This is a genomic window from Marinobacter profundi, assembly GCF_002744715.1.
GTDB classification, from domain to species: domain Bacteria; phylum Pseudomonadota; class Gammaproteobacteria; order Pseudomonadales; family Oleiphilaceae; genus Marinobacter; species Marinobacter profundi.
Genome location: NZ_KZ319368.1, coordinates 55,850 through 171,192 on the forward strand (window position 1 = coordinate 55,850; position 115,343 = coordinate 171,192).

Consider the following 115,343-nt stretch of genomic DNA (forward strand, 5'->3'; position numbering starts at 1 on the left):
TAGCGAGGGAGCACGGGGTCAGCGTTCGCCAGGTGGCAGCATGGAATGGCATGGCACCGGGTGACCCGTTGATTCCGGGCAAGAAGCTGGTGATCTGGTCTAAAACCAACACTTCCGCGGCGGCATCCGGCGGTCGTGGTGACGCCATGGTCCGCCGGGTTGGCTACAAGGTCCGCAAGGGTGATTCACTGGCCCGCATTGCCAGCCGTTTCGCGGTAAATGTGCGGGATATCGCAAGCTGGAACGATCTGAATACCGCCCGTTATCTGCAGCCGGGACAAAGTCTGGTACTCTACGTAGACGTGCGTAACAGCCCCTGAACAGAATAATAATCCGACACCGGGAGAATCATGGTAACCATACGGACATCAACCACCAGAAAATCCTTGTTCGCATTCCTTACCCTGCTGACAGCGATGCTGTCAGCAATCTCCCACAGCCAGGCCGCAGAACCCCGACATGGCATAGCCATGCACGGCGAACCAGCCTACCCCCCCGGCTTCAGCCACTTCGACTACGTCAACCCGGAAGCGCCAAAAGGTGGAATGCTGCGCCTGGCGGTGGTCGCCAATGGCTATGACTCCTTCAATCCGTTTGTAATCCGCGGTGTCGCCGCCGCCGGCGTCAGCTCCTATCTGTACGACACCCTGACCGTGTCCTCCGACGATGAGCCATTTTCCGCCTACGGACTGATTGCCGAGTCCATCGAAACCCCGGAGGACCGCAGTTACGTCGTCTTCAACCTGCGCAAGGAAGCCCGCTTCCAGGATGGCGAACCGATCACCGCCGAGGATGTCCGCTTTTCCTTTGAGCTGCTGACCACCAAGGGTCACCCGTTCTACCGCAGCTACTACGCCGACGTCAGCAAGGTGACGGTAGAGAATCCCCAGCGGGTTCGCTTTGACTTTGGTGACACCAACAACCGGGAGCTGCCACTGATCCTCGGCCAACTGCCGATTCTGCCCGCCCATTACTGGGCCGAGCGGGACTTTGCCGAAAGTGGCCTCACCCCCCCCGTAGGGTCCGGTCCCTACCGGATTGGCAGCTTCGATGCGGGTCGCTCGGTCACCTTTCAGCGGGTCGAGGATTACTGGGCGCGGGACCTGCCGGTCCGCCAGGGCCGGTTCAACTTCGACCGGGTACGCTTTGACTATTATTCCGATGACACCGTTGCCCTTGAGGCCTTCAAGGCGGGCAACTATGACTTCCGGGTAGAATCCTCGGCCAAGAACTGGGCGACGGCCTATACCGGCGATCGCGTCGACAGCGGTGCCATTGTGAAGGAAGAAGTTGAGCACCATCGCCCCGCAGGCATGCAGGCGTTCGTCTTCAATACCCGCCGCGGCCAGTTCCAGGACCCCAGGGTGCGGCAGGCACTCGCCTATGCATTTGATTTCGAGTGGGCCAACCAGAACCTGTTTTACGGCCAATATTCCCGCACCGACAGCTATTTCGAGAACAGTGATCTGGCGGCCACCGGTCTGCCCGGCGAAGGCGAATTGGCCATCCTGGAACCGTTTCGGAACCAACTCCCGGAGGCTGTTTTCAGCGAGCCCTACACCCCCCCTTCCACCGCTACCGCCACAATGCGCGACAACCTGCGCACTGCCCTCACCCTGTTGCGCGATGCCGGCTACGAGATCCGCGACCGCAAGCTGGTGAACAAGGCAACCGGACAGCCGCTGACGTTCGAGGTCCTGCTCCACCAGAAGAATTTCGAGCGGATTGTACTGCCGCTGAAAAACAACCTCGCCAAGCTCGGTATCGAAGTCGGCGTCCGCCTGGTGGACACCAATCAGTACATCCAGCGGGTCAGGGATTTCGATTACGATGTCATCACCCAGGTGCTGCCCCAGTCGGACTCTCCCGGTAACGAGCAGCGGGATTACTGGCACTCCTCGAATGCCAGTATCACCGGCTCCCGTAACTACATGGGCGTCGATGATCCGGTGGTTGACCAACTGGTCGACCTGGTTATCCAGGCCCCCGATCGCGATGCCCTGGTGCAGCGGGTCCGCGCCCTCGACCGGGTACTGCTGCACGGCCACTATGTAATTCCCCAATGGCACCTCGGCCGTGACCGGATTGCCTACTGGAGTCACCTTGAACGGCCCGCGGTCACACCCAAGAACGGGGTTGATTACGACAACTGGTGGTTGCAGCCCTGACCCCATGAGCAACACCCAATCTCCGGCTGACACAGGACGACCCTGAATGGGCGGTTATATACTGCGCCGTGTAGCGCTCATCATTCCTACCCTGATCGGGATCATGCTGCTCAATTTTGTGATCGTGCAGGCCGCCCCTGGCGGCCCGGTTGAGCAACTCATTGCGGAGATGGAAGGCCACGGGGGCGGCGCCCTGGCACGGGCCGGCGGTGGTGGCGGTGCCGAGGTATCCACGTCGTCCGGTGACAGCCGGGGTTCCCGGGGCATTCCGGAAGAAATGCTCAGGGAGATCGAAATCCTCTACGGTTTCGACAAGCCTGCCCATGAGCGTTTTTTCAAGATGCTGGGTGACTACGCCACATTCAATTTCGGTGATTCGTTCTTCCGCGAGCAATCGGTAATCGAACTGATCATCGACAAGATGCCGGTGTCCATATCGCTGGGGCTGTGGTCCACGCTGATCATCTACCTGATCTCCATTCCGCTGGGCATTCGCAAGGCGGTCCATGACGGCTCCCGCTTCGATATCTGGAGCAGCTCGGTGATTGTCGTGGGCTATGCCATTCCCGGCTTCCTGTTCGCCATCCTGCTGATCGTGCTGTTTGCCGGCGGCAGCTACTTCGACTGGTTCCCGCTGCGGGGGCTGACCTCGCCGGACTTTGACCAGATGACCTGGTATCAGAAAATCGGTGATTACTTCTGGCACCTGGCCCTGCCCGTCACTGCCAACGTCATCGGCGGGTTCGCCACGCTGACCCTGCTGACCAAGAACTCTTTCCTCGACGAGATCGGCAAGCAGTACGTGGTTACCGCCCGTGCCAAGGGGCTGGAAGAGCGCCAGGTCCTGTACGGCCATGTCTTCCGCAACGCCATGTTGATTGTCATTGCCAGCCTGCCCGGTGTCCTGGTGGCACTGTTCTTTACGGGATCCCTGCTGGTCGAAGTCATCTTCTCGCTGGATGGCCTGGGACTGCTTGGTTTTGAAGCGGCACTGAACCGGGACTACCCGGTCATCTTCGGCACCCTGTACATCTTCACCTTAATGGGCCTGTTGCTGAAACTGGTCAGCGACATCACCTACGTACTGGTCGATCCGCGTATCGACTTTGCCAGCAGGGAGCACTGATTTGCGCGGCACCACCCTGACCCCCATCCAGCGCAGACGGCTGCGCAACTTCCGCCGCAATCGCCGCGGCTTCTGGTCGCTGTGGATCTTTCTTGCACTGTTTGGCCTGGCCCTGGTCGCGGAACTGATCGCCAATGACAAGCCGCTGATGCTGTCCTACAAGGGAGACCTGTACTTTCCGGTTGTGGAGTACATTGCGGAAGAGGAGTTCGGCGGTTTCATGCCCACGGAAGCCGACTACCGGGACCCCTTCATCCGCGACGAAATCGAAGCCAACGGCTGGATCCTGTGGCCGCCGATCCGCTTCAGCTATGACACCATCAACTACAACCTCGATGTCCCCTCGCCGGCGCCGCCTTCCGCAGTCAACTGGCTGGGCACCGATGACCAGGGCCGCGATGTGGCAGCACGGGTTATCTACGGGTTTCGGATTTCGGTTCTGTTTGGCCTGACGCTGACCATTCTGAGCTGCATCGTCGGCGTCATCGTGGGCGCCCTGCAGGGTTATTATGGCGGCAAGGTCGACCTGCTCGGGCAGCGCTTTATCGAAGTCTGGTCCGGCCTGCCGGTGCTTTACCTGCTGATCATCCTGTCGAGCATCGTCCAGCCCAATTTCTGGTGGCTGCTAGGCATCATGCTGCTGTTCAGCTGGATGGGGCTGGTGGATGTGGTTCGGGCGGAATTCCTGCGCGCCCGCAACTTCGAGTACGTCAAGGCAGCACGGGCTCTGGGACTGGACAACCGCAAGATCATGTTCCGACACATCCTGCCCAACGCGATGGTGGCCACCCTGACTTTTCTGCCTTTCATCCTTACCGGAGCCATTACTGGCCTGACGTCACTGGATTTCCTCGGCTTCGGGCTGCCTTCCGGCTCCCCGTCACTGGGCGAACTGATCGCCCAGGGCAAGGCAAACCTGCACGCCCCCTGGCTTGGCATCTCGGCCTTTGTGTCACTGTCCATCATGCTCACCCTGCTGGTCTTTGTCGGGGAAGCCGTGCGGGATGCCTTTGATCCGAGGAAGAACTGACATGGCAAACCTGCTTGAAATTTCCGGGCTGTCGGTCAGTTTTGATGGCGGCAGCCGGGTTGTCGACAACCTCTCCCTGACCATAAGGGAAGGCGAAACCCTGGCATTAGTGGGAGAAAGCGGCTCCGGGAAGTCGGTATCCGCGCTGTCCATCCTGCGCCTGCTGGACGAACGCCACGCCAGCTACCCCGGCGGCACCATCCTATTTCGTGGCGAAGATATGTTGCAGGTCGACGACAAGCGCCTGCGACAGATCCGTGGCCGCGAGATCGGCATGATCTTCCAGGAACCCATGACGTCGCTGAACCCGCTCCATACGGTAGAGCGTCAGATCAGCGAAACCCTGGCGCTGCACAAGGGTATGCGGGGCACCCAGGCTCGGGCGCGCTGCCTCGAACTGCTGGACCTGGTGGGAATCCACAATCCGGCAGGCAAGCTTGCCAGCTATCCCCACCAGCTGTCCGGCGGGCAGAAACAACGGGTCATGATCGCCATGGCACTGGCCAACGAGCCCGATCTGCTGATCGCCGACGAGCCCACCACAGCACTGGACGTCACCGTCCAGAAGCAGGTGCTGGAGCTGTTGAAAGATCTCCAGAAGAAGTTCGGCATGGCCATCCTGCTGATCACCCATGACCTCTCGATTGTCCGCCGTTATGCCGAGCGGGTCGCGGTCATGGAGCATGGCAAACTGGTTGAAAGCGGTGACACCGAACCCTTGTTTGCCGCTCCCCGGCATCCCTACACCCGCAAACTGCTGGAATCCTCGCCGCCCTCAGCCCCGCCGGAGATTGACGGCGGCGGGCAACCACTGCTGGACGTTCGCAACCTCAATGTCCGCTTCCTGACCCGCAAGCGGCTGTTCGGACGCAACAGCGAGTATTTCCAGGCGGTACGTGACGTGAGTTTCACCCTGGCCGCGGGCGAAACCCTCGGCATTGTAGGAGAAAGTGGCAGCGGCAAAACCACTATAGGCCACGCCCTGGTAAAACTCATTGCAAGCGAGGGGCAGATCGCCATCGCCGGCACCGAACTGTCCGGCCTGAACCAGCGGCAGTTCCGACCCTGGCGCAAACGCATCCAGGTGGTCTTCCAGGATCCCTTCGGCAGCCTCAGCCCCCGCATGTCCATTGGCGACATCGTCGGCGAAGGCCTCGAGATCCATGACCTGGCCAACCGGGAGCAACACGAAGCGAAAGTGATTCGGGCGCTGCAGGATGTGGGGCTGGACCCGGAGGCTGGCAATCGCTACCCCCACGAATTCTCAGGTGGCCAGCGCCAGCGTATCGCCATTGCCCGAGCCCTGGTGCTGCAACCCGACCTGATCATTCTTGATGAGCCGACATCCGCCCTCGACCGCACGGTCCAGAAACAGGTGATCGCCCTGCTGCGAGACCTGCAGCAGCGCTACCGGCTCAGCTATATCTTTATCAGTCATGACCTGGCCGTCGTCAGAGCGCTCAGCCACAAGATGCTGGTACTGCAGAATGGCAGCATTGTGGAATATGGCGATGCCGCCGAGGTTTTCCATCGGCCCCGCTCGGACTACACCCGGGAACTGCTCAGCGCCGCCTTCTTCTATAATGACGAACATCCGGCCCCGGTTGCCGGAATAACTACGACCAATTGAGCGTTACACGCTCAGACTCGGATCGGGGATAATGGCCCGAATCCGACCAAACAGGGAGATTACACATGGGAATTCTCAGCGGCAAAAAAGCCCTGATAGTAGGTGTTGCCAGCAAATTGTCCATTGCCTATGGCATCGCCGAAGCTTTTCATGAGCAGGGTGCCGAGCTGGCATTCACCTACCAGAATGAAAAACTGAAGTCCCGCGTGGAAGAGTTCGCCGCAGGCTGGGACAGCAAGCTTGTGCTGCCTTGCGACGTTGCCAGCGACGAAGAGATTGATGCGGTATTCGCAGAACTGGCCAAGCACTGGGACAAGGTTGATATCATTGTTCACGCCGTCGGTTTTGCCCCTGCTCACGAGCTGGATGGCAATTACGTGGACGTTACTACCCGTGATGGCTTCCGTATCGCCCACGACATCAGCTCCTACAGCTTCGTGGCGCTGGCCAAAGGCGCCCGGAACATGCTGCACGAAGGCAGCTCACTGCTGACCCTGAGCTACCTGGGTGCCGAGCGGGTACTGCAGAATTACAACGTGATGGGCCTCGCCAAGGCGTCGCTGGAAGCCAACGTACGCTACATGGCCGCCAGCCTGGGTCGTGACGGCATCCGCGTCAACGGTATTTCCGCAGGGCCGATCAAGACCCTCGCCGCCTCCGGCATCAAGCATTTCCGCCGTATGCTGGCCGAGAACGCCAAGCAGGCGCCGCTGCGTCGCAACGTAACCCAAAAGGAAGTCGGTAATGCGGCAGCCTTCCTGGGCTCTGACCTGTCCAGCGGGATTACCGGGGAAATCATGTACGTCGACGGTGGTTTCAACATCACCGGCATGAGCGAACTCGACGCCTGAACCTGCCGGGAAACCGAACGCCAGCCTGACCGGGCTGGCGTTTTTGTTTGGCCCGGCGGCGCTTGCCGTTGCATTGCAAAGGCCTGACAAATGGAGCAGTATTACCAACCGGCCCGGCGCGCAGCTTCGTCCGGCCGCTCATCTACACCGCTTTGAGACTGCTGCGGATTACCCGCCAATGTCTCGGGAAAGAACAGAATCGGGGATTACAAACGCATGTCCGGCACCAAGCTCGAAGACGTCAATGTGGCCAGTCAGGAAACATTGATCACACCTGAGGCCCTGAAGCGCGAACTGCCGCTTTCAGACCTCGCGGCAAAGACCGTTGCGGAAGGCCGTCAGGCCATCTATGACATCATGGACGGCAAGGATCACCGGCTGTTCCTGGTAGTAGGCCCCTGCTCCATCCACGACGTCAAGGCCGCCCACGAGTACGCTGAAAAGCTGAAGGCTCTCGCTGACGAAGTCAGCGACACCCTGCTCATCGTGATGAGGGTCTACTTCGAGAAGCCACGGACGACAGTTGGCTGGAAAGGTCTGATCAATGACCCGCACCTGGACGATACCTTTGATATCGAGAAAGGCCTGCACATTGGCCGCCGCCTGCTGCTGGACATTGCCGAGCTTGGCCTGCCCACCGCCACTGAGGCGCTGGACCCGATTTCTCCGCAATACCTGCAGGACTCCATTGCCTGGTCCGCCATCGGTGCCCGCACCACCGAATCCCAGACTCACCGGGAACTGGCCAGCGGCCTCTCGATGGCGATCGGGTTCAAAAACGGTACGGACGGCAGCCTCGATGTAGCCGTCAATGCCATGAAATCGGTGTCGAGCCCTCACAGCTTCCTTGGCCTCGACCAGCAGGGCCAGGTCGCGATTATCCGGACCCGCGGCAATGCCTACGGCCACGTGGTGCTGCGTGGTGGTGGCGGAAAACCGAATTACGACTCGGTCAGCGTTGCCCTGTGTGAGCAGGCGCTGGATAAGGCAGGCCTGCGCAAGTCCATCATGGTGGATTGCAGCCACGCCAACTCCAACAAGGATCCCGGGCTCCAGCCTCTGGTGATGCAGGATGTAACCCACCAGATCCTGGAAGGCAACCAGTCGATCCAGAGTCTGATGATTGAAAGTAACCTGAACTGGGGCAATCAGGGCATTCCGGAGAACCTGGCCGACCTGAAATACGGCGTCTCCATTACCGACGCCTGCATTGACTGGCCGACCACCGAAAAAGCCATTCGCGAGATGCGGGATAAACTGAAAGACGTACTGCCCAAGCGAATCGCCTGACGCTCAGGCAGCCTACCGGATCGGCGCGCCTATAACTGCGCGCCGATCCAGTCCAGCCGGTCCCTCAGACTGACTACTTCACCGATAATCACCAGCGTAGGTGCGGGCACCTCGCTTGCCGTCACCCTTTCCACAATGTTCGACAGGTCGCCGACCACCACCTGCTGCTGTGGCGTGGTTCCGCGGGACACCAGTGCCACCGGCATCGAGGCGCGCATACCATGCGCCATCAGCTCCCGGGTGATGATGGGCAAGCCCACCAGGCCCATATAGAACACCAGCGTCTGGTTGTTCTGGACGAAATCCGCCCAGGGCAACTCGCAGGTGTCGTTCTTCAGATGGCCGGTGACAAACCTTACTGACTGGGCGTAATCGCGGTGGGTCAACGGTATGCCGGCATAGGCCGCACATCCCGAGGCTGCGGTGATACCAGGAACTACCTGGAAACGGACTCCGGATGCCGCGAGGGTTTCGATCTCCTCCCCGCCCCGCCCGAAGATAAACGGATCACCCCCTTTCAGGCGAACCACCCGACGGCCCTCCAGGGCTAGGTCAACCAGACGCTGGTTGATCTGCTCCTGCGGTAAGGTATGGTTGGCCCGCTGCTTGCCGACATGGACCTTTTCCGCGTCTTCCGGGATCAGAGCGAGGATTTCGGGCGACACCAGGCGATCGTAAAGCACCACCTCGGCCGAGGTAATGATACGCCACGCCTTCAGGGTCAACAGCTCGGGATCGCCGGGGCCGGCGCCTACCAGGAAAACCTCCCCCCGTGAGCTGTTCTGGTTGGCCGTTATCGGGTTCACCCGATAACGGGTGGGCATCGAAATGGTGCGTGCGCCCTTCCCTGGGGCACTTTCCGTTGAATCTGTCATTGAATCCTGTCGAGACCTCCCATATACGGCTTCAGGACATCGGGAACACGAATACTGCCGTCCGCCTGCTGGTAGTTCTCCATGACCGCAATCAGTGCACGGCCTACAGCCAGGCCGGATCCGTTCAGGGTATGAACGGGTTCGGGCTTTCCGGTTTCCGGGTTACGCCAACGTGCATGCATACGCCGTGCCTGAAAATCCCGGGTGTTGGAACAGGACGAAATTTCCCGGTACTTCTGCTGGCCGGGCAGCCAGACCTCGAGGTCGTAGGTACGGGCGGCGGAAAAACCCATATCGCCGCCACACAGCGCCACTACCCGGTACGGCAACTCCAGTAACTGCAGCACCTTCTCGGCATGGCCGGTCAGGGCCTCGAGCGCTGCCTCGGAATCCTGCGGGCGAACAATCTGCACCAGCTCTACCTTGTCAAACTGGTGCTGACGGATCATACCGCGGGTATCGCGGCCGTAGGACCCGGCTTCACTGCGGAAACAGGGGGTATGACAGACCAGCTGCAGGGGCAGTTCGGCCGCCTCCAGGATGGTGTTGCTGACCAGGTTGGTGGCCGGCACTTCGGCCGTTGGAATCAGGTACAGCGGAGTCTCGCCACTGGTCTTGAACAGGTCTTCCTCGAACTTCGGAAGCTGGCCGGTGCCGTACAGGGTGTCCGCGTTGACCAGGTAGGGCACGTAGGCCTCGGTGTAACCGTGCTCGGAGGTATGCAGGTCCAGCATGAACTGGGCCAGCGCACGGTGCATGCGGGCAATACCACCACGCATCACGGCAAAGCGGGAATGGGCCAGCCGGCTCGCGGTCTCAAAATCCATTCCGCCGAGAGCCTCGCCGAGGGCAACGTGATCCTGAGGTTCAAAATCGAATTCCGCCGGCGTCCCCCAACGACGCACCTCAACGTTATCGTTCTCATCGGCGCCGGCCGGCACGGTTTCGTCCGGCAGGTTGGGAATACCTGCCAGGAAATTCCCGAGCTCTTCCTGCAGCTTGCGCAATTCGTCCTCGGCCTCGCTGCGGCGGGCTTTCAGGTTCTCGACTTCGTCGAGCAGCGGCTGGATATCTTCCCCGGCTGCCTTGGCCTTGCCGATGGATTTGGAACGCTTGTTCTGCTCGCTCTGCAGCGTCTCGGTGTGCACCTGCAGGGAACGCCGACGCTCTTCAAGCTGTTCGAAGGCGGCCATGTCGAAAGTGAAGTTCTTCACCGCCAGACGGCGGGCAATTTCTTCAGTCTGGGTGCGGACGCGTTTAGGGTCGAGCATGAGTATCCTGATTGTCTGTTTCAGATGGATTCTGGGCGGTGCCGTTTGCAATCTAAGAGAGGCATTATACCCGCGCAAGGGGGGATGACCACAGCCCTGGCAGGCTCAGTCAGAGGAAGGAGAGTCGCCGGGATAGCGCCGCCGCTCACTGGATGCATTGCGGGCATCGAGCCGTTCACGTTTCTCGGCCAGCTTGATTTCCAGGCCACGTGGCACCGGCCGGTAATAGCGGCGCTGGTGTATCGGTTCCGGAAGGTAGTTTTCGCCGGCGGCGAAGGCCTCCGGTTCGTCATGGGCGTAGCGGTATTCATCGCCGTGGCCAAGGCTTTTCAGCAGCTTGGTGGGGGCATTGCGCAGATGCACCGGAACCTCGTAGTCAGGATCCTGGCGAATATCTGCCATGCACTGGTTGAACGCCTGGTAGACTGCATTGCTCTTGGGGGCCATCGCCAGGTAGGTCACCGCCTGGGCCAGCGCCAGCTCGCCTTCCGGCGAACCCAGCCGTTCCTGGGCGTCCCAGGCGTCCAGTGATAACTGAAGCGCCCTTGGGTCTGCATTGCCGATGTCCTCGCTGGCGATACGAACCAGTCGACGAGCTACGTAGAGCGGGTCTGCTCCACCATCGAGCATCCGGCACAGCCAGTACAGCGAACCATCCGGATCCGACCCCCTGACCGACTTGTGCAACGCGGAGATCTGGTCATAAAACACCTCCCCGCCCTTATCGAACCGCCGCAGGCTGGCCTGTAAAACCTGCTCAAGATGCCGCTCGGTTACTCGCGGCTGACCGGTTTCGTCAGGTTCCGCCAGGTCAGCACCCACTTCCAGGATATTCAGGGCGCGGCGAGCATCGCCGCCGCTGGCGGCCGCCATAACGGCAAGCACCTCATCGGATACCGCAACCCGGCCGGCCAGCCCCTCGGGCGCGGTCAAAGCGCGGTGGAGCAGGCTGGAGACTTCCTCCTCGGTCAGATTCTTGAGGACGTATACCCGGGTGCGGGACAACAGCGCACTGTTGAGCTCGAAGGAGGGATTTTCGGTGGTGGCGCCAATAAAGATAAAGGTGCCGTCCTCGATATGAGGCAGAAAAGCATCTTGCTGGCTCTTGTTGAAGCGGTGGACCTCATCGACAAACAGCAGGGTATCGCGGCCCTCGGACTGCTTACGGTACTTCGCCCGCTCCACCACCGCACGGATGTCCTTGACGCCGCTCAGCACCGCAGAAACCGTCTCGAAGGTCAGCTCACTCAGGTTGGCCAGCAGGCGGGCAAAGGTGGTCTTGCCAACCCCAGGCGGCCCCCAGAGAATCATCGAATGCAGTTGTCCCTGCTCCACCGCGCGCCGCAGTGGCTTACCGTCACCCAGCAAGTGGGTCTGGCCAACATACTCGTCGAGGGATTTCGGCCGCATCCTTGCGGCCAGGGGTGCAAATCCCCGATCGTCACCGAACAGGGAGTCCTGCATCAGGCACCGTCCCGGATGACATCAACGCCCTCCGGATACTCCAGGGTGAAGGCGTTGTTGGCGACCGCCTGGTTCAGGCGAATGTTGTGGAAGCTCAGAATGCTTTGCTGCGCCAGCGAGTCCGCCATGCGCATTTCCTGGAGCTCACCCTTGAAAAAGGTCAGCCGCAGGGAAACAAAGAGCGAATCCGGGTTTCTGGGTTTCAGGGTGTACTCTTCCGAACTCTCGCCGAGCTTGCGGTAGCTGACCTCATAGGTGTCCGCCAGATTGTCCACCTCACCGCTAAGCAGCAGCGCCGGCGTTGACGATACCCGCTCGTCAAGATTGTGGATGGTTACCTGCTCCAGGTCCGGGTCGTAGACCGAGACTGTGTCGCCGTCACTAACGATGAACTGGTTGAGCGGTTCGCTGGCTTCCCAGTAAAACAGCCCGGGACGCTTTGCCTTGAGGGCACCACGGGTTTCCTGCACCTTGCTGCCATCTTCGTTAACCACAATCTGGATGAAGTCGGCCTGGTAGGTTTCGTAGCCCTTGAGGGTACGAGCCAGTTGAGCAGCGGCCTCCCCATTGGCCTGGGCGACGACGGTCAGGCTGTTGAGCATGGCCAGGCCAGCGATCAGGAAAACTGCAATTCGCTTGAATGACATAGGTTCGAAGCTCCTAGTCTCTCGGAGGTGGTGGTGCAAGCACTTCCCTTGCACCATTATGACCGGCCGGACTGACCACACCGGAGGCTTCCATCGCATCCACCAGGTTGGCCGCACGGTTATAACCGATCTTGAATTTTCGCTGCACGGAAGAAATGGACACCCGCCTCCCTTCGGTCACGAAGGCAACGGCTTCATCATACAAGGCGTCCCCTTCGCTGTCCCCGCCCCCTTCGGACAGAGTCGGCACCCCGGGAAGACTCTCCCCTTCGGCACCGTTAAGCACATCGTCCACGTATTCGGGCTCGCCACGTTCCCGCCAGGCACTGACCACCCGGTGAACTTCGTCATCATCGACAAAAGCACCATGGACCCGAACCGGCAAACCCGAACCCGGCGGCAGATAGAGCATATCGCCATGCCCCAGCAACTGCTCCGCGCCACCCTGATCCAGCACCGTCCGCGAATCAATCTTGGAGGACACCTGGAACGACATCCGGGTCGGTATATTGGCCTTGATCAGACCAGTGATCACATCCACCGATGGCCGCTGGGTTGCCAGAATCAGGTGAATACCGGCAGCCCGGGCCTTCTGGGCAATTCGCGCAATCAGTTCCTCGACCTTCTTGCCGACAATCATCATCATGTCGGCAAATTCGTCGATTACCACCACGATGAAGGGAAGTGTTCCCAGTTCCGGACGCTCCTGCTCGTCGTTGGCCAGGTATTCGTCCGGTTTCCACAACGGATCCAGCAATGGCTCCCCGGCCTCGAGCGCGTCCTTAACCTTCCGGTTATAACCAGCAATATTACGCACCCCGAGACTCGCCATCAGCCGGTAGCGGCGCTCCATCTCGGCAACGCACCAGCGCAAGGCATTGGCAGCCTCTTTCATGTCGGTAACTACTGGTGCCAGCAAATGGGGAATACCGTCGTAGATGCTCAGTTCAAGCATCTTGGGGTCAACCATGATGAAACGCACTTCCTCGGGCGTGGCCTTGAGCAACATGCTCAACAGCATGGCGTTGACGCCGACCGATTTACCGGATCCGGTGGTACCGGCAACCAGCAGGTGCGGCATCTTGGCGAGGTTAGCCACCATCGGATTGCCCCCGATGTCATTACCCAGGGCCAGGGTCAGCGGCGAACTGGACTCCTCGAACACCCGGGCGCCAAGCACTTCGCTGAGCCGTACAATCTCCCGCTCCTCGTTGGGGATCTCGATACCGACCACCGACTTGCCGGGGATCACCTCCACGACACGAACACTCAGCACCGCCAGGGAGCGGGCCAGATCCTTGGCAAGGTTGGATATCTTGCTGACCTTGACGCCGGCGGCAGGCTTGATTTCAAAGCGCGTGATCACCGGGCCGGGATTGACCTCCACCACTTCCACGGAGACGCCAAAGTCCGCGAGCTTTTCCTCAAGCAACCGCGACATGTGTTCCAGGGATTCTTCGGAGTAACCTTTTTCCTTATGCTCCTCCGGCGGATCCAGCAGGGAAATTGGCGGAATCGGGCTTTCCACATCTTCCAGCAGCGAGCCCTGGCCATTGCCCGCTTTCGCGGAGCGGGCATTTTCATCCCGCTTGAAGGGCGAGATCTTCACCGACTTGGGCGGCGGCGCCACCGGCTCGGGGGTGACCCGGGCACCATTCACCGGGCGCCCGGAAGGCGCTGCTTCGGCCACGTCCCGGGACGAGAAACTTTCCAGTCGGGCGGGCTCATCATCCCGCGTGGGTACCACGCCATCAAAACCGGGCTCAATCCGCTCACGGGTCCCGGCGGGTTGTTTCACAGCCTTGCCTGAAGGTACCTTTGCCACGCTCTGCGACTTACCCGCAAAGCCTGGAATACGTCGCCACCACGGGCTACGAGCCGGCGTTTCGGCAATCGCATCACGAACCACCGGCGGCTCAGGCCGCGACGGGCGGGCGGGCTTTTCAGCGCGAGACAGGGCCTCCGGGACTGACCCGGACGCAGGCTTTGGCTGGCGCTCAGGTTTCGGTTGCCATAACCGCCGGCAGGCCTGCCCTGCCCTCAGGGTCAGGCCGCCAACCTGATCCATGAGGCGGAACCAGGACAGCCCTACGGTCACCGTGAGAGCAAACAGGAAGATGGCCACCAGCAACAACGTGGTCGCCGGCAGGTTAAAGAAACGCACCATGGCCGAAGACACGGCGGCCCCCAGCACACCACCGGAAGACATCGACAGACCGAACAGGGAATACAGGGACAGCAGACTGGCCGCCGACAACAGAATCAGCAGGAAGCCACCGAAGCGGACCATGAACAGGGGCCAGTGCAGGTCGAGGGACTCGTTGCGGCGGCGGATCAGCATGATCGCGTAACCGGCCACCATGACCGGAAAAAGAAAGGCGACATGCCCAAAGAAGTCCATCATCAGGCTCGCCAGCCAGGCACCGCTGCGTCCGGCAGAGTTGGACACCCGGGTGTCATGGCCAATGCTGGCCCAGCCGGGATCTGAGGCGCTGAAAGTGACCAGCGCCATTGCCAGGTAGATGGCGAGTACAATCAGCGCGATAACAGCACCTTCCCTCGCGCCCTGGCTGACGAGGCGCCGGAAACGTTTCTGTTTCTCGGTCAGTTCCGTGGCATTTTTCGCTTTTTTGGACTCAGCCATGAATGATCAGACGTTTCCGTTAAGTGTGTTGCTCGTATCTCGCATTACTTCAGGGCTTCAATACCCCGAGCCAGATCTTTCTTCAGGTCATCCACCGCTTCAATGCCCACGGACACGCGGATCAGATTTTCGGTGATGCCTGCCTGCGCCTTGTCCTCCGGCGAGAGGCGGCCGTGGGTGGTCGTGGCCGGATGGGTGATGGTGGTTTTCACATCGCCCAGGTTGGCGGTAATCGAAATCATCCGGGTGGCATCGATAAAGGCCCAGGCCTGCTCCCGACCACCCTTGACGCAGAAGGACAACACGCCGCCGAAACCCTTTTGCTGGCTTTTTGCCAGTTCGTGATGAGGATGCTCCGATAAACCAGCGTAGTACACCTCTTCAATCTCCGGCTGTTGTTGCAGCCATGCCGCCAACTCTAACGCATTCTCACAGTGTGCGCGCATACGAATTGGTAAGGTTTCCAGCCCCTTAAGAAACACCCAGGCATTGAAGGGACTCATCGTGGGGCCGGCGGAGCGCAGGAACCCGTAGATTTCCTCCAGTAACTTCTCCGGGCCAACGACCACTCCACCAACGCACCGACCCTGGCCATCCAGGTACTTGGTGGCGGAATGGACCACGATGTCTGCCCCCAGTTCCAGCGGACGCTGCAGGACCGGGGTGCAGAAACAGTTATCCACCACAAACAGTGCGCCAGCGGCTTTTGCGAGAGCAGCCAGGGCCCGCACATCAGCAACTTCACCCAGCGGATTCGAGGGCGTCTCGATGAACAGCATCCGCGTTTCCGGGCGCACGGCAGCCTGCCACTCATCCATGCGGGTCAGGCTGACAAAGCTGGTAGTGACACCAAATTTCGCCATGTATTTCTGGAACAAGACGTTGGTGGTGCCGAACACGCCCCGGGAACAGACAACATGATCACCAGACTTCAGCAAGGCCATGCAGGTACTGAGAATAGCAGCCATTCCCGAGGCCGTGGCAACAGCCCGCTCGCCACCCTCCATCGCCGCGATCCGACCCTCGAATGCCTGCACGGTGGGATTGGTAAACCGGCTGTAGATGTTGCCCGGCTCATCCCCCCCGAACCGCGCCGCAGCCTGCGCCGCACTGCCGTAGACGAAACTCGAGGTGGGGAAGATCGGGTCACTGTGCTCCAGCTGACCGGTCCGGATCTGCCCTGCCCTCACCGCGAAGGTGTCAACTGACATACCTTCCAGGTCAGACTCGGGAATCATCAGATGTTCTTCGCGGCAATGTGTCATGTCAGATCCTTACCAGGCTGGCAAAAGCAGTTCAGTCTTCGTCATTATGCAGGTCAATGATGCCGTTATCGGCGTTATCACCGGCCTCAAAGCGGCTCTCATCCTTGCGCAGGTCTTCCAGTTTCCGCAGATAGGCTTCATCCACATCCCCGGTAATGTAACTACCGTCGAACACGGAGCACTCCCACCCGTCGATATCCGGATTCACGTCACTGACACAGGTCACCAGGTCTTCCAGATCCTGGTAAATCAGCCAGTCTGCGCCAATCTGGTCACGGACGTCCTCAATGCTACGATCATGGGCGATCAGTTCGCTCGCCGATGGCATGTCGATACCATACACATTGGGGAAGCGCACGGGGGGCGCTGCGGAGGCAAAATAGACGTTGCGGGCGCCGGCATCCCTGGCCATCTGGACTATTTCCTTACAGGTGGTGCCCCGCACAATGGAGTCATCCACCAGCATCACATTCTTGCCGCGGAACTCCAGATCGATGGGATTCAGCTTCTGGCGAACGGACTTCTTGCGCATCTTCTGGCCGGGCATGATGAACGTGCGACCGATGTAGCGGTTCTTGATAAAGCCTTCACGGAACTTGACGCCAAGGCGATGCGCCATCTGCAGGGCTGAGGTACGGCTGGTATCGGGGATCGGCATGACGACGTCGATATCGTGGTCCGGGCGTTCCTTCAGAATCTTGTCAGCCAGGGTCTCGCCCATGCGCAGACGGGCTTTGTAGACGGACACCTTGTCGATAATGGAGTCGGGGCGGGCGAAATAGACGTGCTCGAAGATACATGGCACCAGCTTCGGATTCTCGGCGCATTGCTGGGTGTACAGGGTGCCGTCGGTTTCAATGTAAACCGCTTCGCCTGGCGCGATGTCCCGCACCATTTTGAAGCCGGCCGCACTCAGTGCCACACTCTCGGAGGCAATCATGTACTCGGTGCCCTCCTCGGTTTCCCGCACGCCGTAGCACGCCGGACGGATGCCATTCGGGTCCCGGAAGCCGACAATGCCATAGCCGGTCACCATGGCGATAACGGCGTAAGCACCTCGGCAGCGTTGGTGAACCGCACTGACCGCGGCAAAAATCTCGTCCTTGGTGGGGTCCAGCTTGCCCAGCTTCTGCAGTTCGTGAGCGAAGACGTTCAGCAGCACTTCCGAGTCGGAGTTGGTATTGATATGGCGCAGGTCGGTGCGGAACAGGTCCCGGCTCAGGTCGTCCGCATTGGTCAGGTTGCCGTTGTGGGCCAGGGTAATGCCGTAAGGACTGTTGACATAGAACGGCTGTGCCTCGGCCGAGCTTGAGCTGCCAGCGGTCGGATAACGAACATGGCCGATACCTACGTTACCGACCAGACGGCGCATGTGACGGGTGCGGAAGACATCCCGGACCAGCCCGTTATCCTTGCGAAGGTAAAAACGGTCGTCCTGGAACGTGACGATACCCGCAGCATCCTGGCCACGGTGCTGCAGGACGGTCAAGGCGTCATAAAGCAGCTGGTTCACGTTAGATGTACTGACTATACCGACAATGCCACACATGGATACGGTGATCTCCGAAGTGTTAAAACTGAATGTTAGCGACTCGCTGGCGCGGACTCCACGCTGCTTTCCTGGGCTTCGGCCTGCTCCCTGACCTGTTGCGGGTCCCCGGCTCCCGGCGGCGAACCCAGAAAACGGGCAAATTCATCGCCGAAGGTCCTCCGGGACCAGTCCTCGACCACCGCCAGACGATCAATCATTACCGACGTTCGCCACCAGGTGTCGTCGGCCAGCGGGGTGTAACGGGTAAACGCGATCGCTACGATCACCACTACCACACCTCGCAGCAGGCCGAAAGCCATCCCGAGCACCCGATCGGTGGCGGTCAGCCCGGTTGCCCTGACCAGGTGACCAATCATGTTATTGATTATCGCACCAACAATGAGGGTCCCGAAAAAAAGAATCGCAAACGCGGCGATCAGCCGAACCAACGGCGTCTCCACGCTTTGCTCCAATAATGTCTGCATCTGGGGATGAAAAGTGCGCGCCAGGATGAAGGCCGCAACCCAGGTAACCAGTGACAGGGCTTCCTTGACGAACCCGCGCTTCAGGCTGATAAGAGTTGAAACGGCGATCAGGGTTATGATGACCCAGTCAATCCAGATCAGCGCATCCATGGGTGGCCCGGTGTTAAAAAAGGAAGCGCGAATTCTAGCAGGAATCCGCCTTACACCAAACCGCTAAACCGCCTGATATGTAAATTTGCGGAGCCCCGCAAATCACTTGTCACCGGAGGTGACCAGGCTGTTCAACCCGAAAGCCTTGTCGAGTACCTGCTTGGCTCGCTCGGCCTCTGCCTTCTCGGCAAAGGGGCCGCTGAACACCCGAACGAGGGTCTGTTCGCCACGCACCACCTCCTGAAGGTGGGAATTGTAGCCGCGCTCCCGAACGTCATCGCGCAGCCGACGGGCATTGTCAGCATTACCGAAGCTGCCCAACTGCACCACCCAGGCTCCCGCCAGGGACCGGGTGTATTCCGCCGAAGCGGTGCTCTCAGCAGGTGCGGGTGTGGAAGACGGAGGGGTACTCTCCTGTGTCCGGGGCTGCTCACGGGGCGCCGGTTCGGGCTTCGGGGCGGCAGGCTCTGCAGCGGCTGCCGGCTGCTCGATGGCGGGCGCGGCTTCACCCTGCATCGCAGGGGCCACCTCAGTTGCGGGATCGGGCTGTTCCAGTACCGGCGCTGAACCGCCGGCGGACTCCTCGATGTGGTAGGACGGTGCCTCAATACTCACCGGTTCCGGTGCTTCAACTTCCGGGAACGGCGGCTCCTCAGGCAGCTTGATAGTGGTGGAGGTCCGCTCGGAATGAGGTTCATCAAACAACATTGGAACAAAGATTACAGCCAGCGAAACCAGCACCAGCGCACCAATTACCCTTTGTTTGAGTCCATCCACGTTTACCCGCCCCCTGTTTCAAAAACCTGAATCGTCGCCCACTTAACACAGAGCCGATACTAACCGGCAACCTTCAAGAACTCAAAACCACCGACATCAGATGACGGATATTTAAGACGACTCGCCAAGCACTGACGCTCTCGCCTCGGCCACCGTGAAAAAGGACCCGAAAATCACGATAAGGTCATCAGCTTGCGCTTTTTCCCTGGCAGAAGACAGCGCCGCAGTCACCGTCGGCGCCTCGCGGACAACCAGTTCGGGGTGACTGACCGCCAGACGCGCCCGCAACTCTGCTGCAGAAAGCCCGCGATGGCAGTCCAGCCCGCCGATAAACCAGTCATCGACAACATCCGCCAGGGCATCAACCACGCCGGAGGAATCCTTGTCTGCCAGGCACGCGTAGACCGCGTAAACCTTATTACGGAGAGGCTTGCGAGCCCGGATCCTGTCAGCCAGCCAGCGGGCCGCATGGGGATTGTGCCCGACATCGACGAAAATCTCGGGTGACGACGCCAGACACTCGAAGCGGCCCGCCAGGCGAACCTCACCGAGCGCCTCGGTGATCGCCAGATTATCCAGCTCCGGCTGCAGCATCAGCGCCGCAACAACAGCCGCTGCCACGCTGTTGCGCGGCAGCGGTGTCGCTGGCAGCGTCAGGGTCCGGGAGGGCGACATCAAGGTCAGCTCCATGCCCTCTCCGGCATCCGTAATCCGGTAATCCACCCCCAGCCTCTTCAGCGGAATCCGCTGGGCAGCTACCTGCTGCAATACCGAACGGGGAGGATCAATATCCGCATAGATCGCCGGCCGCCCCTGGCGCAGGATACCGGCTTTTTCAAAACCAATGGTTTCCCGGTCTCCGCCCAGGAAATCCACATGGTCGATGTCCACCGAGGCAATGACGGCCAGGTCCGGATCCATGACATTGACAGCATCCAGCCGCCCGCCCAGACCAACCTCGAGAATCCAGTCCTCCACGCCGGCATCGGCAAACACCTGGAACGCGGCCAGGGTTCCAAACTCGAAATAGGTCAGCGTGACATTACCGCGCGCCGCCTCGACCCGTTCAAAGGCCGTTACCAGCTGGTCATCGGTTGCTTCGGTACCATTTATCCTCACCCGCTCGTTATAGCGATACAGATGAGGCGACGTGTAGGCACCGGTGGCGCGACCTGCCCGACGCAACAGACTTTCGAGACAGGCAACGGTGCTGCCCTTGCCGTTGGTGCCGGCTACGGTAATGACCCGAACCCGGGGGCGATTACGGAACAATCGGCGCAGAACCGTGAGCACCCGGTCAAGGCCGAGATCGATTTCTGCCGGATGGATGGATTCCAGATAAGACAGCCAGGTGGCCAGAGAGGCGTTCGCGCCCGGAGCAACCGGGCGCGAGGAGACAGGGTCAGTGCGTCGGGGCATCGGTTTGAGGTCTTTCGGTCACTTCAAACTCGATCGGCTCTTCTGTTCCCGGACGATCGAGACCGCCGAACTTCGCCAGTACGTGAGCGATGCGCTCACGCATCTGGTGGCGATGAAGAATCATATCGATGGCCCCGTGTTCCAGCAGAAACTCGCTGCGCTGGAAACCTTCCGGGAGTTTTTCACGCACCGTCTGCTCGATGACCCGCGGTCCGGCAAAACCGATCAGGGCATAGGGTTCAGCGATGTTGAGATCGCCCAGCATGGCCAGACTGGCTGACACACCACCGAACACCGGGTCCGTCAACACCGAAATGTAAGGGATGCCTTCCTGCTTCATGCGCTCAAGCACCGCCGCGGTTTTGGCCATTTGCATGAGCGACAGAATCGCCTCTTGCATCCGGGCGCCGCCACTGGCAGAAAAACACACCAGCGGAATACGCTCTTCCAGGCAGATATTGGCCGCCTGGACGAATTTCTCGCCCACAACCTGCCCCATCGAACCACCCAGGAAGTTGAATTCGAAGGAACACGCCACCAGGGGCACACCCATGGTTGTGCCGCGCATGGCAACCAGAGCATCTTTCTCACCCGTGGCCTTCTGGGCCTGGGACAGACGATCCTTGTAGCGCTTGCTGTCCTTGAACTTCAGCCGGTCGGTGGGCTCAAGCTCGGCACCGATCTCTTCACGACCGTCCTTGTCCAGAAAAATATCCAGACGGCGGCGGGCGGAAACACGCAGATGGTGATTACACTTCGGACAAACATCCAGGTTTTTGTCCAGCTCCGGCTTGTAGAGAAACGCACCGCATTTCGGGCACTTCTTCCAGAGGCCTTCCGGCACACCGGTCCGCTGTCTTGACTCCGAGCGGATCTTGCTCGGCATGATTTTATCCAGCCAGTTACTCATGATGTCATCCTGTCCTTCGATGCCCGCCCGTCAGGAGCCTCCCGTTCAGGAGGCAAGACTGTCCAGAGCTTCACGCATTGGGTGTAGCAGATCCGTCAGCGCGCGCTTCAGCTGCGCCGGATCCGTCTGATTTCTGGCTATTGTATCGACCAGGACACTCCCCACAATTACACCATCGGATACCCGACCGATGGCCGCAGCGGTTTGCGCATCCCGGATACCGAAGCCGACACCGACGGGAACTGCCGTCAGGGCGTGAATATGAGCGACCTTGGCAGCCACCTCGTCCACATTGATCTCGGCCGAACCGGTAACCCCTTTCACAGAAACATAGTACACATAGCCCGATGAGTGTTCCGCAATCGCGCGAATCCGGTCATCGGTTGTGGTGGGAGCAAGCAGAAATACCGGATCGAGATTGCGCGCCGCAAACAGTGGCGCAACATCGTCCGCCTCTTCGGGAGGCAGATCGACCGTCAGTATGCCATCCACACCGGCGTCCAAAGCGGCATCGGCGAACGCCTCGTAGCCCATGGCTTCCATGGGGTTGAGATAGCCCATCAGCACAATCGGGGTAGCCTGGTCGGTTTCACGAAAGGTCTTGACCATCCCCAGCACCTGACGCAGCGAGGTACCATGCTTGAGCGCACGCTCGCAGGCGAGCTGGATGACCGGGCCGTCTGCCATCGGATCGGAAAAGGGAACACCCAGTTCGATAATGTCTGCGCCAGCCTCAACCAGGGTGTGCATCAGGCCGACCGTCTGACCTGGCTCGGGATCACCCGCGGTAATATACGGAATCAGTGCCTTGCGACCCTGCCCTTTCAGAGTTTTCATAACCCCTTGAATTCGACTCATGCCTGCTCCTGTTAATCCTTGCCTGGCAGCGCCTTCGGGCGCTGCCATGATCGCTGTCGCGACTCAGAGTTCAATGCCATCCAGGGTTGCAATGGTGTGGATATCCTTGTCACCGCGCCCCGAGACATTGATGACCAGCATCTTGTCCTTGTCCATGGTTGCCGCCAGTTTCACGGCATAGGCAACGGCATGGGAAGACTCGAGCGCCGGCATGATACCCTCCACCCGGGTCAACTTGCGGAAGCCGTCCAGTGCTTCGTCATCGGTGACCGACACGTAGTGCGCCCGCCCGATATCTTTAAGCCAGCTGTGCTCCGGCCCTACGCCAGGATAGTCCAGACCCGCGCTCACCGAGTGAGTGCCGGCAATCTGGCCGTTCTCGTCTTCCATCAGATAGGTACGGTTACCGTGGAGCACCCCCGGCCGGCCGGCGCACAACGGTGCCGCATGCTGGCCTGTTGCGATGCCCAGACCACCAGCTTCCACACCGTACAATTCAACGGATTCGTCGGTCAGGAACGGGTAGAACATACCGATGGCATTGGAACCACCGCCAACACAAGCGACCAGGGCATCCGGCAAGCGCCCGGCCTGCTCCAGGGACTGGGCCCGGAGCTCGCGACCGATGACCGCCTGGAAATCACGAACCAGCAGCGGATACGGATGCGGGCCGGCGACCGTTCCAATGATGTAGAAGGTTTCGTCGACATGGGTTACCCAGTCGCGCATGGCGTCGTTCATCGCGTCCTTGAGGGTTCGGGTTCCGCTTTCGACGGCATGGACCTGGGCACCCAGCAATTTCATCCGGTAAACGTTGAGCGACTGCCGCTGAACATCCTCAGCGCCCATGAACACGTGACATTCAAGACCGAGACGGGCACATACCGTCGCCGTCGCCACCCCATGCTGACCGGCACCGGTTTCGGCAATGATTCGTTTCTTGCCGAGGAAACTCGCCAGCAAGGCCTGACCGATCGTGTTATTGATCTTGTGAGCCCCGGTGTGGTTGAGGTCTTCGCGCTTCAGCCAGATCTGGGCACCACCGGTTTCCCGGGTCAGCCGTTCGGCAAAATACAGCGGGCTCGGGCGACCGACGTAATGGGCCAGATCCTTGTCAAATGCAGCCTGGAACTCTGGATCCTGCTTCAGCCGCTGGTATTCGTCCTCAAGAGTCATGAGGGAGTCCATCAGGGTTTCGGACACAAACCGTCCGCCGTAGGCACCGAAATGGCCCCTTGCGTCAGGCAGGGTGCTCAGCATCTCTTCAGTCAGTTTGATCGACACGGTGAACCTCGTTCATAAAATCAGTGATTTTGGAGACGTCTTTGATGCCCTTGTGGCTCTCAACACCACCACTGACATCCACGGCCCAGGGCTTTACCTGCGCAATGGCGCGGGCTACGTTATCAGAAGTCAGGCCACCGGCCAATATCAGCGGCACCGGTCGCGCCGCCGGTAACAGCGCCCAGTTGAAGGACTGGCCGGTACCACCGTAAAGGGCCGGATCGTAGGCGTCAGCCAGCAAACCGCAGGCATTCCGGTAGCGGTCGAACGCCAGCTCGACATCCTGCTGTTCCCGGACCCGAATAGCCTTAATCCAACGTTTGCCAAACTGGCTACAGAACTCCGGCGACTCGTCGCCGTGAAATTGCAGCAGATCCAGCGGCACAGCTGTGAGCGTCTCGCGAACCTGGGCCTCGATCGGGTTCACGAACAATCCAACTACACCCACGAAGGCGGGTAACGCCCTGACGATCTCCGCCGCGGCGCTGTTGGTCACATACCGCGGACTGGATTCGTAGAATACCAGGCCGATGGTATCCACGCCGGCGCGGGCCGCTGCCAGACCGTCCGCAACACGGGTAATTCCGCATACCTTGACACGGGTTCTCATGACTCAGGCCTGTGTTTACGATGAATTTTACGCATGGGCCGCGGACGATTGTCCGCCTCGCTGAACCACGGACGCAAAAACCCCGGGCCACACAGGGCAGCCGGCACACCAAACTCCTCGGGATACCCGACATCGACCAGGTAAAGACCGAAAGGCGGCGCCGTTACCCCTGCAAGCTTGCGATTCCTCGCCTGCAGTATCTCACGAATCCAGCTCGTTGGCCGCTCACCACTACCTACCGCCATCAGGCCACCGGCAATGTTCCGCACCATATGGTGCAGGAACGCGTTGGCCTGAATATCAATTACGACGTAATCGCCCTTTCGGGTTACCTCAACAAACTCGACATAGCGCTGCGGCGTACGGGACTGGCATCCAGCCGCCCGAAAGGAGGTGAAATCATGCTCGCCAACCAACGCCTGCGCGGCTTCGTGCATTTTGTCCGCATCAAGGGGACGAAACGTCCAGCTGACCTGGCCACGCAGAATACCGGGGCGTACCGGGTTGTTGTATATCACGTAACGATATCGACGGTAGATCGCCGAAAAGCGCGCGTGAAAATCCCCCTGCCCCATACCAGCCCAATGCACCGCAATCGAGTAAGGCAAGGCCGTGTTGATTCCCATTACCCATGAACGCAGGTTTCGTACAGCAGGCGTATCAAAGTGGACAACCTGGAAGCTGGCGTGAACACCGGCATCGGTGCGCCCCGCACACACCAGGTCCACCGGGTGATCGGCCACTTTGCTGATTGCCTGCGTGAGCTCCCCCTCCACCGACCGGACGCCGGACTTCTGGATCTGCCAGCCGTGATAGCCATGCCCATCATATTCAAAAGCCAGGGCAACCCGGCCGGCGCCGATTTCGTTTTCGGTTGTTAGCGGAAGCGGATCAAGAAACAAGGGATCATCCGGAAGACAAACTGACTGAAAAGCAAAACGCCGGCTTGTGGTCCGGGCAGTTCCGGAAGCCGGCGTTTGCTCGCTGATGAGCGATTATAACGAATCAGGACATTTTTTTAAGAAGATCCTGAGCTTCCAGCTTCTGGCTGTCGCTACCCTCGAGGGCAACTTCTTCCAGAATATCCCGGGCACCGTCGTTGTCACCCATCTCGATGTAGGCTCTGGCCAGATCGAGCTTGGTGGCCGCCTCGTCGGTACCGGAAAGGAAGTCAAAGTCGTCATCCTCGCCGATATCTGCCTCGTCAAACTCGACAGACCCCGCCGAACGGGCGGTTTCCTCGGCCTGAACTCCGGCCTCCGGCGAAGTCAGGGGAATGTCGTCCTCCACATCTTCGGCTACCGGCACTTCATCGCTCAACAGCGAACCATCATCTGCGAGCGAGTTCTCCAGATCGAGATCGTCGTCCAGCGCCCCGAGATCAGAACCGCCCTCAGAAACCTCTTCCATCAGTGCAAGATCCTCGTCTGACACGTCGAGCTCAAGCTCTTCCAGACCACCATCGTCCAGGTCGTCTTCGAAGCCGTCTTCAGCGCCGACCTTGTCCAGCTCGGCGTCGAGCTCGTCCAGGAAGGACTCGTCCAGCATGCCGGTATCTTTGTCTGCGAGAGACTCGGCTGATTCGCTGTCGGTTGCCAGGCCACCCAGATCTGTCGCGGTGTCGGTATCAAGGTCATCCAGTTCCAGCGAACTGAAATCGTTGTCCAGGTCACTATCCGATTTCCCGGTGAGATCCGCCGAATCCCGATCAAGATCCAAACTGGAAGTTTCTTCACTACCAGCGCTCTCACCCAGATCAAAGTCCACGGTCAGATCATCCTGTTCCTCAACCGCTTCCGGAATTTCGAAGTCCAGAGAAAAGTCATCCTGCTCTGCTTTTTTCGCTTCGTTGTCCGGAATCACATCGGAACCGGCATCCACATCGAGATCAGACAGATCGAAATCGAAGGATTCAGCCTCTGTTCCTGTTTCGGCACCTGCAGCCTTGGCGAGTTCATCCTCGTCGAGATCAAATGCCTCGTTACCTGACTCGAAGTCAAAATCGGCGGCAAGTTCGTTATCTTCAGGGCGCGCTGCATACTCTTCCGCCACCGTTTCGTCGGTCGGATGCAGACTGCTCTCATCTGTCCCCGAATCATTGCCGAAGGAACCGGAGCGCAGCTGGGATTCCAGATCATCAATACTGGGAATATCCTCTGCTTCGTCCAGGCGGGATCTCAGAGCGACAGCCTCGGCCATCACCTGCTCATCCTCCATGGCTTCCAGTTCCCGGAACTGCTTGTCAAATGCACTTCGATCCTGGGTGTCGGCATAGACCGTCAACAATTTCAGGCGCAGATCGGACCGGCTAGGCTCGCGGGAGATGGCTGCCTCCAGGCTCTGCCCGGCCTGTTCGTAGCGACCCTGCCCGATCAGTGCATCCGCTTCGGCGAGAGCGTCGACTTCAGCCTCGACAGCGCCACCTTGCGCCCCTACCGGCAGATCGAAGGAATCTTTCTCATCACCGGCTTCCGCGTTCAGCTCGTCATAGAACGCCTTTTCGCGACTGGCATTGCGACGGGCCAACAGCAGCAGTATCAGCAGCAACAGAACCAGGCCGCCACCAAGGGCCACCTGATACAGGAAGTTGTTGGTGATGGCGTCAATAAAATTACCCGGAAACCCCTTGTCCGCCTTGGGCTGAGACGCCGCTACCGGAGCCGGCTCGGTGGGCGCAGGCTGTGCAGACTGCTGAAGCGGCTGTGGTTCCGGAGCCGCCTCACTGGCTGGTTCGGCAGTGCCACCAAACGCATCGTCAGCCACTCCGCCTGCGGCCTCATCGGAGGCCATCTCATCGGTGCCAGCGCCGGCGGCTGCATCGGTCGACAGTCCTTCCGCGGCATCCCGGGAATCTGTCGCATCCGCACCCTCTTCCGGAGCGCCGGCTTCCGCAGCACCAACTTCCGGATCGCCGGCGTCATCGCCAACGTCTGAGCCGTCAGCTCCAGCCACCGCAGCGTCAGCAGATTCGGCGGATTGCAGCTCAGCAGTGCCGGCCTCCGCACCGCTGTCGGCAGTCACTTCGCCAGTTCCGGTAACCGGTGCCTGCTGCAAGGCACCGTCAGCACCATCGGCGTTCAGGCTCTGGATCTCCGCCAACTGGCTGTTCTTGAGCTCCAGCAGACGCTGCAGGGTTTCCACCTGACTTTGCAGGTCCTCGACCCGGCCACTCAGATCTTCATTTTCACGACGAACCTTGTCCAGTTCCTCCATCGCCACGGCGCTGCCCGCATCGGCGGTACCACCGGTACGGCCATCGCCGGCAGCGGAACCGCCGTCTTCACTGGCACGACTGCCGGAATCTTCCGACACCAGCAGTTTCAGCTCATCAGGTGCGGGCGCCGTACCAGGCGCAGCTGCCGGAGCCTGAGGTTGGACGCCCTCGGCGGAAGCTGTCGCGTCAACCTCACGACGGGGAGCTGACAGGGCTTCGTTCTGGGCAACCACTTCCCTGACCGCCTGGGCCGGGGTGCGGGACCGAATCTGTTCGGCCGTGGGGATGCGCAGCACCTGGCCACGCTTGAGCTTGTTGATGTTGCCGTCGATGAAGGCATCCGGGTTCAGATCCTGGATAGCGAGCATTACCTGCTGTGGACTCAGGCTGCTGTCCGGACGTACTTTGATTGCTATGCCCCAAAGGGTATCTGACTGCCCCGTCGGACCAAACGTGGTCCTGCTGTACGCAGTATCACCCGCCGCTGAAGCGGGTGCGGAGGATCTTGTGGCGGCAGGGCGACTTGGGGAGGCGGTAGTCCGGGTCGCCGTTGAGGCCGCAGGCGCGACAACCTGGCGCTCGCCGGATTCTTCGGCGTACACAGGCGGATCGACCAGCAAGGAATATTCCCGCATCAGCCGGCCGCTGGGCCAGGTCACCTCAAGCAGGAAATTGAGATACGGCTCCCGCAAGGGCTCGCTGGAAGAGACGTTGACAACGAGGTTGCCATCCGGCGCGGTGGTTACATTGAATCTGAGCTTGGTAAGGAAGTAATTCCGGCTGATACCAACCCGGTTGTAATCCGCTTCCGAAGCAATGTTAACGAATACTTCGTCTGGGCTTACGCCAGTACTTTTACGCAGATCAATTTCTGCATCCAACGGCTCGTTGAGGAAAGACTGTAATTCAATTTCTCCCAGCCCCAAAGCGTGTGCAACGCTGGAACCCAGCCCTCCCGCCAGAGCCAGGGCAACCGCAAGCTTGCGTACCTTCATGCTTATTCCTTACCAGTCTCCGTTATTCGTTACTGCTGCAGTGCCAGCAGAATCGGACGAGGATGGATGACTTTTGTCTTACGTAAATTCGTCTGGATTATGTCGTTATTATGTCAATTCTTTAATTTCCGGCCAGCCAAGTATTGTTGATAAAGTGAGTTTTATCAATCAATCAGCTTCAATGCTTATACCATTTCTTTATCATTCTTCCGGAACGTGCTGTTCCTTCAACGCCACTCAAAACCACTCCCGGCCATCCCGCTTCGAAGCTGAGTCTAGCCCACGTTCGGCACAAGGGGAACCAATCATCTCTGAAAATAACAGGGGCGGAGACTGAAATCAGCCTCCGCCCCCAACCGGTTATCGGAAACCGGACACAGTTGGCATTAACCAGCCTGCATTGGACTTCCCTCAGCGTTCCTGAAGGATGCGCAGCATCCGCCGCAGCGGTTCCGCAGCACCCCACAGCAACTGGTCACCGACGGTAAACGCCGAGATATACTCCGGCCCCATGGCCAGCTTGCGAATCCGGCCGATCGGAATCCCCAGGGTTCCGGTCACCCGTGTCGGGGTCAGTTCCTGCATGGTGGCGTCCCGATCGTTCGGGATCACTTTCACCCAGTCGTTGCCCTTCGCCAGAATGCCTTCGATTTCCTCAACCGACAGGTCCTTTCGCAGCTTGATGGTCAGCGCCTGGCTATGGGAACGCATGGCGCCAATCCTGACACAGATTCCGTCAATGGGAATCGGATTGCCACTGCGACCGAGGATCTTGTTGGTCTCTACACCGGCCTTCCACTCTTCCTTGCTCATACCGTTATCGAGCTGCTTGTCGATGAACGGAATCAGGCTGCCCGCCAGCGGCACCCCGAAATGCTCGGTCGGGAAGTCCCCGGAACGCATGGTTTCAGTCACCTTGCGATCGATTTCCAGGATGGCCGAGGCCGGATCTTCCAGTTCTGCACGAACACTGTTATGCAATTCGCCCATCTGGCTCAGCAGCTCACGCATGTTCTGGGCACCGGAACCGGAAGCCGCCTGATAAGTCATCGGCGAAACCCACTCAATCAGATCCTGCTCCAGCAGTCCGCCGAGGGCCAGCATCATCAGGCTGACGGTGCAGTTACCACCGATGTAATCCTTGACGCCCTTTGCCAGCGCCGCATCGATAACGTTGCGGTTAACCGGATCCAGCACGATGACCGAGTGGTCGGCCATCCGCAGGGTGGAGGCTGCATCGATCCAGTAGCCTTGCCAGCCTGCATCGCGCAGCTTCTGATAAACCTCGGTGGTGTAGTCGCCACCCTGGCAGGTCACAATGACATCCAGGGTTTTCAGGATGTCGATATCAAACGCATTCTGCAGCGGCGGAATGCCTTCCTTGCCTACGTCCGGGGCCGGCTTCCCGGCCTGGGAAGTGGTAAAAAACACCGGATCGATATCGGCAAAATCGTTTTCTTCACGCATGCGCTGCATGAGGACCGAGCCCACCATGCCACGCCAACCTACAAGTCCAACTCGCTTCATGTGCGACCTTTGAACCTCGCTTTATGCCCGCCCGCAACCGTTATCGCTGGCAGGGACAGGATGGATGATCCCGCGGCAACCGCATCCTGTTGCCGTCGGGTCTCAAAACTACTGAACCGGTAAGGGCCTCAAAGCGCTGCGAGAACTGCCTCACCCATTTCAAGGGTAGACACTTTCCTCGCGCCCTCAGACATAATGTCTGCGGTGCGCAGCCCCTGATCCAGCACTGTGCTGACGGCTGCCTCGATAGCTTCGGCAGCTTTTTCCTCGCCCAGACTGTACCGCAACATCATGGCGGCACTGAGAATGGTGGCCAGCGGATTGGCAATACCCTGCCCGGCAATATCCGGCGCCGAACCGTGACAGGGCTCGTACATGCCCTGTTTTTCGGCGTTCAGCGACGCCGACGGCAGCATGCCGATAGAGCCGGTGAGCATAGCCGCTTCGTCCGAAAGGATATCACCAAACATGTTTCCGGTCACAATCACATCGAATTGCTTGGGTGCGCGCACCAGCTGCATGGCCGCGTTGTCGACGTACATATGGGACAGTTCGACATCCGGATACTCCTTCGCCAGCTCGGTCATTACTTCCCGCCACAGCACCGTCACTTCGAGCACGTTGGCCTTGTCTACCGAGCACAGCTTTTTGTTGCGCTGACGGGCCGCCTCGAAGGCCACCCGGCCGATGCGCCGGATCTCCGACTCGGAGTAAACGTAGGTGTTGTAGCCCTGTCGCTCGCCGCCCTCCAATTCCCGGACACCACGGGGCTGACCGAAGTAGATGCCGCCGGTCAGCTCACGGACAATCATGATATCCAGGCCGGACACCACTTCCGGCTTCAGCGAAGATGCCGACGCCAGTTGCGGGTACAGAATCGCCGGCCGCAGGTTGGCGAACAGCTGCAGATTTGAACGCAGGCCGAGCAAGCCTTTCTCCGGCCGCCGCGCCATTTCAAGCTGGTCCCATTTGGGGCCGCCCACCGCGCCAAGCAGGATGGCATCCGCCTGACGGGCTTTGTCGAGAGTCTCGTCAGGCAGCGGGATACCGGTTGCATCGATAGCAGCGCCACCCACCAGAGCCTGCTCGAACGTCAGTCCGAGGTTGAATTTTTCGTTGACCTTGTGCAGAACCTTTTCGGCCTCCGCAACAATTTCCGGGCCAATCCCGTCGCCCGGGAGCATCAATACCGTCTTGGACATGTCAGATTCCTGATTAACTTGATCTTACTGGTTTACTGAATTGAACAGCCAGGGCGCAGTCTTGCGCCGGGCGTCTTCGTAGGCCCGGATCTGCTCGGCATCCTCAAGGGTCACGCCGATATCGTCGAGACCGTTCAGCAGGCAATGGCGGCGAAAGTTGTCCACCTCAAAGCTGAAGGATTCGCCTGACGGCGTCGTTACGGTTTGCGCTTCCAGATCCACAGTCAGCTGATAACCTTCAGTAGCCTCAGCTTCCCGAAACAGTCGGTCAACCTGTTCTTCTTCAAGAACAATGGGTAACAACCCGTTCTTGAAGCAGTTGTTGTAGAAAATATCCGCGAAACTTGGGGCAATAATCACCCGGAACCCGTAATCCTCGAGCGCCCAGGGGGCGTGCTCGCGACTGGAGCCACAACCGAAGTTGGCACGAGCCAACAGTACACTGGCGTCCTTGTAACGGGCCTGGTTGAGTACGAAGTCCGGATTGAGCGGACGCTGTGAACTGTCCTGGTCGGGCTTGCCCTCATCGAGGTAGCGCAGCTCGTCAAACAGGTTCGGGCCGAAGCCGGTACGCTTGATAGACTTCAGGAACTGCTTGGGAATGATCATGTCCGTGTCCACATTGGACCGGTCCATGGGGGCAACGATGCCCTGGTGTTGCGTGAATGCGCGCATGGTCTCTCTCCTGTGGATCAGTTCAGCAATTCGCGGACGTCGACGAAGTGGCCGGTTACCGCAGCGGCAGCCGCCATCGCCGGGCTGACCAGGTGAGTCCGGCCGCCGAAGCCCTGACGGCCTTCGAAGTTACGGTTGGAGGTGGACGCACAATGCTCGCCCTGCCCCAGTTTGTCCGCATTCATCGCAAGGCACATGGAGCACCCCGGATCACGCCATTCCAGGCCGGCTTCGATAAAGATCTTGTCGAGACCTTCCTGCTCCGCCTGGGCCTTGACCAGGCCGGAACCCGGCACAACCATTGCCTGCTTGAGGCTGGCAGCGACCTTGCGGCCCTTGACCACGGCGGCAGCTTCACGCAGGTCTTCAATCCGGCTATTGGTACAGGAGCCGATGAATACCCGGTCGAGCTGGATGTCGGTGATCGCCTGGTTGGGTTGCAATCCCATGTATTTCAGGGCGCGAACAATACCCTCGCGACGGATGGGGTCCTCTTCCTTCGCCGGATCAGGCACCTGGCCATCCACGTCGGCGACCATCTCCGGTGACGTCCCCCAGCTCACCTGGGGCTTGATGGCCGCGCCATCGAGTTCCACGACCTTGTCGAATACGGCGTTATCGTCGCTGTGCAGGGTGCGCCAGTAGGCAACGGCGGTGTCCCACTGTTCACCGATGGGGGAAAATGGACGGCCTTTGACGTATTCGATGGTGGTGTCATCCACTGCGACCATGCCGACCCGGGCGCCAGCTTCAATGGCCATGTTGCAGATGGTCATCCGCCCTTCCATGCTCAGGCCACGAATCGCCTCGCCGCCAAATTCGATGGCGTAACCGGTACCGCCGGCGGTGCCGATCTTGCCGATGATGGCCAGCACCACGTCCTTGCCGGTCACACCGCGGCCCAGTTTGCCGTTGACCTTGACCAGCATGTTTTTCATTTTCTTCTGCACGAGGCACTGGGTGGCCAGCACATGCTCGACTTCGGAGGTGCCGATACCGTGGGCCAGGCAGCCGAAGGCGCCGTGGGTGGAGGTGTGGGAGTCACCACAGACGATGCTCATGCCCGGCAAGGTGGCACCCTGTTCCGGCCCGATGACGTGGACGATGCCCTGGCGCTGGTCCTTGATCTTGAATTCCAGGATGCCGAATTCGTCGCAGTTCTTGTCGAGGGTTTCAACCTGGGTGCGGGAGACCGGGTCAACAATTCCGTCGATACCTTTGTCGCGATCGGTGGTCGGTACGTTGTGGTCGGGTGTTGCCAGGTTAGCGTCGATGCGCCAGGGCTTGCGGCCGGCCAGGCGAAGGCCTTCAAAGGCCTGCGGCGAGGTTACTTCGTGGAGCAGCTGCCGGTCGATGTAGATAAGGGCTGAGCCGTCGTCCCGCTGCTTGACGAGATGGTCGTCCCACAATTTGTCGTATAAGGTCTTGCCCGCCATGGTTCGCTCTCACTCTCTGGGGGTTTCTGGTTTTGACTACACTGCGGGTTATCTTACTCTCCCGCATTACATAACCTCAATTCATGTTTTTTATTCTTTGCATTACTGAATGGCATATCTTACTTTGGGTTCATGGCCCGGGTTGAGCTGGCTTTCCAAAACCCGCTCCTGGCGGCACATCCCTGTGGCGCTTGAGCTCCGCCATCCATGGCTCCGCACAGTTTTGGAAAGCCAGCTCAACCCAACCCCCGGACCTGTGAATGCCACCAAACAGGAATTAGACGAAAGTGGATTCCAACTATCTGCGTGCTTTTCTCACCATCGTCGACCAGGGTTCTTTTTCTGAAGCGGCCGAGGTCCTCCACCTTACGCAACCGGCGATCAGTAAACGCCTGGCTGCTCTTGAAAACCAGCTTGGGACGAAACTGATTGATCGCAGCCATCGGGAGATTCGCCTGACCGATGCGGGCACCCGGTTGCTGCCCCACGCCCGCAAAATCCTCGACGAGATCCATAATGCGCGAGTCGCGCTGACGTCGGACACCGGCCGAATTGAAGGGGAGCTGCAGATTATCGCCAGCCATCACATTGGCCTCCATCATCTGCCCAACTGGTTGCGACGATTCACCCGGGAGTACCCCGATGTGTCACTCAATTTCCAGTTCATGGAGTCCGATGCGGCGTACGAACAGATGCGAAAACGTAACGCCGAGCTGGCCTTTGTCACACTTAGTGACAGTATGGCGGGCCACTTCATGGTATATGAACAGTGGCCGGATCCCATGGCCTTTGTAGCGGGTCCGGAGCATTTGCTGGCGGGAATGAATTCACCAACCCTGGCAGACCTTGCTGACTATGCAGCGCTGTTGCCGGACACCACGACGGCGACCTACCGGGTGGTAAGCAGGTTGTTCCTGGAGGCAAATCTGCCTCTGAATCCACAGATGCCGACCAACTATCTTGAGACCATCAAGATGATGACCAGCGTTGGCCTTGGCTGGAGCGTGTTACCCCTGAGTATGGTGGATGACAGTATCCGGCGGCTGAACATCGGTTTCCCGGTGACTCGTGTGCTGGGAGCCATTGGTCTCACCGGCCGGCAATTGAGCAGTGCGGCGCGGGCGCTGCTTGAGGTGGTACGGGATGAAGAAGGCGGCTGACGGCACCGGGGCCGGACCGCTGGCAGCGCGAAACCAACTGAACTGAGGATATTGGGGAATTTAAATGGGGTTTGACGATTTTCTGAAGATTCTGGCCAAGAATGACGGCTCGGACCTGTACCTGAGTACCGGCGCACCACCCTGCGCCAAATTCCACGGCACACTCAAGCCGATCGACCGTAACCCCATGGCACCGGGCACTATCAAGGAAATTGCCTACCAGATCATGGACGAAGAGCAGATTGCCGAATTCGAGCAGGAGCTCGAGATGAACCTGGCCTACAGCATCCGTAATGTGGGCCGGTTCCGCATCAATATCTTCCGCCAGCGCAATGAAATCTCCATCGTCGCCCGCAACATTGTCACCGAAATTCCTAACGCCGATGATCTGGGACTGCCCCCGATACTGAAAGACGTGGTGATGGCCAAGCGCGGACTGGTGCTGTTTGTTGGTGCAACCGGCTCCGGCAAGTCCACTTCGCTGGCCGCCCTGATCGATTATCGTAACAGCAACTCCAGCGGCCACATCATCACCATTGAAGACCCGGTGGAGTACATCCACCGTCACAAGAAGTGCATCGTGAACCAGCGCGAAGTCGGCGTCGATACCCGCAGTTTCCACAAGGCCCTGAAGAACACCCTGCGTCAGGCACCGGATGTGATCCTGATTGGCGAGATCCGCGACCGGGAGACCATGGAACACGCCCTCGCCTTTGCCGAAACCGGCCACCTGTGTATTTCAACGCTGCACGCCAACAACGCAAACCAGGCGCTGGACCGGATCATCAACTTCTTCCCGGAGGAGCGGCGGCCACAGCTGCTGATGGATCTGTCGATGAACCTGCGGGCGTTCGTGTCCCAGCGGCTGATTCCCACCGTCGACAAGAAACGTTGCGCGGCGATCGAGATCCTGCTGGGCACACCGACCATTTCCGAACTGATCCTGCGGGGCGAGATTGACGGTATCAAGGAGATCATGGAGAAGTCGGCTAACCTCGGCATGCAGACCTTTGACCTGGCCCTGTTCAAACTCTGGAAGGATGGCAAGATTACCGAGGACGAAGCCCTCAAGAACGCCGATTCTGCCAACAACCTGCGCCTGAAAATCAAGCTCCATGGCCAGGATGGCAGCAAACCGGATGCAGCAAGCTCCGGCAGCAGCGGATTCTCGCTCAAGCTTGAGGATGATGAAGACGAGGAAAGCGGCGAGTAACCCTGCACTGACTGCTGCAATTCTCTAGCTTGCCTGCGGCGGGGGATTCAACCCCCGCCAGCTCACCGCCAGCGCCACTGCCATGGCAACGGCCCCGCCCCAGAATGCCGCCGATGTGCTGATCCCCTCGACCAGGAAACCGGAAATCCAGGCTCCGGCTGCGCCACCCGCACCAAACGTCAGCCCGCTGTACAACGCCTGGCCCTGGCCGTGGTGATGCTGGCCGAAGTAACCCTGGATGTACTGCACCGAAACCGCATGGAGGGCGCCGTAGGAGGCCGCGTGCAGCAACTGGGCAAAGATCAGCACCGGAAGCACTGCGGTGAGTTCTGCGATCAGGATCCAGCGAATGAGGGTCAGCGCCAGCGCGGCCAGCGCAATCTGGCGCACGGTAAACCGGCGCACCAGGCGGTGCATGACCAGGAACAGACCAATTTCCGCAAGCACCCCGAGCGACCACAACAGGCCGATGGCCAGCTTGCTGTAACCGTACAACTCCAGGTGAATACTAAAGAAGGTGTAGTAGGCCCCATGGGATACCTGGAGCAGAAAATTCATCAGGAAGAAGGCCACCACGGCGGGATGGCTCAGTATCTGCCGCAAGCTGCCGCTGGGTGCCGGCGGTTTGCGTACGCCCCGCTCTGAACGGATCAGGAAGGCGGAAACGACTATCCCGGCAAACACCGGAAGCAACAGCCACGGCAGGCCGCGGATCGGCACCAGTTCCAGTACCCCCCCCACTCCGGCCACCGCACCGATGAAGCCCACCGAGCCCCATAGCCGGACCTTGCCATAGCGGTCCTTCCGGCGGCCGAGGGTTCGCAGGGTGATCACCTCATAGAGCGGCAGAATGGCGTTCCAGAAAAAGGTGAACGCCAGCATAACCAGCAGCAACCCGTAAAACCCGGGCTCGAGGAATACCCCGGCGAAACAAAGCGAACCGGTAACGGCACCAAAGCGCACCAGCCGGACCCGCTGGCCGGTGCGATCCCCGAGGTGGCCCCAGACACTGGGCGCGACAATCTTGGTAAGCTGGATGGTCGCCATCAGGGTGGCGATCTGAAGATAGGAGAACCCCTGGCCCTCAAGGTAGAGCGACCAGTAAGGCAGGAGCCCTCCTAGCAGGGCAAAAAACCAGAAGTAGAGGTTTGAAAGTCGCCAGTAAATCACTGCGCTCCTTAGCTCCGGCGCGGGCGGCGGAAGGTCAGAGCTGACCGAGCACCGGCGTATCTACCTCCACGTCTCCGTTCTGGCCGCGGTGCCGCAGGTAATGGTCCATCAGCACAATGGCCATCATTGCCTCGGCGATGGGGGTTGCCCGAATACCGACACAGGGATCGTGACGACCGGTGGTAATAACCTCCACCGGATTACCATGGACATCAATACTGCGACCAGGCAAACGAAGGCTGGACGTCGGCTTGAGGGCGATGCTCGCGACAATTGGCTGACCCGAAGAGATCCCCCCCAGCACACCACCGGCGCTGTTGGACAGGAAACCGTCCGGCGTCATTTCGTCGCGATGCTCGGTGCCTTTCTGCTCCACACAGTCAAAGCCGGCCCCGATTTCAACACCCTTCACCGCGTTGATGCTCATCAGGGCATGGGCCAGGTCAGCATCCAGCCGGTCAAAAATGGGCTCCCCCAGCCCCGGAGGGACACCCTCGGCGACCACGTTGATCCGGGCTCCGATGGAGTCGCCTTCCTTGCGCAGTGCGTCCATATAGGCTTCCATTTCCGCCACCTTGTCGGCGTCCGGACAGAAGAACGGATTCTGGTGAACCTGGTCCCAGTCGAGCTTTTCAGCGCGAATCGGACCAAGCTGCGAGAGGTAACCGCGAATGGTGATCCCCAGGCGCTGCTCCAGGTATTTGCGGGCCACCGCACCGGCTGCCACCCGCATCGCCGTTTCCCGGGCGGAGGAACGACCGCCACCCCGATAATCCCGGAAGCCGTATTTGTGGGTATAGGTATAGTCAGCGTGGGCCGGACGGAACTGTTCGGCAATCTTGGAGTAATCCTTGGAACGCTGATCGGTATTCTCGATCAGCAGGCCAATAGGTGTTCCAGTGGTCTTGCCCTCAAAGACGCCCGACAGGATCCTCACTTCATCCGGCTCACGCCGCTGGGTGGTGTGACGGGAGGTGCCGGGCTTGCGGCGATCCAGGTCGGCCTGCAGATCGGCCTCAGTCAGTTCCAGCCCCGGAGGACACCCATCAATAATGCACCCCAGGGCGACGCCGTGGCTTTCCCCGAATGTGGTGACCGTAAACAGTTTTCCGAAGCTATTTCCTGACATGATTCAGTTTGTTATCCCGTTTTTGCAGAATTCAGTTCAAGCTTTGCCTTGCCAGTTCAGCAGATCTTCCGCTGTCAGCAGGAACACGCCTTCGCCACCGTTTTCAAACTCCAGCCAGGTGAACGGCAGGTCCGGGTAGGCCTCTTGCAGGGCCACCCAGCTATTCCCTACTTCAACGATCAGCAGGCCGCCAGGATTGAGGTGGTCGGCGGCCTCGGCGAGGATTCGGTGGGCGATATCCAGTCCGTCATCCCCCGCCGCCAGACCGAGTTCCGGCTCATGGCTGTACTCTTCGGGCATGGACGCGAGATCCCGCGCATCCACATAGGGCGGATTGCTCAGAATGACGTCGTAGTAGCCCTCGAGGCTGTCGAACAGGTCGGAGTACACGGTACGCACCCGCTCACCAAGCTCATGGTATTCAATATTGGACCGGGCCACCTCCAGGGCATGCTCGGAAATATCCGCCAGCTCCACTTCGGCATCTTCAAACACGGTGGCCGCCGCGATACCGATACAGCCGCTGCCGGTGCACAGATCAAGAATACGATAGGCTGCCTTGCTGCCCAGCCAGGGCTGGAGCCCGTTCTGGATCAGCTCACCCAGCGGTGAGCGCGGCACCAGTACCCGATCGTCAACGTGGAAGGGCAACCCCATGAACCAGGCTTCACCCAGCAGATAGGCCAGCGGCACCCGCTCGTTTATCCGCCGGTTCATTCGCTCGATAATCAACTCGCGCTCTTCCCGCACCAGCCGGGCATCCAGAAACACGGCATTGTTTTCCAGTGGCAGGTTCAGGCTCCGCATCACCAGCTGTACCGCTTCATCCCAAACATTATCGGTGCCGTGACCGAAATACAGTGGCGACGCAGCAAACTTTGAGGAGACGTATCTCAGGTAATCGCGGACGGTATGCAGATCATCGATAACGCTGGTCACAGGCAGGTATCCTTGTTGCTCATGTGTGCTGGACATGTGTGCTGGAATAGTGTGCTGAATGTATCGGTCCGAAAGCGCCGATTATACGCGCTTTCAGCTGCCACCTGCAGCCCCTCGTTGACGGTAGACGGTAGATCGTTAACGGTTCACACCGACAGCGGTCCGGAACTGCTGTGGTCCGTCTCGAAGCGGTCCAGGGCTGCGGCCATCCGTTCCCGACCCAGCTGAATCAGTTCGGGGGCCTTGTGATAGTCATAACTGCGGCAGGCATTCTTGGGAATGTTGACCAGCAGGTCCGGCGGGTAGCCGGCAATCTTGTACTGGACCAGGGCACTCTGCATGGTTTCGATCGTCAGGTTCATAACGTCGAACTTGCCTATCCCCAGCTTGTCCCAGTCAATGGTGTTGGCGTCATCGTGGTTCTTCCTGACCACAGCCTTGCTGATTTTCTGTTCAGGGTGTTCCCCGTCGGGAACTACCGGGTGGCCATTCTCGCGCTTGCCACCCAGCGTCTTGAGAGTGTCCCAGTCAAACCAGCGCGACGCCTTGTCCCGAACCTTGTCGACCCACTCTTCCATATCCGAGTCCGGGTGTCCGGCAAAGGCAGCATCCGGAATACGCTGGCTGCGATCGTCCTCACCGCTGAGATTGACCGCAACCACCAGGTCGGCATGGGACGAAATTGTGGGGATGATCGGCAGCGGATTCAACAGGGCACCGTCCACCAGCACGCGCCCATTCAGGACCAGGGGCGTGACCACACTGGGAATGGCGACGGAGGCGCGGATTGCCTGGTCAAGGGGGCCTTCCTGGAACCAGACCTCCTTGTGCGCCAGCAAGTCTGTCGCTACTGCAGTATAGGCAATCGGGAGATCCTCGATGCGGGTGTCCCCCAGCATTTCCCGGACCACCGAGAAAATCTTTTCGCCCCGGATTGCGCCAATGGAGCTGAAAGTGACGTCCAGGAGTTTCAGCACGTCAAACTGGCCGAGCCCCGTGACCCAGTCTTTGTAGTCATTCAACCTGCCGGCGGCGTACACGCCACCGATAAGCGCGCCCATGGAGCACCCGGAAATGGCAATGATGTTGTAGCCACGCTCCTTCAGCACCTCAATGGCACCGATGTGGGCATAGCCCCGCGCCCCGCCACTGCCAAGGGTCAGGGCAACAGTCTTGCCTTCAGCCGGCGTCTCTGGGGGGTTCATCGGCTACCTCCTGACCACCACGATTTCGACCCGGTTACCCTGGCGACCGGGGTCGGCCAGCTTCACCGCCGGCCCGATGGTAATGATCTCGATCTGTTCCCTGCGGATTCCGGTCTTGCCAAGCACAGCAGCCAGTGACTCGGCAGCTGCCCGGGCGCGATCCATGGCATCAGTCAGGGACTCGTCCCCTTCAAGTACAGAATAGCTTGCCAGCACTACTTTACTACCGTCTTCGGCAGCCCAGTCATTCAACCGGCGCCGGTCATTGGCCGTCCAGTCAAACCGGTAGGTCACCCCGCCGGTCCAGGAGATAACCAGCGGGCCGACAATACGGTGTTGTCCGCCGTCAAGGCCGGGCACCACCGCACCCTCGCCCAGCGCCAGGTGCTCCACCCAGACGTATTCCCGCTGGTTACCGCGGGTCACGGTATACACCAGCGTCAGCCAGGTGCGGCTGTCCTCGCCGATGTAGGCGGCTGCGAGATAGTCCTGGTCGGCGTCCCGGCCATAGAGTGTGGACTGGTTGAACACCTGGTTCGCCCAGACGTTACTGCGACCACAGGCCACACCGGCGCACTGGTAAAGGATGGTGGCATTACGGGACTGCAGCGTGCGCAGGTAAAACTCACGGGCTTCCTTCCGGCCGGAATCGCTGATCACTTCAAACAACTGGCCGGTGCCTTCCACCGGAACCCTGGCGATGACGTTGGAGCGGATCTCGTCATTGATCTCTCGGACCGGGCTCAACAACACCCGGTGCGCCGGTGAGCGGATCTCGACTTCGGTTTGCAGCACCGACAAGGGAAACCTGGGCATCACTTCGGCCCAAACCGGCCCGGCCAGCAACAGTGAGGCCAGCAACAGAGCGGCCAGATTGATCCGTTTATTTCCCATCAGTCAGAAACTTCCTGATTGCAGCAACCACAGGCGAAATATCTCCTTCCAGGTGACAGTGATGAGAGCCGGGCACCTCAACATGGGTGAGCGAAGCTATGGCCCGGATACGCGCATCCCACTGGGGCCGGCGCGATAGCAGGCCGTTCCGGGCTTCGACGAACAGCACCGGCGGAGCCACCCGCGCCAGCGCCGCCAACACCTGCTGCTCATCCATCATCAGCATGGAGGGATGGCGCAGGCGCGCATCGGTACGCCAGGCAAACCCGCCATCCACCGCCTTCATACTCCGGGATATCAGCAGCATCGCCGCCTCATGGGAGAGCGGTATCATTCCCTGGGCACGTACCCGGGCGGCACTTTCATGGTCCGGATAGACGGCCGGATGCCCCGACCCGCTGAGCCGTTTCCTGATACTACGTCGCAGCTGGTCCACCAGTTCTTCCGGCGGTTTGCTGATCGGACCAAGGCTGTCGATCATCGCGACCTTGCGCACTTTCTCCGGAAAGGCCGCGGCAAAAAGAATCGAAACAATGCCGCCAAGTGAGTGTGACACCAGGTCAACTGGCCCGCTGAAGTGGCTGTCCAGCAACTCCGCCAGGTCGGCGACATACTCCATTAATGGATAGCCCTGCCCCGGCGGACGATGGTCGGAATGACCGTGACCGGCAAGGTCCACCGCGTAGACGTCGCCAAGATCAGTCAGTTCCGGCGCGAGGCGGGCGAAGGAGCGGCAGTTATCCAGCCAGCCATGCAGCGCGACGATGGGCGGACGTTCACCCTGCGGCTGGCTGGCTGGCCAGTGTTCTCCCGCGAGGGTCAGGTGCCGCAAGGGCCAGCGGACTTCATGACAGCCCAGCGGATCACGGGCAATCATTACGGCCGGATCATTCATAACTAAACCTTCACGGAACCAGGGTTACATCGTGTGTGTAGGACGATCCGAACTCAGCGCTCCGGCCAGGTAGGATTCGATCTTGGTACGTGCGGTCTCGTCGTCACCGGTGAACTGCACGCCAATGCCGGCCGCGCGATTACCCTGCGCGCCCTTCGGGGTAATCCACACCACTTTGCCCGCTACCGGAATCTTCTCCGGCTCGTCCATCAGGTTTAACAGCAGGAACACTTCATCCCCCAGCTGATACTGCTTCTGGGTCGGGATGAACAGGCCACCCTGCCGGATATAAGGCATGTATGCGGCGTATAACACCGCCTTGTCTTTAATTGTCAGGGTCAGAATGCCACTGCGAGCACCGAATCCAGGCCCCATATCAACACCTTTTCTACGTTCGTTGTTATGAAAATCAGCTAACCGCTTGAAGACTATAGTTTGAAGACCACAGTTTGAAGACTATAGCAGCCGGCAGCCCTGGCGCCCACGCCAACGGACAGGTCACCCGTCCAGCTGCGGGCTTGCTCAGGCCATTACAGCTACCGCGCCGCCGTGCGCCTGACGGGCATCAACGCCTGCCACTGCATGAGCAGGCGCTCGGCCTCCAGCTCAGGGTTCACATTATATACCCCGGCGGCCCTGGCTTCGTGAATCGCGTCCAATAACTGGTGCGCTTTCCAGGGCGGATTGTTCTGCGCCAGGTAACGCAGCATATCCTCAGCCTCGGCATCCCGACCGGCACCACCGGCCGCCAGCCGGGCCAGGTCCGCCGCCCAGCCCTCCAGCAGCCACAGAGTTTCTTCCAGGCCAATGGTCTTGAACGGTCTGGCCGCCTCGCCCAAGGTGATTTCCGACTTCATGAAACGGCGAAAGCTATCCAGGGCATCCCGGCGTTGCTGGAGAAAGTCCCCGGTAACATATTCCAGTGCCAGTCGCGGGGCACCTCCGGCCAGTTCAAGGGCCGTTATACAACTGGCCGCATCCGGCCTGTCTTCTTCAGCCAGCAGCGCGATCTGTTCTGCCAGCCAGCGTGCCGCGGCCTCGTGATCCGGGGTTCGCAATACCATGCCCTGGCAGCGGGAACGCAGGGTGGGCAGGATCGGCCGACCCGCTTCCTGCAACAGAATCAGCACCACGTCGGCAGAGGGTTCTTCCAGGGTTTTCAGCAAGGCGTTGGCAGCGTTGATGTTGAGCTGGTCCGCCCGGTCAACCACGATCACCTTGCGATGGGCCACCTGAGGGGACCCCACGGCAAAGGCAGACAGCGCCCGCACCTGGTCCACCCGGATCATGCGGGATTTCTCCGGAGCATAGAAGCGGATGTCCGGATGGGTTCCGGCCAGGGTCAGCGCACACTGCTTGCACTCCCCACACGGCTCTTCCGGCACCGGGGCGGCTAGCACCCGGTCGCAGACCAGCAGCGCGGCAACCGCTTCGGCAAAGTCCCGCTTACCAACCCCCTGCTCGCCTGTTACCAGCAGCGCGTGAGGCAGCCGGTTGTCATTGAGGCGATCGCGGATGGCCTGCCAGGGCTCCTGAAGCCATGCCATGTTACGCACGGTTGTCTGCACCTGTTACCTCGGTCTGGGTGGGTTGGCGGTTCAGTTGCCTGCGCAGGGTCACCAGCAAGCGTTTCATTCTTGTCAGGTCGCCGGCGGCTTCCGGGCCTGCAGGCGGACCATAGTAATGATTGTTGACCAGTCGGGCAAAGGCTTGTGCCGAGGACGCCACATCCGGCCGTGCCCGTTCCAGCCGCAGTGCCAGCTGATCCGGCGTCTCCCCCTGACGCACCGGCACACCGGCGCGCTCACAAAGTCGATGCCAGCGGCCCACCGCCGCCATCCAGGGGTCCCGGCCTACAGGGCCACGGTGCTGCCACGCTGCCAACAGGCCCGCCACCAACAACGCCACACCGATCAGCCCGGCGGTCAGGTATCCGAGTTCACGCAACCCGAAACCACCCGGCAGGCGGGACATCAGGTCCATCTGGGACTGCCCCTGATATCCGACCACCCAGCGTTGCCACTGATAGTTAAGCCGGTCCACCTGCAGGCTGGCCCACTGGACCAGGGCCATATCCCCGTACTTCTGGGGCGACGCCCAGTTGTTCTCGAGGAATGAGCCCTCCCCGGCCACCGCCTCCCTCAGGCCGCTTTCGATGCGGCTGGGCGCGATGGCCGCCGTGGGATCAAACCGCACCCAGCCCCGATCGGGCAGCCAGGCCTCTACCCAGGCATGGGCATCGTACTGGCGAACAATCAGATAATCGCCACCGGCACCGGTTTCGCCCCCCTGATATCCCACCACAACCCGGGCTGGAATACCGGCTGCCCGCAGGACGAACGTCATGGCACCGGCATAGTGGGCACAGAAGCCACGCCGGGAATCAAACAGCAGATCATCAATGCCGTTGTCGGGCATGGCCGGTGGCCGAAGGGTGTAATAGTACTCCTGCTCCCGGAAGCGCCGCAGCAACCCGCTGATGAGCACTTCCGCTGAGGGCGCCGCGGCCGCCAGTTCGTCCGCCAATACCCGCGCCCTCGGGTTGCCGGATGACGGCAACTGGAGGTACCGATACCGGTCGGCGCGACCCAGCGGCCCGGGGGCCGGATTCTGAGTCCGCTGGCCACCCGCTCCGGACTCGAAAGCGAGCCGGTAGCGAACCGCGCTGTCCGCCGGGCGGCGGAAGCGGAACAGCTGATCCTCATTCAGATACACGTTATCCGATACCGCCACCGAATCATCCAGCGCGAAGGCCCAGCGCTGGTCGGTGGGCTCCAGCAGGACGTCGTATTCATCGTTCGCCAAGGTGCCAATACCACCGTCATTGGCGACCCGACCTGGCCGGCGGAAGGGTTCCGGCTGGCGCTGACTCCAGGTTTCGCCATCAAAACTGTCCAGAATCAGCCCCCGCCAGTAGCGCAGCCGCGGCGGTGGTATCTCGCCGCCAAAACTTGCCCGGAACGCCCGTTCACTGCTCTGGGCGAGACTGGAGATATCACCCGGCGTCATGGCATCGCTGATCCCGGTGCGTGCTTCGCCCGACACCAGCGGGACACTCCACAACGGTGCCATTCGCGGAAAGAAGACAAACAGCAGCACCACCACCGGCAGGGTTTTCAGCAACATCATTCCCAGCCGCTTCCAGCCGGCCCGGATCGCCCCCGGGGCACTCGGCGCATTGGCAACCTGCAGGCCAATCAGCAGAAACACCACCCCGGCCAGGTTCAACAGGGTCCAGAAAATTCCCTGCCGGAACAGAAAGTTTACCGTTGCCAGGTAAGTAAGTATGAAGAACAGCACGTAGAAATCACGGTTGGAACGGGTCTCCAGCCATTTCAGCCCCACCGCAAGCACAAAGAAAGAAGCGGCGGTATCCACCGAGAACCGGCCCTGCACAGTAGCCACATAGACCGCCACCAGCGTCAGCATCAGCCCGCTCCGCAGCCAGCGCCCCGGCAACCTCAGCCGCCCGGTCTGTGCCAGCCAGCGCCAGCCGGCCAGGACAACGCAGGCCACCAGCAACCAGACAGGGAGACGATCCCACTGGGGTGCCAGCAGAACCGCGAAGCTGGCAATCAGCCAGGCCAGTGCCCGACCAGGGACCTGAATCAGCGAGCTGTCCGCGCCGGTGAGCGCGCCCCGTGTCGCCCTCTTCATACCGCGCAGTCCATACCGCACACCCCAAACACCGCAACGCCTACCGGGTCTCTCATACCGATTCTCCCGGTTGTGCTACGGCAGCCGCCGGCTCTCCGGTGCGACTGCCATATGCCGCAACAGTAGCCTCCCGGGGCCGCTCAAGGCCGCAGGTGGCCAGTGCCCGCAGGCAGCGCTGGACGTGAAGCTGGCCATTATCCGGCTCAATTGTCTGGCCCGGGAGGCGGAGTCCGAACGCCGCATTGCCGTTTGCCCGAGCGATAACCAGCGAGGTCAGGTAACTGAGCCGCAGCTCCCGGTCAACGCCGCTAAAGGCGTCGTAATCCAGCCAGTGCGGACTGCCCTGCTCACCTTCCCAGTCGGCAATAACCATATCGCCGGTGCGGGCAAAACGCTTCCAGAGCACTCGCTGGGACATGTCGCCCTGCCGCCAGGGCCGCAGATCGGCGTGGTCCTGGCCCTCTGTCTCACGGGTTTCATCCACCTCACCATCATCCACCACGGAACTGCCCACTTCCGGCGCGGCGATTGGCCGGGGGTACACCAGCCCAGCGGAGGCAGGTCGCAGCCAGGACCAGGCCACCAGCAAGCCAAACGGAAAACGGGTTTCCACCCGGATTCGCGTCGGCACCAGATATCCGCGGGCGCGGGAAGGCACCAGCACCTGCATGTCCAGCGGCTTACCCGCCAGCACATGCTGCTGGTCCACCCGGGTCTGATCGTGGCTCAGAGTGATCGCCAGTGCGTCGTGATTCGGCGCCGATGCCCGGAAGACGAACGGGATGGCGTCCCCGGCGAACCCTTCCCCGGCTTTGACAAGCGTGATCTGCAGGCCGGTCAGGTTGCGGTGGGTCTGGTGCATCGCCGCCACGAACACCGTCCCCAACAGAAAGGTAAGCAGGTAGATCAGGCTGTTCTGATAGTTGATTCCGGTCAGCAGCATGACCAACAGCAGCAAACCGAACACGACACCGGCAGCGGACGGCAGAATGAAGATGTTCTTCTGCCCGAATACACGGGTATCGTCGCGGGGAACCCGCCGATCGACCCAGTTCTGCCAGTAGGCGGTTACTGCTTTCAACATAAGCTGCCTTATCATCCTGAACGGAAATGCCTGCCACGGTATCAGACAATACCGGACATCCACGGATATCGATCACAAACCCGGCACCACGCGCTTGAAAACCCCTGGCCTGAGGCGAATACTTTAACAAATACGGGACGCTCTGACTGACGTTTGTTCAGAAGTGCCTCTGACACCGGACGCAGACAAAGAGGCCTGACCATGAGCCTGACCATCAAGCACCAAACCGCACTGGGGATCCTTCTGGCCGGCGCCGCAGGCACGCCCGCACTGGCCGGAGTGCAATCCCTGTCCCAGGAAGAAATGGTAGACACCTACATCAAGGATTCTGCGGTAATCATCGTACCGAGGGAAAAACGCAAGTCAGAGGCCGACCGGCGACGGATCATCCGCGCGCTGACCATTTCTCCGGGCGAACCGGTCATCAGCGAAGCCGAAGAGGAAGCGGACCGCGATGCCCTGCAACGCTATCTCGAGGAGAGTAATGAAGATGCCCTGGCCGCTGCGGAAGAAGAGTTTATCCGCAAGGCCCTGCTGTTGCCGACGGATCAGCTGAGCCAGGTAGTGCCCCCCGTCGACTTTACCCCGCTGATTCCGCCGATCATTTTCGGCCAGCAAGCCGAAGTTCCCGAGGAACCCTTCACCCAGACTTTCCTCAACGACCAGCTCGGCCTGGCCTTTGATGGCCAGAATCTGACCTTTTCAATCGGCAACCCGCCCGGCATTGACCAGATCAGACTGCCACAAGGCATCAACGAGGGACCGATCCAGCTGACACCGCGGCCCGGCGGCGGGTTCGACCTGTCAATTGCGGTGCCCGAGCAGTAACAGCCCGAGCCTTCCTGTCGATTGCGATGCCGGAGCAACAGTCTCCGGCATTTTTCTGGTCAGTTGTCGGTCATCGTTACGGACTTTTTGCTGGTTATCCGCTGTAAAAAAAAACGCCCCGCAATTGCGGGGCGTTTCTTCAGGCGGGGTTCAGGTCAGATTAGTGACCGTATACCGCCAGCTTGGTGTTGGTGATTGCCAGGTTGTCGATGGCAAGGGAACCAATGGAGGTACCGCCGATCTCGACCCCACCGATGGCCATATCCAGGTAGACGTTGTTCACGTCAACGCGGAGCACATCAACGGCGGTGGATGCGCCCAGGCCTACGCCCTTGTAGACATCCAGGTTAACCGCAGCGAACATACCCGCCGGGGTGGTCGGAGCAGCGCTTCCGCCGCCAGCAACACTTGCCGCAACCTCTTCGAAGAACGCAGCGCCCATGACCTTCATGTCACGGATACCGATGCCCATGAACTCAACATCGAAATCCATGTCGACAACGTTGAACGCGGTGGCGATATTCAGGTGGTCAGTTGCGGTGTCCACGGTGATATCCAGCTGCGCCAGGTTACCGTAACCACTCAGGTTGGAAATCAGGGTGGTGCTGTCGGTACCGGTGGAGCCGGCCAGCAGCTCCATGGAGCCCACGGTCATACCCCAGTCGATGGGAAGCCCATCAAGGGTGCCCACGTGGATGCTGGCGTCACCGTCATCCAGTACGTCGATGTCAATCTTCAGCTGGTCCAGCAGAGTGTTGTAACCTGCAGCCGCGCCGTCGGCTGTCACACCGGCACCACCAAGTACGATGTTGTTAACCGCGAAGGAGCCTTCGTCGGTGTACTTGAACTGACCGATGCTTACCTGGGTTTCCAGCTCGATGGTGACACCGGCCTGACCGGTGACGTTGCCCATGGCGCTGTCATTCATGGCTTGCAGTTCCGCGTGAGCGGCGAACGGTGCGGCAGCAACGGCGGCTACCAGAGCGATTTTCTTCAGGCCTTTCATTCTTATCTCCTTATAAACCCGTTTTGTTGTTATCCGGGCCTTATTGGTTTTGTGTGTGGGGCGTCTTACCCCACGAATCCATTTAAGATTGTTTTACAGTCTGGTTCCGTGACTCCATTCACAGTTATTTACCGGCCGGTTACGAGCTGAAACAAACGTCGAAAAGTTCTCATTTTTAGCCGCCAGATGCGGGTAAATCACCGCGATCGTCGTAAAACATCTGGAACGGCTTGTCCCGGGTCACCGCCTCACCAAAGGCCACGGTGCCGGCCTCGACCTGGTAAGGCACGATTTTGTTGCCGGAGATACCCAGGCGATGTTCGTGCTCGATGACCAGCACACGGGTGTCACTGTCCGCATCCACCTTGCCGGTATAGAGAATCACCGCCGCGTGGATCTTGCCCCGGCGGGCGATGGATTTGAGAGCCGCCCGGTACATCAGGATCTTGACGTTGGCGGGGGCGTCGACCGCCTGACCGTCCAGGTTGAGCTGCTTGATGGTCTTGCCATCCTCGAGCAACATCCAGGCCGCGGGCACGGGCGTCGCCGCTGCACCCAGCCCTGCGGTATATTCATCAACCGCCTGCTCGGTCAGCTTGACCAACTGCTGCTGACCGGCAACCGCAGCAACCGCCAGCTCCTCGCGGGTGAGCTTGCCGTCAGCCAGCGGATCGTAGGGCTGACTGGCGGGCGAGCCGGCTTCCTCGGCCGCCGCGTAGGGCCCAGGCAGTGCAAGGAGGGCAAGCAGGGCAAGGGTCAGACTACGGGTAAGGGATCTTGTTATTGGCATGGTCGTTCCTGCTGATTCTGGAGAGATTTCCTCAGTTCGGCCGGCGCAGTCCGGTGAGAACTCCGGTAAAATACCGTGCTATCACGCCAGGATAACCGGGCCAGCCCATTGGCCTTTCATTAGATCAGCGGGTATCTCCCGGCAGCAACGCCCGTTTTGTGCCCTGATTATCATTCTTTCAAATTGACCGAGGATGTTTTGAGCCTGTCCACTGTGCCACCGCTATCCGAACTCGATCACCCCCGGTTCCTCCGCCTGCTGGAGTGGAGCAGCCGCGAACCGGATTTTGCGTTTCTTGGCAGCCTGGGAGCCGGAATGGAGCGTGGGCGCTACACGGTGTTTTCTGCCCTGGCCACAGCAAGCCATGACATTCCCGCCGGCGACGACGGCTCATCCACCGGCCGCGCCCATCGCCTGGAACCGGATATGGCCGCCACCATGGCGCCCTATGGCGACAGTTCCTGGCCAGAGCACCTGCCGTTTCCGGGAGGCTGGGTGGGCGTTATCAGCTATGAATACGGTTACCTGACCGAAAAACGGCTGGCGCCGCTGGCCCCGGCGATGCCCTACCCGCTGTTCAGCGCCCGCCTCTACCTGTGGTGCGCTTGGCAAGACCGCAAAGAAGGCAGCTTCCACCTCTGGATCCACCCCGGCTGCCCGGCAGACCAGCGAGCGCAGATCGAGCACTGGCTGGGTAACCCGCCGGTCAGCAACGACCGCCACTGGCAGCTCACCGACCCGTTCCAGCCCCGCCAGCCCCACGAAGCGTTTCTCGCCAGCGTGCGGAATATCCGGGACTATATCGAGGCGGGGGACTGCTACCAGGCCAACCTGTCACAGGAATTTGAGGGCCGCTACCAAGGTGAGCCGTGGCGCGCCTTCACCGAGCTCACCGCAGCCAACCCTACCCCCTACGCGGCGTTCCTGCGCACGGGCGAGTGGAGTGTGCTGTCGGTTTCCCCCGAGCGCTTTCTGGAGATTCGCGAGGGGGTTGTCCGCACCAGCCCCATCAAGGGCACCCGCCCCCGCGGCGCGACGCCGGAGGCGGACCAGCAGCTCGCCGCCGAGCTGTGCAACTCCGAGAAGGACCGGGCAGAAAACCTGATGATCGTGGACCTGCTGCGGAACGACCTGAGCCACTATGCCAGGCCCGGCAGCGTGGTGGTCGAGGAATTGTTTGCCCTGGAGTCTTACCGCAATGTCCATCACCTGGTAAGCCATATCCGGGCCGAGCTGAACGACGGCATATCCCCGATGGCGGCATTGCTGAGCGCCTTTCCGGGAGGCTCCATTACCGGAGCGCCGAAAGTCCGCGCCATGGAGATTATCCGGGAGCTGGAACCACACTGGCGCGGACCCTATTGCGGGTCGGTGTTTTACTGGGGGCTGGACGGACGGCTGGACAGCAGCATTGCGATCCGCACCCTGCTCTGCAACAGCCGTGACCGGTCGATAAGGTGCTGGGGGGGCGGTGGAATCATCGCCGATTCCGATCCAGAGGGGGAGTACCAGGAAACGCTGACCAAGGTCAGGCCGTTGATGGCCTTCCTGGAAAGCCTGCGGTAGCTGGCTTGAAGGACAGACCAGAGGCCAGTCCCTTTGACTCCGAATCGGGGACAGACCCAAGGTCTGTCCCCTTTTGACGCTGCTCGATCCCGAACCCGGCGGGGTCGAGGTCAGTTGCTGTGAACAGCGCTCGCCTTGAGGAATTCCTGCTTGAGCTCCTCGAAGGTATGCACGGATGGGAACTGCGGGAATTCGTCGATGACGTTCTGGGGCGCATGGAACAGGATGCCCGCTTCCGCCTGGGACAGCATGGTGGTGTCGTTGTAGGAATCGCCGGTGGCAATGACCCGGTAGTTCAACAACTGGAAGGCACGCACAGACTGGCGCTTGGGGTCACGCTGGCGCAGCAGGTAGTTGGTGATGCGGCCCTGCTCGTTCACTTCCAGCTTGTGGCACAACAACGTGGGGTAGCCCAGCTTGGCCATCAGCGGCATGGCAAACTCGTAAAAGGTATCGGACAGGATCACCACCTGGAAGCGCTCGCGCAGCCAGTTCACAAAATCCTGGGCGCCCGGCAACGGGTCGAGAGTGCCGATGACTTCCTGGATTTCCGGCAGCCCGTAACCATGCTCGTCGAGCAGGCGCAGACGCTGACGCATCAGCACATCATAGTCGGGAATGTCGCGGGTGGTTGCCTTGAGCTCCTCAATACCCGTTTTTTCCGCAAATGCGATCCAGATTTCCGGGATCAGTACTCCTTCAAGGTCAAGGCACGCGAGTTCCACAATTGTCTCCTGAATGCGATGGCGGGCAACCGGTGGTCCGGCCGGCCCTTGATTGGGGTTTCCGGCGCGTATGATAGAAAAATCCACCGCCGAATGCACCGGGGATCTGCCCTGCTATAACGATATGAACGCTGATTCCTTCTGCGCCGGCCCGGTCAATGGTAGATTTATCACACATTTACAGCAGGCCCGAGCGCACTATGACGGACATTACCCAACTGCAGCAGGAACTGGAAGGCCAGAGCCCCCGCGCCATTCTCAAGGCGGCGCTGGCCCACTACGACAATCTCGCGATTTCGTTCAGCGGTGCCGAAGACGTCGCCCTGATCGAACTGGCCCACAAGCTGACGGACCGCCTGCAGGTCTTCACCCTTGATACTGGCCGTCTGCACCCCGAAACCTACGAGTTTATCGACCGGGTCCGTGACCACTACAACCTCGACATCGAGGTGCTGTTCCCGGATGCCGCCGAAGTAGAAGCGCTGGTCCGTAAAAAGGGCCTGTTCAGCTTCTATCGGGATGGTCACTCCGAGTGTTGCGGTATCCGCAAGGTCAATCCGTTGCGACGCAAGCTTGCCACCCTGGATGCCTGGGTTACCGGCCAGCGCCGGGACCAGAGCCCCGGAACCCGCAACCACGTTCCGGTCGTGCAGCTCGACGAGGCGTTTTCCACCGACGGCCACCCACTGATCAAGTTCAACCCGCTGGCGAACTGGAGCTCCAGGGAAGTCTGGGATTACCTGCGGGTGTCCGAGGCCCCCTACAACAAGCTTCATGAACAAGGGTTTATCAGCATTGGTTGCCAACCCTGCACCCGCCCCGTGCTGCCCGGCCAGCACGAACGGGAGGGCCGCTGGTGGTGGGAAGAAGCCACCAGGAAGGAATGCGGCCTGCACGCCGACAACCTGATCACCCGCCAGTAAGCAAAAAGTCCCGGGATCCGCTGGATGACCGGGGCTTCAGTGGGCACACCGCCGTCAGTAGGTTGGCAGCTCAATGTCCTTGAACAGGTTTTCGATCTCGGACCGGCTGCCCTGATGGGCGACTGCCTCGTCCACCCGCTCTTTGGTCAGGTGGGGCGCAAAGCGCTGGATAAAATCGTACATATAGCCACGCAGGAAAGTACCTTTGCGGAAGCCGATCCGCGTCACACTGGAGCGGAACAGCTTGCTGGCATCCAGCGCAACCAGGTCGGAATCGGTTTTCTCATCAAACGCCATACTGGCGACAATGCCGACACCCAGTCCCAACCGCACGTAGGTCTTGATCACGTCGGCGTCTGCCGCAGTGAACACCACCTTCGGCGTGAGGCCCTGGGACTGGAACGCCTCGTCCAGTTTCGAGCGACCGGTAAACCCGAATACATAAGTCACCAGCGGATAGCGGGCAACCTCCGGTAACGTCAGTTCACTGAGCGCCGCCAGTGGATGGTCCTTGGGTACAATGATGCACCGGTTCCAGCGATAGCAAGGCATCATGATCAGGTCGTTGAAGAGCTCCATGGCCTCGGTGGCAATCGCGAAGTCCACCGCACCATTGGCGGCCATCTCCGAAATCTGCATCGGCGTGCCCTGGTGCATGTGCAGCGACACATCCGGATAGGACTCGATAAAGCCGCTGATAATGGGCGGCAACGCATAGCGGGCCTGGGTATGAGTGGTCGCAATACTGAGATCACCCTTGCGCTGGTTGCTGAACTCCTGGGCGATTTTCTTGATGCCCTCCACCCGCCGCAGGATCTCGCCTGCCTCACGAATGATGGTTTCGCCGCCAGGGGTAATCCGGGTCAGATGCTTGCCGCTGCGGGCGAAAACTTCCAGGCCGAGTTCATCCTCCAGCAGGCGGATCTGCTTGGAAATACCGGGCTGGGAGGTAAACAGGCTCTGGGCAGTCGCGGATACGTTCAGGTCGTGGTGCGCCACTTCCCAGATATAGCGCAGTTGTTGTAGTTTCATTTACCCCGTCGCTCCCCTGTTGAAATCGGCAGGTAGCCTGCCAGACGTTGCATTGCGCTCGCCAGCTTCACGCTGAGGGCCAAAGCGCCTCCTTAGAATACGCATAAGGAAACATTTTTTCATTCTTTTTTAATATACAAGATCCCGTGTTAATCAGTTTAGACCAAAACTGAATTTGCGCGTCGCGCTTAAGCACAAAAACGGCCCGCCGCCCTTGACTTGACGGTAACAAAGCACACAATCCGGTAACGTAATCCACGGCTGCTTAAACCAACATGCTGCTCACCACCAAATTCCTCAGGCCCACGGCAGACCCCCGGGCAGTCGCCCGCGAACGGTTGCTGCACCTGCTGGAACCCGGGGATACCCGCCGGCTCAACCTGATTGTGGCGCCCGCCGGCTTTGGCAAAACCACCCTGGCCAGCCAGTGGTGCTCAACCACCACCTGGCCAACGCCTTGGCTGTCGCTGGACGAGCATGACGATGAGCCTCGGCGGTTATGGCAGTATGTCACCGGGGCTTTCAGCCACGGCGGCCTGGCAGGGCTCGAGGACATCCGCAAGCAACTCGCCCGCTGCAGCACTGAAGAGCTCGAAGGTCCGGTTACCGGCCTGATCAACACCCTGGCTGCCGATGGCGGGCAGTGGGGCCTGGTGATTGACGATTACCACCTGATCCGCGACCGCAGGATCCATCAGCAGCTGTGCTATTTCATCGACTACCTGCCCCCCGGCGTCACCGTCACCCTGCTGTCCCGCACCGAGCCGGACCTGCCCATCGCGCGCTGGAAAGTCCGCCAGTGGGTAGCCGAGATCCACCCGTCCCTGCTGGCCTTCTCCGAGGAAGAATGCCGGCGTTTCTTCAGTGACTACATGGCGCAACCGCTGTCTCCGGAACAGGCTCGCAAGGTCTGGGAGAAAACCGAGGGCTGGGTCGCGGCGATGCAGCTGTCAGCCCTGGCCGGGGGCAGCGACAACCGACCCTCCGGCGCGCCGTCCAGCGGGGCAACCCTTGATGGCCGCCGGATCAGCGACTACGTGCTGAGCGAAGTACTCGAGCAGCAACCACCCGAGGTCCGCCAGTTCCTGCTGGAAACCGCAGCATGCCCGCGGCTTTGCTCCCGGCTGTGCGATGCGGTACGCGACGCCAACGACAGCCAGCGCCTGCTGGAGCGCCTGCTGCGGGATAATCTGTTTGTGGTTCCCCTGGACACCAACGGCGCATGGTTCCGCTATCACGACCTGTTTCGGGAGGCTCTCCTGCAACGGGCCGTACAGCTGGATGCTGATCGCTTTGCCAGGGGGCGTATCCGCGCCATCGAGTGGTTGCTGACCCATGAAAATGTCCAGGAAGGCATCAGCCAGATTGTCGATCTTGACGATAAGGAGTGGCTGGCCCAGGTCCTGGAGCTGCATGGCAACAACCTGATCCACAGCGGCTTCCACCTCCCCGTGCTGGACTGGCTGACCCGGTTACCCGTTGAGGCCATCCAGCAAAGTCCGCGGCTGATGATGCTGCGGGTGTGGGCGCTGTTCTTTGCCAACCGGGTAGAGCTGATCGCTCCCCTGCTCACCGAACTGGAAGACCTGCTGGATTGCCGGGTGGCAGAATCCCACCCCGACGCCGAAGGCGCGCTTGGCCTGCACAGTGAGATCTCGCTGATCCGCTCTTACCTGGCCCGCACCCGTAGCGACGACAAGAGCGCATCCGACCTGACTCGTCAGGTTCTCCAGGACATTGACCACACCCGCATTCCACTCAAGTCGGTGACCTATTACAGCCTTGGCCTGGACTACTACGGCAAGGGAGAACTGGCGGCAGCGGAAGACGCCCTGCGTTCCGCCGTGCAGTACGGCCAGCTGGAACGCAAACCCAGTACCCTGTTGTCCAGCGGCGGCCTGATGGCCTGGATCCAGTACAACCGGGGCGACATCGACCTGGCGCTGGAAACCAGTACCAGTGTGCGGCAGTGGGTGGACGAACATTTTGGCGACCCCCGGCAGCCGCGCCTGATCTCATGCTGGCAAAACAGCGCGATGACTGAAATCTACCGCGAACGTAACGAACCCGAGCTGGCAACCGCCTGTCTGGCTCCGCTCCTGGAGCACGTCCGTAACGGTACCGAGCCGGGCCAGCACGTCATCATCCAGCACGTGCGGGGGCACCTCGCGTTCAGCCAAGGCCGCTATGAGGAGGCTCTGGACGCCTTGCGGGATGCCGAATCCGTTGCTCGCCGGCGGCGGGAGCATATTGTCTTCGAGCCACCGGACAGCGGTGCACTGATGGCTCGCTGCTACCTGGCCATGGCCAATCTCGGGCAGGCCAGGCAGTGGCTGGACACCGCCAGCCCGGAGCGCTTCCGCAACCCGCTTAACCGGGAGCAGAGCCAGACCAGCGCGGCGCGGGTACTGGTGGCACTGGGGCGCCCAGACGAAGCGATTGAGCGGCTGGCACCCCTGCAGGCGGCTGCCGAGCGAGACCAGCACAACCGCCAGCTGACCGAACTGCTGGTGGTTCACGCCACGGCCAAGCTGGCACTGGGCGAGTCCGCGGATGCCGCCCTGCTGATTGGCCAGGCACTGTCGCGGGCCGCAGAAGCCGGCTTCCTGCGATTGTTCGCCGAGGAACCGGCCGCCGTTCGCGAGCTGATCCTCGGCTTGCCGGAAATCCACGCGCCGCAATCCTGGGTCAACCGCCTGCGGGCCATGTTGGCGGAGCTTGACGAGCCATCCTCCTCATCCTGCATTACCGGTTCCACTAAGCCGATGCGGCCCGAGAAAACGGGATCGGTTGCAAACCCGGACGCCACGGACGGCGAAAAACCGCGCAACAGCGCCTTGCCCGACTCGCTCAGCCAGCGGGAAGTGGAAGTGCTCGGTCTGATCAATGAAGGTCTGGCAAACAAGGAAATCGCTGCCGCCATGGGGGTCGCCGCGACCACCGTCAAGGCCCATATCCGCAATCTATACAGCAAGCTGGCCGTGGGAAGTCGTACCGAGGCACTGGCCCGTGCACGTCAGTTGGGCCTGCTCTGACCCGGCTTGAAATGTGAACGCCATCACATTTTGGCGAGAGAAAAAATCAGGACTACGCCCTTTGGACGATCCGGCTACGCCCCGCTACGCCCTATCATGGTCTCAACGGTGAAGGAGCCCTTCACCAGGAATTCTGAAACTTCAGGCCTTCAGATTCCTTGTTCCGCGTTGTTTCGACGCCCCGGGATCACACACTGCTGGATCCCCTTTTGACAAGAGCCGCCCCGCCGGGACTGGCTCTTTTTTTTGGCTTTTTTGGGGCCCTTCGACAGGCGCCCTCAGCGCTCGATGAGCCGGCGGAATGGCGGCAGGGCATCCAGCAGCAGCTGGCCATAGCGCCGCGCCACGATCCGACGATCCAGGATGGTAACCCGCCCGGTATCGGACTCGGTACGCAACAGTCGTCCCACGGCCTGGACCAGCCTGACAGAGGCGTCCGGCACGGTAATCTCCATGAACGGATTGCCACCGCGACTGGTAACCCATTCGGCAAGGCTGGCGTCGATAGGATCGTCGGGCACCGCAAACGGCAACCGGGTGATGATCACATGACCCAGGTAATGCCCGGGCAAATCGATACCCTCGGCAAAACTGGCAACACCGAACAGTACGCTCGGCCGGCCGGCGTCCACCCGCTGGCAATGCTGGCGCAGCACTTCGCCCTTGGCCATGTCGTCCTGGGTAATGATGAGATCCGGGTGCTCCGGAGCCAGCGCATCCCGCACGCTCAGCATCTGGCGGCGAGAGGTGAACAGGACGAGCGTGGCCTTGTCCCCTGCCCACAGATCCGGCAGCCGTTTGACCAGGGCATCGCCGAATGCGTCATCCGTCGGCATCGCCGGCATGGCCGGCACCTCAACGGTTGCCATCTCCGCATAGCGGAAGGAACTCGGTACCACCATGTAGCGGGTCGCCTCCGGCAATCCGGCCCGGGAGCGGAGCCGGTCAAACCGGCCCAGTGCAGTCAGGGTGGCACTGGTCAGCACGGCGCCATAGGCCCGCGACCACAACCTCGCATACAGCAGGTTATCTGCCAGCACCGGACTGCTGTAAAAGGTGATGTCCTCGGCATGATCCCAGCGCTGACGCACCGCCCACCGCGCAGGGGGCGGGCTGGTCACCGGTTTGTCCTCCTGGGGCTCCGGGGGCTTCTCACACCAGGCGACCCACAGTCGCAACTGGTCTTCGGAGCGGCTGTGGAAGGAGCCGATCACCGGGTACCACGCATCGGCAGTTTCACGATCGACATCGTGCTCCTTGCGTTCGTCAAACGCCTTCTGGAGCTCGTCAGCCAGCACGCCCAGCTGGCGCACAAGTGCGGCGGTGGCGGTTTGCGCGGTAAACGCCAGCTCGGCCAGGGTATCCGGCAACTGCCCCTCGGGATACCGCCACTGGGCGGACCGGCGCTCTTCGCTGAACTCCCAGCTGGTGTTCTGTTCGGCCTCACCATAGACCTCGGCAAGCACGATATCGAGCTCACGGGCAGCCGTGCTGATCTTGTCCACCGTCTTGGCGGCCAGGGTACCGGGCGCCAGGAACGGCGGTATCTTGGCCAACGCCTGGGAAAGCTGCTTCAACCACTGCCGGGTGGAATTCACCGGAACCGAGGCGGCAAAGTGGCTTAGCGCCTTGTCCGGAAGGTGGTGGGCCTCGTCAAAAATGAAGATGGCATTCTCCGGCTCAGGCAGGATCGCGCCGCCACCCAGCGCCAGGTCGGCCAGCACCAGGTCGTGGTTGGCAACCACCACGTCGGCGTCGTCCAGCTCTTTACGGGCATCGAAAAACGCACAGCTGTCAAAGTAGCTGCAATGGCGGTTGGTGCACTGGCGGTGGTCCGTGGTGACCTGCCGCCAGGTCTCGTCAGGAATCTGCGACGGCCAGTGATCGCGGTCGCCGTCCCACTCGCGGGAACCATAGCGCCCCAGCATGTCTTCAAAAAACGCCCGGGTACCCGGTTCATCGTCCCTCGGCTCATCGAGCAGAAACAGCGGCATGGTATCGCTGTCACCGACGCCTTCGTCGTGCAGACGGGCCTCGAGGCGGGACATGCACAGGTAACGGCCGCGGCCCTTCGCCAGTGTCCAGCTGAAGTCCATGCCGGTATGCTTTTTCAGGTCTGGCAGGTCCTTGTGGACAATCTGGTCCTGCAGGGCAACGGTGGCGGTGGAGATCACCAGGGTTTTCCCAAGAGCGCGGGCGATGGGAATGGCCGCAACCAGGTAACCCAACGTCTTACCGGTACCGGTCCCCGCCTCCACGACGCAGGTCGCTGGCGGAGACGTCCGCAAACCATCATCGGCGGTAATGTCGCCCAGGTAGCGGGCAATTTCCGCAATCATCAGGCGCTGGCCGTAACGGGCCTTGACCGACTTCCCCGTCAGCACATCCCGGTAGGCCTGCTGGATTTCCTGTTTAACCTCTTCTGAAAGTGCCATCAGCGCGGGCTCACCCAGTCACGGACCACCCCGACACGGAACCGGCGTCCGTCCTTACTGAGCTCGACGCCGTCTTCGGTGATCCGGTCAACACGGATTCCGGAGAAGCGATCTCCCACTCTCAGGTAGCTGTTATTGATCATCACCCGGCGTGCAGCCGGATCCGAAGCATAAATATGGCTGTTAAAGACCAGGTCTGGAACCGTCCGCTGAAACGACAACGGCAGCTCGACAAGATGGGGAACCCGCTCCGCCGGCGCCTCATTCAGGTCGACAGTCTCCGCTTCCGGGACGGCGATATTACGGGTCGGCACGATGATGGTCGGTCGTTCCCTGAGCGCCTCGGAGGTTTCCGGCATGTCCTGCATTGCCATCGCGGGTTCAGCCGGTTCGGTTTCGGGCGCCGCTGCAGACGCACTGCTCGCCTGGGAAACAGCAGGCCCGGGCGCCGCGACGGTCGGCGCAGGGGCCGGGCTACTGGCGGGCACCGCCGCCAGGGTATCGGCGTCACCCCCTGCCATAGCGCGGTCACCGCGCAGTCCGCCAGCGGGCCAGAACAGCACCGCCAGCACCACCGCATTGAGTACGAGGCCAGCAGCCACCCACACCGAGACCGGTGTTTTCTTGCGCCGGGGCGGGTGAATCAGCTGCACCTGCTGACCGAGATCCGGTACCTGGCCCTGCCGCCGTTCGGATTCTGATTTGCGCAATGCGTCCAGGATGTAGGACATGTCAGTTTGCGCCTCCGTTGACCATTCCGGCCTCCACTATTCCGGCGTCCGAAACCTTTCCGGAGGCCCTTGCCACGGACAGTCTCGGGGTGCCCGGATCAAGTTCGTTACTGACCTGGATCAGCGTCATGGCGCCGGCAATGCCGTCAACCACCAGGCCTTTCTGCCCCTGGAACCAGCGGATCTGCTCCGCCAACGGCAGGGATTTAATCTGTGCACTGGCCCCGCTGTCGGCGGTCAGCGTGTCGGCAAGCTCCATCAGGCGGGCACTGAGCCATAGCTGGTCACCGTTCTGCTCGCCGTATACCCCCTCCCCCGTCATGTAGGGCGGCAATTGCCAAAGCACCGTGAATTCGCCAAACCAGAGCTTTTCAATGGCCGCAAAAGGCAGGGAGATTTCGCCCCGGGACGAACGCACCAGAGCATTATCGCCGCCCAGTTGCTCAAGGGTCAGAAAACGGATCTCTCCCTGATCATCCCGCAACTGCAGGACGGCCGGGCGGTCAAGCTGCTCGAGACTGCGCCGGGTTCCCTGCCGCTGCAGGCAACCCAGGCCGGCCTGGGGGGCGAAGTCACAGGGCGCAACCCCGGAACCGGGTTGGTAATCGCGATTCCAGATCGCGTATAACCGGGCAAAAGCCCGCTCGGATCCGGATGCCAGTAGCCAGGGACTCGGCGTTGCCGCGGCCTGCTGCGCCGGATCAGGGCCGGGCGGTGCTGCAGTGTCGGTAGCGCTCTCACCCGCACCCGCCGGCCCGGCATCGTTTGCGCCCCGCACTACGGCACCGGAGGTCAATGCCTCTGCCATCGGCCACTCTAGCCCGGTTTGCCCCGGGCCACGCTCGACCCACCATAAGCCAAGTCCGGAAACTACCACCAGACCAAGCGCCCAGGCCAGAGCAGCCATGCCTCCCGAACGGGGGCGAGTCAGTGGCCGCTGTGCCGCGCTGGTGCCACTGACCTCCCGCGCCGCGGCGCGAATGTGGCGGGCAGTAATCAAGTGTTCGCCCTCGGCGTAGCCCCCCAACAGGGCCCGGTCGCTGATCAGGTTAATCAGCCTCGGGATGCCGCCGCTGACCCGGTAAAGCGCCCGGATGGCCGACTCGGAAAAGATTTCGCCACGCTGGCCGGCAACACTGATGCGGTAGCGGACATAGGCCTGCACCTCGCTGCGATCAAGCGCCTCGAGGTGATAACGGGCAGTCACCCGCTGGTTAAGCTGGCGCAGCTCCGGACGCGCCAGCAACTCCTGGAGCTCGGGCTGGCCAAGCAGGACAATCTGCAACAGCTTTTTCTCGGCCGTTTCCAGATTGGTCAGCAGCCGCAGTTGCTCCAGAACGTCAGCGGACAGATTCTGCGCCTCATCGATCATCAGCACCTTGTGACGACCGGCGGCGTGGGCCTTCAGCAGGTCCTGGTTGATCAGGTCCACCAGGCGCTTGATGGTGGACCCCGCCGGGTGCGCAATGCCAAGTTCATCGCATATGCTGGACAGCAATTCACGGGCCGACAGCCGTGGATTGAGGATCAGGGCTATGTCCACATGGTCCGGTACATTCTCAATGAAGCACCGGCTCATCGTGGTTTTTCCGGTGCCCACCTCGCCGGTAATCACAATGAAGCCACCCTGCCCCTGAATGCCATACATCAGGTGCGCCAGGGCTTCCTTGTGGCGTTCGCTGAGGTAGAGGTAACGGGGGTCCGGTGCGATGGAAAACGGTGGTTCCCGAAAACCGAAAAAGTCGTAGTACATGAAAGTCCAGTCAGGTTCTTTGCGAGGGTTTCCGGAAGCCGGCTTCAGGCCAGGGGCTTACCACCGGGTATGATACCGCCGAGGTCTCCGGCCTGTCATCTCAGTTTCCCGGCGGCTCCGCGGCACTGACCAGCCGCAATTCGGCGCCGGAGCGACGCTGCTGGTCTTTCAGGCGGCCGATGCAGCGTTCCAGGGTCTCGGCAATCCGGGCATGGGAACGGATCATCGAGATTTTCGGCCAGGTTGCCCGCTCCCCTTCCAGGATCAGCTGACGGACGAATTCAGGATCCGGATCGGACAGCATGCGGGCGTAATGCTTCAGGCTGTACCGGGGAGCAATGGTGACATCGCCATAATACCGCTGGGCCATGATGGTGTAGAGATGACCGGACACCTGGCGCAGCAATTCCGGCCGCACCCGCTTACGCAGAAAGTCGAACAGGCCCTGGCTATGGAACTGGAATTCGGTTTTCAGCAGGTGCATTGGCAGGCCGGAAATGCTCATTTTCTCGTCCCGTCCCTTGCCCGTCAGGAAAGGTACCACGTGGGGGTTGGTCTGGCTGACGATGGTGAAATTGACGTCATACAGATGCATCAGGCGTTCGATGGGTAAATCACTGACCACCGAGCCATCGACGAATTTGACCTTGGGCATATAGGGCAGGACATTGCCCTGAATGTCCTTTTTCATCAGCGTCACCGGCGGAAAGATCCCCGGCACCGCGGCGCTCGCCAGGACCGCACTCCACACCAGCAGGTAGGGCGATGTGTAGCCACACAGCAGGCGTGCTTTTTGATTGACCTGGACAGGCGACACGCTGACGTTGATGGAGCGGCCGGAGTGCTGGTACGCCTCTTCGAAGGTGTATTCGCCAATGTTGGCCCGCAGGCAGGCTTTGAGCTGGTCCTGATCCATCAGGCCGTCGCCGCGGATCGCGCTCAACAGGCCGCGCCATTTCCAGGCCTTGAGGTTATGATTCTCCGGCACCAGCATTTCCGGCACCTCGGCATCATTATGGACCCCGAGGATTCCGGCAATAATGGCGCCGACACTGGAGCCCGCCACCACCTGGGGCAGCAGCCCCTTTTCCCAGAGCGCCTTGATCACCCCGAAATGAAACATACCCAGGGTGGCACCACCACTGAGCAGCAGCGTGGGGCGCCCGTAGCTGGTCAGGGTATCACGGAAAAACTGGAGCTTTTCGACTACGCCAAACCCCGGCACCGGCCGATCGCACAGATAATTGAGGGATTCACAGACCTGGTTGATGTATTCCTCAATCAAGTGCTTGGTACCAACCCGGGAGCGGGTATAGAGCGCGGGGTTTCCCATGTTGCCCAGGTCGTGATGCAGCCCCTCCCGGAGGGCCCGCTTCAGGCGTTCATGGTCGTGCTGCTGGTGATACTGCCGCAGGTTGCTGAGCCGGTCGTAGATCAGCTCGTAGTGATAGAGGTCCGAAACGAACTCTTCTTTCCACTCGACATTACCCTCAAGGTAATCCAGCTCCAGGGCAGCGGCTTTCCACACCTCGTAATTGGGCGCTTCAGCCAGCATCTTGCGGAACTTCCTGATTCGCTGGTCCTGCATTACCGGACGACCTCCTGCTCGATTTCCCTGTTCGAAGACAGCGATGCCAGGATCAGAAATCCTCCAGCATCAGGTCGTCATCATTACCGGAAGCGAAGGGATCTTCAACGATCTGGCCGTCATTTACGAGAAATTCACGGCGCTGGAGGTAGGCATTACGGAGGAAAATATAGTTATCCCCCGATATGAAGCCTTCTGCCGGGATCAGGTCAGCACGTTTGTCGACAATCTGCAGGGCCCGGGCGTAATAAACCTCCGGGGATTCCGCCAGGTTCCACAGCGAGGGCATCACAAACCCGTCGGTGGCCAGGCCGGTAAAGTCCCGTGGCGTGGACGGCCCGAGCAACGGCAACATCAGGTAGGGCCCCGAGTCCAGCCCCCAGTACCCCAGGGTCTGGCCGAAATCCTCCGGCTGCTCCGGCAACTCGAACGCGGTCGCCACATCAATCAGTCCGCCGAGCCCGAACACCGTGTTATAGGTGAACCGCCCTGCGGCAACTACCGCCGACTCACCTTTCAGTTGCAGCAGGCTGTTGGTGAAGTTGCGCAGTTCCGACAGGTTATTGAAAAAGTTGGTCACCGCCTTATCGGCAAAACCCGGCATGACGGCGCGATAACTCCTGGCGACGGGCTTGAGAAACCAGCGGTCGATAAATTCGTTAAACCCGAACACCTTGCGGTTCCAGTTCTCGTAGGGGTCTTCCACCGAGGTGGGAGCAGCCGCCACCGGGAACGGCTCTGCCCCTGAAACAGGTTCACTGGATTGCCCGAACGCCATACCGGTCCAGAGCAGCAGAAAAGCAACAACCGCCAGGACAGCGGCGTGCGGGGATCTGTGAGTCATTATCAGGCCTGAGGTTGTGTTATCAGTTTCTATTCGTCGAAAATAGCGGAGCCCGCTCAGGGTCTGGAATAATTGTTGTTAATAACCCACTGTTTGAGGAACCCGCATGTCCGTACCCGGGAATCTGGTCCATAGTATAACGATGCCGCTCCGCTGGGGCGACATGGATGCATACGGCCACGCCAACAATACGGTTTATTTCCGTTTCTTCGAGGAGGCCCGGATTGTCTGGCTGAGCTCCCTGGAGCTGGGCGCGAAGGACGAACCCACCGGGCCGGTCATCATCAAGACCAGCGCAACCTTCCTGAAAGAACTGGCCCATCCTGCGACGGTGGAAGTGAAGACCTATGCGGACAAGGCCGGCAACACCAGCCTCGACACCTATCACACCCTGACGGACGTGGACACCGGGGAGCTCTATGCCGAGGGATACGCCAAGATCGTCTGGTTTGACCGCGGCAGCCGTACCTCCACCCGCCTGCCAGACAAACTGCGCGCCCTGGCAACCGGGTGAGGCAACAGCAAGGGCCCTATCGGCGGCGCACGACCACGCTGCCGATGGAGTAACCGGCACCGAACGAGCAGATAACGCCCAGATCACCGGATACCAGGTCAGCCTTGTGCTTGTGGAAGGCGATGATCGAACCGGCCGAAGAAGTGTTGGCGTATTCGTCCAGAATCACCGGGGCTTCGTCTTCTGTCGCATCCCGCCCCAGAACCTTGCGGGCAATGAGCTGGTTCATGTTGAGGTTGGCCTGGTGCAGCCACATACGACGCACGTTGTCCGGTGCCAGGGAGAGACTCTCAAGATGCCCCTGAATGGTCTCGGCCACCATCGGTGAGACTTCCTTGAACACCTTGCGGCCCTGCTGGATAAACAACTTGTCGGGTTGACCGATGCCGCTTTCATCCGCCCGGTTGAGGAAGCCGAAGTTATTGCGGATGTTGTTGGAGAAAGTGGTTTTGAGGCGGGTGCCCAGGATATCAAAGCCCTGACCGGCGCCGACATTCTCTTCCCGCTCCACCAGAATGGCGGTGCAGGCGTCACCGAAAATAAAGTGGCTGTCACGGTCGCGGAAGTTGAGGTGACCGGAACAGATTTCCGGGCTTACCACCAGCACCGCCCGTGCCGAACCGTTCTCGACGGAGTTGACTGCCGCCTGAAGGCCGAACGTCGCCGAGCTGCAGGCCACATTCATATCGTAGGCAAAGCCGTCGATACCCAGCGCCTGCTGCACCTCGATGGAAATGGCCGGGTAAGCCCGCTGCAAGTTCGAACAGGCAACGATAACCGCATCCACGTCGGCAGCGGTCTTGCCAGCCTGGGCCAGGGCCTCGTTACAGGCCACAACCGCCATATCACACTGCACCGACGGCTCGTCGTTACTGCGCTCGGGAATGTGGGGGCACATGCGTTGCGGGTCAAGGATACCTTCCCGGTCGATCACGTGGCGGCGCTTGATCCCCGAGGCTTTTTCAATGAACGCGGAGGAAGATGGCTGCAAGGGCGCCAGCTCGCCAGCGGCAATGGCCTCGGCATGCTCGTTGTTATAAAGCTCGACAAAGGCATTGAACGCCTCCACCAGCTCGTCGTTGTCGATGGTTGCAGGCGGAGTGTACAGTCCGGTTCCGCTAATGACGGCTTTAATCACGCTAACCCCACGTCATGGTCGTTAAAATCAGAAATGCTGCAGGAATACTAACACATTATCCGGTTTGTGCCTGTGCCGCCCCGACTGCGTCGCTCAGCCCTCACGGCCAGATTATACCCGCACCTTTTCCCACTGCCGGTCAAGCCGCTGCACCGAAACCGGCACCGCTGTGCCTAACTGCTGGGCAAAGAAGGACACGCGGAATTCCTCGAGCATCCAGCGGTAGCTGACCAGCTCGGGGTCCCGCACACCCTGGCGCTGCTGCTCGTCTCTCTTGCGGGCATAGCGCGACCATAAAGGTTCGATAGTGTGGAGAAATTCCCGCTCGCGACCCAGCTCCCGAGGCATCTTCTCGAGACGGATGGCCGCCGCCTCGAAATAACGGCCGAAGTGCTCAAGCCACTCCGGCAGTGTTGCCACCAGGAACCCGGGGTAAACCAGGTTTTCCAGCTGGAACTTGAGGTCGGCCATACTGTTGGCCAGCGCCAGGTTAATCTTCCCCTTGAGTTGCTTCATGATGCGGTGATAACCCTGCATCGCCTCAAAAAGCCGCTGGTCAGCCGCCTCCAGGGCAGCAATAAAATCACCCCTGCCCTGCTGAAACAGGGTCTCGAAGTCCTCCGCCGAACGCGGCAACGGACCCGGGGCGAAATGCTGCATGGCGGTGGCCAGTAACAGGTCGTCCAGCAACACCCGGGCCTGCCCCATCGGGGCAAACAACAAGCCCGACGACTTGAACCGCGGCAACCGGCGCTCAATATCCTCCAGCACGTTGCCCAGCCGGTTCAGTGCCAGCCGCCCGACGCCCCGGCGGGTTGATTCGTCCGCCGTGACCCGGTCCAGGAAACGGGAGACCCGGACCTTGTCACCCAGATCTTCCAGCCCCGGGTAGACCGTCACCTGCATGCCCGCCTTTTCGGTGCGAACCGATTCCTCAAGGGTGCCGAACTGCCAGTCGCGATACTCCGCGGGCGAACTGCCTTTCTTTTCTTTCCGGGTGGCGCTGGACAACGCCTCCTCGGCCCGTCCCTCCAGCTTGTGCTGCAGGCTGTCGATTTCGCGGCCTTCGCCAATCACCTTGCCGGCATCGTCAATCACCCGGAGATTCATTCGCAGGTGGCGCGGCAACTCCTCATCCGGCCAGGCCTGCGGATCAATCTGCACACCGGTCATGCGGCGCAACTGGGCTGCCAGGCTGACCGTCAGCGGTTCGTTACCCGGCGTCATGCTGGCGAGCGCCGCATCGACGAAATCCGGAACCGGTACAAAGTTGCGACGCAGGGATTTGGGCAGCCCTTTCACCAGCGCAATGCATTTTTCCCGCAGCAGGCCGGGCACCAGCCATTCCAGCCGCCGCGCCGGCAACTGGCGCAGCGCCATCAGCGGGACTTTCAGGGTGACGCCGTCATCCTCTTCGGTAGGCTCGAACTGGTAACTGAGGGGATAACGCACCCCCTCCCACTCCAGATAGTCCGGATACAGCCCGGCCGCCCCGGCGTCCGCCGGACGCTGCAGGATATCGGCTTCGGTCAGTTCCATGGCCCGCAGCTGTTCGGCGCTGAGGCCCTTCCACCAGCTCTCGAAATGTCGACCGCTGACAATATCCGCCGGCAAACGCTGATCGTAGAACTCAACCAGGGCCTCATCCTCAACCAGCAAGTCCCGGCGCCGGGTCTTGCGTTCCAGGTTCTCGACGGTATCCAGCAGTTCCTGGTTACGGGCGATGAACGGTGCCTTGGTCCGGTAATCGCCTTCCACCAGGGCACGACGGATGAACAGCAGGCGGGACTCCACCGGATCCACCTTGGCGTAGGGAATGCGTCGGCGCGGAATCACGTCCAGACCGTAGAGGGTCACTTTTTCATACCCCATCACCTGGGCGCGTTTCTGCTCCCAGTGGGGTTCGAAATAATGACGCTTCACCACATGTCCAGCCAGGGGCTCGATCCATTCCGGCTCGATCCGGGCCACCATCCGGGCAAAGACCCGGCTGGTCTCGACAATCTCTGCCGCCACCAGCCACTTCGGCCCACTCCTGGCAACCTTCGAGCCGGGAAAGATCATTACCTTGCGGTTACGGGTGGCAAGGTATTCCCGCTTCTCCACTTTCACCGCCACCTGCCCCAGCAAACCGGCCAGTATGGCTTTATGCAGGCTGTCATAGGTGGCGGGCTCCCGGTTGAGTGCCAGTTTCTGCTCCCGGCAGATCACCGCGAGCTGGCGGTGGATATCCCGCCACTCCCGCATCCGCATCCAGGACAGGAAGCTCTTCTGGCACAGCTTCTTGAGCTGGTTCTGGGACAGCTCCTGCCGCTGCTCCTCGTACCAGTTCCAGATATTCAGCAGGGTGGCAAAGTCCGATTCCTTGTCGTTGAACGGGGCGTGGGCCTGATCCGCAGCCTGTTGCTTGTCCTGGGGACGGTCGCGGGGATCCTGGACACTGAGACCGGCAATGATCACCAGGGTCTCCGCCAGACTGCCCTGGTCTGCAGCGGTAACCAGCATCCGGGCAAGTCGGGGGTCCAGTGGCAGCCGTGCCATGGTCCGACCGAGCGGGGTGACCTTGCGCCGGTCGTCCACGGCGCTGAGCTCCTCCAGCAGCTTGTAGCCGTCATTGATCAGCCGGCTGTCGGGCGCCTCGAGAAACGGAAAATGACGGATCTCCCCCAACCCGGAGGTAGCCATCTGCAGAATGACGGAGGCCAGGTTGGTACGGAGGATTTCGGGATCAGTGAATTCCGGCCGGTTAAGGTAGTCGGATTCGTCGTACAACCGGAAGCAGATCCCCGGTGCCACCCGGCCACAACGCCCCGCGCGCTGGTTGGCACTGGCCTGGGAGACCGGCTCTATGGGCAGGCGCTGGATCTTCGAGCGCACGCTGTAGCGACTTATGCGGGCCACGCCCGTATCGATGACATAGCGGATGCCCGGCACCGTAAGGGAGGTTTCCGCCACGTTGGTGGACAGCACAATGCGGCGGCCGCGATGGGACTGGAAAACCCGGTTCTGTTCCTGGTTACTCAACCTGGAGTACAGGGGCAGCACCTCGGTGTGCTGCAACTCGGCATGGCGCAGGGTCTTGCTCAGGTTACGGATTTCCCGCTCCCCGGGCAGGAACACCAGTACATCTCCGGGAGGCTGCTTGTTGGCCCGCTCGTGGGCCACAATCTCATCCAGGGCAGCCAGTACCCCGTCGTTCCAGCCCTGATCGCGATCATCCTCATCCCCGGTGAGCGGCCGATAACACACCTCGACCGGATAGGTCCTGCCGCTCACCTCAATAACCGGCGCATTGCCGAAGAACTGACTGAACCGCTCCACCTCGATGGTGGCGGAAGTAATGATCACTTTCAGGTCCGGCCGCCTGGGCAGTAACTGCTTCAGGTAACCCATCAGGAAGTCGATGTTGAGGCTGCGCTCATGGGCCTCGTCAATGATCAGCGTGTCGTACTTGTCGAGAAAGCGGTCATGCTGAATCTCCGCCAGCAGGATGCCGTCGGTCATGACCTTCAGCCGCGTCTGGGGCGACGTGGTGTCGGTGAAGCGAACCTGATAACCCACCTGCTGCCCGGTTTGCTCACCGAGCTCCTCGGCAATACGGGATGCCACGCTGCGGGCGGCAATCCGCCGGGGCTGGGTATGGCCGATCAGGCCCCGGATGCCCCGCCCGTTGTTCAGGCAAATCTTCGGAATCTGGGTGGTTTTACCGGAGCCGGTCTCGCCGGCGATGATCACCACCTGGTGCTCGGTCAACGCCCGGGTGATGTCCTCCACCCGGCCGGACACCGGCAGCCCGTCAGGAAAACTGGCCGGGCGGTGAAGAGCCAGGCGGTCCCGCACGGTTGCAAGACCACGCTCAAGCCACCCGCCGATCTGCTCCAGATCACGGGTGCCCGGGCGTCCCTTACGGCTGGCAATGCGCTTGCGAATCCGTGCCGCTTCGAGCTGGTTGCAGGCATCGAGCTGCTCGATGATCGCTGCGACGGCAGCTTGAGGATCCGATAGCGAGGTTGTTTTGTCCGCGGGAGTATCCGTCATTGCTAGGCTTTACCGTTGATGTTCGACCGGTCCGGTTCAGTGGCTTGTCTTCAGGGTGAGCCAGTCTAACGGGATCCATCCGGTCTTGAAACGAAAAAACCCCGCCGGAGCAGGGTCTGTTCTGCAACCGCCAGAGCCGTTCACCGGCCCTGGCAATCGATTTTACTGGTTGGCGGCTTCGTCGCGCAGCTCGCGGCGGAGGATTTTGCCAACGTTGGTTTTTGGCAGCTCTTCGCGGAACTCAAACAGCTTGGGCACCTTGTAAGCGGTCAGCCGCTCGCGACAGAACTCTTTCAGCTCATTCTCCGTCAGGTCCGCGGACTTGGGCACCAGGTATACCTTGACCGCTTCGCCACTCTTGGCATCGGGCACCCCAACCGCTGCGCACTCGACCACTTTCGGGTGGCTGGTAACCACGTCTTCAATTTCGTTGGGGAACACGTTAAAGCCGGACACAATGATCATGTCCTTCTTACGGTCCACGATACGGATATAGCCGTCTTCCTGGATCAGTGCGACGTCACCGGTCTTGATAAAGCCATCGTCGGTAAAGGACTTCTGAGTATCCTCCGGGCGCTGCCAGTAACCGCGCATTACCTGCGGCCCTTTCACACACAGTTCGCCCGGCTCGCCGAGCGGTGTCTCGTTGCCGTCGTCATCAATGGTCTTGACCACCGTGGACGGAATTGGCAAACCAATGGTACCCAGCTGGATAGCACTGTGGGGGTTAAAGGTGACCACCGGCGAGGTTTCGGTCATACCGTAGCCTTCGCTGATCTCACAGCCCGTCACCCGCTGCCACATTTTCGCGGTATCACTGGTCAGCGCCATACCACCGGACGCCGTCAGTTTGAGCGCGCTGAAGTCCAGACCCTGGAAATCTTCGTTGTTGCACAAGGCAACAAACAGGGTGTTCAGGCCAATAAAGGCGGTGAACTTGTGGTTTTTCAGTTCCTTGACGAAGCCCGGGATATCCCGCGGGTTCGGGATCAACACGTTATGGGCGCCCGCTTCCAGCATGATGCCGCAGTTCAGGGTGAATGAGTAAATGTGGTAAAGCGGCAGCGGAGCCACCACGATTTCCTTACCCTCTTCCACCTGGTCTTCCATCATCGGACGCACCTGCAGCAGGTTGGCCACCAGGTTGCCGTGCGTCAGCATGGCACCCTTGGCCACGCCGGTGGTACCGCCGGTGTACTGCAACACAGCCAGGTCGTCCAGTTTGCTTTCAACGGGTGTGAACGTCTCACGGGCGCCGGCGCTGAGCACCGCAGGCAACTTGTGAGCGCCGGGGATCTTGTACGGGGGAACCATTTTCTTGAGGTGCTTGACCGCAGCGTTCATCAGGGTACGCTTCAGCGGTGAGTGCATGTCGGCGATTTCGGTGATGATGACATGCTCAATGCCGGTATTGGGAACCACCTTTTCCGCGTTCTCCGCCATATTGGCCAGCACCACCAGGGCCTTGGCACCGGAATCATTGAACTGGTGCTCCATTTCGCGGGTGGTGTAGAGCGGGTTGGTGTTCACCACAATCAGGCCGGCGCGCATCGCACCAAAGACAATCACAGGGTACTGGGTGAGGTTCGGCATCTGCACGGCAATACGGTCGCCGGGCTTGAGGTCGGTCTTGTTCTGCAGCCATGCCGCAAAGTTACGGCTCTGAGTATCCAGGTCACGGTAGGTGAGCGTTACGCCAACAGCACTGAATGCCGGCCGGTCCGCGTGCTTCTTAACGGCCTGCTCGAGGACATCAACCATGCTCTTGTACTTGTTCAGATCCACCTCACGGGGGACACCGGCAGGGTATTTATCCTGATAGAACTGCTCAAAATCCATCACCATCTCCTGATTGGCACTTGTGATTGTAGTGATTCACCAATGCCAGACTGATCAAAAAATCAACCCGACAAAAGTATCAGCCCAAAAAATGAGGGGAGAGAATAGCAGTTTTGTTAACGATGAGGTAGCTTTCAGCAACACACTTCAGACACTCTCCCACGCCGACGGCGCATAAAGGAAAAATCATGGTTCAGGCCCAGGAAACACTGCAAAACATCACCTATGACGAACTCCAGGAAGGCGCTACCGCAAGCTACTCGCGTACCCTGACCGAAGACGAACTGGTCCTGTTTGCCGCGGTTTCCGGCGACGTCAACCCGGTGCACCTGGATGCCGGTTTTGCCGCTGACTCCATGTTCAAGGAGCGCATCGCCCACGGCATGTGGAGCGGCTCCCTGATTTCTGCAGCACTTGCCACTGTGCTGCCGGGACCGGGCACCATTTACCTGGAGCAGAGCCTTTCGTTCAAGCGGCCCGTGAAACTGAACGACACCCTGACCGTCAACCTGACAGTGCTTCGCAAGGAGCCCAAGGGGCGAGTCGTCGTCGCTTGTGAGGTACGTAACCAGAACGACCAGCAGGTGGTTGAGGGGGAAGCCAAGGTAATTGCCCCGAGCCAGAAACTCACACTGGAAAAACCCCGCCTGCCGAAAATCACCATCGAATACTGATGGCCTGAAAAGACAGCCTAACCGGGCAGAAAATCGATCGGGAACCGCACCCGGCGGGATTCGACATTCTCTGCCCCGAAATTGAACAGACGCACCCGACTGGCGAGCCGGCTTTCCAGGGCGGGATTATCCAGCTCCGAGCTCACCACCTCACAATGGGAAACGCTGCCGTCAGGCTCGATCACCAGTTCCAGCAAAACTTTGCCTTCCAGGCCCGGGTCCTGCCTCAGCTCACGCCGATAGATCGTATACAGCGCCGTTTTCTGGGCGTCGAACACCTTACGGATATTGGTCATGCCCCGTTCCGCCGGCCCCTTGCGCGCCGCAGGCGAAGGTTTCGCCCGGGCAACAGCCGCGGTTTGCGCGGTGGGTGCCGATGCAACCTCCCTCACCGTATGCCCGGCCACGGCTACCTCATGGACGGGGCCTGACGTTTCGGTGATGCCGCCGCTTCCGGCGAGGACTTCCACAGGATTCGTGCCGGCTTGCGACTCGACGTCTGCCGTGGTCACGTTGGCAGCTAACCGGGCGTGTTCCACCGCCGGCACGGCGTCCCGTATTTTTGCCAGTTCACTGCGCAGCCCGAGCAACCCGGACCGGCTGGCCACCGCCCTGGCCTGCTCGACCGTCTGCGACGGCGCCACCGGTTCCGGCGCAGGTTTCGCGGGGGCAGGTTCCGGGCGCGGCATCGCAACCTCGGGTACCGACTCAGGCTGAGGGCTAACCTCCGGAACCGGCTCTGGCGCCGGTGGCGGCGGGCTGACGGCTTCGGCAGGCGGGACCGCCTTGCGTTCCACCAACCGCGCCAACTGTGGCGGTATCGCCTCCGCCTCGGCGCGGTCGCGCTGCGGGAGTTCAATCCACGGGATCCAGACCGCCGGCGCCAGTGCCACCAGTAACAGCGCGACCAATATCCGGCGGAACAGGCGGCGCTCCCCTTCATCCCCGGACCAGGGCAAACGACCGGCCGGTTGCAGAACCTCAGCCATTGCCGACCTCCCCGGGCGATTCAACCGCCAGCCTCACCTGGCGGTAGTCCTGATCGACACAGCTCTGCATCACCTTGCGCAGGAGCCGGTAATCGGTATCGCGACCGGCAAGAATGGTCACCTCGAACCCTGCACCGGGCGCTTCGCCCCGGCGCTCGCGGCGAAGCGCCAGCTCCCCGGACAAGCCCGGGATAGTCGGGCCGGCGGAGAGAAACTCTTCCGCCCCGGCAACCACCCGACCCTGGACCAGAATAGCGTCTGCCGTCACCTGAACGGTGAGGCTGTCGACCGCCTGCTGGCCGGCAGTAGACACCGGGAGATCCACATCGGGAGTGCTCTGCAGCACTTTCACATCGGACGAATTAACCATCAGAAAGAACACCAGAATGGTGAAAATGTCCATCAGGGAAACCAGGTTCAGGCCACCCGCCCGATGCATCCGGGAGTAGTGCCGCTGGATTCTGCGGGCACGGCGGGAGGTTTTCATACGCCCTCCCCGGCCCGGGCCAGATCCACCGTCGGGCCCGCTGTCGCATTCCCCAGGGAGACATCCGGGAACAACTCGGCCTGCACGACGCTCGCCGCGACCACCGCCGGATAGGAGCGGACGGTATCCATGGTCGTTACCAGGGTCTGGTAATCAATCTCTTCAGCCACCTCCAGGAGAATGTCGGTTTTCTCCGGCACCTGCTGCTTGATCTGCTTGAGGGTTTCCCGCAGGCCAGCAAAATCCTGCAGGCCTTCGACGGGCGGCAGTGACCGGATCACCCCCCGTTCGCTGGTGGCAACGGTCAGCCCGGATGGCCGCAGCGTGACCACCAGCTGCAACTCTTCTGCGCTCGTCCCCTTGCCGCTTTCCATGCCGGGAAAATTCAGTTCTATCATCCGGATCTGGCTGAACACCATGCCAAGCAACAGAACCGGCACCAACACGATCATCAGATTCATGAAGGCGGTGATATCCAGCTCCGGCTGGCTGTGCTGCCTGCGATGCCTGCGTCTCATAGCCCCCTCCTCACTCAGGCCAGACGTTAACCGGGGGCCTGATCGGCAACCAGGTTCAGCAACTTGACGCCGGCCATCTCGAAACTGTCCACAATCTCGTTGGTGCGGGTCTGCAACAGGGCATGGAACATCAGCAGCGGGATGGCGGACATCAGTCCAAAGGCAGTGGTATTCATGGCCACCGAAATACTGCCGGACAGCAGGCTGGCTTTCTGGGAAGGATCTGCGGCCGCCACCGCGGTGAAGGCGGCAATCAGGCCGATAATGGTTCCCAGCAGCCCCAGCAAAGTAGAGATGTTTGCCAGGGTGGCGAGATACTGGGTGCGCTTTTCCAGTCGCGGCAACACCTCCATCAGGCCCTCTTCCATGGCATACTCGATATCTTCCCGGCGCCGGTTATTGAGTAACCGCGCAATCCCCGCACCGATCACCCCGGCAATCGCACTGTCTGAGCCATTGGCGGCCTTCATGGCCCGCTGATAGTCCCGCTGCTGGAGCGCCGGCAGAATGCCCCGCTCGAACGCCAGCCGGTTACGACGCCGCACCGCCCCCAGGTAAATGAATCGTTCGAGCGCAATCGCCAGGCCCAGTACAAGCACTACGGCAATCGGATACATGAAGGGGCCGCCTTCCTGAAAAAAACGTACAACGGTTTCCAGCATAACCAGTCTCCCTAGGGAATGGGCGTCAACGAATCCAGTTGCGGATTCAGTGTCTGTCGGAAGACCCGGTGCCGCTCAAGGGCGATCGGGTCCAGAGGTTCGGATAGATCGGCCGCTTCGCCGTCCAGGGGTTCCGCGGACTTCGCCGGCAAGGTCGGCGGCTGCCAGGGCAGGATGTACAGCACCCGGGGGTCGTCGTCCTCGCTGACCGGTGAGATACCCTCGACCGTCAGCGCAACCGGCGCTTCCGTTGCGTCGTCGGGCCGCGAGCTCTGCGCTGCAGGCTCCGCAGCCACAAGCGGGTGTACCAGCAGGCCAAGAATCCACCCTGCAACCGGCAACCAGCCCTTGCAGGCGATCCGCCGTTTGGTCGCCGGTGCCGGCGTCACCATGACAATTCCAGCCATCAGTCTGCCCTGCGCTCAAGGTCCCGGATCCAGCCGGCGACCGCTTCCGACTCCGCTCCGGCGAGTTGCCGGTAGCGACGGTAGTGCCGTAGGGCTGCGGGATAATCCAACAGGTAGATCTCGCTGAGCACAGCAAGGTTGTAATGCAAGCGGGGATCGTCCGCGCCCCGGTCGATTGCCGCCTGCAGCAAGTCGCGGGCTGCCCGAAACCGCCCCTCTTCCCGCATCAGCAGTGCCAGGTTATTGACTGCCAGCGCCTCGGTTGGGTCCTGCTCGACCGCCTTCTGATACAGCACTCTGGCACTCGCTGTATCCCCCTGCTGCTGCATCACCCAGCCCAGCCGGGACGCCACCAGTGCGGAATCCGGGCGCTGCTCATGAAGCGGACGTAGCAGTTCAGCGGCCCGCGTCCAGTTATCCTGCGCCGCCGCCAGCCGGGCATTTTCCAGAACACTCTGCTGTGGCCCGCTGAGTGGCTGATGCGCAGCTGGGGCGGAGCGATGTTTTGGGGCGGGGGGAGCGCTTGCGCAGCCGGCAATCAGTACCGCCGCCAGCAACGTAAAAACAAAAATCCCTGCGCTGCGCGCCGGCCGGAAACCGCCGCGCCAATCCTGAATACTAGACATCGTTTTGCCCTCCCTGCTGTCGGGCCCCGGTGGCGGCGCTGGCGCCTTCAGTCGGGTGATCCGGGGCCGCTCCGCTGGTCTGAGGTTGCCAGGGCAGCCATTGCAGCTCCCGTGCATAGCGCCCCGGGAACAGGACTTCGAGGCGGGCCAGACTGCGGGCAATCCAGGGGTCAAAACGCCCCTCCGCCAGTTGCCGGTGATTGCGGGCGTGCAGGTCGATGGCGGTTTCCTCGAACGGGAAGGCTTCTTCCTCCAGCAGCAGATCATACTGCTCCAGCTCCAGCTCATTGAGTCCGACCGGCCGTTGGGAGGCCATCAAGTCCTGCGCCAGCGTGCGATACAGCTCCGCCTGGCGATACAGGGACTGGGACAACCACTGGCCATCGTCGAGCCGTGCCACCTGCTGGTAGCGGGAAAGCGCAGCCTGCATTGCGGCCTGTTTGCGGGCGAGCGATTGCGCCAGGGGAGCACTGATCGTTATGGCTTCGAAGTCCTGCCGCGCCGCATTGCCGAGTTCAATCGTCGCAGCCGCCGCCCAGGCCAGCGATTCGGCGGAATGCCAGGCACTGGCCAGTTCAGCTGCAACCAGCTGCTCGCGATGGACCGATGCATCCACACCCGATTCCAGCAAGCGCTGGCGCATCTGCTGCTGTTGCAGATGCTCGCCGGCCGACTGAGGGACACCAGCGACGGCGAGATAACCCGTGTACAACCCGTTACGGCGTTGGCTGTCACCACCCTCGTGGTAGAGCTCTGCCGCCTGCAACCGCCGGGGCCATGGGTCCGAATCACGGCCCGCCACTTCAACCAACTCATCCGCAGCGCGCAGTGGCTGGCCGGAAGACTGGTAGGCCAGGGCCAGCTTGTCACTGATGCCCGCCGCCAGCGGATGCTGGCCATAATCCTGGCGGAAGCGACGCAGTTCGGTAATGGCTGACTGCCAGCGCTGCGCCCCGAGCAGGGTGTTGGCCGCATCGTAGCGGCCGCGAATGGCAGTGTCCGACTCCGGCAGCACCGGCTCGATGCGCTGAAAATTCGCAACGGCGAGGTCGACGTCGCCCGCTATCGCGGCAACCTCGCCCTGGCGATAGATAGTGTCAGCCAGCCGCTGACGGATGCCCGCCTCGGTTGCCGGAGCCTGTTCCCCACCGGCTGCGCGGAAGGTGCTTTGCGTGCCCGTGCCCGTGCCAATACCGCTGCCCGCCACCAGCGCCAAAGCCTTGCGCCAGCCCTGTTCGGCTTCCGCATAGCGGGCAGCAGCCTGATTCGCCTGCGCCAGTACCAGCCAGCCACTGAGGGACGCCTCGTTGCTGGTGGATGGATGACGGACCACCGCGGTTGCATAGCGCCGGGCCTGATCGGACAGGCCGCCGGCGAGCGAGCGGTTGGCCATGTCAGCGAGTAATCCGGGTAACCGGTGATCTTCGGGGAATGCAGCGGCGAACCGGTCGGTCTCCGCAGCCACGGACGCCAGGTCCGCTGACAAGGCAACCTCACCGTCCAGACCCTGGCGCTGCAGGACGACCGCCGCCCAGCCCGCATCGGCGGCATGGCTGTAACTTCCGGAGCCATAGGCGGCATCCCGGTATGCTTGCAGGGCCTTGACAAAGGCACCGCCCTGCAGCCACGCATCGCCTGCCAGGCGCAGTTCCTCACCATTGTCAGCAAGCCGGTCAGCCAGTCCGCGGTAATAGCGGGCAGCCTGGGCAAATGCCTGCTGCTGGCCAGACTGCCCCTGTTGGTAACGGAATGCCGCCAGCTCCCGGGAGTAGTCCTGCCAACGCCGCTGGTCGCGATCAGTCAGCGCCGCATAGGATGCTTCATCCTGATAGGCCGCCACGAAATCCGCCTTGGCACTACGTTGCTCCTGCGGCTTACCCGCCAACCCCCAGACCTCCACCAGCTGGGCGCGGAAGGCCGCCACGTCCACCTCGGCCGGAGCAAGACCGACAAATTCCATAATGACCCGGGCGCTTTCCCGGTACCGCCCGGTCCCGGCGTAATAGTCCGCCAGGCGGTCATACACCATCCCGGCAAAGTCACCCGCGGGAGCATCGGCCAGCCATCCTGCCAGCGCCGGGCTGCCACCTGACCGGTCAGCCATCAGGGCCACCATCCGCAAGGCATCGTTAATCACATCCAGCGCTCCCGCAGGCACTTGCCGGAACCTCGCGGTGTGTTGATAGTACCTGCCCAGCACCTCCAGAAAACTCCCGGCCGCCCGTTGATAGGCAGCGGGGCCCTGCTGATACTGGCTCCAGGCGAGCATGTAGCGGGCCTTGTCGGTCAGCGCGGGGGCCGCGCCGGAATCGATCACCTGGCGATAGCCGAGCTCGGCGCCAGCATAATCACCCGCAGAATAGGCGCTTTCGGCGATCCGGAAACGGGCTTCCGCAACCAGCGGAGAGTCCGGATAAAGTCCGACCAGCTGGCGCAGCCGGGTGGTGGATTCTTCCGCCTGGCCGACAAAGGCGTGGGCCTTGGCCATCTGATAGAGCAATTCATCGAGCTTGCCTGCGTAGGAGCCACGCTGCAGGATTGCCTCGTAACTGTCGAGAACCTCCCGGTAGACCCGCTGCTCCTGCTGGTCGCTGAACCCTGCATCGTCCCCGGCAACCGCGCGGATATTGGCCAGCCGGTTGAGGGCGTCCACCCGCACTTCCGGGTCATCGGAGACATCAAACAGGCGTTGATAGCGTCGTGCCACCTCACGGGGGGAGATGGCAGGCATTGGCCGCGTCTCGAATTTGAGAAAAACGGGGCGCATATCACCAATCGTCTCGCCGTCTCCCAGCAGGTCGACCTGGAAACTGTCACTGGCGTGGGACGTCGAGGCGCCGCCAGTCAGTAATCCGCCGGTGATCAGCAGAAATGCCAGAGGGTGGCGAAAACCGCCAAACAACGATCTGGTCATTGCGTACCCCGCTCCAGGTTGCGCACCGCGAGGTGCTCATACAGATGGGCAATTTGCTGCTCGGTGCGATTCAGCGCATACACCATGCGTTGCTGCTGATCGTCGAGAAAAGCCAGCGCAACGCGATCCAGACTGGCTTCCGCGTTGGTGCGCAATCCGTTAACCCGGTCGGCCAGTTCACCAGCCTGGCGTGCCAGAGAGCCGGCAACCTCGTGCCAATGGTCAAACTGCGGTTGCCGACGGGCCATCCGGTCATCAATTGCTGCCAGTGCCGCGTTCAGGTCCGCAAGGGTTTGCCGGATACCCTCCAGAGCTTCCGGATTTCCGGACCGACTCTCGGCCAGCGCCTGGTAACGTCCAACCAGCAGGTTGTAGCGTTCCACCAGCGGACGTTGCCGGGTGGCCGGGCGGCCGGCAGCCTCCACCCCATTTGTCTCGGCGCCATCCGCAAGCGCCTTTTGGTAAACCGCCAGGTTGTGCCGGAATTCCGCAAGCTGGCTCGCCATATGATCAAGACTGGCGACACGCTGGACCGCCTGCTGGGCGGTCGCAGACTCGAGAAAACGCAGCAGATAGGCCATGCGGGGCTGGGTCAGAGTCCGGCTGTCCGCCAGAAACCACTCCACTTCGGACTGCCGGGCCGCCAGCACCAGCGCCCGATAGGCCCCCCTGTCGCGAATTTCATCCGCGAGAGTCCGGAGAGTAACCCGCTCGCTTTCATAGGCGGCATTGGCGGCAAGGAAGGACTCCCCGGCCTGACCGAGATAGCCGGACAGGTCATAACCCCGGGCCAGGGCTATCCAGGCCTCCGCAACTCCGGAGTAAGCGAGGGGGTATTTGGTTGCACGATGCCAGGACTGCATGGCAGCCCGGTAGTTCTTGCGGGCGGCATGGCAAAGCCCGTGGATATAAAGGGCGCGGGGGGTGATGTAATCGTCCAGCGGGATCCGTTCGAGAAAACGAATGGCCTTGTCGTATTCCCCATTGCGATAAGACAGGTAACCGGCACGCAACAGGATACGGGGGATCAGTTCTACCGCCCGGTCATCCTCCGGGGCTTCGCCGGCAAGCGCCAGGGCGACCCGCAGTGCGACCAGCGCGCGGACCGGATCACGGTCGGTCCGGCTGTAATCGGCCGCCAGGTTCAGATAGCCGAGGGCAGACCAGTAGCCCCCCGGCATCTGCGACAACAGCGCGCCGGCCCGATCAGCATGGCCCGCCACCCGTGCCTCCTCGGCCTGGCTGAACAGGTCCGCCTGACGGGCCTCCGGCCCGCCGCGTTTGCTACTGGCGGCGGCGGACACTGAGAACACACAAACCGCCAGCGTCAGCACTACCCGCAACCTTCTCACCCCCATCACGCGTACCACCGGTTACTTCAATTCACGGAGGGTGATGACGGGTTCGTGGGCGGGTGCCGGTGCATCCAGCAGCAGCTTGAGCCGGGTCTCACCGCGTCGCTTGCGGAAGGTAAAAGTGGTGTCGTGGCGCACAAAGCGGTCGTTGGCTGCCTGCGCGGTCAGTGATGCCTGCAGCTGATGACTGCCCAGGGCAAGGTTGCCGATATAGATCCGCTGCACCCCGCCTTCCTGCAGGGCGGTACGCTCCCGGAGGGAATAGAGGTGGGAGCTGACCGGCTGTCCATCAATGTGCAGCACCAGGGAATCCGGTGCCAGGGCGGAACGGCCGGGAAGGCTGACAAAGATCTCGACCCGGGTATCCGCCGGATGCAGGAGTTCTTCTTCGAGACTGAACACCGACTGACCCAGCTGGGCCACCTCGGCTTCAAGGCTGGCAATATCGGCGTCAAGACCAGCGGCGCCAGCCACTGACTCCGCTGACTGGCCATAGCCCGGCCCGCTTACTGCCAGCAGAATGATGAGAAGTAAAACCGGATACACCTTCTGCCTCCCTGCAACGCTTCGTTACAAACTGACAGAAAGAGTAACACTGGGGTTTTGCCAAGAACGGTACCAGATCACCAAATCGGAAACTGGCAACCGTCCCGGCGCTGGTCCGGCGAGTGGACCTGACGTTACTTGCTGAGGTGGCGCATGGCCGATTCCAGGCCGTCGATGGTAAGGGGGTACATGTGGTTGTTCACCAGCTGTCGGGTCATCCCCAGTGAGCCACCGCTGCCCCAGTAGTTTTCCGGCAGAGGATTGAGCCAGACCACCTTGCGGAAATGCTCACTGATGCGCTGGAACCAGGTGGCCCCGGCTTCCTCGTTCCAGTGTTCGATCGAACCGCCGGGATGGGAGATTTCATAGGGCGCCATGGTGGCATCGCCGACAAAGATCACCTTGTAGTCCGGAGTGTACTTGTGCAGCAAGTCCCAGGTCGGGGTGGTTTCGTTCATCCGCCGGATGTTGCTTTTCCACAGGCTCTCATAGACAAAGTTGTGGAAGTAAAAGTACTCCATGTGCTTGAACTCCAGCCGCGCGGCGGAGAACAGCTCCTCACAGACCCGGATGTGGGGGTCCATGGAACCGCCCACGTCAAAAAAGATCAGCACCTTCACTGCGTTGTGGCGCTCGGGCACCATTTTCAGATCGAGGTAACCCGCATTACGGGCAGTAGAGCGAATGGTGTCATCCATATCGAGCTGATCTGCCGCCCCCTGGCGGGCGAACTTGCGCAAACGGCGCAGGGCGACCTTGATGTTGCGGATGCCCAGGGTAATGCTGTCATCCAGGTCCTTGTACTCGCGCTTTTCCCAGACCTTGACCGCCCTGCCCTGGCGACCGTCCTTCTGGCCGATGCGGAAGCCTTCCGGGTTGTAGCCATTGGCCCCGAACGGCGACGTACCACCGGTACCGATCCATTTGTTGCCGCCCTGATGACGCTCCTTCTGCTCTTCCATGCGCTTCTTGAAAGCCTCGATAAGCTCCTCAAGGCCGCCCAGGGAATCGATCTTTGCCTTTTCCTCGTCCGTCAGCTGCTTCTCGAACTCGGCCCGCAGCCAGTCTTCGGGAATCAGCGCAGCCATCAGGTCATCGAGATTTTCAATGCCCTTGAAATAGGCGTCGAATGCCCGGTCGAACTTGTCAAAATGGCGTTCGTCCTTTACCAGGCACAACCGTGACAGGTAATAGAACTCCTCCATGTTGGCAAACGCCAGCCGGTTCTGCAGGGCCTCCAGGAGGTCGAGGAATTCCCGCAGGCTGGCCGGCACCTTGGCGCGGCGAACTTCGAGAAAGAAATCAATCAGCATAAGGTTTCACTCTGCCCTGATCCCAGGGTGACTTTCCGGCGCCCCGAACCACGGGACGCTGGCTGAATTCAACCGCGGCGACGTGCCATGAACGCCAGTTTCTGCAGCAGGTGGACGTCCTGCTCATTTTTCACCAGCGCGCCGTACAACGGTGGTAACGCCGAACTGCTGTCCTTCTCGTGCAGCAGTTTGGCGGTGAGCTCGTCGGCCATCAGCAGCTTGAGCCAGTCGATCAGTTCCGAGGTAGAGGGCTTCTTCTTCAGGCCCGGTACCTTGCGGACGTCAAAAAACACTTCCAGGGCGTCCCGGACGATTTCCTGTTGCAGGTTCGGGAAGTGGACATCCACGATATCCTTCATGGTGTCGTGATCCGGGAAGCTGATGTAGTGGAAGAAACACCGGCGCAGGAACGCATCCGGCAGTTCTTTTTCGTTGTTACTGGTGATAACCACAATCGGCCGCTGCCGCGCCTTGATGTATTGCTGGGTCTCGTAGACAAAGAACTCCATGCGATCCAGTTCCAGCAGCAGGTCGTTGGGGAACTCGATGTCTGCCTTGTCGATCTCGTCGATCAGCAGAACTACCTGCTCATCGGCCTCGAAAGCTTCCCACAGCTTGCCCTTGACGATGTAGTTACTGATGTCCTTGACCTTCTCGTCACCCAGCTGAGAGTCCCGCAACCGGGAGACCGCATCGTACTCGTAGAGGCCCTGCTGGGCCTTGGTGGTGGACTTGATATGCCAGGGAATCAGCCGCATGCCGAGCGCGGACGCCATCTCTTCCGCCAACAGTGTCTTACCGGTGCCGGGTTCACCCTTGATCAGCAGCGGGCGTTGCAGGGCAATGGCAGCATTGACCGCCATTTGCAGGTCATCGGTGGCTACGTATTTGTCGGTACCGGTAAACTTCATACGGGTCATTCCTGTTCGGTTAGCAGTTAATCCGTGTTCGGCAGTATAAAATCAGGCGGCAATGGCGTTAAAGGTCCGTCTGTGCCATACCGTCAGCGGTTGACCAGGCGATAGCGCACCAGGTCCAGTATCCACACCAGCAACATCGCCAGCGCCGCCAGCCCGATATTGAACCAGGCTCTCGCCGCTTGCTGCACGTCGCCGAGAATCATCTCGTAACCCCCGTGCAGCCAGGCGGGAATCCACCAACTGACCGCCTCACTGGATTCCACCGGGGTCAGCAACAGCACAATCAGGGCCGCTTGCAGCAATGTGCGAACGCCGTAGACCGGAATTATCCGGAACAGCCGTGACATCATCAGAAAAAAAATGACGAAGCCAATGGCGTACACCGTCCAGAATAGGCCATAGGCAAGCTGTGCATCAGTAGTCATAGTCAGAGAATCCAGTGAATGATGTGTTCTTCCCACTCTTCCTGCGGCACATCCGCCTCGGAAACCACCCGGTGACGGATGGAGACACCGGCTTCATGAACCGTTTCCGGCGTGCCGGACCGCAGCGGGTGCCAGTCCGGCAGGGGCCGGTGCTCCGCCAGGGTGCGGTAGGCGCAGGTATAGGGCAGCCAATAATAATCGTTGAGGGTGTCCGGCGTCAGCACGATGCATTCCGGCACCTTGCTGGCCCGCTCGCTGTAAACGGTGCAGCGACAAGCGTCCTGGTCCATGTAGCGGCAGGCGATGTCGGTGTAGTAAACATCACCGTTATCCTCGTCCTCCAGCTTGGCCAGACAGCACTTGCCGCAGCCGTCGCACAGGGACTCCCATTCGGCAGGTGTCATTTCATTCAGGCGTTTACGTTGCCAGAACGGAATCTGTGCAATCATTTGAGGTGCTTGTCGAGCTTCTGGCGGAATTCCACGATATAGGCATCCTGCTCTTCCGGCATCTGCAGGAAGAAGCCCTTGTCGGCAATCGCCTCCAGTACTTGCTGGCCGCTGGTCCGGGCCAGTTTCCGGTCTGCCGTCAACAACAGATCCATGGCATGGGCCGGCGGCCCGAAAATACCTCGCAGGCTCTCCGGCAGCTCATCCCACGACTGGCCGCGACGCACGTAGAGATAGGTATCGTTTTTTCTGGTGCTGCGGAACACCGACACAAACTGTCGCTCAGTCATGACTGCAAGATTTCCTCGATTTCATCAACTACCGGGCCAACAATCCCCGCCCGCCAGCCTTCAATGAACAGGCCGGTCCGAATTGTACCGTCATGGACCACCGCTTCAAGGCGGCGGCGCGGGGCCAGGATCTCGATGGGAATATCCCTGGCCTCGGCCATTTTTACCAGAATCCGCTTCACCTTCTTGTAGGTGCCCTGCTCTTCACGGGTGAGCGGAGGGGTTATCGGAGCGGGTTCGCCGCTGCTCGCAGCGGCTTCGGCAATCAGTTGCAGCAACCGGTCACCGTATTTGCGCACCACCACCGGAGGCAAACCCTCAATACGGGACAGCGCCTGGCCGGAGGACGGCATGGCCTCGGCCAGGGCGATGAGCACCGGGTCCGGCAGAATCCGGCTGCGGGGGCGGTCCTGTTTGCGACACTCCAGCTCCCGCCACCGGGTCAGCGCTTGCAGGGCCCTTAAACCGGCACCGCGGAGCATCCAGCCGCCCCGGAGTTTCAGATAATGGTTATCCGGGTCATCCTGCTGACCAAGCTCTTCGGCAAAGCGCGTGGATTCCTCCGCCATGGCGCCCACAAGCTCTTTCTGTTCCAGCCCCTGCACAACCCAGGTGTGCAGGGCCACCAGAAAGCGGACATCATCAATGGCGTAGCGCTCCTGCGCCGGCGACAACGGACGGGCAATCCAGTCCGACCGGGTGACCGACTTGTCGAGCGCTTCGCCGAACAGGGTCTCAACCAGTCGCGCATAACCCACTGAAAAACCCGCTCCGGCAAGCCCTGCCCCAATCTGCAGATCAAGCAGGCCAGCGGGGTTCAGCTGCAACCAGTGCCGAAACAGTTCCAGGTCTTCGCTCATGGCGTAGAGCAACTTCGGAACCTGCGGATCGGTAAGCACCTGACGGAAGCCCGCGGACGCTTCCGCAACCTGCGGGTCCACCAGGCAGAAGCGGCCGCCTCGTCCAAGCTGGACAAGGCCCGGAATCGGGTAGAAGGTACTCACCCGTTCGAATTCGGTATCCAGGGCCAGCGGTTCGCCGGCACCGTCCGCCAGCCACTGGTCCAGCTCTGCCGGATCATGAATCCAGGCGACTGTGGCCGGGCGAGGTGGCACGTCGACTACCCGTCGGGAATCAACCATAAATTTGCTCGAATTGGAGTTAATCGACCAGAGGCTTGCGCCCCCGGAAGGCGTGGGTCAGGGTGAAGCCGTCGACATAACCCAGCTCACCACCCACCGGGATACCGTGGGCCAGTCTGGTGACCAGGATATCCTGGCCATCAAGCCGGTCGGCAATGTAATGGGCAGTTGCTTCACCTTCCACAGTGGGATTGGTGGCAAGGATCAGTTCGGAAATACTCTCGTCGCGAACCCGCTTAAGCAGTAATTCGATACCGATTTCCGCAGGCCCTACCCCGTCGATGGGCGAAAGGTGGCCCATCAGTACGAAGTAGCCACCGCGGTAATCTCCGGCCTGCTCAATGGCCAGCAGATCAGACGGGCTTTCAACCACACAGAGGGTACCGTTATGACGCTCCGGATTTTCACAAATACCGCACACCGGCGTATCGGCGAAATTCTGGCAGTTTTCGCAGCGCCGGACACCGGTCATGGCCTGACTGAGGGCATCAGACAGCCGGCTGCCACCGGCACGCCCCCGCTCCAGTAAATGGAACGCCATGCGCTGCGCCGTTTTCTGGCCAACACCCGGAAGACACCTTAACGACTCGACCAGCTCATCCACCAGGGGGCTAAAAGCCATTCACAATCCTCAACTGATACGTCACAAAGAAGATGCGGTCAGAACGGCATCTTGAAACCGGGGGGCATGCCCATGCCCGACATCAGACCGGACATCTTGTCTTTCTGGTTGGCCTCGACCCGGCGCACCGCATCGTTGACCGCTGCGGCGATGAGGTCTTCCAGCACTTCCTTGTCTTCGGTCATCAGGGAGTCATCGATTGCCACCTTGCGGACGTCGTGGCGACCATTCATGGTCACCTTTACCAGGCCAGCACCGGATTCACCGGTCACTTCGGCCTTGGCAATCTCCTCCTGGGCTTTCTGCATTTCTTCCTGCATTTTCTGGGCTTTTTTCATCAGATCGCCCATGCCATTCATCATCTGGCGTACCTCTTGTTCGGTTGCATGCACACTCATGCGCGAAGCATCAGTGCGTTAAATCGGCCGGATGCTCTCTTCGACCACCCGCGCCTCAAATCGTTCAACAATGGATTTTACCACCGGATCCTCCCGAATGGCTTCCTCGGCCGCCTGTTGCCGGGCAATGCGCTCCCGCTCTTCCCACACCGCAGGCGTCTGGCCGGCGGCATCGCCCTGCTCCACCCGCAGCCGGATACTCTCGCCGAACTGCTGCCTGAGACCTTCCAGAATGCGCGCTTCGTGCCGCTCGTTCAGCAGCCGGGCGTGGCCTTCGTCGAGGGTCAGTACGATGGTGTCGCCTTGCTGGCTCAGCGCCGCATGGCTGGCCAGGTTCCCCGGCATACCGACAATCCCGAGACTGCGGAAATCCCGTGGCCAGTTGAACTCACCGGACGCCGGTTCCGGCGCCTCAGGCGCGGGGCGCGCAACAGGCGGCGCGTTGACCGGTTCGGCGTCAACCAGAGCGGGCTCGGCTACCGGGTAGTCATCCAGCTCATCGCTGCCACCGGCCATGGCGGCCTCATACCAGCTGTCATCGGGTGGCGGCTCGGCATCAACCGGTTCCGGCGCCGCGGATTGTCGGGGGGCAGAATGAGGCTGTTCGGGGGCAGAAGGAGCCAAATCGGGGACAGACCTCGGGGCTGCCCCCTCTTGCAGCGCTGCCGGAGCCTGTTCGGGTTCGGAACGTGCTGGCTCGGGCTCATCCTTAGGGGCGGAAACTCCCTCAGAGGAAGCATGCCGGGCGGGCGCAGCCGGCGGTTCCCGGCGATCGGCTGCCGGGCGGAAGGCAAGCATCCGCAACAAGGTCATTTCGAACCCCATCCGGGCATCCGGGGTAACCGCCAGGTCTTTCCGACCCATCAGTGCAGCCTGATAGAACAACTGGGCATCCTCGGCGCTAAGCCGGCGGGCCAGGGTTTTGACCTGATCCGCATCCCCCAGGGCATTATCCACGCTGCCCGGGACCACCTGTTCCATGGTAACCCGATGGAACAGCGCCAGCAGATCCGCCAGGATTACGCCGTAGTCCGGCGCGAAGTCGGCAATCCGGTTGATCTCCGCCAGCAGCTGCGGACCGTCGTTGCCGACCAGGGCCTCGACCAGGCGCTCGATATCCCGCTGATCAATAGTACCCAGCATACTGCTGACGTCACTGGCTGCCAGCGTCTGGTTACCGAAGGCAATGGCCTGGTCGGTCAGGCTCAGGGCGTCCCGCATACTGCCATCGGCCGCCCGCGCCAGCAGCCAGAGCGCCGGATCCTCGAAGGGAATCTGCTCCTCGGTCAACACATGCTTGAGGTGTCCGGCAATATGCTCCGGTGTCATCCGCTTGAGATTGAACTGCAGACAACGGGACAACACGGTGACCGGCAACTTCTGGGGATCGGTAGTCGCCAACAGGAACTTGACGTGTTCGGGGGGTTCTTCAAGGGTCTTCAGGAAGGCATTGAACGACGCGTTGGTCAGCATATGGACCTCGTCGATGAGGTACACCTTGAACCGGCCGCGAGTGGGCGCGTACTGGACGTTATCCGTCAGCTCGCGCATGTCATCAACACCGGTGCGGGATGCCGCGTCGATTTCGATCAGGTCAACAAACCGGCCTTCCTGGATTTCCTGACAACTGGAGCAGACGCCACAGGGCTGCGGCGTAATACCGGTTTCACAGTTAAGACAGCGAGCCAGCAGCCGCCCGATGGTGGTCTTGCCGACGCCACGAGTCCCGGTAAACAGGTAGGCATGATGCAGGCGCTGGTTTTCGAGGGCGTGGATCAGCGCCTTCAGCACATGTTCCTGGCCGACCATATCCTGGAATGTCTGGGGGCGCCATTTACGGGCGAGTACCTGATAGCTCATGTTCTTTCAACTGCTGCTGTAAATGGGCTCAACCTTACCATGGACACCCGCTGATAAGAAGCAAGTGTAAAGGCCTGACCGGGACGGGTGAAACCCACACTCTCGTGCCGGCGCAGAGCGCTCCGGGGCTGGAGATCCGGGTAACGGGATACGGGGAAATGCAGAAGATCATGGGGAAATATGGGGGTGGCCCCACCAGCAACACTCCGGCACACAAGTCCACCGCTTCGGCTGCTCCCTTCCGGGCCTGACCGGGTTCACGGTTTGTTGTTGCGAAGGCACCAGCGGAGCCACCATAACAGCTTCGTTTGTACGAGGGTTTACCTCAGAAGCGGCGCGCATATTAGCAGAAGGGTTCTGCGACTACAACGGTTTACACCGGGATCGGTTTTTCTCACAAAGGGATAGGAACTTCGTCCTGGCGAAACCAGCACGCCAGGCTGTAACGGGTACGCTGTGCGATCATTACTTCGTGAGGAGTCTCCTCACTCATGAACAACGCCATCCTGCCTGCTTCCGGCAGCACTCTCCCGACAATTTCATCGTGGTTATCACGATTGAACACCTGCAGCATACCGCCATCTTCCGCAGCCCAGTCTTCATTCAGGTACAGCACCAGGCTGACCACCCGGGACGCCCGCCCCGCGAAGCTGTCGATATGCTTGCGGTAGAAATCCCCCGGCTCGTAGGTCGCGTAATGGGCCTCGAACCGCCGCAAACCAAGGAACAGCCTTGCATTGAGGCCATTGCGGATGTCCTCAAGAAAATCGAACAGGGTGGCCTGGGGCACAGTCAGGCCCTGCAGCCAGGCAATGCGGTCCCGGCGCACCGAGCGGTCACGCATATGATCGGCACCGCGCCCTATGCCAGCTGCCTTCATGGCTTCGGTGAGATGCAGCGTGGTGACTTCCTGTCGCAGCGCGGCGATCAGTTCATCGCCCAGACGCTCACGCACATCAAGACTCATCCAGCCGGTATGCGTCAGTCCTGCCGCCAACTGATCCAGCCAGTCATCGGGCACCAGCGGTGCCGGCACCGGCTCCTGAAACAGGGGTTCAACAGGTAACGGGGAAACAGTGGGCCGTGCATCCACGAGCGGTCCTCCAGACAGTTGCGGCCCATTTTAATCCGGTTTCTCGCCGCCACGGCAGTTTTAATTTACCCTCTATGTAGGGAAATTCACTTAACACGCCAGTTAAGACTGCATTTAATGGGCCGTTCACCGCTCAGATAGCGAAAAGCACCGAAACAGGAAGTAGACGAGGCGTATCTTGACGACAAAACCCGCGCAGTGGTCGTTTACCCGCTGGAGAACCATCGGACATCTCGAAGCCCTTGAAGTACATCATCCGCTGTTCCAGGCACGGCTGTTCCTGCAAGGCGGACACCTGACCAACTTTGCCCCCCGTGACGAACCGGACTGGCTCTGGCTGAGCGACACCGCCAGATTCGAACCGGGTCGGGCAATCCGCGGCGGCATCCCGGTATGCTGGCCGTGGTTCGGCGTGCCAGCCAAGAATCCGCCCGAGGTACGACGGCGAATCCTCACCACCGCCAGCCACGGCTTTGCCCGGACCGCCGTCTGGAAACTGGAGGACGTACGAGAGTCCGCCCACGATGTGGAAATCAGCCTGTCACTGGATGCCAACACCGATTTCGACGAACAATGGCAGGGGCACGCCCTGGTCTTGCTGACCATGACGTTTTCGGTACGCGGCTGCCAGATCGCACTGACTACAACCAACCTTGGCAATACCCCCCTGGCCTACTCCCAGGCCCTGCACACCTACCTGCCAACGGCCGACATCGCCCGGACCCGGGTGCACGGCCTCGACGGCAGCGAATTCATCGACACGCTCGACAACTGGACCACCAAGCTGCAAAAGGGCCCGGTCCGGTTCGAGGGTGAAACCGACCGCATCTATCAGTGTGGCGAACCGTTGATTGTCAGTGGCCCCGGAGGTAACCGCCGGCTCACGGCTATCGGCTCGGATTCCACGGTGGTCTGGAATCCCGGCCCGGACAAAGCCAGAACGCTGTCGGATTTCCCCGATGAGGCCTGGACGACCATGGTCTGTGTCGAAACCGCCAATGCAATGAGCGATTACCGGGTGCTTAATGAAGGCCAGAGCCATACACTTGGCGTTGTGCTTGGAAGAGTCTGAGAGTTAAAGGAAAACTCATGAGCCTTGGTTCGTTTCTGAAGTCGAAACTGGTCCCTCCTGCCCTGGACGAGCAGATCAGCAGGATCCGTAAGCCCATCGGCAGCCTCGGCTACGACCCATGGGGATACAACAGCGAAGCGATCAAGCTTGGCTTCTCACTCACCCGCCAGATCTACCAGAAATACTTCCGGGTGGTGGCCGACGGCGTCGAAAAGATACCTGCGGACGGCCCGGTGCTGATCATTGCCAACCACAGTGGCCAGCTGCCCCTCGACGGCCTGCTGATCGGCTACACCCTGGCTGCGCGCAAGGATAATCCGCGCATGCCGCGGGCAATGATCGAGCGTTTCTTCCCCACCGTGCCCTACCTGGGCAACCTGCTCAATGAAGTCGGGGCCGTGCTGGGCGACCCGATCAACTGCGCCAAAATGCTCGCCAATGGCGAAGCCGTGATTGTGTTTCCGGAAGGTGTCCGCGGTTCCGGCAAACTCTACCAGGATCGCTACCAGCTCAAACGCTTCGGTAACGGCTTCATGCACCTGGCAATGAAATACCATGCCCCCATCATCCCGGTGGGGGTGGTGGGCTGCGAAGAAACCATACCGGCTATTGCCAACATCAAACCGCTGGCAAAACTGCTTGGGGTGCCCTACGTACCCGTGGCGTTGCCGGTGATTCTGCCCGCCAAGGTCCACCTCAATTTCGGTGACCCCATGTATTTCGACGATCTGGAAATTCCGGAAGAGCAGGTAACCGAGCGGGTGGAACAGGTCAAAGCCGCCATCAGCGAACTGATCGACAAAGGACTCAGCGAAAGGAAAAGGCTGTTCTGATGACCGAGCAACGCAGACCCAACATTCTGATCACCGGCGCCGCGGGCGCACTTGCCCAACAGGTCATCAACCGGCTGCGGGAAACCTGTGACCTGGTCGCAGTGGATTTCCGTGAACAGGTATACCTCGGGGATGACATCCCCAGCTACTGCATTGACTTCAACAAGCGGGTCTTCGAAGACCTGTTCCGCCGCTACAAGTTCGACGGTGTGATTCACCTGGGACGGATCAACTCCAGCCAGCTGACGCGGATGCGCCGCTACAATGCCAACGTGCTGGGTACCCAGAAGCTGCTGGATCTCAGCCACAAATATGGCATCAGGCGGGTGCTGGTGTTGTCCACCTACCACGTCTACGGCGCTATCGCCTATAACCCGGCCCTGATCGACGAAGAGGCACCGCTCAAAGGTGCCAATCTGAGCATGGACCTGCTCGACTCGGTGGAACTGGAAAACCTGGCCAACATCTACCTGTGGCGCTACCCCGAACTCAATATCACCATCCTGCGCCCCTGCAACATTGTGGGCCCCGGGGTGCGCAACAGCATCAGCACTCTGCTGGGCAGTCACCGGGCCCCGGTGCTGGCCGGGTTTTCGCCGATGATGCAGTTTATCCACATCGACGACATGGCCGACGCCATCGTGCTGGCCTATGGCAAGAGTACGCGGGGCATCTTCAATGTGGCACCGGAAGACTGGGTGGCCTACCAACGTGCCCTGGAGCTGTGCGGGTGCAAGAAGATAACCATTCCGTCAATCCCGCCGGTGGTGCCGCGCATGATTCTGCGAGCCATCAAACTGAGAAGCTTTCCATCGTATCTGATGCAGTTTTTCAAGTATCCTGTGGTGATTGACGGGCGCGCCTTTGCCAGGGAATTCAACTTCCGGCCCAAGCGCCCGCTGAAGGAAATATTCCGTTACTACCGGGAAAACAAAAATCCGGTGTAACACCGGACGCCAAAACCTCCGGAACCAACAGCCCGCCCACAGGAAGTGGCAGACATGGTGGCAGAACTGAATCTGGTGAGTCACGCTTCAGCAGCCCTGGCGTTCGGGCTGCTGGGGTTGCTCATTGCCACCCGTTATCTGCGCCGGGATGTCGACCGCGCCATGCTGCTGGCCTCCGGAGCCTCCTTGTTATGGGCGCTGTCACTGGTGACCCAAAGTCTCTGGGGCCAGCCCGGCTTCATTGCCCGCTACCTGCTGGAACTGCTGCGGGATGGCGCCTGGATTGCGGTCCTGCTCACCCTGCTGAGAGACTCCGCCCACGACGGCAACGTGGTCACCAGCATCCGTCGGCTGCTGGGCGCCGCCGCACTCGCCGTGCTGACCCTGCTGCTCGGCTGTGGCATCCTCGAGTACCTGCTTGACCTTGCCGTTCTCAGTGGCAAAACCAAGGTCGTCGGCCAGATCGCCCTGACGCTGCTGGGGCTGTCGCTGGTGGAACAGATCTGGCGCAACTCGGTTACCTTCCGGCGCTCCAGTCTGAAATACATCTGCATCGGAACCGCCACCCTCTTCGCATTCGACTTCTTCATGTACGCCGATGCGCTGCTGTTCGGCCAGGTGGCCGACTCGTTCTGGAGTGCCCGCGGTTTTGTCAATGCGATGATCGTGCCGCTGTTTGCGGTGAACATGATCAATACCCGCAAACAACCGGTGAACTTCCAGCTCTCCCGAAATGCAGTTTTCCATGCCGGGACCCTGGTGTTTGCCGGCGGTTACCTGATGTTCCTGGCGACCGGTGGATACTACGTCAAAGTGATGGGCGGCGACTGGGGTGATGCCCTGCAGGTCCTGTTCCTGACCATCTCCATTGCGTTCTTCCTGACCCTGCTCAGTTCGCGCCGCTTCCGGGCCCGCCTGATGGTATTCATCAGCCAGAACTTCTTCGATTACAAGTACGATTATCGGGAAGAATGGCTGAAAATGACCCGAGAACTGGCGGATCTGTCTGACGATCCCCCCCTGCCGCAACGGGTCATCAGAATCCTCTCGGGGCTGGTGGAGAGCAACGCCGGGGCACTGTGGCTCCGGGACGAGGACGGCAACTTCAGCCTGCAAAGCAGTGTTAACCTGCCTTCCCCCCGCCATAGCACCATCGACGGCCACGGGGAGTTACCGCGTTTTTTCCGGGAACGGGAATGGATTGTTGATCTCCACGAATACCGCAAAGACCCCGTCAGCTATCAGCTGCTGGAGATACCGGATGCCATTTCCAGCTTCACCGAAGGCTGGCTGGTCATTCCGCTCTATCTGGGAAACGACCTGTACGGCATTGCCCTGGTCGGCAACCCCTATGCCAGGGTGGAACTGAACTGGGAAAACTTCGATCTGATCAAAGTGGTGGCACGGCAAACCTGCAACCTGCTGGCGCAGGCAGATGCCCAGCATCGGCTGACCCGGGCCATGCAGTTCGAGGCGGTGAGCCGGGCAACGGCATTCATGGTGCATGACCTGAAAACACTCATTGCCCAGCTCTCCCTGCTGGTCAAGAACGCTCCCCGCCACCGGGACAACCCCGAATTTATCGACGACATGATCCGGACCACCGATCATGCCGTTCGCAAGATGTCCAACCTGGTGGACCATATCCGCCGGCCAATGGCACACACCGACGAAAAGCACCTTGTTGACCTGGCGTCACTGGTAGCGGAGCTTGCGGACGACCTGGCGCGGCGCAACCCCCAACCGCGGCTGCACCCCAACCGCGGTCAGGTGCTGATTGAGGCAGATCCGGAACAGCTCCGCAGCATACTGGGCCACCTGATCCAGAACGCCCAGGACGCCACCCCGCCAGAGGGCGAAGTGGACCTGAGCTTCAAGGTTGCCGAAGGCAACGTGGTGTTGTTCATCCAGGATACCGGGTCCGGCATGTCAGACGACTTTATCCGTAACCAGCTGTTCAAGCCGTTTGCCAGCACCAAGGGACTGACCGGCATGGGCATTGGCGCCTACCAGGCCAGGGAATACGTCCGCAAGGTCGGCGGCTGCATGAGCGTCACCAGCAAACCGGGGGTCGGCTCCTGTTTCTCGATCCGCTTTCCCCTTGCCAATCCCGACGAGCTCCCTGTTCCAACCCCTGTTCCGACCCCTGGCCCCGCCTCCGCCCCTGCCCCTACCTCACTCTCCGAGCCCGCGGCGAGCAAAAGTGTCGATAACCTGACACAAAGCAAAAAAACCCCGACACAGTGATTGCAAAGCGTCAACTTTCGGTCGAGAATCAAATTAAAACTGTAAGCTTCACGATACAAACAAAGGAATTGTTGCTGTTGTGGCTAAACGACTGTTGATCGTAGAGGATGACCCGGGGCTGCAAAGCCAGATGCGCTGGTGTTTCAGCGACGATCTGGAAGTGGCGGTGGCCAGTGACCGGAATACGGCGCTCACGGCCCTGCGACGTCTGGAACCGGATGTGGTCACTCTCGATCTGGGCCTTCCCCCGGATCCCGGTGGTGCGACTGAAGGCTTTCTCCTGCTGGAAGAAATTCTCCGCCTCGCCCCCTGCACCAAGGTAATTGTCGTCACAGGCCGGGAAGACAAGGAAAACGCGGTCAAGGCCATCGGGATGGGCGCCTGCGATTTCTACCAGAAGCCGCTCGATGGCGATATCCTGACCTTCGTGGTCAATCGCGCGTTCCGGCTCGCCGAACTGGAGAAGGAGAACCAGGAACTCTCCCGCCAGCACAGCAGCACCTCCATCAAGGGCATTGTCGCCGCCAGCCCGCAAATGCTGGCCATTTGCCGCACCCTGGAAAAAATTGCCCCAACCGATGTAACCACGCTGATCTCCGGAGAAACCGGCACCGGCAAGGAGCTGCTGGCCCGCGCCCTCCACGATCTCAGCCACCGCTCAGCCAAACCTTTCGTTGCCATCAACTGTGCCGCCATCCCGGAGAACCTGCTGGAGAGTGAGCTGTTCGGCTACGAAAAAGGCGCCTTTACCGGTGCCACCCAGAGCAAGAAAGGCAAGATCGAGAGCGCCAATGGCGGCACCCTGTTCCTGGACGAAATCGGCGACATGCCGATGTCCCTGCAGGCAAAGCTGCTGCGCTTCCTGCAGGAACGCACGGTGGACCGGGTCGGCAGTGTCTCGCCGGTCGCGGTTGACGTGCGGGTGGTCTGTGCCACACACCGGGATGTCCGCCAGCTCATCGACACCGGCGACTTCCGCGAAGACCTGTACTACCGCATCAGTGAAATTACCCTCGATGTGCCGGCACTGCGGGACCGCGAGGGCGATGCCCTGGTCATTGCCCAATCGTTGCTGAAATCCCTTGGCAAGCAGATGGACCGCCCCACCCTCGCCTTCTCGGAAGACGCGGTAAGAGCCATCTCCAGCTACAACTGGCCCGGCAATGTGCGGGAAATGATCAACAAGGTGAAGCGCGCGACTATTATGGCCGAAGGCAAGCGGGTGACCGCCGAGGACCTGGAGCTGAAGGGTACTCCGGCCACCATGAACGGCCAGCTCAACCTGCGCCAGGTGCGCGAGAACGCCGAGCGCCAGGCCATCGTTCAGGCCCTGCAAAGCAGCAATTTCAATATGGCTCAGGCCTCACGGCTGCTTGGGGTGACCCGACCCACGCTTTATAACCTCACCGACAAATACCGAATCGAACAGTCTGCCGGGACATCCTGACCTGAAGCAGGCATCCAGGTCAGGGAGCCGACCAGCAATGATCAAAAGGAACAGATCCATGAAGTTGCCCGCAATCAGAAACGCCGTCCTGTTGGCCTTCGTGTCATTAGCCTTGCCGGTTGCGCTTACCGGCTGCAGTGACGAAGACAAAATGACCCAGGAAGAAATCCGTTACCTGAGTCACCTGGACCAGTCACGCTTTTTCCAGCGCCAGGGCGAACTCAAGGCCAGCACCCTTGAGGCCCGCAGTGCCATCGAGCTGCAACCGGGCAAGCCGGAACCCTACTTTGTTATCATCGACAACCTGCTGACTGCCGGCGACGCCCTCAATGCCGAACGCCAACTGGCCCGGCTGCTCGAGGATTTGCCGGCAGACAATCTCACCTCCGGCAACCGTAACAAGGCCCAGCTGATCCGTGCCGAGGCCCATCTGATGCAGCATCAGTTCGACGAAGCACTGACTGCCCTCGACGCACTTGAATCGCCGGATCGTGTCCAGGAGCTGGAGGCTGCCCTGCTGAAAGGCCGGATTCTGTTGGCCGCCGCGCGCTTTGACGATGCACGGAGTGCCTACCAGCAAGCCCGGGAACTGGATAATGGCAGCGCATTGCCGCTGGTTGGCCTGTCGCGGGTCGCCTGGTCCTCCGGTGACCGGGAGCTTGCCAGCTCACTGATCAGCGAAGCCGAACAGGTCGATGCCAACGACGCCGAACTCTGGTTGTGGAAAGCCCAGGTTGCCGATGCCCAGCAACAATGGCAGATCGCCGAGGATGCCTACATCCGGGCGCTGGAGGACATCGGCCAGTATGACGTGATGACCTATCGCAAGTATGAAACCATCTCCGCCCTCATCCGGGTGCTGCGCGCCCAAGGTAAATCCGCGGAGGCGTTTGTCTATGAAGAGATTCTGGCCAAGTCTGCTCCGGGCACCATCAAGAGCAACCTCGCCGCAGCCCGTGCCGCATTGGAAGAAAGCGACCTGGAGGGCGCCGCCCGCTACCTTGAAGAGATCCTCGCCCAGGCGCCGGATCATCAGCAAAGCGCCCTGATGCTCGGCCTGGTCCGCTTCCGCCAGGGCCGGACCGAGGAAGCCGAGGCCCTATTGGCCCCGATTGCCGAGCCGGGCGAGTCGGAAGCCGCCAACAAACTGCTGGCCGCCACCCGGCTGCAGCTGCGTGACCCGGAAGGCGCCCGCAAGGTGCTGGATGGCCTGGAAGACAAGCAGAGTGACCCCGAAATTCTCGCGCTGGTGGGCATTGCCTCGCTGGCCAGCGGCGACGTCAACGCCGGCGAGGAATTTATTGAAGCCTCACTGGCCAAACGACCGGAGAACCACACCCTCCGGCTCAGATACGCTGGATACCTGCTCCGCCAGGGCAAGCCCGACAAGGCCATCGAACAGGCCCGCATGCTCATCGACACAGCGGCCGTTGCCGACGATGCCCGCACCCTGATCATCCAGTCGTACCTTGCCAGCAACGATCCGGATGCGGCGCGGGAGTCAGCCAATGCCTGGGTCAAGCAGGCACCGGACAGTGTCCGCGCCCTGGTCACCCGGGGCGAACTTGCCGCCCGGGACAAGGATTATGGGGAAGCGGCCCGCTACTACACGGAAGCCGCCCGCAAAGCCCCCGATAATCCAGCGCCACTGATTGCAGCGGGGCAGCTGGCACTGATCCAGCAAGATCCCGCGGCGGCCCGGCAGGCCTACCGCAAGGCGGCCATGCTGGCACCGGATAATCGCCAGGCCATGCTCGGCATCACCCGGGTTCTCGAGGGGGACGAGTTACAACAGTTCATGGCCGAGGTACTGGAAGCACACCCGGATGCCATTGGCCCGCGACTGGTACTGCTGGAAATGGCCTTGGATAGCAATGATAGCAACAGGGCCGACGAGCTGACGGCGACCCTGCTGGAACGGGAGAGCGAGAACCAGCCCGCCCGCGCCGAACCGCTGGTCGCCGCGCTGTACCACAGCATGGCCGTGCGCAAACGTGACGCCGGCAACCTCAGTGACGCCCGCAACCTCCTCAATCGCGGACGCATTCTGTTCCCGGACAACCTGGATATTGCCGTGCAGTCGGCTGCCCTCGCCTTTGCCGAAAACGAAGCGGGTGAAGCCCGCGAGGTGCTGCAGGATGCCCGGCTCAAACACCCCGAATCCGGCAGACCGTTCCTGGTGGAAGCCACCTACGAAGCCGAGCAGGGACGCCACAAGGAAGCCGCCGAGATGTTCCGGCTGGCCCTGGACAAAGAGCGAAATGCCTCAACCGAACTTGCCTATGCCCGGGAACTACAGCGTGCCGGAGACCCCGAAAAGGCCATCAGTAGTCTCGAAAGTGCCATGACCACCTACCCGGGTGATCCGCGACTGCCCCTGACAATCGGCCTCTTTGCCCAGGACCTGCAACAGAACGAACGGGCAACTGCCGCCTATCTGAAGGTACTGGAAATCGACGGCGACAATACCCTGGCCCTGAATAACCTGGCGTGGATCTATCATGAAGCCGGCGACGAGCGGGCAATGGAGCTGGCCGAGAAGGCCTACCGGCTCAACCCGGACTCCGCGCCGGTCGCCGATACCTACGGCTGGATCCTGTTCAGTGCCGGTCGACATCAGGAAAGCGTGCCCGTGCTGGAAAAGGCCTACCAGCTGGAGCCGCAGACTCGCGAAATCATCCTCCACCTGGCGGAGGCCTACGAGGCCACCGGTCAGCAAGACAAGGCCGCGGAGCTGAAGGCCAAGATGTAAGACACATCAGCTATAAGCTAACAGCCAACATGCTAAAACAGTCCAAGTAACGGGTGGCGGGGGTTACAGGCGGAAACAATACTTAACACACTCTTTCATTAACCAGGAAGGTGGCTGAGTATGTCTGTCGGCAAGGTAATCGGGCTTGGAAGCACCATTCTACTTGTCACGGGCTGCCAGAGCTGGCAGTACCGTGACATCGACTCCCTCCCTCCTACGGCTGCACTGCCGGCGGCCAGTGAGCCGGGTAAGGTGGAGGTCAGGTATTTTGACGGGATTGCCGGATCCGCCGTATCCGATCTCACCGGACTGACTCAATATCCAGACAACCCGGATGTTGTCACGGATCTCACCGAGCTCAAGGTGCCAGGCGGCAGAGCCGACAGCTATGGCAGCCTGGTCCGCGGATTCATTGCCGCTCCGGCGAGCGGTGATTACCGATTTTTTGTAAGCGGTGATGACGAAACGCAGTTCTGGCTAAGTACCTCTGATCAAGCCGCCGATGCAAGGATGATCGCTACCGTCCCCAACTATTCCAGCCCGGGGAGTTACACCAAGTATGCCTCCCAGACGTCCGGGCTGATTCCTCTTAGTGGCGGAAAACGATACTACTTCGAGCTTCGCCACAAGGAAGGCGCAGGAGGAGATCACTTTGAAGTTGCCTGGGAAGGCCCGGGAGTCAGCCAGCAGATCATTGGCAGCCAGTACCTTTTTTCCTGGGGTGAGCCCGTCTATGAGGACACAGTCAGCAGTGGCGAGGCCTATTCATTGGGCTACCGCGTCGGCTTCCTCGATGGCACCCAGGGGCTCAGCTTCAACCCGGATTACCCGCCGCTGGATAACGACCAGGATGGGATCTACGACAACTGGGAGATTCTCCACGGCCTTGATCCCAACAATACCGCGGATGCGACCTCAGACCCGGATGGTGATTTCCTGGCGGCCGCCGACGAGTTCCTGATCGGCACCGCAGAGGGCAACCCGGATAGCGATGCTGACGGCATTCCGGACGGGGTGGAATACGCGTTCGGACTTGATCCGCTGGATCAGAAAGATGCGTCCTACGACCTTGACGGTGACGGCTACAGTAACCTGGACGAACACCTTGCCGGCACCGAACTCAACAACGCCGAAGATGCACCGGTTACCGCACCGGAGCCTCAGCCGGAGCCGACTCCAGAGCCTACCCCGGAGCCCGAGCCTGAAGTCACCGAACCGACCTATGTTGCCGGCTTCGTTGGGCAGTATTTTACCGGCCGCGAGCTCAACCAGCTGGAGGCAACGACCATTGACCGGGATGTGGCGTTCAACTGGGGACAAAACGCACCGATCCCCGAGTTGCCAACCGATCAGTTCTCCATCCGCTGGAACGGCATCTTTACAGCGCCCCATAGCAGCGGCAGTAACCAGTACCAGTTCACAGTGCGAACCAATGATGGGGTACGTCTGTACGCGAACGGCCAGCTGGTGATTGATGACTGGAGCGAACACGCCCCACGAACCTTCACCTACGATCGCTCCCTGGCCGCCGGCGAACAGCTGAGGCTGACCGTGGAGTACTTCGAGAACGTCGGTAATGCCGTTGCCGAATACTCGGCAACCAACCTGACCACCGGTGAAAAACTGGTCACGGCCAACACCATCAGCTCACCGGATCTCACCAACCCGCAATCCACCGATACGGACGGTGATGGCATCCCCGATACCTGGGAGCTGAGCTATGGCCTGAACGCCTGGGTGGCAGATGCCGACGACAGCAACAACAACTCACAGATCACCAATCTCGAAGCCTATGAGAGCGGCCTCCACCCCTACACGCTGACCAGCGTCTCTGAACCAACAACCACGGAGCCGGAAACCAGCGCACCGCCACCCACCGCAAGCGAAGGCTCCGTGACGCTGTCGTGGACCGCACCCTCAACCCGCATGGACGGTTCATCCATTGCGCTGTCGGAAATCGACTATTACGTCATCAACTACGGCCAGAACATCAGCAGCCTGAGCCAGAGCACCAACGTGGATGGTGCGCAAACCTCCTACACCTTTGACGGACTGGCCTCAGGAACCTGGCATTTCACTATCAGGGTGGTAGATACCAACGGGCTGACCAGCGCGCCGTCAGATCCGGTGTCTTCGACCATTCCCTGACATCCGACCACCCGGGGACAGACCCAAGGTCTGTCCCCGGCGCTTACCTCCATTCAGAACAGCGAATCCAGATGCACCTGAGCCCGGTGCCTGACCGACGGTGCCAGCCGCTCAAGAACCTCGCGGCCGTCACAAGACTGGCAACTTACCCCGATCACCAGCAACGACGCATCCGAGCGGCTGTTGAAGATACCCGGTAACTGGGCCAGTTTTGCCCGCAACTCCTCACTTTCCCAGAAGCTTTCCACATAATAACCGTAGGCAAGGTATACCCGTGTCTCGCTCATGCGATATCGCAACTTCAACCCGCCGAGAACAATGCCATCCCCCGCCGGTACCGCGAAGGTCTGCTCCGGGATCAGCACCTCACTGTCGTAGAGGTGGTTCTCGTACTGGACAACCTCGCCTCCCGGCCGCTGCCAGTCGTAGGTATACAAGCCGACAAACACCTCCTCCCGGCCATCCTCACTACCGAGCCTGCCCCGCTCCAGGAAAGCACCGGTAAACTGGCGATCCGGCCGGCGGACTGACGGCTGCCAGCCGGCCACCGAATCCCGAAACAGCGGCAACCATTCCGTTGCCGCTAACACCTCCAGATTATGGCTGGCTGTCCCCCGGTACTTTTCATCAGCAGCCGACCATTCCGCTGCCCACGCCAACGCGCCAAAGCTGACAACCGGGATCACCATCAGCCATCCCCGGGAGCTTAGTCCGGAGCCCATCGAAGCCAGGGCGCCCGAATCCGAGGTGCCCCGCACAACTTCTTTGCGCTCAAGGCGATGGGCAAAGAAAAACAGCGGCACCAGAGTGCCGGCAAAGACCCACCAGCCGAAGTAATCATGCTCCCAGATCAGCGACGACGTCATGTTGGACTCGTAGCCCACATAGATGATGACAAACACCCGTATCCAGTTAGCTAACAGAGCCAGTAAAACCGCGGCGCACAACAGGTAAATGCGGCTGATTACACGCTGGTAGTTAAGCTCGGAGTAAAGGGTTGCCAGGGTCATCCCGACCAGCAGATACCTCAGCCCCGAACAACCGTGGGCAATCTCGAACGCACCCACGCCGGGAAAATAGACAAACACGCCTTCCACGGTGAATTCAATGCCCAGCCATGACAGCAGAAGCTGGTTGAACGCCACGGTGATCAGCTGCAGCGGCCAGGACAGGTAGTCCCACACCGGTATCGCGAAAAACAGAATTCCGACCGGCAAAAAGAACGCAGAAGCCTGGCGCCAGCCCCAGATCAGCAGCAGCACACCCAGCATCAAAGGAACAATCACAACCTGCTGGAAGGCTTCGACAAACAAAATGCTGCCCGCCAGGTAAAGGGCCGCCGCTGCGGCAAAAGGAATCAGCCAAAATGGATAGCACCCGGCCACCGGCCGCACGGCACGCCACTTCCGGATACTGAGCAACAGGCTAACCAGCAGCACCAGATAGCCGTGGGAGTACGACTCATCAAACTTGAGCCAGCGGCCGCCCAACACCTCCAGTGCGGGCCAGATGCCGGCAATCAGTGCCGCGAGCAGAGCCACCGGCAGGAACCAGTGAGCGGTTTTTTCAGACGCCGGACGTTCCATGTTCGCGTTTCCTGTCCCTAAAGTCTTTCAGCCAATACAACGCCTTGAAAACCGGATTACGCACCAGCATCAGCGACACCAACGGCAGTTGCCGGGTAGCCAGCCGGGCCTTGTAGTCCTCGTTCTTGCCACCACCGGCCAGCATGTCAAAGAGCCGGGCACCGGGGTTGGCAAAGGCCGCTTCGATACTGTATCCGAGATGCAGCGTGCCGAGGGCGATTTTCTTGTGGAGGTTCTCGATATAACCCGCCTGCAGGTTATACACCGTTTTTTGGTACCACACATTGTAGAGAACGGATACGGGCTGGCCAGCCACCGAAAGCACCGAGAGCTCCGGAGTGCCGCCTTCCTGTTCAATCTGGCGGAGAAACTCCAGGTGGAAAGCGGTGCTGGTTGCATTGAAGCAGGGCTGGCCCCAACGCTCGAGATGAAACCGGTTCAGCAACTCAAAAAAACCGTCCGGATTTTCCGGCCACCAGTTGTCAATCATCACGTCGCCACACTGCTCCAACACCGAGCGCCGGTTGAACAACCGTAATCTTGTGCCCTTGCCCAGGCTGGCGAGGTACTCCGCAAAATCCCCAAGGGTGTCGATGGCGTAGGCGATGTCTGTCGCTACCCGACGGACCGGCCAGCCATGCGCCCGGGCGAGAACGAGTAGCCAGGCCACATCATCACTGCCATCGACCATATCGGCGAAGACTGCCTCACTCCATTGCAGGCGATCAAGAGGGGGCCGCTGGTTCCCGTCGAAGCCATTGTACTCGGTGCGGGGTGTGGAAATGCGCCGGTAACTGGTACCGACAAACTGCAGGCAGGAGACCGGTAATACGTTTTTCAACCGGTAATGGTCGATGTATAGATCGTTGCCGCCAGGAAATAAGTCAATGCGCCGGAACCCCGGCGTGTCGCCCCAGAATTTCCACCAGGCATCCTGCCAGGCCCTTGTCTGAAAGAGGCTCATGGTCATTGTCATCCTTGTCTCAACCGCGTGGCGGATGGCCTGTCGGAAATTCTTACAAGCCGTTCATGAAACCCTCACGGCCTCAAGCTTATCACATTGTATTGCGGCAGGAAGTCATGCTCTGGCAGGAATGATGCTGCTTCTGATGTCGGTAAAACGGAATTGCATAAGAGTTACAAGGGAGGCATTTATTATGCGGCTGTTTCGGGTTAGCTGTGTCCTGCACCATGCCCTGCGCGTCTTGCTGGCATCCATTTTCCTCCTCGCATCCGTCGCCGCCTATGGGGCACCGACGCTGCAGGTGAGTAACTCACCACAGCGCACGGCACCCATTGCGCTCGGCGGGGCGCAACTCAATGACCTTGTTTATATTTTTGTTGCGCCGGAGACCGGAGTAAAGAAGGTTGAGTTCTACCTGGACACCACGCCTCCCGCACCGCCAAGGGTCACGGAAAACCTGGCCCCGTTCGATTTCAACACCACCGCCGCGGATCTTACCGCCAATGCCTTTGATACCAACAGTATCGCGGACGGCCAGCACAGTGTTTACGCCAGAACCACCTACTCGGACGGTACCAGCGAAATACTGTCGGCAACCTTTACAGTCAACAACTCCGCACCGGCCTTCGTTTTCAGCCAGACCAACATTGACTTCGTTGCCGAGGCCGGGGGGAACTCACAAAGTGCCCAGGTCAGCCTCTCTTCCACCACCAGCGGCAGTGAGAGCTTTTCAATTTCCGACAACGCCAGCTGGCTGACCGTCCAGCCCGCCTCCGGAACCGTGCCGCAATCCCTGACGCTCACCGCGAACCCGTCAGGCTTGAGTGCCGGCCAGTATACGGCGACCGTCCAGGCCACCGGCAGCGGGGTCACCACGGCGTACCTCACGGTTAACTTTCAGGTAGTCGCACCGCCCAGCGGCAGCTACAGCCTGATGGTAAGTGCCGCACCGGACCGCTCCGGCGCAACCGGACTTAACGGTTCCACCCTCGCGGGTGACATCTACGTTTTCGTGCCGCAGCAAGCTGGCATGACCAGAGTCGAGTTCTGGATCGACAACCCGCAAAAAACCGGCAGCCCGAACCAGCGGGAAAACCTGCCTCCCTATGACCTGGCCGGCACGGCCAAGGACGACAGCGCGCTGCCCTTTGACACCACCCTACAGGCCGATGGCAGCCATACCGTAACCGCCCTCGTCACGCTCTCCGATGGGAGCAAACACGAAGTTACCGAGTTCTACACCGTAGCCAACGACGTCGCTGCCCTCGGATTCAGTAAAACCAGCCTTTCCGGGTCCCGCCATATCGATAATCCCGGCACGCTTTCAGAGAACGTCACCCTGACGGCAAGTGATGGCTCCGGAGCCAGCTTCTCCATCGCGTCGACTGCCAGCTGGCTGTCAGGAACCGCTAACTCCGGAACCACCCCGGCCAGCGTTACCGTCTCGGCGAATTCCTCCGGCCTGGCAGCCGGCAGCTATACCGGCAAGCTCTCTGCCAGCGCCCCGGGGTACACCGGTGGTGAACTGACCTATACCCTGACCATTACGGAAGGTGCCCAAGGCATCCTCACCACACCCACCGCCCTGACGTTCCAGGGTCAGCCGAATACAGCGATCGGCAGTCAAACCCTGGCGATCAGTCACAGCGCGAACGACAACGAGTCGTTCACCCTGAGCACCAACATGCCGTGGCTGTCGGTATCGCCCACCAGCGGTACCACACCGGAAAACATCAGTGTTCAGGTTGATAGCAGCGGGCTTACCACCGGCACCTATGAAGCAACGATCACCATCACCCCGGCAAGCAGCGCCTCCGTCAACGTACCGGTCACCATGGTGTTAACCAGCACCGACAAATGCGCCCCGGTACCCTGCAGTGCCGTGCGGGTTGACCTGCCCTATCAGCTGACCTTCACTGAAGGCCAGGGTTACTACCCGGACTCCAACGGCTGGGGCACCGGGTTTACCTGGCTGGATGAGCCGAGCAGCGGTACCGGTTTTATCCAGGACAATCTTTCCATGAACTTTTTCCAGGGCGTGCTGGAATACACAACGACCCCGGGCATCAGCTTCAAGGCTGTCAATAGCCAGGACAACGCGCTGGGAGTGGGTTTTGCTGCGCCTAACCAAATCACCGAGATTTCCACTGAAATCCTGAATCTACCTGCCGGCACCGGCAGTTATGAACAAGCCGGCATGTGGTTTGGCTTTAACGAAGACAACTACATCAAACTCGTTATTGCATCCACTCCGCAAGGTGAACAACTCCATTACTTCATGGAACTTGCCGGGACGGGCGCTGTTGAGAAATACCTGACTGTCCCAGGCTTGGTGGGATCGGACATCACCCTCGGGATGATTGTTAATCCCTATACAAAAAGTGTAGACCTTACCTACAAAATCGAGGGTGGCGCTACGACACACATAGCCACATTGATGCCTCCCGACGAATTCTTCAGCTTTGATGCCGCGGGAATTGACCCGGAAATCGGCACAAGGAGCTTTACGGGGATATTCGCGACACACCGCTATGCTTCAACGCCAATCACCTATCTTTTCGACGAGTTTACCCTCAAGGAAGGCGATGGGGCTCTGGCATCCGAGCGTGCCGTCGATTTCATCACCAGCGACTACAACATCGGCTTCCCAACATCGATGGTTTGGGGGCCGGATGACCGCCTGTATGTCACTGAACTGTTCGGTACTATCCACGCGCTGACATTCGACGAAAACATGAACGTTATTGACGATCAGATCATCGAATCATTGATCAATAGCATTGGCCCCCGTCTGACTCTTGGCATAACGGTATCCCCGAACGCAACCGCAGCTAACGTGGACTTGTGGGTGGCGCACTCCAGTCCATCGATCGATAACGGTGAGGTCAATTCCGGCATGGTATCGCGTCTGAGCGGCGCTAACTTTGGTACTGTCGAACACCGAATCACCGGACTTCCCCGGGCCATCGCCAACCATTCCCTCAACTCGCTGCACTTTGGCCCGGATAACCGGCTCTACATGGCGGTGGGAGGTAACACCGGCGCAGGCGCCCCGAACAACTCTGGCTCAGAATTCGGTGATCGGGCAGAGCAACCGTTGAGTGCCGCAATCGTTGTCGCCGATGTATTCTCCGCGTCGTTCGACGGCACCTGTGCCAATACCGCTGACATGTACGGGCCACCTCCCTGCGATGTGGTGCCCTATGCCACCGGTTTGCGGAACAGCTACGACTTTGTGTTCCACTCAAACGGCAACACGTACGCCACTGATAACGGCCTGGGAGTAACCGGTACCTATCCACCCAAGCCGGAGCCCGTGTGCACCGGATTCGGGAATACCGCGAGCTACCTGAATGGCGGCCATAACCCCGGCCCACAACCGGACCTGCTCCTCCTGATCAAGGAAGGTAAATACTACGGGCATCCAAATCCGTATCGTGATGAATGCGTGTTCAAGGACGGGTCCTATCAGAACGTCGCGCCCTTACCCAACTACGAACCGCTCCTTTTCAACCTGGGTGAACACAAATCGTCAAATGCCATCATTGAATACAGCGGTGCAGAGGGTTGCGTCGGCGAATATCTGAACGGACAACTCCTGATCACCAACTATTCAGTAGGCGATGACATCTATCTGGTTACCCTCAACGACACAGGTGATACAGCAGTTGACGGAAAACCACTTGTTACCGGCTTCAATGATCCGTTGCCACTGACCAAGAACCCGGATGGCGTTCTTTTTGTCGGCCAGTTCGGAGGGGGCAAGCTCACCTCACTGCGTCCGGTCAGCCTCGGCTGTTGGGATACGAAAGCTCCCGCTCCCTTGGCAGTCCTTGATGCCTCCGGCGCCGAAATTAATGGAAAACTGTATGCGGTTGGCGGGAAAAACAGCAGCGGGCACCTGACCACCTTGCTGATTTACGATCCGGTCAGCAACAGCTGGAACCAGGGCGCCAACCTGCCCGGTGTCGGGATCGAAAACCCGGCAGCCGTATCCTTGAATGGAAAACTGTATGTGTTTGGCGGATCTACCGCACCATTCTCCGGCGCCGTCAGCAGTGCAGCTGTCTATGACCCCTCCAATAACTCCTGGACCCAGCTGGCCAACATGCCCACGGCCCGCGGGGGTGCAACAGCTCAGGCAATGAATGGCCTTATCTATGTCATCGGTGGCATGAATGCCCAAGGTGCCTCGCTGGGGATTGTGGAGGTATACAATCCTGCTACCAACAGCTGGCAGTCTGGCCCCTCACTGGCCTACGTACGTGACAATCCGGGTTCCGCCCAACTTAACGGCAAGATATACGTGTTCGGTGGGCGTCACCGCGAAGCAACCGGCACGACCATTCAAGAAGCTATGAAAACCGTTGAAATGTTTAACCCCGCAACCAACACCTGGGCCGAAATGACTCCGATGCCCACCGGCAGGCGAGCTATGAGCGTAGGGGTAATCAATGGAAAAGCCCAGGTAGCTGGCGGAGAATTCAATTCAAATTCAACGTCTGGAGTATTCGAACAGAATGAGGAGTATGACCCGCTTTCGAATACCTGGCGGTCCATCACCAAAGTTCCAACTCCGAAACACGGCGCCGCCAGTGCCACCGTCGACGGCGCTCTCTATATCATGGGCGGCGGAGTAACTTCAGGATCCTCTTACACCAGCTCCATGGAAGCTTTGAGATTCTGAAAGCGCGAACTTTAACGAGCCTGGGCAAGTAAAATTTAAAAAACTGACTTGCCCAGGCCGTTCACCCGCCTGAACATCCATCCCTACCTTACCCAAGCTGACATCAGCTATACTGATTGCGTTTGATCAAGCAAACGCAATGGCAAGGACGCATATGCCAAAAGCTTCCGTTATTATCCCGGTTTATAATGGCGGGGATTATATTGGTGAGACCATTGACTCAATTCTCAGCCAGTCATTCCATGACTTTGAGCTGATCATTGTAGACGATGGTTCAACCGATGATACGGCCGATGTTATTCATGGCTTCAGGGATAGTCGTATCCGGTATTTCCATCAACCCAACAGTGGCAAACCAGCCTCTCCCAGAAACAACGCCATCCGAAAATCCGAAGGAGATATCATCTTTATCTTCGATTCGGATGACATCATGTTACCCGGCAAACTGGCCACTACCGTTCAGTGCATGGAGCTTGCCCCCGGAGCTGGCCTCGCATTCACTGGTTTTGCCTGTATTGATGAGACTGGCACCATCATTGATCCCGGTTTTCTGGAAAAAAACCGTACGTTGCAGCAACTCCCTAAAAGACCAGTAACTGATCAGGCCCAACTTATCGCCTCGCGGGCCGCACTCCGCGGATTGGCAGCCTCTAATTACCTTGGCACCTCCGGCGTCGCCATACGGCGGGAGGTTTTTGATACGGTTGGTTATTTTGATGAGGAAGTCCGAAATTCCGATGATTTTCTAATGTGGCAATCAATTGCCCACCAATATGACTTGCTCTATCTACCCCGGATATTCCATCACTATCGCGTTCGCTCGGGAAGCATTTCACTTCGCAACATCGAAGAACGGGCACCGGGTCTGATTGCATGCGTTGAAAAAATGAAACAGTTCCACTCTGCCGACCCTGATGCTCTCCGGTTGCTGGATGAGCGGATCCGCAGATACTACTTTGAAGCCGGCTACTCCTGCTTTACCCAGTACAAACTCTCAGAGGCGCGAAGCTGGCTCCTTGAGGCCCTTAAAAAGAAAATCGACCAACCTGCACTTTTTTATCTTTGCCTTTCGCTTTTACCGGCCTCGTTAATCAGTCAGCTCAAACAACTGAAACACCGCAATTCATCTGCAGAAGCCTGACGTGTCGACCGCCACAACACTCCTCAAAGGCTCCATAACGCGAGTGTCCCAGACATTCATCAGCATTCTGGTCGCCTTCTTCATGATGCCGTTCCTCATCCATGAATTGGGGGATCATTGGTATGGAATCTGGACTGTCGTCGGAAGCCTTGCCGCCGCCTATCACCTGTTTGATATGGGCATGGCCAGTGCAGTTACCCGATATGTCAGCAGTGCTTTCGGAAAGAAAGACAACCAAGAGGCCAATTCCATCATCAATACGGCTTTGGTGATCTACGTTGTGATTGCCTTGATCATTATCCTGGTCAGTATTGCCGCGAGCTATTCCAGTCGATTGTTTTTCGAAACCGGGTCAGACAAGGATCTGGTACAGACTCTGGTGCTTATAATTGGTACGTCCATCGCCCTCGAATTTCCATTCAATGCATTGGCGGGCGTGGCGAATGCGAAACTCCGCTTCCATCAAGTAGCCCTGACCCGGATCGCCATGACCCTCCTGGGAGCCGGCCTGACCTGGTGGTACATCTCCCAAGGCCATGGTTTATTGGCCCTCGCCATTATCACGTTCGTTACTGCGAGAATCTCGAACGTTCTTTACCTGATCATCTGTAAATCCGCCTTCCCCGGCTTAAAATTTTCACGTAAATCAGCTTCATGGGAATCCGGCCGGGAACTATTTCAATACAGTGCTTGGTCCTTCGTAATCGCTATCGCCTATCAGTTACGAAATAACGTGGATAATTTTGTAGTCGCAGGCTTCCTGTCAGCTGCAAGTGTCACCCACTACGCCGTCGGACTTCGGCTCGTGGACTATATTGCCCAGTTTCTCGGTCAGGCAACCAACATGTTTGTACCGATTTTTACCGGTTACCACGCCCAGGGAAACAATCAGGAGCTCCACTCCAAGCTCCTGTTTATCACACGAATCAACCTTGTACTTGCTCTCATAGCAGGTGGCGGACTGGTAATCTTCGGGCAAGCATTCATTTCCCGATGGATGGGGCCAGACTACAGCGATGCATACTGGGTAATGGTCATTCTACTGGTGGGCCGAATGATCGGCTTTGCGAACCACCCACTGAATTCAGCAATGTACGCCACCAATAAACACAGCATCGTGGCAAAAATCGATATCGTGGAGGTGATCTTCAACCTCATGCTGAGCCTGATTCTCGTCCAATACTTAGGGCTGATCGGAGTAGCGCTCGGCACCATGATCCCTCTCCTGTTGTTGAGACTTTTTGTTCTACCCCTGTTCGCCTGCCGAGCCATCGAAATGCCCGTGAAGGACTATTACCTTTGCATGGCCAGACCACTTATTGCCATCTGCGTTCCATTGGTGATCACTTTCATTTGGGTCCGGAGCAGTGCCCAGGTTACGAGTTACCCAGAGATCATCGTATCGTCGATTGTTATGTCTTTTATCTGCGCTGCAGCAGGTATGAAGCTTGCTTTTTCTCCCTCAGAAAGAACCGAGCTGCGAAAGCTGATACCGGGCAAGAAACTAAAGTACCTGATCTAAAAATCAGAAATTTCAGATAGTGGAAGGAATCTACTGTGGAAAATCCGTTAGTTTCGGTAATAATCCCCGCCTTCAACGCGGCCGATTTCATCGCAGAAACCCTGGATAGCATCCTGGGCCAGACATATCGAAATCTGGAGGTCATCGTAGTGGACGATGGCTCCACCGATTCCACCGCTGCTATTGTTCAAGCCTACGCTCCCCGGATTCAGTATATACATCAGGAGAACAGCGGGAGCTGCGCCGCACCCCGCAACCATGGACTCAAAAAAGCCAAAGGTAGCCTGGTAACGTTCTTCGATGCAGACGACATCATGCTTCCCCAAAAGATAGCCAGCCAGGTTGAAACACTTAATCGAGCTCCGCAAGCGGTTATGAGCATTACCAATTACCGAAATTTCTCTGATGCGGGCCGCTCGGCTGACCACTTTTCCACGTGCGCCCGGCTCATCAACCACCTCGAATCAACCGGCGGAGACAATGTGCTGGTGCTCTCACTTACGTGCCGGGACATACTAATTGATGAAAACTTCACCATCGCATCTGCACCCTTGTACCGCAGTGAAGTCCTCCGGGCACTGGGTGGATTCGACGAGTCCTTGAGGGCCTGTGAGGATTTCCACCTCATCTATCGAGCCGCGCTAATGGGTGACGTGGTCGTATCCAGGACCGTCGGCTTCGAACGACGCCTGCACGATCTGAATATGAGCGGCGATAATGAGCGAATGCTTATTAACCTGATAAGCAGTCGCCTCAAATTAATCGAGTGTGAGCCAATTGAAAACCTGAAAGCGCGGCTAGAAGCAAGAGTCCAGAGTTACCGTCGCAAACTGCAGGCATGCCTGGTGAATAAAGGTCAACTGAAAAACGCGCTGAAACTTTACTCACAAACATTTCCGCCCACGTCTTCAGAAAACCTAAAACACGACGTACGGCAAGGAGTTAAGATTCTTCTGAACTCTGCAAAACTGGCCACTAACTCAAACAAACAAATTCGGTGATCACAACCGGTTTATCCGGCGGGCCAAGCCGAAACGCCAGCTCGGTTGAACCACTAATTGCTTGTCTAGTTTCTTATTACCCTCATTTTCCGACAACTCCGCGACCCTCATCCGTGCAACCTTCAACAAAACTACCGAAAGCCCACCAAAAAGATACCATTCGTAGCTCTTAAGCCCGTAACTGGCCAAACTAAATAACAGGTTCATCAAAAGCCAGACCTGCATTGCCTGACAACTTCGATATAAAAAGTCATCGGTAGAGAGTTTTTCTTTGATAAGCTTCGAAGCTTCTCGGAAGTTCCTGATCATTGCAGAAAGATACAGAATAAACAGAACCAGTCCTATCAACCCAATCTCCTGCCAGATTTCCATCCACAAAATATGAGAGATCTGATCTTTACCCGCCACGTTCCAATTTGCTTCTCGCGAAGTGCCCAATCCGTGGCCAATGATCGGGCGATTCATCGCGACCTTGAAGTCCTCCGACCAGCCTTCAATCCGGCCTTGCGCTGATGCAGATTGACGTGCGTCGCTACTAACGATAGAGAGATAACGATCCTTCTGTACATCGGTAAGGTTAAAAAATATAACTGTGATACCAACTATACCGATAACTAACAACAAGAATTTATGCGCGCTCTTCCACCATATTCCGAATCCGATAATCCCTAGAGCGAGTATTCCTGACCGGGACAACGTCAAACCCATAGTGTACAAAAAAATTGGAATCACGAGTAAGTAGAGTAAAAATGTCTTTCTATTGGTTGGGGCGAAGACATAATGGAGAAATGGGATAACTGTAGCGATCAAAAATGCTAACCCATTAGGATTGATGACATCTACTGGAGCACCGGCAAGCCGTCCAGCAAAATTGCCCCCACCCAAATGAGTAGCTGACCCCAGATAACCCGTTGTTAAATTTAGGACTAGAGGTTCTATAATTCGAATCAAATTGCAACCTACGAACACCGCTAGAATTACTTTTACACGAGTTTGGTTAACCACTAAGTTCACGGTAAAAAAATAAAATATCGCTCCTTTAATAAAGGCAATCATGCCGATATTGATCACTGACCCAGGCCACTCGACCAATGGAAGTGTTAGGGCGGAATATACGATGATTGCCAGCAAATATCTTGAGGCAGAATCGAACTTTGGCTGGGAAGTTGATTTATTGGCAAAAATAAAATATGAAATCAACACCACTAAAATGAGATCAAAACGGATAACCCCCAAGATTGGCAACCTCGCAGGCAATCGGATAAAAAAACTAACCAGATAAATTAGATATAAACCAAACGCAAACTGAGTCTCCTTACCGATCCGGCGACGGCTAGCGGAATCGTTGTGTCCTAAAGCATAGGAGTTCATCCAATCACCTTTTCATAAAGTTCGTAGATGTTCAGAGCCGTTTTCCTGACATCAAACCTTTCCGCCGCCACCGGTGCAAATTTTTCGAACGGCTCCCTCCCTCTTTCGAGGCTCTGAAGAATACCGGTAGCCAAACTTTTGGAGTCTCCAGCGACCGACTGCAATGCAGGAGTTCCTTCCAAAACCTCTGAAAGACCGATGCAATTACTTCCTATAAATGGCACTCCGGCGCAAAGAGCTTCCATTGGCTGCAATGGGCAGGCCTCCCATAATGACGGCATAGCAATAAGGTCACATCCCTTCATTACACCAGACACGTCAGGTGTAAAAGGCACAAATGTGAAATATGATTCCAACCCTTTACGCCTTATTTCCTCCTGCTCCTCTCTGATGAAAGCACCAGATCCGAAACACAAAACATGGACGTCCGGCGACCCACTATCGCTCCTCAGTATTTCAATTGCCGCGACCAAATACTTGAATCCTTTTTGCCCCATAAACCGGCCGAAGAAACCAATGATCTTAACGGATGGATTCAGTCCATACATTCCATGCAATTCTGTACGCTCACAATTTCGAAAGAGGCGGACATCTACACCATTTTTAATTGTAATGCTTTTCCCTCTAAGAAATGGAAAATAGGATAAAAGGTTTGATTCTGCGTCTCGTGATACTGAATGAACTGACTTACATCTTCCAAGCGCAACCGCAAGCACCATTCGCCGAAGAAAGCCTTTAGGCCCTTCGAATTGGCTTTCATTAATTATGTCATGGGACGTACAGATCATCGTGGAGCGGGAGGTTAAGCCAAGTGGCAGGCACGCAACCGCAGATGTAAAGCCGTGCGCGTGAACCGCATCAAAAGTTTGTTTCCTATGAAGCCTACAAATAGCGATCGAAATGTTAAGAGCTTCGTTTCCGCAATCGGGGACTAGAATCCAATTATCCACTCGGTCACCAAGCTCGGACCTAAGAGCAGTCATACCCTCGGTACATGTTCCTACCACAGAAAAGCGGTACCCGTCAGAGGGAAAATCAGAAATGACATACTTTAAAAAGGTCCTTATCCCACCGACAGGCCAACGCACTACTAGAAGTATGCGGCGTTTGTCAGCCTGTCTCTCCGGAATTCTATTATCGCCCACTTCATTCCCATCCCTGTATATGCTAGTTCGACATACCATTTCGCAGCAAAGGAGGTCAGCCGCCCTGGTGCTCTGGTGCTCTGGTGCTCTGATGCTCTGATGCTCTGATGCTCTGATGCTCTGATGCTCTGATGCTCTGATGCTCTGATGATAGTGGATCGCCCTATCCTCCAACCGCTCCAAAAGAGCCAGCTAGCCAACACGTTCCCATTAAAGGTCCCATTGTGTCTTCAATTTCAGTTTCTAGTTACTGGGTCTGAAGAGGGCAATCTGATTCATGGTAAAACGACTCCTTCTAAGCTGTCGCTGATTTCAATGAGGTCGAACGCATCATCACCAGCTTAAAAAACTTATTCAGAGCCCCGATAATTCCCATAATCCTTTAGCTCACGCTCCTTATGCCAAAAGGATCAAAAAGAATTCCTCCCTTTGGTGTAAAATAACTTAAGAATTGCTAGAAGTTGAGCATAACGCCTTTTCCAAATATACGCCCAACATCGAGGTGTTCGATGACGATTAACGATAATATTTCACGATACTTCATGCTCTCAGTTATGTCTGCCGGGTTAAGCTCAATATGCCTTGCGGAGCCTCAGATTCAATCCGTAGAAGGGCAACTCCTAAATGGTTCTAAGCTCTCAATTTCTGGTAATAATTTCTCGTCGGTCAATGCTATTCCAGCTCTTTACGATCATGTTGACAACCAAACGGAGTTCTCCACGCTGTCAGATGGTTCAGTTGTCCCAGAGGATAAAGGTCCATGGACTCACAACACCAATATCTATGGTAACCCAATAACTATAGCCCGCAGCGGTGATCTTCGCACACCGGATAGCAAAGCAGTCTATGAGGGAAGAGTAAAATCTTACCTCGGGTGGCCGCGATCCATGCAAGATACTGAAACTATGACTCTTTATGTTTCATGGTGGTATAAACCTTCACAATCGGTTGACCAAGGGGGATCAAATAAGTTCTTGCGAATCTGGGATGACTCCAGCGGGAACAATACGCGCATTTCGTGGACTCAAATGCATATGATCTACGATGTTCTTGACTTGGGATATGTTCCTCCAACAAGTTGGGCTACTACTCAGCCAGAACCAGGAACCTGGAACCACCTTGAAATCTACGCGGATGCTGACGCGGGCACGATAACAGCCAGCCTTAACGGTGATGTGAAACATAAGCTCAACGATTTCAAAAAATCACCAACATACCGTGGTTTAACTGTTGCTCTCGTTGGATTTGACCCCAGTATAAATGAAAATTATTCGAACTATTCGTTTCGAATGACTGACATTTACGTTTCAGAAACCCAAGCCAGA

At 59.6% G+C, this 115,343-nt stretch carries 91 protein-coding genes, 1 other RNA gene and 1 pseudogene (2 of these 93 running past the window's edge); 27 read left to right on the top strand and 66 right to left on the bottom strand.

From position 1 onward, the window contains the following. The 7 genes from CLH61_RS03280 to CLH61_RS03310 all read left to right on the top strand — a co-directional run. Positions 1 to 320 carry the final stretch of a lytic transglycosylase gene (locus tag CLH61_RS03280; RefSeq protein WP_099613293.1) on the top strand. It extends 1,441 nt beyond the left edge of the window, so the window shows 320 of its 1,761 coding nt (coding positions 1,442-1,761); its start codon lies beyond the left edge, outside the window; it ends in the stop codon at positions 318 to 320. Between the two features lie 96 nt (positions 321 to 416). Then, complete coding sequence (locus CLH61_RS03285; protein WP_228152540.1) at positions 417 to 2,168, top strand: extracellular solute-binding protein; 1,752 nt, start codon at positions 417 to 419, stop codon at positions 2,166 to 2,168. Positions 2,169 to 2,214: 46 nt separating this feature from the next. Beyond that, positions 2,215 to 3,294, top strand: a complete 1,080-nt coding sequence (locus CLH61_RS03290) for a microcin C ABC transporter permease YejB (RefSeq protein WP_099613295.1) — start codon at positions 2,215 to 2,217, stop codon at positions 3,292 to 3,294. A 1-nt stretch (position 3,295) separates the two neighbouring features. Beyond that, a complete protein-coding gene (locus CLH61_RS03295) occupies positions 3,296 to 4,324 on the top strand; it encodes an ABC transporter permease (RefSeq protein WP_099613296.1) in 1,029 nt (342 codons plus the stop codon). Between the two features lies 1 nt (position 4,325). Beyond that, positions 4,326 to 5,954: an ABC transporter ATP-binding protein gene (locus CLH61_RS03300; protein ID WP_099613297.1), complete on the top strand. Its 1,629-nt coding sequence runs from the start codon at positions 4,326 to 4,328 to the stop codon at positions 5,952 to 5,954. Positions 5,955 to 6,019: 65 nt separating this feature from the next. Continuing rightward, a complete protein-coding gene (locus tag CLH61_RS03305) occupies positions 6,020 to 6,805 on the top strand; it encodes an enoyl-ACP reductase FabI (RefSeq protein WP_099613298.1) in 786 nt (261 codons plus the stop codon). Between the two features lie 216 nt (positions 6,806 to 7,021). Next, the gene (locus CLH61_RS03310) at positions 7,022 to 8,095 is read left to right on the top strand and encodes a 3-deoxy-7-phosphoheptulonate synthase (protein WP_099613299.1); all 1,074 of its coding nucleotides are present in this window, start codon (positions 7,022 to 7,024) and stop codon (positions 8,093 to 8,095) included. A 29-nt stretch (positions 8,096 to 8,124) separates the two neighbouring features. Here CLH61_RS03310 and cobA read toward each other — a convergent pair. The 20 genes and pseudogenes from cobA to leuC all read right to left on the bottom strand — a co-directional run. After that, positions 8,125 to 8,943, bottom strand: a pseudogene (cobA, locus tag CLH61_RS03315) (uroporphyrinogen-III C-methyltransferase); the annotation flags it as partial. Between the two features lie 23 nt (positions 8,944 to 8,966). After that, positions 8,967 to 10,241: a serine--tRNA ligase gene (gene serS, locus CLH61_RS03320; RefSeq protein ID WP_099613301.1), complete on the bottom strand. Its 1,275-nt coding sequence runs from the start codon at positions 10,239 to 10,241 to the stop codon at positions 8,967 to 8,969. Positions 10,242 to 10,346: 105 nt separating this feature from the next. Beyond that, entirely contained in the window at positions 10,347 to 11,705 is a 1,359-nt protein-coding gene (locus CLH61_RS03325) for a replication-associated recombination protein A (RefSeq protein WP_099613302.1), read from the bottom strand. After that, the gene (lolA, locus tag CLH61_RS03330) at positions 11,705 to 12,307 is read right to left on the bottom strand and encodes an outer membrane lipoprotein periplasmic chaperone LolA (protein ID WP_228152541.1); all 603 of its coding nucleotides are present in this window, start codon (positions 12,305 to 12,307) and stop codon (positions 11,705 to 11,707) included. The genes CLH61_RS03325 and lolA overlap by 1 nt, the downstream gene beginning before the upstream one ends. Positions 12,308 to 12,365: 58 nt before the next feature. Continuing rightward, a complete protein-coding gene (locus CLH61_RS03335) occupies positions 12,366 to 14,996 on the bottom strand; it encodes a DNA translocase FtsK (protein ID WP_099613304.1) in 2,631 nt (876 codons plus the stop codon). A 44-nt stretch (positions 14,997 to 15,040) separates the two neighbouring features. Beyond that, positions 15,041 to 16,261, bottom strand: coding sequence for an O-succinylhomoserine sulfhydrylase (locus CLH61_RS03340; RefSeq protein WP_099613305.1), 1,221 nt, complete (start codon positions 16,259 to 16,261; stop codon positions 15,041 to 15,043). 31 nt (positions 16,262 to 16,292) lie between these two features. Continuing rightward, positions 16,293 to 17,810, bottom strand: a complete 1,518-nt coding sequence (purF, locus tag CLH61_RS03345) for an amidophosphoribosyltransferase (protein WP_099613306.1) — start codon at positions 17,808 to 17,810, stop codon at positions 16,293 to 16,295. Between the two features lie 35 nt (positions 17,811 to 17,845). Continuing rightward, a complete protein-coding gene (locus CLH61_RS03350; RefSeq protein WP_099613307.1) occupies positions 17,846 to 18,427 on the bottom strand; it encodes a CvpA family protein in 582 nt (193 codons plus the stop codon). Between the two features lie 102 nt (positions 18,428 to 18,529). Further along, positions 18,530 to 19,204, bottom strand: a complete 675-nt coding sequence (locus CLH61_RS03355; protein WP_099613308.1) for an SPOR domain-containing protein — start codon at positions 19,202 to 19,204, stop codon at positions 18,530 to 18,532. A 111-nt stretch (positions 19,205 to 19,315) separates the two neighbouring features. Beyond that, positions 19,316 to 20,623, bottom strand: a complete 1,308-nt coding sequence (gene folC, locus CLH61_RS03360) for a bifunctional tetrahydrofolate synthase/dihydrofolate synthase (RefSeq protein ID WP_099613309.1) — start codon at positions 20,621 to 20,623, stop codon at positions 19,316 to 19,318. Continuing rightward, the gene (gene accD, locus CLH61_RS03365; RefSeq protein ID WP_099613310.1) at positions 20,607 to 21,533 is read right to left on the bottom strand and encodes an acetyl-CoA carboxylase, carboxyltransferase subunit beta; all 927 of its coding nucleotides are present in this window, start codon (positions 21,531 to 21,533) and stop codon (positions 20,607 to 20,609) included. The genes folC and accD overlap by 17 nt, the downstream gene beginning before the upstream one ends. Before the next feature lie 45 nt (positions 21,534 to 21,578). Then, positions 21,579 to 22,391 carry a tryptophan synthase subunit alpha gene (trpA, locus tag CLH61_RS03370; RefSeq protein WP_099613311.1) on the bottom strand — a complete coding sequence of 271 codons (813 nt, stop codon included), beginning with the start codon at positions 22,389 to 22,391 and terminating at the stop codon, positions 21,579 to 21,581. A gap of 63 nt (positions 22,392 to 22,454) precedes the next feature. Further along, entirely contained in the window at positions 22,455 to 23,663 is a 1,209-nt protein-coding gene (gene trpB, locus CLH61_RS03375; protein ID WP_407657550.1) for a tryptophan synthase subunit beta, read from the bottom strand. Beyond that, positions 23,656 to 24,285, bottom strand: coding sequence for a phosphoribosylanthranilate isomerase (locus tag CLH61_RS03380; protein WP_099613313.1), 630 nt, complete (start codon positions 24,283 to 24,285; stop codon positions 23,656 to 23,658). The genes trpB and CLH61_RS03380 overlap by 8 nt, the downstream gene beginning before the upstream one ends. Next, positions 24,282 to 25,187: a tRNA pseudouridine(38-40) synthase TruA gene (truA, locus tag CLH61_RS03385; protein WP_099613314.1), complete on the bottom strand. Its 906-nt coding sequence runs from the start codon at positions 25,185 to 25,187 to the stop codon at positions 24,282 to 24,284. Before truA ends, CLH61_RS03380 begins: the two co-directional genes overlap by 4 nt. A 103-nt stretch (positions 25,188 to 25,290) precedes the next feature. Continuing rightward, positions 25,291 to 28,494: a FimV/HubP family polar landmark protein gene (locus CLH61_RS03390; RefSeq protein ID WP_099613315.1), complete on the bottom strand. Its 3,204-nt coding sequence runs from the start codon at positions 28,492 to 28,494 to the stop codon at positions 25,291 to 25,293. A gap of 411 nt (positions 28,495 to 28,905) precedes the next feature. Then, complete coding sequence (gene asd, locus CLH61_RS03395; RefSeq protein WP_099613316.1) at positions 28,906 to 30,021, bottom strand: aspartate-semialdehyde dehydrogenase; 1,116 nt, start codon at positions 30,019 to 30,021, stop codon at positions 28,906 to 28,908. Between the two features lie 128 nt (positions 30,022 to 30,149). Next, positions 30,150 to 31,223, bottom strand: coding sequence for a 3-isopropylmalate dehydrogenase (gene leuB, locus CLH61_RS03400; RefSeq protein ID WP_099613317.1), 1,074 nt, complete (start codon positions 31,221 to 31,223; stop codon positions 30,150 to 30,152). Between the two features lie 24 nt (positions 31,224 to 31,247). Next, entirely contained in the window at positions 31,248 to 31,898 is a 651-nt protein-coding gene (gene leuD / locus CLH61_RS03405) for a 3-isopropylmalate dehydratase small subunit (RefSeq protein WP_099613318.1), read from the bottom strand. A gap of 17 nt (positions 31,899 to 31,915) precedes the next feature. After that, positions 31,916 to 33,334 (bottom strand): 3-isopropylmalate dehydratase large subunit, encoded by a 1,419-nt coding sequence (gene leuC / locus CLH61_RS03410; RefSeq protein WP_099613319.1) that lies wholly within the window; start codon positions 33,332 to 33,334, stop codon positions 31,916 to 31,918. Between the two features lie 287 nt (positions 33,335 to 33,621). On the opposite strand from leuC, the gene CLH61_RS03415 reads away from it, so the two are divergent. Continuing rightward, entirely contained in the window at positions 33,622 to 34,494 is an 873-nt protein-coding gene (locus tag CLH61_RS03415; RefSeq protein ID WP_099613320.1) for a LysR family transcriptional regulator, read from the top strand. A 64-nt stretch (positions 34,495 to 34,558) separates the two neighbouring features. Further along, the gene (locus CLH61_RS03420; RefSeq protein ID WP_099613321.1) at positions 34,559 to 35,707 is read left to right on the top strand and encodes a PilT/PilU family type 4a pilus ATPase; all 1,149 of its coding nucleotides are present in this window, start codon (positions 34,559 to 34,561) and stop codon (positions 35,705 to 35,707) included. Between the two features lie 24 nt (positions 35,708 to 35,731). On the opposite strand, the gene CLH61_RS03425 is transcribed toward CLH61_RS03420, so the two are convergent. The 10 genes from CLH61_RS03425 to CLH61_RS03470 form a co-directional block, all read right to left on the bottom strand. After that, on the bottom strand, positions 35,732 to 36,877 hold the full coding sequence (locus tag CLH61_RS03425) for an MFS transporter (protein ID WP_099613322.1): 1,146 nt from the start codon (positions 36,875 to 36,877) through the stop codon (positions 35,732 to 35,734). A 34-nt stretch (positions 36,878 to 36,911) separates the two neighbouring features. Beyond that, positions 36,912 to 38,006 (bottom strand): chorismate synthase, encoded by a 1,095-nt coding sequence (aroC, locus tag CLH61_RS03430; protein WP_099613323.1) that lies wholly within the window; start codon positions 38,004 to 38,006, stop codon positions 36,912 to 36,914. A gap of 36 nt (positions 38,007 to 38,042) precedes the next feature. Continuing rightward, positions 38,043 to 38,945: a 50S ribosomal protein L3 N(5)-glutamine methyltransferase gene (gene prmB, locus CLH61_RS03435; RefSeq protein WP_099613324.1), complete on the bottom strand. Its 903-nt coding sequence runs from the start codon at positions 38,943 to 38,945 to the stop codon at positions 38,043 to 38,045. 146 nt (positions 38,946 to 39,091) lie between these two features. After that, positions 39,092 to 40,150 carry a patatin-like phospholipase family protein gene (locus CLH61_RS03440; protein ID WP_099613325.1) on the bottom strand — a complete coding sequence of 353 codons (1,059 nt, stop codon included), beginning with the start codon at positions 40,148 to 40,150 and terminating at the stop codon, positions 39,092 to 39,094. Between the two features lie 3 nt (positions 40,151 to 40,153). Beyond that, on the bottom strand, positions 40,154 to 41,044 hold the full coding sequence (locus CLH61_RS03445) for a DUF4892 domain-containing protein (protein ID WP_099613326.1): 891 nt from the start codon (positions 41,042 to 41,044) through the stop codon (positions 40,154 to 40,156). Further along, positions 41,034 to 41,939, bottom strand: a complete 906-nt coding sequence (locus CLH61_RS03450) for an alpha/beta fold hydrolase (protein WP_099613327.1) — start codon at positions 41,937 to 41,939, stop codon at positions 41,034 to 41,036. The genes CLH61_RS03445 and CLH61_RS03450 overlap by 11 nt, the downstream gene beginning before the upstream one ends. Before the next feature lie 24 nt (positions 41,940 to 41,963). Further along, positions 41,964 to 42,314 (bottom strand): PilZ domain-containing protein, encoded by a 351-nt coding sequence (locus CLH61_RS03455; protein WP_099613328.1) that lies wholly within the window; start codon positions 42,312 to 42,314, stop codon positions 41,964 to 41,966. Positions 42,315 to 42,475: 161 nt separating this feature from the next. Then, positions 42,476 to 43,486 (bottom strand): DNA polymerase III subunit delta', encoded by a 1,011-nt coding sequence (holB, locus tag CLH61_RS03460; RefSeq protein WP_099613329.1) that lies wholly within the window; start codon positions 43,484 to 43,486, stop codon positions 42,476 to 42,478. A 1-nt stretch (position 43,487) separates the two neighbouring features. Continuing rightward, the gene (locus CLH61_RS03465) at positions 43,488 to 45,596 is read right to left on the bottom strand and encodes a transglutaminase TgpA family protein (protein WP_099613330.1); all 2,109 of its coding nucleotides are present in this window, start codon (positions 45,594 to 45,596) and stop codon (positions 43,488 to 43,490) included. 52 nt (positions 45,597 to 45,648) lie between these two features. Continuing rightward, entirely contained in the window at positions 45,649 to 46,680 is a 1,032-nt protein-coding gene (locus CLH61_RS03470; protein ID WP_099613331.1) for a DUF58 domain-containing protein, read from the bottom strand. Positions 46,681 to 46,881: 201 nt separating this feature from the next. Between CLH61_RS03470 and CLH61_RS03475 the strand changes: the two genes are divergently transcribed. Further along, a complete protein-coding gene (locus CLH61_RS03475) occupies positions 46,882 to 47,508 on the top strand; it encodes a hypothetical protein (RefSeq protein WP_099613332.1) in 627 nt (208 codons plus the stop codon). A 160-nt stretch (positions 47,509 to 47,668) separates the two neighbouring features. On the opposite strand, the gene CLH61_RS03480 is transcribed toward CLH61_RS03475, so the two are convergent. Both CLH61_RS03480 and CLH61_RS03485 read right to left on the bottom strand, forming a co-directional pair. Next, complete coding sequence (locus tag CLH61_RS03480) at positions 47,669 to 48,514, bottom strand: DUF6160 family protein (protein WP_099613333.1); 846 nt, start codon at positions 48,512 to 48,514, stop codon at positions 47,669 to 47,671. A gap of 175 nt (positions 48,515 to 48,689) precedes the next feature. Further along, positions 48,690 to 49,304 (bottom strand): hypothetical protein, encoded by a 615-nt coding sequence (locus CLH61_RS03485; RefSeq protein ID WP_099613334.1) that lies wholly within the window; start codon positions 49,302 to 49,304, stop codon positions 48,690 to 48,692. Between the two features lie 198 nt (positions 49,305 to 49,502). Between CLH61_RS03485 and pabB the strand changes: the two genes are divergently transcribed. Beyond that, positions 49,503 to 50,870: an aminodeoxychorismate synthase component I gene (gene pabB, locus CLH61_RS03490; protein WP_228152513.1), complete on the top strand. Its 1,368-nt coding sequence runs from the start codon at positions 49,503 to 49,505 to the stop codon at positions 50,868 to 50,870. A gap of 110 nt (positions 50,871 to 50,980) precedes the next feature. On the opposite strand, the gene thrH is transcribed toward pabB, so the two are convergent. Further along, positions 50,981 to 51,595, bottom strand: coding sequence for a bifunctional phosphoserine phosphatase/homoserine phosphotransferase ThrH (thrH, locus tag CLH61_RS03495; RefSeq protein ID WP_099613335.1), 615 nt, complete (start codon positions 51,593 to 51,595; stop codon positions 50,981 to 50,983). A 200-nt stretch (positions 51,596 to 51,795) separates the two neighbouring features. Here thrH and CLH61_RS03500 point away from each other — a divergent pair, with 200 nt between their 5' ends. Beyond that, positions 51,796 to 52,518: a phosphoadenylyl-sulfate reductase gene (locus CLH61_RS03500; RefSeq protein WP_099613336.1), complete on the top strand. Its 723-nt coding sequence runs from the start codon at positions 51,796 to 51,798 to the stop codon at positions 52,516 to 52,518. Positions 52,519 to 52,572: 54 nt separating this feature from the next. Here the strand turns inward: CLH61_RS03500 and cysB are convergent, their stop codons facing one another. After that, positions 52,573 to 53,550, bottom strand: coding sequence for an HTH-type transcriptional regulator CysB (gene cysB / locus CLH61_RS03505; RefSeq protein ID WP_099613337.1), 978 nt, complete (start codon positions 53,548 to 53,550; stop codon positions 52,573 to 52,575). 275 nt (positions 53,551 to 53,825) lie between these two features. Between cysB and CLH61_RS03510 the strand changes: the two genes are divergently transcribed. Beyond that, entirely contained in the window at positions 53,826 to 56,585 is a 2,760-nt protein-coding gene (locus CLH61_RS03510; protein ID WP_099613338.1) for a winged helix-turn-helix domain-containing protein, read from the top strand. A 278-nt stretch (positions 56,586 to 56,863) separates the two neighbouring features. Here CLH61_RS03510 and dinG read toward each other — a convergent pair whose 3' ends face one another. The 5 genes from dinG to CLH61_RS03535 all read right to left on the bottom strand — a co-directional run bounded on the left by dinG (position 56,864) and on the right by CLH61_RS03535 (position 63,936). Then, a complete protein-coding gene (gene dinG, locus CLH61_RS03515) occupies positions 56,864 to 59,020 on the bottom strand; it encodes an ATP-dependent DNA helicase DinG (RefSeq protein WP_099613339.1) in 2,157 nt (718 codons plus the stop codon). Beyond that, positions 59,020 to 59,751, bottom strand: a complete 732-nt coding sequence (locus CLH61_RS03520; RefSeq protein WP_099613340.1) for a general secretion pathway protein GspB — start codon at positions 59,749 to 59,751, stop codon at positions 59,020 to 59,022. The genes dinG and CLH61_RS03520 overlap by 1 nt, the downstream gene beginning before the upstream one ends. Before the next feature lies 1 nt (position 59,752). Further along, the gene (locus CLH61_RS03525; protein WP_099613341.1) at positions 59,753 to 61,504 is read right to left on the bottom strand and encodes an ExeA family protein; all 1,752 of its coding nucleotides are present in this window, start codon (positions 61,502 to 61,504) and stop codon (positions 59,753 to 59,755) included. Positions 61,505 to 61,604: 100 nt separating this feature from the next. After that, entirely contained in the window at positions 61,605 to 63,092 is a 1,488-nt protein-coding gene (locus tag CLH61_RS03530) for a DUF3336 domain-containing protein (protein WP_099613342.1), read from the bottom strand. A 52-nt stretch (positions 63,093 to 63,144) separates the two neighbouring features. Next, on the bottom strand, positions 63,145 to 63,936 hold the full coding sequence (locus tag CLH61_RS03535) for an MlaA family lipoprotein (protein ID WP_170003580.1): 792 nt from the start codon (positions 63,934 to 63,936) through the stop codon (positions 63,145 to 63,147). 106 nt (positions 63,937 to 64,042) lie between these two features. On the opposite strand from CLH61_RS03535, the gene CLH61_RS03540 reads away from it, so the two are divergent. Beyond that, positions 64,043 to 64,450 carry an acyl-CoA thioesterase gene (locus CLH61_RS03540; RefSeq protein ID WP_099613343.1) on the top strand — a complete coding sequence of 136 codons (408 nt, stop codon included), beginning with the start codon at positions 64,043 to 64,045 and terminating at the stop codon, positions 64,448 to 64,450. Between the two features lie 16 nt (positions 64,451 to 64,466). Here the strand turns inward: CLH61_RS03540 and CLH61_RS03545 are convergent, their stop codons facing one another. The 3 genes from CLH61_RS03545 to CLH61_RS03555 all read right to left on the bottom strand — a co-directional run bounded on the left by CLH61_RS03545 (position 64,467) and on the right by CLH61_RS03555 (position 71,465). Further along, complete coding sequence (locus CLH61_RS03545; RefSeq protein WP_099613344.1) at positions 64,467 to 65,588, bottom strand: beta-ketoacyl-ACP synthase III; 1,122 nt, start codon at positions 65,586 to 65,588, stop codon at positions 64,467 to 64,469. Between the two features lie 111 nt (positions 65,589 to 65,699). Further along, the gene (gene hrpA / locus CLH61_RS03550; protein WP_211289057.1) at positions 65,700 to 69,626 is read right to left on the bottom strand and encodes an ATP-dependent RNA helicase HrpA; all 3,927 of its coding nucleotides are present in this window, start codon (positions 69,624 to 69,626) and stop codon (positions 65,700 to 65,702) included. Between the two features lie 162 nt (positions 69,627 to 69,788). Continuing rightward, positions 69,789 to 71,465 carry a long-chain fatty acid--CoA ligase gene (locus CLH61_RS03555; protein WP_099613345.1) on the bottom strand — a complete coding sequence of 559 codons (1,677 nt, stop codon included), beginning with the start codon at positions 71,463 to 71,465 and terminating at the stop codon, positions 69,789 to 69,791. A gap of 188 nt (positions 71,466 to 71,653) precedes the next feature. On the opposite strand from CLH61_RS03555, the gene CLH61_RS03560 reads away from it, so the two are divergent. Next, positions 71,654 to 72,139 (top strand): MaoC/PaaZ C-terminal domain-containing protein, encoded by a 486-nt coding sequence (locus CLH61_RS03560; RefSeq protein WP_099613346.1) that lies wholly within the window; start codon positions 71,654 to 71,656, stop codon positions 72,137 to 72,139. Positions 72,140 to 72,156: 17 nt separating this feature from the next. Here CLH61_RS03560 and CLH61_RS03565 read toward each other — a convergent pair whose 3' ends face one another. The 20 genes from CLH61_RS03565 to CLH61_RS03660 form a co-directional block, all read right to left on the bottom strand. Continuing rightward, positions 72,157 to 73,128, bottom strand: a complete 972-nt coding sequence (locus CLH61_RS03565; RefSeq protein ID WP_099613347.1) for an AgmX/PglI C-terminal domain-containing protein — start codon at positions 73,126 to 73,128, stop codon at positions 72,157 to 72,159. Beyond that, complete coding sequence (locus tag CLH61_RS03570) at positions 73,121 to 73,615, bottom strand: ExbD/TolR family protein (protein WP_099613348.1); 495 nt, start codon at positions 73,613 to 73,615, stop codon at positions 73,121 to 73,123. The genes CLH61_RS03565 and CLH61_RS03570 overlap by 8 nt, the downstream gene beginning before the upstream one ends. Next, entirely contained in the window at positions 73,612 to 74,133 is a 522-nt protein-coding gene (locus tag CLH61_RS03575; RefSeq protein WP_099613349.1) for a biopolymer transporter ExbD, read from the bottom strand. The genes CLH61_RS03570 and CLH61_RS03575 overlap by 4 nt, the downstream gene beginning before the upstream one ends. Before the next feature lie 26 nt (positions 74,134 to 74,159). Then, positions 74,160 to 74,795, bottom strand: coding sequence for a MotA/TolQ/ExbB proton channel family protein (locus CLH61_RS03580; RefSeq protein WP_099613350.1), 636 nt, complete (start codon positions 74,793 to 74,795; stop codon positions 74,160 to 74,162). An 11-nt stretch (positions 74,796 to 74,806) separates the two neighbouring features. Continuing rightward, on the bottom strand, positions 74,807 to 75,202 hold the full coding sequence (locus tag CLH61_RS03585) for a hypothetical protein (protein ID WP_099613351.1): 396 nt from the start codon (positions 75,200 to 75,202) through the stop codon (positions 74,807 to 74,809). After that, a complete protein-coding gene (locus CLH61_RS03590; protein ID WP_170003583.1) occupies positions 75,202 to 75,828 on the bottom strand; it encodes a tetratricopeptide repeat protein in 627 nt (208 codons plus the stop codon). Before CLH61_RS03590 ends, CLH61_RS03585 begins: the two co-directional genes overlap by 1 nt. Further along, the gene (locus CLH61_RS03595) at positions 75,821 to 78,742 is read right to left on the bottom strand and encodes a tol-pal system YbgF family protein (RefSeq protein WP_211289058.1); all 2,922 of its coding nucleotides are present in this window, start codon (positions 78,740 to 78,742) and stop codon (positions 75,821 to 75,823) included. The genes CLH61_RS03590 and CLH61_RS03595 overlap by 8 nt, the downstream gene beginning before the upstream one ends. Continuing rightward, positions 78,739 to 80,103, bottom strand: a complete 1,365-nt coding sequence (locus tag CLH61_RS03600) for a tetratricopeptide repeat protein (RefSeq protein ID WP_143752064.1) — start codon at positions 80,101 to 80,103, stop codon at positions 78,739 to 78,741. The genes CLH61_RS03595 and CLH61_RS03600 overlap by 4 nt, the downstream gene beginning before the upstream one ends. 12 nt (positions 80,104 to 80,115) lie before the next feature. Then, positions 80,116 to 80,643 carry an AraC family transcriptional regulator gene (locus tag CLH61_RS03605; protein ID WP_099613354.1) on the bottom strand — a complete coding sequence of 176 codons (528 nt, stop codon included), beginning with the start codon at positions 80,641 to 80,643 and terminating at the stop codon, positions 80,116 to 80,118. A gap of 134 nt (positions 80,644 to 80,777) precedes the next feature. Beyond that, a complete protein-coding gene (locus CLH61_RS03610) occupies positions 80,778 to 81,956 on the bottom strand; it encodes a vWA domain-containing protein (RefSeq protein WP_099613355.1) in 1,179 nt (392 codons plus the stop codon). Between the two features lie 68 nt (positions 81,957 to 82,024). Further along, positions 82,025 to 82,867 (bottom strand): AAA family ATPase, encoded by an 843-nt coding sequence (locus CLH61_RS03615; protein ID WP_099613356.1) that lies wholly within the window; start codon positions 82,865 to 82,867, stop codon positions 82,025 to 82,027. Positions 82,868 to 82,959: 92 nt separating this feature from the next. Further along, positions 82,960 to 83,301 carry a hypothetical protein gene (locus CLH61_RS03620; protein WP_099613357.1) on the bottom strand — a complete coding sequence of 114 codons (342 nt, stop codon included), beginning with the start codon at positions 83,299 to 83,301 and terminating at the stop codon, positions 82,960 to 82,962. Positions 83,302 to 83,303: 2 nt separating this feature from the next. Further along, complete coding sequence (locus CLH61_RS03625) at positions 83,304 to 83,750, bottom strand: YcgN family cysteine cluster protein (protein ID WP_099613358.1); 447 nt, start codon at positions 83,748 to 83,750, stop codon at positions 83,304 to 83,306. Next, positions 83,747 to 84,040 carry a YcgL domain-containing protein gene (locus tag CLH61_RS03630; protein ID WP_099613359.1) on the bottom strand — a complete coding sequence of 98 codons (294 nt, stop codon included), beginning with the start codon at positions 84,038 to 84,040 and terminating at the stop codon, positions 83,747 to 83,749. The genes CLH61_RS03625 and CLH61_RS03630 overlap by 4 nt, the downstream gene beginning before the upstream one ends. After that, positions 84,037 to 85,182, bottom strand: a complete 1,146-nt coding sequence (locus tag CLH61_RS03635; RefSeq protein WP_099613360.1) for a ribonuclease D — start codon at positions 85,180 to 85,182, stop codon at positions 84,037 to 84,039. The genes CLH61_RS03630 and CLH61_RS03635 overlap by 4 nt, the downstream gene beginning before the upstream one ends. A 19-nt stretch (positions 85,183 to 85,201) precedes the next feature. Further along, entirely contained in the window at positions 85,202 to 85,804 is a 603-nt protein-coding gene (recR, locus tag CLH61_RS03640; protein WP_099613361.1) for a recombination mediator RecR, read from the bottom strand. A gap of 38 nt (positions 85,805 to 85,842) precedes the next feature. Continuing rightward, a complete protein-coding gene (locus CLH61_RS03645; protein WP_099613695.1) occupies positions 85,843 to 86,166 on the bottom strand; it encodes a YbaB/EbfC family nucleoid-associated protein in 324 nt (107 codons plus the stop codon). Between the two features lie 54 nt (positions 86,167 to 86,220). Beyond that, the gene (gene dnaX, locus CLH61_RS03650) at positions 86,221 to 88,062 is read right to left on the bottom strand and encodes a DNA polymerase III subunit gamma/tau (RefSeq protein ID WP_099613362.1); all 1,842 of its coding nucleotides are present in this window, start codon (positions 88,060 to 88,062) and stop codon (positions 86,221 to 86,223) included. Between the two features lie 190 nt (positions 88,063 to 88,252). Next, an RNA gene (gene ffs / locus CLH61_RS03655) (signal recognition particle sRNA small type) lies at positions 88,253 to 88,349 on the bottom strand. A gap of 107 nt (positions 88,350 to 88,456) precedes the next feature. Beyond that, positions 88,457 to 89,029 (bottom strand): 2OG-Fe(II) oxygenase, encoded by a 573-nt coding sequence (locus tag CLH61_RS03660; protein ID WP_211289067.1) that lies wholly within the window; start codon positions 89,027 to 89,029, stop codon positions 88,457 to 88,459. A 304-nt stretch (positions 89,030 to 89,333) separates the two neighbouring features. Here CLH61_RS03660 and CLH61_RS03665 point away from each other — a divergent pair, with 304 nt between their 5' ends. From CLH61_RS03665 to CLH61_RS03695, 7 genes are all read left to right on the top strand, one after another. Then, on the top strand, positions 89,334 to 90,227 hold the full coding sequence (locus CLH61_RS03665) for a D-hexose-6-phosphate mutarotase (RefSeq protein ID WP_211289059.1): 894 nt from the start codon (positions 89,334 to 89,336) through the stop codon (positions 90,225 to 90,227). 17 nt (positions 90,228 to 90,244) lie between these two features. Beyond that, a complete protein-coding gene (locus CLH61_RS03670; RefSeq protein WP_099613365.1) occupies positions 90,245 to 91,060 on the top strand; it encodes a lysophospholipid acyltransferase family protein in 816 nt (271 codons plus the stop codon). Further along, a complete protein-coding gene (locus CLH61_RS03675; protein ID WP_099613366.1) occupies positions 91,060 to 92,007 on the top strand; it encodes an SDR family oxidoreductase in 948 nt (315 codons plus the stop codon). Before CLH61_RS03670 ends, CLH61_RS03675 begins: the two co-directional genes overlap by 1 nt. A gap of 54 nt (positions 92,008 to 92,061) precedes the next feature. Then, entirely contained in the window at positions 92,062 to 94,254 is a 2,193-nt protein-coding gene (gene prsK, locus CLH61_RS03680) for an XrtA/PEP-CTERM system histidine kinase PrsK (protein ID WP_099613367.1), read from the top strand. A gap of 79 nt (positions 94,255 to 94,333) precedes the next feature. Further along, positions 94,334 to 95,701 (top strand): PEP-CTERM-box response regulator transcription factor, encoded by a 1,368-nt coding sequence (prsR, locus tag CLH61_RS03685; protein WP_099613368.1) that lies wholly within the window; start codon positions 94,334 to 94,336, stop codon positions 95,699 to 95,701. 58 nt (positions 95,702 to 95,759) lie between these two features. Next, positions 95,760 to 98,453, top strand: coding sequence for a tetratricopeptide repeat protein (locus CLH61_RS03690; RefSeq protein ID WP_099613369.1), 2,694 nt, complete (start codon positions 95,760 to 95,762; stop codon positions 98,451 to 98,453). 120 nt (positions 98,454 to 98,573) lie between these two features. After that, positions 98,574 to 100,601 (top strand): PA14 domain-containing protein, encoded by a 2,028-nt coding sequence (locus tag CLH61_RS03695; RefSeq protein WP_099613370.1) that lies wholly within the window; start codon positions 98,574 to 98,576, stop codon positions 100,599 to 100,601. Between the two features lie 53 nt (positions 100,602 to 100,654). On the opposite strand, the gene xrt is transcribed toward CLH61_RS03695, so the two are convergent. Together xrt and CLH61_RS03705 are read right to left on the bottom strand one after the other, a co-directional pair. Next, positions 100,655 to 102,187 carry an exosortase gene (xrt, locus tag CLH61_RS03700; protein ID WP_099613371.1) on the bottom strand — a complete coding sequence of 511 codons (1,533 nt, stop codon included), beginning with the start codon at positions 102,185 to 102,187 and terminating at the stop codon, positions 100,655 to 100,657. Continuing rightward, a complete protein-coding gene (locus CLH61_RS03705) occupies positions 102,168 to 103,151 on the bottom strand; it encodes a GNAT family N-acetyltransferase (protein WP_099613696.1) in 984 nt (327 codons plus the stop codon). The genes xrt and CLH61_RS03705 overlap by 20 nt, the downstream gene beginning before the upstream one ends. Here CLH61_RS03705 and CLH61_RS03710 point away from each other — a divergent pair. The 4 genes from CLH61_RS03710 to CLH61_RS03725 all read left to right on the top strand — a co-directional run bounded on the left by CLH61_RS03710 (position 103,150) and on the right by CLH61_RS03725 (position 111,502). Beyond that, complete coding sequence (locus tag CLH61_RS03710) at positions 103,150 to 107,838, top strand: Kelch repeat-containing protein (RefSeq protein WP_099613372.1); 4,689 nt, start codon at positions 103,150 to 103,152, stop codon at positions 107,836 to 107,838. The two genes, CLH61_RS03705 and CLH61_RS03710, sit on opposite strands and share 2 nt — an antisense overlap. A gap of 154 nt (positions 107,839 to 107,992) precedes the next feature. Beyond that, positions 107,993 to 108,979 (top strand): glycosyltransferase family 2 protein, encoded by a 987-nt coding sequence (locus tag CLH61_RS03715; protein ID WP_170003586.1) that lies wholly within the window; start codon positions 107,993 to 107,995, stop codon positions 108,977 to 108,979. A 43-nt stretch (positions 108,980 to 109,022) separates the two neighbouring features. After that, entirely contained in the window at positions 109,023 to 110,501 is a 1,479-nt protein-coding gene (locus CLH61_RS03720; protein WP_143752066.1) for a lipopolysaccharide biosynthesis protein, read from the top strand. Positions 110,502 to 110,536: 35 nt separating this feature from the next. Beyond that, on the top strand, positions 110,537 to 111,502 hold the full coding sequence (locus CLH61_RS03725; RefSeq protein ID WP_099613375.1) for a glycosyltransferase family 2 protein: 966 nt from the start codon (positions 110,537 to 110,539) through the stop codon (positions 111,500 to 111,502). On the opposite strand, the gene CLH61_RS03730 is transcribed toward CLH61_RS03725, so the two are convergent. After that, complete coding sequence (locus tag CLH61_RS03730) at positions 111,503 to 112,873, bottom strand: O-antigen ligase family protein (protein WP_099613376.1); 1,371 nt, start codon at positions 112,871 to 112,873, stop codon at positions 111,503 to 111,505. It abuts the gene before it with no gap. After that, positions 112,870 to 114,057 (bottom strand): glycosyltransferase family 4 protein, encoded by a 1,188-nt coding sequence (locus tag CLH61_RS03735; protein ID WP_099613377.1) that lies wholly within the window; start codon positions 114,055 to 114,057, stop codon positions 112,870 to 112,872. The genes CLH61_RS03730 and CLH61_RS03735 overlap by 4 nt, the downstream gene beginning before the upstream one ends. A gap of 470 nt (positions 114,058 to 114,527) precedes the next feature. Here CLH61_RS03735 and CLH61_RS18280 point away from each other — a divergent pair, with 470 nt between their 5' ends. Then, positions 114,528 to 115,343 carry the 5' portion of a hypothetical protein gene (locus CLH61_RS18280; protein WP_143752069.1) on the top strand. It continues 228 nt past the right edge of the window, so 816 of the gene's 1,044 nt are visible here — the first part of the coding sequence; it begins with the start codon at positions 114,528 to 114,530; its stop codon lies off the right edge, out of view.

Bases quoted from the DNA above. Each gene is read 5' to 3' on its own strand.
- CLH61_RS03285 (WP_228152540.1), top strand. From the start codon at position 417: ATGCTGTCAGCAATCTCCCACAGCCAGGCCGCAGAACCCCGACATGGC.
- CLH61_RS03290 (WP_099613295.1), top strand. From the start codon at position 2,215: ATGGGCGGTTATATACTGCGCCGTGTAGCGCTCATCATTCCTACCCTG.
- CLH61_RS03300 (WP_099613297.1), top strand. From the start codon at position 4,326: ATGGCAAACCTGCTTGAAATTTCCGGGCTGTCGGTCAGTTTTGATGGC.
- CLH61_RS03305 (WP_099613298.1), top strand. From the start codon at position 6,020: ATGGGAATTCTCAGCGGCAAAAAAGCCCTGATAGTAGGTGTTGCCAGC.
- CLH61_RS03310 (WP_099613299.1), top strand. From the start codon at position 7,022: ATGTCCGGCACCAAGCTCGAAGACGTCAATGTGGCCAGTCAGGAAACA.
- serS (WP_099613301.1), bottom strand. From the start codon at position 10,241: ATGCTCGACCCTAAACGCGTCCGCACCCAGACTGAAGAAATTGCCCGC.
- CLH61_RS03325 (WP_099613302.1), bottom strand. From the start codon at position 11,705: ATGCAGGACTCCCTGTTCGGTGACGATCGGGGATTTGCACCCCTGGCC.
- lolA (WP_228152541.1), bottom strand. From the start codon at position 12,307: ATGCTCAACAGCCTGACCGTCGTCGCCCAGGCCAATGGGGAGGCCGCT.
- CLH61_RS03335 (WP_099613304.1), bottom strand. From the start codon at position 14,996: ATGGCTGAGTCCAAAAAAGCGAAAAATGCCACGGAACTGACCGAGAAA.
- CLH61_RS03340 (WP_099613305.1), bottom strand. From the start codon at position 16,261: ATGACACATTGCCGCGAAGAACATCTGATGATTCCCGAGTCTGACCTG.
- purF (WP_099613306.1), bottom strand. From the start codon at position 17,810: ATGTGTGGCATTGTCGGTATAGTCAGTACATCTAACGTGAACCAGCTG.
- CLH61_RS03350 (WP_099613307.1), bottom strand. From the start codon at position 18,427: ATGGATGCGCTGATCTGGATTGACTGGGTCATCATAACCCTGATCGCC.
- folC (WP_099613309.1), bottom strand. From the start codon at position 20,623: ATGCCCCGACGCACTGACCCTGTCTCCTCGCGCCCGGTTGCTCCGGGC.
- accD (WP_099613310.1), bottom strand. From the start codon at position 21,533: ATGAGTAACTGGCTGGATAAAATCATGCCGAGCAAGATCCGCTCGGAG.
- trpA (WP_099613311.1), bottom strand. From the start codon at position 22,391: ATGAGTCGAATTCAAGGGGTTATGAAAACTCTGAAAGGGCAGGGTCGC.
- CLH61_RS03380 (WP_099613313.1), bottom strand. From the start codon at position 24,285: ATGAGAACCCGTGTCAAGGTATGCGGAATTACCCGTGTTGCGGACGGT.
- CLH61_RS03390 (WP_099613315.1), bottom strand. From the start codon at position 28,494: ATGAAGGTACGCAAGCTTGCGGTTGCCCTGGCTCTGGCGGGAGGGCTG.
- asd (WP_099613316.1), bottom strand. From the start codon at position 30,021: ATGAAGCGAGTTGGACTTGTAGGTTGGCGTGGCATGGTGGGCTCGGTC.
- leuB (WP_099613317.1), bottom strand. From the start codon at position 31,223: ATGTCCAAGACGGTATTGATGCTCCCGGGCGACGGGATTGGCCCGGAA.
- leuD (WP_099613318.1), bottom strand. From the start codon at position 31,898: ATGCGCGCATTCACGCAACACCAGGGCATCGTTGCCCCCATGGACCGG.
- leuC (WP_099613319.1), bottom strand. From the start codon at position 33,334: ATGGCGGGCAAGACCTTATACGACAAATTGTGGGACGACCATCTCGTC.
- CLH61_RS03420 (WP_099613321.1), top strand. From the start codon at position 34,559: ATGGGGTTTGACGATTTTCTGAAGATTCTGGCCAAGAATGACGGCTCG.
- aroC (WP_099613323.1), bottom strand. From the start codon at position 38,006: ATGTCAGGAAATAGCTTCGGAAAACTGTTTACGGTCACCACATTCGGG.
- CLH61_RS03440 (WP_099613325.1), bottom strand. From the start codon at position 40,150: ATGAACCCCCCAGAGACGCCGGCTGAAGGCAAGACTGTTGCCCTGACC.
- CLH61_RS03445 (WP_099613326.1), bottom strand. From the start codon at position 41,044: ATGGGAAATAAACGGATCAATCTGGCCGCTCTGTTGCTGGCCTCACTG.
- CLH61_RS03450 (WP_099613327.1), bottom strand. From the start codon at position 41,939: ATGAATGATCCGGCCGTAATGATTGCCCGTGATCCGCTGGGCTGTCAT.
- CLH61_RS03455 (WP_099613328.1), bottom strand. From the start codon at position 42,314: ATGGGGCCTGGATTCGGTGCTCGCAGTGGCATTCTGACCCTGACAATT.
- holB (WP_099613329.1), bottom strand. From the start codon at position 43,486: ATGGCATGGCTTCAGGAGCCCTGGCAGGCCATCCGCGATCGCCTCAAT.
- CLH61_RS03465 (WP_099613330.1), bottom strand. From the start codon at position 45,596: ATGAAGAGGGCGACACGGGGCGCGCTCACCGGCGCGGACAGCTCGCTG.
- CLH61_RS03470 (WP_099613331.1), bottom strand. From the start codon at position 46,680: ATGTTGAAAGCAGTAACCGCCTACTGGCAGAACTGGGTCGATCGGCGG.
- CLH61_RS03475 (WP_099613332.1), top strand. From the start codon at position 46,882: ATGAGCCTGACCATCAAGCACCAAACCGCACTGGGGATCCTTCTGGCC.
- CLH61_RS03480 (WP_099613333.1), bottom strand. From the start codon at position 48,514: ATGAAAGGCCTGAAGAAAATCGCTCTGGTAGCCGCCGTTGCTGCCGCA.
- CLH61_RS03485 (WP_099613334.1), bottom strand. From the start codon at position 49,304: ATGCCAATAACAAGATCCCTTACCCGTAGTCTGACCCTTGCCCTGCTT.
- CLH61_RS03500 (WP_099613336.1), top strand. From the start codon at position 51,796: ATGACGGACATTACCCAACTGCAGCAGGAACTGGAAGGCCAGAGCCCC.
- cysB (WP_099613337.1), bottom strand. From the start codon at position 53,550: ATGAAACTACAACAACTGCGCTATATCTGGGAAGTGGCGCACCACGAC.
- CLH61_RS03510 (WP_099613338.1), top strand. From the start codon at position 53,826: ATGCTGCTCACCACCAAATTCCTCAGGCCCACGGCAGACCCCCGGGCA.
- dinG (WP_099613339.1), bottom strand. From the start codon at position 59,020: ATGGCACTTTCAGAAGAGGTTAAACAGGAAATCCAGCAGGCCTACCGG.
- CLH61_RS03520 (WP_099613340.1), bottom strand. From the start codon at position 59,751: ATGTCCTACATCCTGGACGCATTGCGCAAATCAGAATCCGAACGGCGG.
- CLH61_RS03525 (WP_099613341.1), bottom strand. From the start codon at position 61,504: ATGTACTACGACTTTTTCGGTTTTCGGGAACCACCGTTTTCCATCGCA.
- CLH61_RS03530 (WP_099613342.1), bottom strand. From the start codon at position 63,092: ATGCAGGACCAGCGAATCAGGAAGTTCCGCAAGATGCTGGCTGAAGCG.
- CLH61_RS03535 (WP_170003580.1), bottom strand. From the start codon at position 63,936: ATGACTCACAGATCCCCGCACGCCGCTGTCCTGGCGGTTGTTGCTTTT.
- CLH61_RS03540 (WP_099613343.1), top strand. From the start codon at position 64,043: ATGTCCGTACCCGGGAATCTGGTCCATAGTATAACGATGCCGCTCCGC.
- hrpA (WP_211289057.1), bottom strand. From the start codon at position 69,626: ATGACGGATACTCCCGCGGACAAAACAACCTCGCTATCGGATCCTCAA.
- CLH61_RS03555 (WP_099613345.1), bottom strand. From the start codon at position 71,465: ATGGATTTTGAGCAGTTCTATCAGGATAAATACCCTGCCGGTGTCCCC.
- CLH61_RS03560 (WP_099613346.1), top strand. From the start codon at position 71,654: ATGGTTCAGGCCCAGGAAACACTGCAAAACATCACCTATGACGAACTC.
- CLH61_RS03565 (WP_099613347.1), bottom strand. From the start codon at position 73,128: ATGGCTGAGGTTCTGCAACCGGCCGGTCGTTTGCCCTGGTCCGGGGAT.
- CLH61_RS03570 (WP_099613348.1), bottom strand. From the start codon at position 73,615: ATGAAAACCTCCCGCCGTGCCCGCAGAATCCAGCGGCACTACTCCCGG.
- CLH61_RS03575 (WP_099613349.1), bottom strand. From the start codon at position 74,133: ATGAGACGCAGGCATCGCAGGCAGCACAGCCAGCCGGAGCTGGATATC.
- CLH61_RS03580 (WP_099613350.1), bottom strand. From the start codon at position 74,795: ATGCTGGAAACCGTTGTACGTTTTTTTCAGGAAGGCGGCCCCTTCATG.
- CLH61_RS03585 (WP_099613351.1), bottom strand. From the start codon at position 75,202: ATGGCTGGAATTGTCATGGTGACGCCGGCACCGGCGACCAAACGGCGG.
- CLH61_RS03590 (WP_170003583.1), bottom strand. From the start codon at position 75,828: ATGTCTAGTATTCAGGATTGGCGCGGCGGTTTCCGGCCGGCGCGCAGC.
- CLH61_RS03595 (WP_211289058.1), bottom strand. From the start codon at position 78,742: ATGACCAGATCGTTGTTTGGCGGTTTTCGCCACCCTCTGGCATTTCTG.
- CLH61_RS03610 (WP_099613355.1), bottom strand. From the start codon at position 81,956: ATGCTGATTGATTTCTTTCTCGAAGTTCGCCGCGCCAAGGTGCCGGCC.
- CLH61_RS03615 (WP_099613356.1), bottom strand. From the start codon at position 82,867: ATGAAGTTTACCGGTACCGACAAATACGTAGCCACCGATGACCTGCAA.
- CLH61_RS03620 (WP_099613357.1), bottom strand. From the start codon at position 83,301: ATGACTACTGATGCACAGCTTGCCTATGGCCTATTCTGGACGGTGTAC.
- CLH61_RS03625 (WP_099613358.1), bottom strand. From the start codon at position 83,750: ATGATTGCACAGATTCCGTTCTGGCAACGTAAACGCCTGAATGAAATG.
- CLH61_RS03630 (WP_099613359.1), bottom strand. From the start codon at position 84,040: ATGACTGAGCGACAGTTTGTGTCGGTGTTCCGCAGCACCAGAAAAAAC.
- CLH61_RS03635 (WP_099613360.1), bottom strand. From the start codon at position 85,182: ATGGTTGATTCCCGACGGGTAGTCGACGTGCCACCTCGCCCGGCCACA.
- recR (WP_099613361.1), bottom strand. From the start codon at position 85,804: ATGGCTTTTAGCCCCCTGGTGGATGAGCTGGTCGAGTCGTTAAGGTGT.
- CLH61_RS03645 (WP_099613695.1), bottom strand. From the start codon at position 86,166: ATGATGAATGGCATGGGCGATCTGATGAAAAAAGCCCAGAAAATGCAG.
- dnaX (WP_099613362.1), bottom strand. From the start codon at position 88,062: ATGAGCTATCAGGTACTCGCCCGTAAATGGCGCCCCCAGACATTCCAG.
- CLH61_RS03660 (WP_211289067.1), bottom strand. From the start codon at position 89,029: ATGAGTCTTGATGTGCGTGAGCGTCTGGGCGATGAACTGATCGCCGCG.
- CLH61_RS03670 (WP_099613365.1), top strand. From the start codon at position 90,245: ATGAGCCTTGGTTCGTTTCTGAAGTCGAAACTGGTCCCTCCTGCCCTG.
- CLH61_RS03675 (WP_099613366.1), top strand. From the start codon at position 91,060: ATGACCGAGCAACGCAGACCCAACATTCTGATCACCGGCGCCGCGGGC.
- prsK (WP_099613367.1), top strand. From the start codon at position 92,062: ATGGTGGCAGAACTGAATCTGGTGAGTCACGCTTCAGCAGCCCTGGCG.
- CLH61_RS03690 (WP_099613369.1), top strand. From the start codon at position 95,760: ATGAAGTTGCCCGCAATCAGAAACGCCGTCCTGTTGGCCTTCGTGTCA.
- CLH61_RS03695 (WP_099613370.1), top strand. From the start codon at position 98,574: ATGTCTGTCGGCAAGGTAATCGGGCTTGGAAGCACCATTCTACTTGTC.
- xrt (WP_099613371.1), bottom strand. From the start codon at position 102,187: ATGGAACGTCCGGCGTCTGAAAAAACCGCTCACTGGTTCCTGCCGGTG.
- CLH61_RS03710 (WP_099613372.1), top strand. From the start codon at position 103,150: ATGGTCATTGTCATCCTTGTCTCAACCGCGTGGCGGATGGCCTGTCGG.
- CLH61_RS03705 (WP_099613696.1), bottom strand. From the start codon at position 103,151: ATGAGCCTCTTTCAGACAAGGGCCTGGCAGGATGCCTGGTGGAAATTC.
- CLH61_RS03715 (WP_170003586.1), top strand. From the start codon at position 107,993: ATGCCAAAAGCTTCCGTTATTATCCCGGTTTATAATGGCGGGGATTAT.
- CLH61_RS03730 (WP_099613376.1), bottom strand. From the start codon at position 112,873: ATGAACTCCTATGCTTTAGGACACAACGATTCCGCTAGCCGTCGCCGG.
- CLH61_RS03735 (WP_099613377.1), bottom strand. From the start codon at position 114,057: ATGGTATGTCGAACTAGCATATACAGGGATGGGAATGAAGTGGGCGAT.